Source organism: Streptomyces sp. GD-15H, assembly GCF_045291515.1.
Lineage (GTDB): Bacteria > Actinomycetota > Actinomycetes > Streptomycetales > Streptomycetaceae > Streptomyces.
Window position 1 is genome coordinate 7,541,817 of the sequence record NZ_CP149447.1, and the last position, 112,877, is coordinate 7,654,693.

The 112,877-nt window shown below is 71.7% G+C and carries 93 protein-coding genes, 1 tRNA gene and 22 pseudogenes; 44 read left to right on the forward strand and 72 right to left on the reverse strand.

Features of this window, described 5'->3' with window-relative positions; genetic code table 11:
* Positions 1-384: 384 nt before the first annotated feature.
* The 6 genes and pseudogenes from WJ438_RS35680 to WJ438_RS35705 form a co-directional block, all read right to left on the reverse strand.
* Positions 385-1,047 (reverse strand): annotated as a pseudogene (locus WJ438_RS35680) (transposase family protein); the annotation flags it as partial.
* Positions 1,048-1,076: 29 nt separating this feature from the next.
* Positions 1,077-1,424, reverse strand: a complete 348-nt coding sequence (locus WJ438_RS35685) for a hypothetical protein (RefSeq protein WP_406728854.1) — start codon at positions 1,422-1,424, stop codon at positions 1,077-1,079.
* A gap of 109 nt (positions 1,425-1,533) precedes the next feature.
* The gene (locus WJ438_RS35690) at positions 1,534-2,121 is read right to left on the reverse strand and encodes a hypothetical protein (protein ID WP_406728855.1); all 588 of its coding nucleotides are present in this window, start codon (positions 2,119-2,121) and stop codon (positions 1,534-1,536) included.
* A gap of 73 nt (positions 2,122-2,194) precedes the next feature.
* A complete protein-coding gene (locus WJ438_RS35695) occupies positions 2,195-2,659 on the reverse strand; it encodes a DUF2199 domain-containing protein (RefSeq protein ID WP_406729910.1) in 465 nt (154 codons plus the stop codon).
* 177 nt (positions 2,660-2,836) lie between these two features.
* Positions 2,837-3,838, reverse strand: a complete 1,002-nt coding sequence (locus WJ438_RS35700; RefSeq protein WP_406728856.1) for a hypothetical protein — start codon at positions 3,836-3,838, stop codon at positions 2,837-2,839.
* A 331-nt stretch (positions 3,839-4,169) separates the two neighbouring features.
* A tRNA-Leu gene (locus WJ438_RS35705) sits at positions 4,170-4,244 on the reverse strand.
* Between the two features lie 266 nt (positions 4,245-4,510).
* On the opposite strand from WJ438_RS35705, the gene WJ438_RS35710 reads away from it, so the two are divergent.
* Positions 4,511-4,714 carry a hypothetical protein gene (locus tag WJ438_RS35710; RefSeq protein ID WP_406728857.1) on the forward strand — a complete coding sequence of 68 codons (204 nt, stop codon included), beginning with the start codon at positions 4,511-4,513 and terminating at the stop codon, positions 4,712-4,714.
* Positions 4,715-4,722: 8 nt separating this feature from the next.
* Here the strand turns inward: WJ438_RS35710 and WJ438_RS35715 are convergent.
* Positions 4,723-5,040: pseudogene (locus WJ438_RS35715) on the reverse strand (transposase); the annotation flags it as partial.
* A gap of 94 nt (positions 5,041-5,134) precedes the next feature.
* Here WJ438_RS35715 and WJ438_RS35720 point away from each other — a divergent pair.
* Positions 5,135-6,226 (forward strand): annotated as a pseudogene (locus WJ438_RS35720) (integrase).
* Between the two features lie 387 nt (positions 6,227-6,613).
* Here WJ438_RS35720 and WJ438_RS35725 read toward each other — a convergent pair.
* A complete protein-coding gene (locus WJ438_RS35725; RefSeq protein WP_406728858.1) occupies positions 6,614-7,120 on the reverse strand; it encodes an SRPBCC family protein in 507 nt (168 codons plus the stop codon).
* A gap of 408 nt (positions 7,121-7,528) precedes the next feature.
* Here WJ438_RS35725 and WJ438_RS35730 point away from each other — a divergent pair, with 408 nt between their 5' ends.
* On the forward strand, positions 7,529-7,831 hold the full coding sequence (locus WJ438_RS35730) for a hemopexin repeat-containing protein (protein WP_406728859.1): 303 nt from the start codon (positions 7,529-7,531) through the stop codon (positions 7,829-7,831).
* 3 nt (positions 7,832-7,834) lie between these two features.
* Here the strand turns inward: WJ438_RS35730 and WJ438_RS35735 are convergent.
* Together WJ438_RS35735 and WJ438_RS35740 are read right to left on the reverse strand one after the other, a co-directional pair.
* Positions 7,835-7,998 (reverse strand): annotated as a pseudogene (locus WJ438_RS35735) (VOC family protein); the annotation flags it as partial.
* Positions 7,999-8,218: 220 nt separating this feature from the next.
* Positions 8,219-8,323 (reverse strand): annotated as a pseudogene (locus tag WJ438_RS35740) (phosphotyrosine protein phosphatase); the annotation flags it as partial.
* 53 nt (positions 8,324-8,376) lie between these two features.
* Between WJ438_RS35740 and WJ438_RS35745 the strand changes: the two are divergent.
* Both WJ438_RS35745 and WJ438_RS35750 read left to right on the forward strand, forming a co-directional pair.
* Positions 8,377-8,600 (forward strand): annotated as a pseudogene (locus tag WJ438_RS35745) (arsenical-resistance protein); the annotation flags it as partial.
* A gap of 272 nt (positions 8,601-8,872) precedes the next feature.
* Positions 8,873-10,147 carry an amidohydrolase gene (locus tag WJ438_RS35750; protein WP_406728860.1) on the forward strand — a complete coding sequence of 425 codons (1,275 nt, stop codon included), beginning with the start codon at positions 8,873-8,875 and terminating at the stop codon, positions 10,145-10,147.
* 15 nt (positions 10,148-10,162) lie between these two features.
* Here WJ438_RS35750 and WJ438_RS35755 read toward each other — a convergent pair.
* From WJ438_RS35755 to WJ438_RS35780, 6 genes and pseudogenes are all read right to left on the reverse strand, one after another.
* Positions 10,163-10,624, reverse strand: a pseudogene (locus WJ438_RS35755) (hypothetical protein); the annotation flags it as partial.
* Positions 10,597-11,360, reverse strand: a pseudogene (locus tag WJ438_RS35760) (glycosyltransferase); the annotation flags it as partial. The pseudogenes WJ438_RS35755 and WJ438_RS35760, both read right to left, overlap by 28 nt.
* A 148-nt stretch (positions 11,361-11,508) precedes the next feature.
* Positions 11,509-12,045 carry a cellulase gene (locus WJ438_RS35765; protein WP_406728861.1) on the reverse strand — a complete coding sequence of 179 codons (537 nt, stop codon included), beginning with the start codon at positions 12,043-12,045 and terminating at the stop codon, positions 11,509-11,511.
* An 11-nt stretch (positions 12,046-12,056) separates the two neighbouring features.
* Positions 12,057-12,563, reverse strand: a complete 507-nt coding sequence (locus tag WJ438_RS35770) for a SigE family RNA polymerase sigma factor (RefSeq protein WP_406728862.1) — start codon at positions 12,561-12,563, stop codon at positions 12,057-12,059.
* 200 nt (positions 12,564-12,763) lie between these two features.
* The gene (locus tag WJ438_RS35775; RefSeq protein ID WP_406728863.1) at positions 12,764-13,120 is read right to left on the reverse strand and encodes a hypothetical protein; all 357 of its coding nucleotides are present in this window, start codon (positions 13,118-13,120) and stop codon (positions 12,764-12,766) included.
* Positions 13,121-13,200: 80 nt separating this feature from the next.
* The gene (locus WJ438_RS35780; protein WP_406728864.1) at positions 13,201-13,590 is read right to left on the reverse strand and encodes a DUF6479 family protein; all 390 of its coding nucleotides are present in this window, start codon (positions 13,588-13,590) and stop codon (positions 13,201-13,203) included.
* Positions 13,591-13,686: 96 nt separating this feature from the next.
* Here WJ438_RS35780 and WJ438_RS35785 point away from each other — a divergent pair, with 96 nt between their 5' ends.
* The 3 genes from WJ438_RS35785 to WJ438_RS35795 all read left to right on the forward strand — a co-directional run bounded on the left by WJ438_RS35785 (position 13,687) and on the right by WJ438_RS35795 (position 18,431).
* On the forward strand, positions 13,687-14,058 hold the full coding sequence (locus tag WJ438_RS35785) for a ferredoxin (protein WP_406728865.1): 372 nt from the start codon (positions 13,687-13,689) through the stop codon (positions 14,056-14,058).
* A gap of 430 nt (positions 14,059-14,488) precedes the next feature.
* Positions 14,489-16,783 carry a protein kinase domain-containing protein gene (locus WJ438_RS35790; RefSeq protein ID WP_406729911.1) on the forward strand — a complete coding sequence of 765 codons (2,295 nt, stop codon included), beginning with the start codon at positions 14,489-14,491 and terminating at the stop codon, positions 16,781-16,783.
* An 85-nt stretch (positions 16,784-16,868) separates the two neighbouring features.
* On the forward strand, positions 16,869-18,431 hold the full coding sequence (locus WJ438_RS35795; RefSeq protein WP_406728866.1) for a phytoene desaturase family protein: 1,563 nt from the start codon (positions 16,869-16,871) through the stop codon (positions 18,429-18,431).
* A gap of 30 nt (positions 18,432-18,461) precedes the next feature.
* Here the strand turns inward: WJ438_RS35795 and WJ438_RS35800 are convergent, their stop codons facing one another.
* Positions 18,462-20,261, reverse strand: a complete 1,800-nt coding sequence (locus tag WJ438_RS35800) for a serine hydrolase (protein ID WP_406728867.1) — start codon at positions 20,259-20,261, stop codon at positions 18,462-18,464.
* Between the two features lie 271 nt (positions 20,262-20,532).
* Here WJ438_RS35800 and WJ438_RS35805 point away from each other — a divergent pair, with 271 nt between their 5' ends.
* A complete protein-coding gene (locus WJ438_RS35805; protein ID WP_406728868.1) occupies positions 20,533-22,029 on the forward strand; it encodes an acyl-CoA synthetase in 1,497 nt (498 codons plus the stop codon).
* A gap of 48 nt (positions 22,030-22,077) precedes the next feature.
* On the opposite strand, the gene WJ438_RS35810 is transcribed toward WJ438_RS35805, so the two are convergent.
* Positions 22,078-23,898, reverse strand: coding sequence for a sulfatase (locus WJ438_RS35810; protein ID WP_406728869.1), 1,821 nt, complete (start codon positions 23,896-23,898; stop codon positions 22,078-22,080).
* A gap of 248 nt (positions 23,899-24,146) precedes the next feature.
* Here WJ438_RS35810 and WJ438_RS35815 point away from each other — a divergent pair, with 248 nt between their 5' ends.
* The 3 genes from WJ438_RS35815 (at position 24,147) to WJ438_RS35825 (ending at position 26,061) form a co-directional block, all read left to right on the forward strand.
* Complete coding sequence (locus WJ438_RS35815) at positions 24,147-24,389, forward strand: DUF397 domain-containing protein (RefSeq protein WP_109380901.1); 243 nt, start codon at positions 24,147-24,149, stop codon at positions 24,387-24,389.
* A 116-nt stretch (positions 24,390-24,505) separates the two neighbouring features.
* Positions 24,506-25,423, forward strand: a complete 918-nt coding sequence (locus tag WJ438_RS35820; protein WP_406728870.1) for a universal stress protein — start codon at positions 24,506-24,508, stop codon at positions 25,421-25,423.
* A 140-nt stretch (positions 25,424-25,563) separates the two neighbouring features.
* Positions 25,564-26,061 carry a hypothetical protein gene (locus tag WJ438_RS35825; protein ID WP_406728871.1) on the forward strand — a complete coding sequence of 166 codons (498 nt, stop codon included), beginning with the start codon at positions 25,564-25,566 and terminating at the stop codon, positions 26,059-26,061.
* An 87-nt stretch (positions 26,062-26,148) separates the two neighbouring features.
* Here the strand turns inward: WJ438_RS35825 and WJ438_RS35830 are convergent.
* Together WJ438_RS35830 and WJ438_RS35835 are read right to left on the reverse strand one after the other, a co-directional pair.
* Positions 26,149-27,799, reverse strand: a pseudogene (locus tag WJ438_RS35830) (N-acetylmuramoyl-L-alanine amidase); the annotation flags it as partial.
* The gene (locus WJ438_RS35835; RefSeq protein ID WP_406728872.1) at positions 27,751-28,890 is read right to left on the reverse strand and encodes an aminoglycoside phosphotransferase family protein; all 1,140 of its coding nucleotides are present in this window, start codon (positions 28,888-28,890) and stop codon (positions 27,751-27,753) included. The gene WJ438_RS35835 and the pseudogene WJ438_RS35830, both read right to left, overlap by 49 nt.
* A gap of 235 nt (positions 28,891-29,125) precedes the next feature.
* Between WJ438_RS35835 and WJ438_RS35840 the strand changes: the two genes are divergently transcribed.
* Complete coding sequence (locus WJ438_RS35840; RefSeq protein ID WP_406728873.1) at positions 29,126-30,622, forward strand: hypothetical protein; 1,497 nt, start codon at positions 29,126-29,128, stop codon at positions 30,620-30,622.
* A 20-nt stretch (positions 30,623-30,642) separates the two neighbouring features.
* Here WJ438_RS35840 and WJ438_RS35845 read toward each other — a convergent pair whose 3' ends face one another.
* The 4 genes from WJ438_RS35845 to WJ438_RS35860 form a co-directional block, all read right to left on the reverse strand.
* The gene (locus WJ438_RS35845; RefSeq protein WP_406728874.1) at positions 30,643-32,061 is read right to left on the reverse strand and encodes a PP2C family protein-serine/threonine phosphatase; all 1,419 of its coding nucleotides are present in this window, start codon (positions 32,059-32,061) and stop codon (positions 30,643-30,645) included.
* 271 nt (positions 32,062-32,332) lie between these two features.
* Positions 32,333-33,427 carry a chemotaxis protein gene (locus WJ438_RS35850; protein ID WP_406728875.1) on the reverse strand — a complete coding sequence of 365 codons (1,095 nt, stop codon included), beginning with the start codon at positions 33,425-33,427 and terminating at the stop codon, positions 32,333-32,335.
* Positions 33,428-33,499: 72 nt separating this feature from the next.
* Complete coding sequence (locus WJ438_RS35855) at positions 33,500-35,074, reverse strand: alpha/beta fold hydrolase (RefSeq protein ID WP_406728876.1); 1,575 nt, start codon at positions 35,072-35,074, stop codon at positions 33,500-33,502.
* 489 nt (positions 35,075-35,563) lie between these two features.
* Complete coding sequence (locus tag WJ438_RS35860) at positions 35,564-36,049, reverse strand: nucleoside deaminase (protein ID WP_406728877.1); 486 nt, start codon at positions 36,047-36,049, stop codon at positions 35,564-35,566.
* A 141-nt stretch (positions 36,050-36,190) separates the two neighbouring features.
* Between WJ438_RS35860 and WJ438_RS35865 the strand changes: the two genes are divergently transcribed.
* On the forward strand, positions 36,191-36,967 hold the full coding sequence (locus WJ438_RS35865) for a GNAT family N-acetyltransferase (RefSeq protein ID WP_406728878.1): 777 nt from the start codon (positions 36,191-36,193) through the stop codon (positions 36,965-36,967).
* Positions 36,968-37,112: 145 nt separating this feature from the next.
* Here the strand turns inward: WJ438_RS35865 and WJ438_RS35870 are convergent, their stop codons facing one another.
* Both WJ438_RS35870 and WJ438_RS35875 read right to left on the reverse strand, forming a co-directional pair.
* A complete protein-coding gene (locus WJ438_RS35870) occupies positions 37,113-37,376 on the reverse strand; it encodes a GlsB/YeaQ/YmgE family stress response membrane protein (RefSeq protein ID WP_406728879.1) in 264 nt (87 codons plus the stop codon).
* A 155-nt stretch (positions 37,377-37,531) separates the two neighbouring features.
* Positions 37,532-37,972 (reverse strand): SPW repeat protein, encoded by a 441-nt coding sequence (locus tag WJ438_RS35875; protein ID WP_406728880.1) that lies wholly within the window; start codon positions 37,970-37,972, stop codon positions 37,532-37,534.
* A 349-nt stretch (positions 37,973-38,321) separates the two neighbouring features.
* On the opposite strand from WJ438_RS35875, the gene WJ438_RS35880 reads away from it, so the two are divergent.
* Together WJ438_RS35880 and WJ438_RS35885 are read left to right on the forward strand one after the other, a co-directional pair.
* Entirely contained in the window at positions 38,322-39,230 is a 909-nt protein-coding gene (locus WJ438_RS35880) for a chitinase (protein WP_406728881.1), read from the forward strand.
* A gap of 99 nt (positions 39,231-39,329) precedes the next feature.
* Positions 39,330-40,708 (forward strand): annotated as a pseudogene (locus WJ438_RS35885) (phospholipase).
* Positions 40,709-40,758: 50 nt separating this feature from the next.
* Here WJ438_RS35885 and WJ438_RS35890 read toward each other — a convergent pair.
* Entirely contained in the window at positions 40,759-41,220 is a 462-nt protein-coding gene (locus WJ438_RS35890) for a pyridoxamine 5'-phosphate oxidase family protein (protein ID WP_406728882.1), read from the reverse strand.
* A gap of 189 nt (positions 41,221-41,409) precedes the next feature.
* Here WJ438_RS35890 and WJ438_RS35895 point away from each other — a divergent pair, with 189 nt between their 5' ends.
* Positions 41,410-42,489, forward strand: a complete 1,080-nt coding sequence (locus WJ438_RS35895; protein WP_406728883.1) for an adenosine deaminase — start codon at positions 41,410-41,412, stop codon at positions 42,487-42,489.
* Here the strand turns inward: WJ438_RS35895 and WJ438_RS35900 are convergent.
* Positions 42,471-42,986 carry a DinB family protein gene (locus WJ438_RS35900; protein WP_406728884.1) on the reverse strand — a complete coding sequence of 172 codons (516 nt, stop codon included), beginning with the start codon at positions 42,984-42,986 and terminating at the stop codon, positions 42,471-42,473. The genes WJ438_RS35895 and WJ438_RS35900 overlap by 19 nt on opposite strands.
* 65 nt (positions 42,987-43,051) lie before the next feature.
* On the reverse strand, positions 43,052-43,936 hold the full coding sequence (locus WJ438_RS35905; RefSeq protein WP_406728885.1) for a LysR substrate-binding domain-containing protein: 885 nt from the start codon (positions 43,934-43,936) through the stop codon (positions 43,052-43,054).
* A gap of 126 nt (positions 43,937-44,062) precedes the next feature.
* On the opposite strand from WJ438_RS35905, the gene mgrA reads away from it, so the two are divergent.
* The 5 genes from mgrA (at position 44,063) to WJ438_RS35930 (ending at position 49,859) form a co-directional block, all read left to right on the forward strand.
* On the forward strand, positions 44,063-45,055 hold the full coding sequence (gene mgrA, locus WJ438_RS35910) for an L-glyceraldehyde 3-phosphate reductase (RefSeq protein ID WP_406728886.1): 993 nt from the start codon (positions 44,063-44,065) through the stop codon (positions 45,053-45,055).
* A gap of 288 nt (positions 45,056-45,343) precedes the next feature.
* On the forward strand, positions 45,344-45,754 hold the full coding sequence (locus WJ438_RS35915; RefSeq protein ID WP_406728887.1) for a hypothetical protein: 411 nt from the start codon (positions 45,344-45,346) through the stop codon (positions 45,752-45,754).
* A gap of 103 nt (positions 45,755-45,857) precedes the next feature.
* Entirely contained in the window at positions 45,858-48,188 is a 2,331-nt protein-coding gene (locus WJ438_RS35920; RefSeq protein WP_406728888.1) for an FHA domain-containing protein, read from the forward strand.
* A gap of 7 nt (positions 48,189-48,195) precedes the next feature.
* Positions 48,196-48,876, forward strand: coding sequence for a hypothetical protein (locus WJ438_RS35925; protein ID WP_406728889.1), 681 nt, complete (start codon positions 48,196-48,198; stop codon positions 48,874-48,876).
* Positions 48,877-48,929: 53 nt separating this feature from the next.
* A complete protein-coding gene (locus WJ438_RS35930; protein ID WP_406728890.1) occupies positions 48,930-49,859 on the forward strand; it encodes a serine/threonine-protein kinase in 930 nt (309 codons plus the stop codon).
* Positions 49,860-49,888: 29 nt separating this feature from the next.
* On the opposite strand, the gene WJ438_RS35935 is transcribed toward WJ438_RS35930, so the two are convergent.
* The gene (locus WJ438_RS35935) at positions 49,889-51,157 is read right to left on the reverse strand and encodes a streptophobe family protein (protein ID WP_406728891.1); all 1,269 of its coding nucleotides are present in this window, start codon (positions 51,155-51,157) and stop codon (positions 49,889-49,891) included.
* 209 nt (positions 51,158-51,366) lie between these two features.
* On the opposite strand from WJ438_RS35935, the gene WJ438_RS35940 reads away from it, so the two are divergent.
* Positions 51,367-52,563 (forward strand): DUF6777 domain-containing protein, encoded by a 1,197-nt coding sequence (locus WJ438_RS35940; RefSeq protein WP_406728892.1) that lies wholly within the window; start codon positions 51,367-51,369, stop codon positions 52,561-52,563.
* Here the strand turns inward: WJ438_RS35940 and WJ438_RS35945 are convergent.
* Positions 52,560-53,009: a PRC-barrel domain-containing protein gene (locus tag WJ438_RS35945; protein ID WP_406728893.1), complete on the reverse strand. Its 450-nt coding sequence runs from the start codon at positions 53,007-53,009 to the stop codon at positions 52,560-52,562. The two genes, WJ438_RS35940 and WJ438_RS35945, sit on opposite strands and share 4 nt — an antisense overlap.
* On the reverse strand, positions 53,009-53,593 hold the full coding sequence (locus WJ438_RS35950; RefSeq protein WP_406728894.1) for a PRC-barrel domain-containing protein: 585 nt from the start codon (positions 53,591-53,593) through the stop codon (positions 53,009-53,011). The genes WJ438_RS35945 and WJ438_RS35950 overlap by 1 nt, the downstream gene beginning before the upstream one ends.
* A 162-nt stretch (positions 53,594-53,755) precedes the next feature.
* Here WJ438_RS35950 and WJ438_RS35955 point away from each other — a divergent pair, with 162 nt between their 5' ends.
* On the forward strand, positions 53,756-54,211 hold the full coding sequence (locus WJ438_RS35955) for an ATP-binding protein (protein WP_406728895.1): 456 nt from the start codon (positions 53,756-53,758) through the stop codon (positions 54,209-54,211).
* A gap of 168 nt (positions 54,212-54,379) precedes the next feature.
* Here the strand turns inward: WJ438_RS35955 and WJ438_RS35960 are convergent, their stop codons facing one another.
* Complete coding sequence (locus WJ438_RS35960; RefSeq protein WP_406728896.1) at positions 54,380-55,267, reverse strand: RNA polymerase sigma factor SigF; 888 nt, start codon at positions 55,265-55,267, stop codon at positions 54,380-54,382.
* Between the two features lie 194 nt (positions 55,268-55,461).
* Here WJ438_RS35960 and WJ438_RS35965 point away from each other — a divergent pair, with 194 nt between their 5' ends.
* On the forward strand, positions 55,462-55,908 hold the full coding sequence (locus WJ438_RS35965; protein WP_406728897.1) for a helix-turn-helix domain-containing protein: 447 nt from the start codon (positions 55,462-55,464) through the stop codon (positions 55,906-55,908).
* A 24-nt stretch (positions 55,909-55,932) separates the two neighbouring features.
* Here WJ438_RS35965 and WJ438_RS35970 read toward each other — a convergent pair.
* Both WJ438_RS35970 and WJ438_RS35975 read right to left on the reverse strand, forming a co-directional pair.
* Positions 55,933-56,536 (reverse strand): annotated as a pseudogene (locus WJ438_RS35970) (ClpP family protease).
* Between the two features lie 2 nt (positions 56,537-56,538).
* Positions 56,539-57,192, reverse strand: a complete 654-nt coding sequence (locus tag WJ438_RS35975; RefSeq protein ID WP_406728898.1) for an ATP-dependent Clp protease proteolytic subunit — start codon at positions 57,190-57,192, stop codon at positions 56,539-56,541.
* A 212-nt stretch (positions 57,193-57,404) separates the two neighbouring features.
* Between WJ438_RS35975 and WJ438_RS35980 the strand changes: the two genes are divergently transcribed.
* Positions 57,405-57,887 carry a VOC family protein gene (locus WJ438_RS35980; protein WP_406728899.1) on the forward strand — a complete coding sequence of 161 codons (483 nt, stop codon included), beginning with the start codon at positions 57,405-57,407 and terminating at the stop codon, positions 57,885-57,887.
* On the opposite strand, the pseudogene WJ438_RS35985 reads toward WJ438_RS35980, so the two are convergent.
* Positions 57,784-58,847: pseudogene (locus WJ438_RS35985) on the reverse strand (aminoglycoside phosphotransferase family protein). The gene WJ438_RS35980 and the pseudogene WJ438_RS35985 sit on opposite strands and share 104 nt — an antisense overlap.
* Before the next feature lie 69 nt (positions 58,848-58,916).
* A complete protein-coding gene (locus WJ438_RS35990) occupies positions 58,917-59,897 on the reverse strand; it encodes an SGNH/GDSL hydrolase family protein (protein ID WP_406728900.1) in 981 nt (326 codons plus the stop codon).
* Between the two features lie 437 nt (positions 59,898-60,334).
* Between WJ438_RS35990 and WJ438_RS35995 the strand changes: the two genes are divergently transcribed.
* From WJ438_RS35995 to WJ438_RS36010, 4 genes and pseudogenes are all read left to right on the forward strand, one after another.
* A complete protein-coding gene (locus WJ438_RS35995; protein ID WP_406728901.1) occupies positions 60,335-61,141 on the forward strand; it encodes a VOC family protein in 807 nt (268 codons plus the stop codon).
* Between the two features lie 87 nt (positions 61,142-61,228).
* Positions 61,229-61,936, forward strand: a complete 708-nt coding sequence (locus tag WJ438_RS36000) for a ribonuclease H (RefSeq protein ID WP_406729912.1) — start codon at positions 61,229-61,231, stop codon at positions 61,934-61,936.
* A 57-nt stretch (positions 61,937-61,993) separates the two neighbouring features.
* Positions 61,994-62,976, forward strand: a pseudogene (locus tag WJ438_RS36005) (aldo/keto reductase).
* 166 nt (positions 62,977-63,142) lie between these two features.
* Positions 63,143-63,634, forward strand: coding sequence for a DUF6328 family protein (locus tag WJ438_RS36010; RefSeq protein ID WP_406728902.1), 492 nt, complete (start codon positions 63,143-63,145; stop codon positions 63,632-63,634).
* Between the two features lie 18 nt (positions 63,635-63,652).
* On the opposite strand, the gene WJ438_RS36015 is transcribed toward WJ438_RS36010, so the two are convergent.
* The 5 genes from WJ438_RS36015 to WJ438_RS36035 form a co-directional block, all read right to left on the reverse strand.
* Positions 63,653-64,078 carry an SsgA family sporulation/cell division regulator gene (locus WJ438_RS36015; RefSeq protein ID WP_406728903.1) on the reverse strand — a complete coding sequence of 142 codons (426 nt, stop codon included), beginning with the start codon at positions 64,076-64,078 and terminating at the stop codon, positions 63,653-63,655.
* A 132-nt stretch (positions 64,079-64,210) separates the two neighbouring features.
* Positions 64,211-65,824, reverse strand: coding sequence for a serine/threonine-protein kinase (locus WJ438_RS36020; protein WP_406728904.1), 1,614 nt, complete (start codon positions 65,822-65,824; stop codon positions 64,211-64,213).
* 163 nt (positions 65,825-65,987) lie between these two features.
* The gene (locus tag WJ438_RS36025) at positions 65,988-66,947 is read right to left on the reverse strand and encodes a pyridoxal-phosphate dependent enzyme (RefSeq protein WP_406728905.1); all 960 of its coding nucleotides are present in this window, start codon (positions 66,945-66,947) and stop codon (positions 65,988-65,990) included.
* 98 nt (positions 66,948-67,045) lie between these two features.
* On the reverse strand, positions 67,046-67,723 hold the full coding sequence (locus WJ438_RS36030; RefSeq protein WP_406728906.1) for an AIM24 family protein: 678 nt from the start codon (positions 67,721-67,723) through the stop codon (positions 67,046-67,048).
* Positions 67,724-67,969: 246 nt separating this feature from the next.
* Complete coding sequence (locus WJ438_RS36035) at positions 67,970-68,323, reverse strand: UBP-type zinc finger domain-containing protein (protein ID WP_406728907.1); 354 nt, start codon at positions 68,321-68,323, stop codon at positions 67,970-67,972.
* Between the two features lie 171 nt (positions 68,324-68,494).
* Here WJ438_RS36035 and WJ438_RS36040 point away from each other — a divergent pair, with 171 nt between their 5' ends.
* Positions 68,495-69,367 carry a universal stress protein gene (locus WJ438_RS36040; RefSeq protein ID WP_406728908.1) on the forward strand — a complete coding sequence of 291 codons (873 nt, stop codon included), beginning with the start codon at positions 68,495-68,497 and terminating at the stop codon, positions 69,365-69,367.
* A gap of 93 nt (positions 69,368-69,460) precedes the next feature.
* On the opposite strand, the gene WJ438_RS36045 is transcribed toward WJ438_RS36040, so the two are convergent.
* Entirely contained in the window at positions 69,461-70,702 is a 1,242-nt protein-coding gene (locus WJ438_RS36045; RefSeq protein WP_406728909.1) for an RNA-guided endonuclease InsQ/TnpB family protein, read from the reverse strand.
* A gap of 242 nt (positions 70,703-70,944) precedes the next feature.
* Positions 70,945-71,721, reverse strand: a complete 777-nt coding sequence (locus WJ438_RS36050; protein WP_406729913.1) for an MBL fold metallo-hydrolase — start codon at positions 71,719-71,721, stop codon at positions 70,945-70,947.
* Between the two features lie 269 nt (positions 71,722-71,990).
* Between WJ438_RS36050 and WJ438_RS36055 the strand changes: the two genes are divergently transcribed.
* On the forward strand, positions 71,991-72,650 hold the full coding sequence (locus tag WJ438_RS36055; protein WP_406728910.1) for a TetR/AcrR family transcriptional regulator: 660 nt from the start codon (positions 71,991-71,993) through the stop codon (positions 72,648-72,650).
* Positions 72,651-72,666: 16 nt separating this feature from the next.
* Positions 72,667-74,340, forward strand: a complete 1,674-nt coding sequence (locus WJ438_RS36060; RefSeq protein WP_406728911.1) for an FAD-binding dehydrogenase — start codon at positions 72,667-72,669, stop codon at positions 74,338-74,340.
* Between the two features lie 8 nt (positions 74,341-74,348).
* Here WJ438_RS36060 and WJ438_RS36065 read toward each other — a convergent pair whose 3' ends face one another.
* The 3 genes and pseudogenes from WJ438_RS36065 to WJ438_RS36075 all read right to left on the reverse strand — a co-directional run bounded on the left by WJ438_RS36065 (position 74,349) and on the right by WJ438_RS36075 (position 76,086).
* A complete protein-coding gene (locus WJ438_RS36065) occupies positions 74,349-74,699 on the reverse strand; it encodes a DUF488 domain-containing protein (protein WP_406728912.1) in 351 nt (116 codons plus the stop codon).
* 92 nt (positions 74,700-74,791) lie between these two features.
* Positions 74,792-75,037 (reverse strand): WhiB family transcriptional regulator, encoded by a 246-nt coding sequence (locus WJ438_RS36070; RefSeq protein ID WP_406728913.1) that lies wholly within the window; start codon positions 75,035-75,037, stop codon positions 74,792-74,794.
* A 153-nt stretch (positions 75,038-75,190) separates the two neighbouring features.
* A pseudogene (locus WJ438_RS36075) lies at positions 75,191-76,086 on the reverse strand (LysR family transcriptional regulator ArgP).
* Between the two features lie 70 nt (positions 76,087-76,156).
* Here WJ438_RS36075 and WJ438_RS36080 point away from each other — a divergent pair.
* Positions 76,157-76,774, forward strand: coding sequence for a LysE/ArgO family amino acid transporter (locus WJ438_RS36080; protein ID WP_406728914.1), 618 nt, complete (start codon positions 76,157-76,159; stop codon positions 76,772-76,774).
* 77 nt (positions 76,775-76,851) lie between these two features.
* Positions 76,852-78,201, forward strand: coding sequence for an MFS transporter (locus WJ438_RS36085; protein ID WP_406728915.1), 1,350 nt, complete (start codon positions 76,852-76,854; stop codon positions 78,199-78,201).
* Positions 78,202-78,234: 33 nt separating this feature from the next.
* Here the strand turns inward: WJ438_RS36085 and WJ438_RS36090 are convergent, their stop codons facing one another.
* Positions 78,235-78,690 (reverse strand): cyclic nucleotide-binding domain-containing protein, encoded by a 456-nt coding sequence (locus WJ438_RS36090; RefSeq protein WP_406728916.1) that lies wholly within the window; start codon positions 78,688-78,690, stop codon positions 78,235-78,237.
* Positions 78,691-78,959: 269 nt separating this feature from the next.
* Positions 78,960-79,181: a hypothetical protein gene (locus WJ438_RS36095; protein ID WP_406728917.1), complete on the reverse strand. Its 222-nt coding sequence runs from the start codon at positions 79,179-79,181 to the stop codon at positions 78,960-78,962.
* 125 nt (positions 79,182-79,306) lie between these two features.
* Between WJ438_RS36095 and WJ438_RS36100 the strand changes: the two genes are divergently transcribed.
* The 3 genes from WJ438_RS36100 (at position 79,307) to WJ438_RS36110 (ending at position 81,340) form a co-directional block, all read left to right on the forward strand.
* Complete coding sequence (locus WJ438_RS36100; RefSeq protein WP_406728918.1) at positions 79,307-79,756, forward strand: ATP-binding protein; 450 nt, start codon at positions 79,307-79,309, stop codon at positions 79,754-79,756.
* A gap of 201 nt (positions 79,757-79,957) precedes the next feature.
* The gene (locus tag WJ438_RS36105) at positions 79,958-80,842 is read left to right on the forward strand and encodes a SigB/SigF/SigG family RNA polymerase sigma factor (RefSeq protein ID WP_406728919.1); all 885 of its coding nucleotides are present in this window, start codon (positions 79,958-79,960) and stop codon (positions 80,840-80,842) included.
* A 69-nt stretch (positions 80,843-80,911) separates the two neighbouring features.
* A complete protein-coding gene (locus tag WJ438_RS36110) occupies positions 80,912-81,340 on the forward strand; it encodes a hypothetical protein (RefSeq protein ID WP_406728920.1) in 429 nt (142 codons plus the stop codon).
* A 61-nt stretch (positions 81,341-81,401) separates the two neighbouring features.
* On the opposite strand, the gene WJ438_RS36115 is transcribed toward WJ438_RS36110, so the two are convergent.
* From WJ438_RS36115 to WJ438_RS36150, 8 genes and pseudogenes are all read right to left on the reverse strand, one after another.
* On the reverse strand, positions 81,402-83,651 hold the full coding sequence (locus WJ438_RS36115) for an FUSC family protein (protein ID WP_406728921.1): 2,250 nt from the start codon (positions 83,649-83,651) through the stop codon (positions 81,402-81,404).
* Between the two features lie 140 nt (positions 83,652-83,791).
* A complete protein-coding gene (locus WJ438_RS36120) occupies positions 83,792-85,165 on the reverse strand; it encodes an FAD-dependent oxidoreductase (RefSeq protein WP_406728922.1) in 1,374 nt (457 codons plus the stop codon).
* A 235-nt stretch (positions 85,166-85,400) separates the two neighbouring features.
* Positions 85,401-87,115: pseudogene (locus WJ438_RS36125) on the reverse strand (PP2C family protein-serine/threonine phosphatase).
* Positions 87,112-88,193: pseudogene (locus WJ438_RS36130) on the reverse strand (SpoIIE family protein phosphatase). Before WJ438_RS36130 ends, WJ438_RS36125 begins: the two co-directional pseudogenes overlap by 4 nt.
* Positions 88,193-88,585, reverse strand: coding sequence for an anti-sigma regulatory factor (locus WJ438_RS36135; RefSeq protein ID WP_406729914.1), 393 nt, complete (start codon positions 88,583-88,585; stop codon positions 88,193-88,195). Before WJ438_RS36135 ends, WJ438_RS36130 begins: the two are co-directional and overlap by 1 nt.
* Positions 88,586-88,632: 47 nt before the next feature.
* Positions 88,633-89,052, reverse strand: a complete 420-nt coding sequence (locus WJ438_RS36140; protein ID WP_406728923.1) for an STAS domain-containing protein — start codon at positions 89,050-89,052, stop codon at positions 88,633-88,635.
* On the reverse strand, positions 89,049-89,948 hold the full coding sequence (locus WJ438_RS36145) for an STAS domain-containing protein (RefSeq protein ID WP_406728924.1): 900 nt from the start codon (positions 89,946-89,948) through the stop codon (positions 89,049-89,051). The genes WJ438_RS36140 and WJ438_RS36145 overlap by 4 nt, the downstream gene beginning before the upstream one ends.
* Positions 89,949-90,102: 154 nt before the next feature.
* Positions 90,103-90,489 (reverse strand): STAS domain-containing protein, encoded by a 387-nt coding sequence (locus WJ438_RS36150; RefSeq protein ID WP_406729915.1) that lies wholly within the window; start codon positions 90,487-90,489, stop codon positions 90,103-90,105.
* A gap of 249 nt (positions 90,490-90,738) precedes the next feature.
* Here WJ438_RS36150 and WJ438_RS36155 point away from each other — a divergent pair, with 249 nt between their 5' ends.
* On the forward strand, positions 90,739-91,107 hold the full coding sequence (locus tag WJ438_RS36155; RefSeq protein WP_406728925.1) for a PRC-barrel domain-containing protein: 369 nt from the start codon (positions 90,739-90,741) through the stop codon (positions 91,105-91,107).
* Positions 91,108-91,158: 51 nt separating this feature from the next.
* Here WJ438_RS36155 and WJ438_RS36160 read toward each other — a convergent pair whose 3' ends face one another.
* The 7 genes and pseudogenes from WJ438_RS36160 to WJ438_RS36190 form a co-directional block, all read right to left on the reverse strand.
* Positions 91,159-91,593 (reverse strand): ATP-binding protein, encoded by a 435-nt coding sequence (locus tag WJ438_RS36160; protein ID WP_406728926.1) that lies wholly within the window; start codon positions 91,591-91,593, stop codon positions 91,159-91,161.
* A 164-nt stretch (positions 91,594-91,757) separates the two neighbouring features.
* Complete coding sequence (locus WJ438_RS36165; RefSeq protein WP_406728927.1) at positions 91,758-93,662, reverse strand: AMP-dependent synthetase/ligase; 1,905 nt, start codon at positions 93,660-93,662, stop codon at positions 91,758-91,760.
* 355 nt (positions 93,663-94,017) lie between these two features.
* Positions 94,018-96,242 (reverse strand): annotated as a pseudogene (gene glgB / locus WJ438_RS36170) (1,4-alpha-glucan branching enzyme).
* Between the two features lie 4 nt (positions 96,243-96,246).
* A complete protein-coding gene (locus WJ438_RS36175; protein WP_406728928.1) occupies positions 96,247-97,608 on the reverse strand; it encodes a maltokinase N-terminal cap-like domain-containing protein in 1,362 nt (453 codons plus the stop codon).
* Between the two features lie 28 nt (positions 97,609-97,636).
* Complete coding sequence (gene treS, locus WJ438_RS36180; RefSeq protein ID WP_406728929.1) at positions 97,637-99,361, reverse strand: maltose alpha-D-glucosyltransferase; 1,725 nt, start codon at positions 99,359-99,361, stop codon at positions 97,637-97,639.
* Positions 99,358-101,348, reverse strand: a pseudogene (locus WJ438_RS36185) (alpha-1,4-glucan--maltose-1-phosphate maltosyltransferase). The gene treS and the pseudogene WJ438_RS36185 overlap by 4 nt, the downstream one beginning before the upstream one ends.
* A 74-nt stretch (positions 101,349-101,422) precedes the next feature.
* Positions 101,423-101,770, reverse strand: coding sequence for a DUF5133 domain-containing protein (locus WJ438_RS36190; RefSeq protein WP_406728930.1), 348 nt, complete (start codon positions 101,768-101,770; stop codon positions 101,423-101,425).
* A gap of 388 nt (positions 101,771-102,158) precedes the next feature.
* Here WJ438_RS36190 and WJ438_RS36195 point away from each other — a divergent pair.
* A pseudogene (locus WJ438_RS36195) lies at positions 102,159-102,670 on the forward strand (pep a2).
* Positions 102,667-104,811: a glycogen debranching protein GlgX gene (glgX, locus tag WJ438_RS36200; RefSeq protein ID WP_406728931.1), complete on the forward strand. Its 2,145-nt coding sequence runs from the start codon at positions 102,667-102,669 to the stop codon at positions 104,809-104,811. The pseudogene WJ438_RS36195 and the gene glgX overlap by 4 nt, the downstream one beginning before the upstream one ends.
* 67 nt (positions 104,812-104,878) lie before the next feature.
* On the opposite strand, the gene WJ438_RS36205 is transcribed toward glgX, so the two are convergent.
* Complete coding sequence (locus tag WJ438_RS36205) at positions 104,879-105,727, reverse strand: VOC family protein (protein ID WP_406728932.1); 849 nt, start codon at positions 105,725-105,727, stop codon at positions 104,879-104,881.
* A 249-nt stretch (positions 105,728-105,976) separates the two neighbouring features.
* Here WJ438_RS36205 and WJ438_RS36210 point away from each other — a divergent pair, with 249 nt between their 5' ends.
* Entirely contained in the window at positions 105,977-106,315 is a 339-nt protein-coding gene (locus WJ438_RS36210; protein WP_406728933.1) for an ANTAR domain-containing protein, read from the forward strand.
* On the opposite strand, the gene WJ438_RS36215 is transcribed toward WJ438_RS36210, so the two are convergent.
* Positions 106,263-107,057 carry an RNA polymerase sigma factor SigF gene (locus tag WJ438_RS36215; RefSeq protein ID WP_406728934.1) on the reverse strand — a complete coding sequence of 265 codons (795 nt, stop codon included), beginning with the start codon at positions 107,055-107,057 and terminating at the stop codon, positions 106,263-106,265. The genes WJ438_RS36210 and WJ438_RS36215 overlap by 53 nt on opposite strands.
* A 520-nt stretch (positions 107,058-107,577) precedes the next feature.
* Between WJ438_RS36215 and WJ438_RS36220 the strand changes: the two genes are divergently transcribed.
* Positions 107,578-108,099: a hypothetical protein gene (locus tag WJ438_RS36220; protein WP_406728935.1), complete on the forward strand. Its 522-nt coding sequence runs from the start codon at positions 107,578-107,580 to the stop codon at positions 108,097-108,099.
* A 7-nt stretch (positions 108,100-108,106) separates the two neighbouring features.
* Here the strand turns inward: WJ438_RS36220 and WJ438_RS36225 are convergent.
* The 5 genes and pseudogenes from WJ438_RS36225 to WJ438_RS36245 form a co-directional block, all read right to left on the reverse strand.
* Positions 108,107-108,268: pseudogene (locus WJ438_RS36225) on the reverse strand (hydroxymethylbilane synthase); the annotation flags it as partial.
* 6 nt (positions 108,269-108,274) lie between these two features.
* On the reverse strand, positions 108,275-108,421 hold the full coding sequence (locus WJ438_RS36230) for a hypothetical protein (RefSeq protein WP_406728936.1): 147 nt from the start codon (positions 108,419-108,421) through the stop codon (positions 108,275-108,277).
* A gap of 116 nt (positions 108,422-108,537) precedes the next feature.
* A complete protein-coding gene (locus WJ438_RS36235; RefSeq protein WP_406728937.1) occupies positions 108,538-109,314 on the reverse strand; it encodes an NPP1 family protein in 777 nt (258 codons plus the stop codon).
* Between the two features lie 285 nt (positions 109,315-109,599).
* A pseudogene (locus tag WJ438_RS36240) lies at positions 109,600-109,863 on the reverse strand (ATP-dependent DNA ligase); the annotation flags it as partial.
* Positions 109,864-110,661: 798 nt separating this feature from the next.
* Positions 110,662-111,491: pseudogene (locus WJ438_RS36245) on the reverse strand (aldo/keto reductase).
* A gap of 144 nt (positions 111,492-111,635) precedes the next feature.
* On the opposite strand from WJ438_RS36245, the gene WJ438_RS36250 reads away from it, so the two are divergent.
* Entirely contained in the window at positions 111,636-112,655 is a 1,020-nt protein-coding gene (locus WJ438_RS36250; RefSeq protein WP_406728938.1) for a TauD/TfdA dioxygenase family protein, read from the forward strand.
* A gap of 33 nt (positions 112,656-112,688) precedes the next feature.
* On the opposite strand, the gene WJ438_RS36255 is transcribed toward WJ438_RS36250, so the two are convergent.
* Positions 112,689-112,811: a hypothetical protein gene (locus WJ438_RS36255; RefSeq protein ID WP_406728939.1), complete on the reverse strand. Its 123-nt coding sequence runs from the start codon at positions 112,809-112,811 to the stop codon at positions 112,689-112,691.
* Positions 112,812-112,877: the final 66 nt, after the last annotated feature.

Sequence of the window (112,877 nt, forward strand, 5' to 3'; positions counted from 1 at the left end):
TCGGGCACCGACGCTCGTTCTCCGGCTGCTCGCGGGGGGCGGCTGGGTGTGCCGCAGGCTCGGTTTCCGGTGCTGGGCGATTCCAGGGTCTGGCTGTCTGTGGGCAGCTGTGGCAGGACTCTTGCTCACCCTTTGCTCACTCTACTGACAGGTCATCAGGTGTCGGCAGGGGGTATGTGTCTTACCTTCGGGGCGGTGGGTGGCCATTGCAGGCTGGGTGGCCACCGGACGGATTCCGACCTGACGAGCGAGTGAGTCACACTCTGGTACGGGGACTTGGTGCTCGGCTTGGCGTCTTGTGGAAGTTCCACAAGGTGAGTGGCCGTAGTGGTGAGCGTTCCTGGACTGTTTCCTGGATGGGCATGTCGTGAGCCGTTTTCAACCTCATGCTGATGCGTGGTGAAGGACGAGGACGGCCTTCACGATGTCGGTGATGCGGTTCGTGCTGCACCGGAGCTTCCGCAGCAAGCGCCACTGCTTCAGGGCAGCCATGGCCTGCTCGCCCAGCGCGCGGATGCGCGCGTGAACCCGATTGACGGCCCGCTGACCTGAGGAAAGCCGCTCCCACTTGCCCCGGAAGGGCACCCTGAAGTTGCCTCCGGCGCCCTGGTAGCCCTTGTCCGTCCAGCAGGCCAGACCCGCGGCGGTAAGGGCGTCAATGATGCCGTGGGTGCGGGCGGCCTTGATGTCGTGGAGGGCGCCGGGCAGAGCTGGCGAAGCCCACAGCAATCGGCCGCGAGGATCGGCGAGGACTGGCACGTTCATCCGTGCTTCTCATGCTTCCCGGAATAGAGCGGGCGGTCAGCGGATATGCGGTCGATCGGCAACAGGCGTGCCGTCCACGATCACATACGCCTTGGGCGCTGCCGCCTTCACCGCGGCAGCCAGGTCCGGGGCGAGCACGGCCGGCACGTCGACGGCTTCGGCGACGTACCGGTAGGCGGTGGTCGTGCCGACACCGAACCCGGCCGCGAGCTGGGCATTGGGGGTGCCCCGGCCGGAGGCTGGGGGAGTGTGCCCGCACCGCAGGTGGGCCAGCGCGAGCAGTTGGTCCGCCCGCTGAAAAAACAAGCAGTTCACGGCCGGAGGCATTCGCCCTGTGGGTCGAAGCAGACGAGACCGTGCTCACGAGCCAGCGAGGCGGCGTACTCGGAGACTTCCTCAGCCGTGCCGTAGGACATGAGCAGGTACACGACCGGACCTGATGCCTCATTGAGGATCGGTGACGACGCCCACACGGCACTGCGGTCGACGTCGTTTGGGTATCGCTCCACGAGCGCTTCGACGTAGGCGACGATGCGTGGCGCCGGGGGCATGACGTCGTCCGACTCGAGGTAGCGCTCGTACAGCTCGTCGTAGGTCGCGCCCGCTTGATGATTGTCGAGTGGACGTTCGCCGTCCCACACGGCAAGGTCATAGCTCACAGGCGAATCGTCGCAGGTAGCGGTTCCGCCGGGGTCAGCAGGCCCTGGGACTGCGTCAGCCGCCAAGTGATCCGTGAGAGAACTCCTGAGCGGCGGCGTCAGCGAGCGGTCAGCCGCCGCGAAGGCCCCACTCGTCGAGGCCGCCGTACACGTGAGCCTCAAGGCATCGAGGTGCGTCAAGGCCGACGGCCTCGCCGCGGTAGATGGCGATGAGCGAGTTCTGGCCGCGCCACCAGGTGTCGGTGATGCCCTGCACTTCAGGTATCGGCTCGTACCCGTTCAGATCCAGGGACTCGACAGCATTTCCGGTGATCTTTGTGACTGTCTTGGCCCAGCGTCCCGCGTGGAAGGCCAGCGCCAACGATTCCACCCATCCGTCCGTGCTGGCGTGCAAGGGTGTCCAGCGGTAGGCATCGATCCCGAACTCGCCTTCAGGCCCGATCATGAATCCGTAGGCCATGGACACCCGGCAGCCCCCGGCCGGGAACGACCAGCCTTCCGCGGCCGAGCCCTCGGGACGGTCGGCGGTCAGGATGTGCGGGCCGCCCTCGTAGAACGGGGCTGGCGGCAGGGCGAGGCCGCCCCAGCGGGCCTGGAAGGCCGAGGCCCGGTCGATCTCCGCAGCGGGGATCCCGTGCCCGAGCCATGCGTCGCGGTGGTGCCGGATGCCCTGCCGGGGGACATGGATGCCGTGCACCTCGACGAAATTCCGGGCTCTGCGGCTCAGGTCACTTGGTGCGGCGGGGCCGGCGATACGGAGGTGTCTGCCATCACCGCTGCTCGCTGCCGTCGGAGTGGAGCACGGCCGCGGCGATCTCCCGCACGCGGTCCAGGGTGATTCCCTTGCGCTGCTCGACTGCGAGGGGATGGGCGGTGGGCTCGAGCTCGACGTAGGGTCGCTCGCCGACCGGGCGGGTGTGGACGTTGGTCTTCAGGTTGAGGGTCGTGGGCGAATAGACCTGCAGCTCGGTGGTGAGCCAGCCGAAGTGCGGCTTCTCGGATTCGCGGCCAGGGGTGTCCCACAGGTCCGCGGCGCGGGAGAAGTTCTCACGGCTGAGCGAGACCCAGACTCCCCAGGAGAACACCTCGTCGCTGCCGAGGACCGGTATCTCGATCAAGCCCTTGACGAAGTAGTGCTGCCCGCGCACCACGCACTGGTCGGACGAGAGCAGGCAGTCGTCGGCGTCGGCGAAGGCCGGATCCCACACCGCCGGGGCCTCGGCCGTGTAGTTCATCGGCAGCTCGTGGTGGTGCGCACCGCAGCGAGAGCAGGTGAATCCGTGATCACTGGTCATGTCGCCGAGCCTAGTGACGGGCTCGATGCCACCGCGGTCGGGAGCCCATCAGCGCGATGAGGACATTGCGCGGCTCGTGACGGGCCGACAAGAACGCTCAGGGACCGCCCACAGCGCTCACTCATAGGAGGGAGCGTCCATCAGGCTTTCCGGGCGCGGCGGTGAGGACGGCAGCGGAGCGCGCGACCAGCGGACGGGGTTGCCGTCGGGGCCGTCGGTGAGCCAGGAACCGTCGCCCAGGGGCACCAGTTCGTACGGGTTGGCCGTCTCGACGGCGATCTCGCCGCTGAGCGTGCCCGTGCGTACGTCGATCAGGTGGTGGCGGAACCACTCCTCCTCGTCCTGGCCCTCACCGCCCAGGGTGACGACGGCCAGGTCCGGTGTCAGGTAGCCGCCGCTCCATTCGACGAAGGTCTCCTCCGGGTCGAACCCGAAGGCTTCGACGGGCAGGGTGAAGAGTACGTCCCCGCTGGGGTGGTGGTGGAAGGCGACGTCCGCCTGCCCGTGGTCGACGGTCATGAACTGCTGCCCGTCCGGCGCCAGGTCGATCAGGCAGCGATCCCGCCACGGGTACGTCACGAACTCCGCCTCGCCGTCGGCCCCGGCCGTACCCCGAAGAATGACGGAACCGTCCTGGCCCTCACCGATGTCGAGGTAGATGCTGCCGTCCACGGGGTGCACGTGGTGGCCGGCGCCGTGCCCGACGGTCTCCATCTCCCGGCGGGCGAGGACCGCCCCGCTGCCGGCGTCGTGCACGACCCACTGGTCTCCGCCCCCGCGTCCCGCCATCGCGTCCGGCCGGTAGACCCACACGGTCCGGCCGTCCGCGGACAGCACACAGCCAGGCCGGTGGCCATGAGGCCGGTCGAAGTGTGGCTCGAAGTTCGATGCCCACACCAGGTCATCGGCGCGCGTGAGGCAGACGAGGCCGTTCAGTGTCGTATACACGACTCGTTCCAGATCGGGCCGGACTGCCGCTTCCACGACCTCGTCGCCGGGCCGCGGCTGGAACACCGCGGCGGGCTCCAGCGCCCCGAGAACGCCGGAGTCCACCACGTAGGCACGGATCCACCCGTCGTGGTGGCGTGTGATCACCCTCGGTTGCCGCGCAGAAATCATCCGCTGAGGCTAACGCGCGGTCCAGGCCGGCTGAGACCCGGGATCGGTGGGCGCGATGCCTTCCAAGGCGACCGCCTCCAAAGGAAAGGGCCGATCCGGTGACCGGGCCGACTGGCGCGCCCAGTCGCGCCCGCAAGTGACAACAAGCCTGCCCATATGACAACCAACGTGCTTTGGCTCAATGGCGGCGTGAGCCGAAGCCCGATGGCTGTCACTACCGGCGGCCGCTGACCTGCGGCTCCAGGGTGACGAGACATGGTGGTTGTCACCGAATCGGCGCGTTACTTGTCACCGACTACGGATTCGGGTCGGCGAGCGGCGTTCTGGAAGGGGCGGGGCGGTCGGATTCGAACCGACGTCCTCCGAGATGCTGTCGCGGCGCACTACCTCTGTGCTACGACCCCGCCTTGCTGGTGATCATAGTCCCCACCCACGGCGACGGACAGGGGGCAACACAGCTGTCGAGGCCGCCACCAGCACTCCTGTCCTGTCGCGTTGAGCTTGTCTGCGGATCTTGTGCCGAGCTGCGGAGTTGCCGGGTCGAGTGAGAACACCCGGCGCGGGAATCTCAGGGCATCTGGCTTCTGCGGAATCCGGGGCTGCGAGCCGAGTCGTCGCCGGACCGTCAGGAGGAACCCGTCCTGGACCTGGAGCAACGTAGGCTCACGGGCTGTGAGCCACATGGATGAGGTCGGGAAGACGCGCTACCTGGTCCTTCATGACTATGGGATGGGAGGCCTGTGGTGGTGGGTGCGGGCGGGATCTGCCGAGGAGATCGTCAGTGCCTGCGCCGAAGTCGAGGTGATCGCGGACCCGGACGCGGTGAGACGTGCCGAGACGTGGGGCCTGGGAGTAATTGTCAAGACTTGTGGGTGAGTTGAGGTTCAGGCGGCTTCGAGGTCCTCGACGAGGTGGCCGTTTTCGAAGCGGGCGCCGGAGCGGACGAGGGCGACGAGGTGGGGTGCGGTGACCGCCCGCCAGCGGGCCTGGGCGGCCTCGGCGAGCTTGAACACCATCGTCAGGGCGGCGGCCGGGCTGCCCGCTCCTCGGGTGACCTTCGTCCGCAGCCTGATCGTGGAGAACGTCGACTCGATGGGGTTCGTGGTCCGCAGATGGATCCAGTGCTCGGCGGGGAAGTCGTAGAACGCCAGGAGCTCGTCCAGGTCGTCGGTGACCTTCTTCACGGCCTTGGGCCACTTCGCCTGCGGGTGCCGAAAACCCCGTCCATGGCCTGCGACGTGCAGGTTCTCGTGAACCGCCGTCGGCCGCGGGACAGGTGTGCCAGGCTGACCAATCGTGCTGCTGCGACTGCCCTCCCTCGCCGTGTCGAGCGTGTTCGCCTTCATCCGGCCGCTGCCGATGAGCGAGGCCGACAAGGACCTCGAGATATTGACGCTGCGCCACCAACTGGCGGCCCCGCAGCGGCAGACCGGCAGGCCCCGGGCCACCCCGGCGGACCGTGCTCTCCCTGCCGCACTCCTCCACCGGTTGCCTCGCGCCCGGCTGCAACAGCCCCACCCGACCGTCTCCCCTGCGACGATCCTCCGGTGGCACCGCGCCCTCATGCGCCGTCGCCACGCCGCTGTCTCCCGACGTAAGCGTCCCGGCAGACCGCCCACCCGTCGCTCTCTCCAGGCTCTCGTCCTGCGCCTGGCCCGGGAGAACGGGCGGGTGGGGCGACAGACGGATCCACGGCGAGCTCGCCGTGCCGGGCATCGAGGTCGCGCCCCCGGCCGTGGGGGAGATGCTGCGCACGCAGGGGATCCAGCCCGCCCCCGAGCGCGACCGCCAGACCTGGGCCGCCGCCCTGCGCGGCCGGGCCCACGCGATCCTGGCCTGCGACTTCTTCACCGCCACCACCCCGAGCGGCGCGCCCGTGTAGGTCTTCGCCGTCATCGAGCACGCCGACCGCCGCATCCGCATCCTGGGTGCGACGGCCCATCCCACCGCGGCCCGGGTCACCCGGGCCGCCCGGAATCTCGTGATGGATCTTCAGGACGCGGGGGCCACCGTCACGCGCTTGATCCGGGACCGCGACAGCAGGTACACCCGGGCATTCGACGCCGTCTTCGAGGCCGAGGGCTTCGAGATGGTCACCACCGGTATCCGCGTTCCCCGCATGAACTCGATCATGGAACGCTGGGTGCAAAACTGTCGGCACGAGCTCCTCGACCGCACCTTGATCTGGAACCTGTCCCACTTGCTCCCCGCGCTCGGCGAGTTCGAGTCGTTCTCCAACGAGCACGGGCCGCACCGCGCCCTGCACGGCGCAGCGCCGCTTCGGCCGGCCCCGAACCCATCACCGACTCCACCCGGCTCGGCCACCTCGACATCCGCCGACGAGACCGACTCGGCGGCATCCTCCACGCGTACACGCATGTCGCTTGACCTGCGAGGACGTAATAATCGGCACTCGCAGGATGCGACTTACGCGCTCAAACGAGCGGCATGTGAACACCGGAGGTCGAGATGCTCCCCCTTTTCCGAGGGGTATGTGCCGCCCGGCCGGGCGGTCGAGGGGTCGTGTCCACGACGTGGCGCAGGCGATCAAGCCCTTCGTGTTCCGGTGCGCGGGCCGTGGCGGTCTCCGGGGAAACGTCAGCCCGCGAAGCGTCCCGTTGAGACGGGTCGGACACTCGATCCGGCGGAGCCAACCGTCCCCCACCAGCGGATTCCGGCACTTTGCTCTCCTGCACCACCTGGTGGGACACCATCTCGGTGGGCAGACACGCGACGAACTACCGACAATCTTTCAGTCCGCCGCGACCAGGTCTTTCAGCGGCCTCCCTCGGCCAGCGCCTTGATGCCGCCCAGGGTGGCCTCCATCCCGGCGCGCAGTTCCTTCAGCCGGAAGGCAATGATCTTCTCCTCCCGGTCCGGCCGGTGCTCGATGGCCAGGGTGATCCCGTTGCGGCCCGGCCCGACGAGGGCCGACTGCCGCAGCAGGGTGTCCCCGCCCTCGGCCTCGAGCTCGTAGCGCCAGGACGCCAAGGACTTCGCCGGATCCAGCGTCGGCACTCCGAACCGGCCGTCCGCATCCGTGACGGCCCAGGCGAACACCCTCTGCTCGTCCACCTCGACCACATGGGAGACGGTCCGCCACTCGCCGAGCTGGGGGTGGTGGTTGTAGCCCTCGAAGCGCGCACCCACCACGGGTCGGTCCGCGCCGTCGAGCCATGCGACGCGCTGCAGCTCCGGGCTGAGCCGGGCAGGCAGACGGATGTCGGTCACCAGCTCCCAGACCTGCGACACCGGTGCCTCGACACGAACGTCACAGCGCACACTCGGACCATCGGCAAACCGCACGTCGTTCGTCCCCCTCGAGGTCGGAGCCTCCGATCATCCCAACTCGCCCCCTTTCACAACAGGGTCGAGTTCGTTTCGCTCACCTTATCCGGCCCTTGACCCCGGTGCGCCGCTGCTTGACGCACAACGGACCCGAGCCGAGCCGTTGTTGGTCTCGGATCTGCAGCGCCTTGACACTGCCCGGCCGCGGTCGGGAGAACACCACCGGGCGACCCGTGCACTGAGGAGACGCGCCGACCGAGCGTGACCGATCCTGGAGGCATGAGAGTCCTGCGGTGCTCTCGTGACCTCCTTTCGGGGCGGCGGGGACCGGCCATCCGGCAGCGCCGCATCCCTCACAACGCGGACAACTACGAGCACTTCACCGAGACGCTCTGCCGCCGAATGGTAACCGCGCCCGTCTTCTGGCCCAACGGCAAGGCATACCTGTTCACCGGCGGCCAGTACTACCGCTATGACCCCGCCACGCAGCGGGTGGATCCGGGCTATCCGAAGCCGATCGCCGGCAACTGGCCGGGTCTGTGGGGCGATCGGATCGACGCGGGTATCGTCTGGCCCAAGGGGCAGGCGTACTTCTTCCGCGACAACCAGTACATGCGCTACGACATCGCGGCGGACAAGGTCGACGCCGGCTACCCATTGCCCATCGGACCGAACTGGCCCGGCCTGCCGGGCCGAGTCCGCTGACAGCCGCAGTTCCTCGAGACGCTCGAGGTCGTCGCGCACCGACTCCCGCTCCTCAGAGGTGAGGTGGACCGCGGCGGCCTCGGCGAGCGCGGACGTCGTGGTCTCCTCGTCACCGAGGCGCCGACGACATCCGCGCGCAGCACGAGGAGGCGAAGCGCCTTCACCGGTTCCTCCCGGGGTTCGCCGACTGGCCGTCAGCTCGGTCTCTGCTGTTGTCTCGAGGGTGTCGGGCGCTGTACCCAATATCGAAGAGACGCGTACGAACGGGAAACGACGCGTCGATCAGAGGGGCGGCGCAGCACATCGGAAAGGGAGCCCCTGACCGACTCGCCTACCCACCGGCCCCGGGCACGGTGACGGCCAGGCCGGTGCGGCACCGCACCGGCCTCAGGCCCGGGGCTCCGGTGCGATCTCCGAGATCAGGCCCTCGATCCGCTTCCTGATCTCGTCCCGGATCGGCCGGACCGCCTCGCCTCCCTCGCCGCCCGGTTCGCCGACCTGGCCGAACAGGCCCGTACCGCCGCCGACAACAAGAGGGCCTGCCCGTGACCCGCACCGAAGCACCCGCGACCCCCGGCGCGGAAACGTCGATGCCGCGAAGATGTCGACACTCGACCGCTTCCTCGCCGTCTGGATCCTGCTCGCCATGAGCCTGGGTCTCGGTCTCGGCCGCGCCGTTCCCGGGCTGAACGACGCCCTGGCCAAGGTGGAGATCGGCGGCATCTCCCTGCCCATCGCCGTCGGCCTGCTGATCCTGCCGTCCCCGCTCGGCCCGCTCTTCGGCGACGTCCAGGCGTGGATCGCGGGCATCTCGCCCACGGCGGCGCCGGAGAAGCTCACCCAGACCTCCGGCGCGACCGCTGAGACCGTCGGCAGCCTCGGTTCCTGGCCGTCCCTGCCGCCGGTCGCCGGGTACACGGCGGCGCTGCTCCTGAGCGCGGCCGGGGCACTCCGCGGCCGGGACGTGTGACCACCGGCGTCGAATCGTCCGTGATGGTCCGGGGCGAGACCATGGAATCCCCTTCGCGCAAGGAGTGACCCATGAGCGACCGTTCCCCCACCGTGCTCGCCGGCCTGGACGGCATCCGCCCGTACCTCGAGGACACCTACAGGGACCTGCACCGCCATCCCGAGCTGGGGCTGCGGGAGCACCGCACCGCGGGCAAGGGCGCCGCGGCCTTGCGGTCGTTCGGCTACGAGGTCACCGACGGCGTCGGCGGAACCGGGGTGATCGGGGTCCTGGTCAACGGGGACGGCCCGACCGTCATGGCCCGTGCCGACATGGACGCCCTTCCGGTGCGCGAACAGACCGGCCTGCCCTACGCCTCCACCGCGACCGTGACCGCCCCGGACGGCACCGAGCAGCCCGTCATGCACGCCTGCGGACACGACATGCACGTGACCTGCCTGCTCGGCTCAGCGCGGCTGCTGGCCGGGAACCGGGACGGCTGGAGGGGCACCTTCGTGGCGCTCCTGCAGCCCTCGGAGGAGAACGGCGACGGAGCCGACGCCATGATCGCCGACGGGCTGACGTCCCGGTCGCCCCGGCCCGACGTGGTGCTGGCACAGCACGTGCTGCCCTATCCGGCCGGATACGTCGGCACCCGCACCGGGCCGTTCCTGTCGGCGGCCGACAGCCTGCGCATCACCGTCCACGGACGCGGGGCGCACGGTTCCATGCCCCAGGCCGCGGTGGACCCCGTCGTGATGGCCGCGATGATCGTCGTACGTCTGCAGACCGTCGTCTCCCGGGAACTGGCCGCCACGACCCCGGCCGTGGTCACGGTCGGCAGCATCCACGCGGGTACCGGCCCCAACGTCATCCCCGACAGCGCCGTCATCGAGCTCAACGTGCGCACCTACGACGACGCCACGCGCAGCCACGTCCTGGACGCCGTCGACCGGATCGTCCGTGCCGAGTGCGAGGCGTCCCGCTCGCCCAAGGAGCCCGAGATCGAGCGGACCGCATCCTTCCCGCCCACCGTCAACGACGAGGCGACGACCCGACGGGTCGCCGAGGCGTTCGCCGCGCACTTCGGGGACGACGCGCACACCATCGACCTGCAGACCGCGAGCGAGGACATGAGCGAGATCCCCGGGGCGTTCGGCGTGCCGTTCACCTACTGGGGCATCGGATGCGTCGATCCCGCCCGCTACGCCGAGGCCGCCCGCGAGGGCACCCTCGCCCAGGACATCCCCGTCAACCACAGTCCCGCCTTCGCCCCCGTCGTCCAGCCCACCCTGGACACCGGCGTCCGCGCCCTGACCGTGGCCGCCCTCGCCTGGCTCGCCGCCCCACCCGCGTCTCGGCCATGACCCGCCGGACCGGCCCTACGGCACCCCGAGTTCGAACAGGACGTATCCCGCGTACGACCCGGAGGCCAGCGCCGCCGTCCCCAGCACGGTGGCCAGCGAGGGCAGCCGGAGGCGGCGCACGGCCAGCGCGAGCGGGATCAGGAGGGGGAACAGAGGGAGGAGATAGCGTGAGACGTTGCCGAAGTACTGCTGGGTGCCCATCACCATCAGGTAGGACAGCACCGTGTACACGACGAGCACGGCGGGTGGTCGCAGCCGGACCAGCAGCACGGTGAGGACCGGCACGAGCAGGACCACCCCGACACCGATGACGTCCTCGAAGGGCATCGCGAACAGATAGTCGAAACGGCCCACGAGGACCGAGGTCAGGACGTCGAGGCTGTGCCGGCCGTAGTCGAATGTGTGGCCCCACGCACCGTCCTGGAGCTTGCTGTACCCACCCCAGTCGCCCATGCGATGGCCGACCCAGCCGAGGTAGCTCCGGCCCGCTCGGCGATCACCAGCAGTTCGGTGTCGAAGAACCACCCCGGTCCTCCACCAGCGGCAGCAGCCGCTCGGCGACGTCCCGGCGTACGGCCTTGAAGCCGCACTGCGCGTCGGAGAACCCCACGGCGAGGGTGCCGCGCAGCAGGCCGTTGTAGCAGCGGGAGACGATCTCCCGCTTCGGGCCACGCACCACCTGGGAGCCGCGCGCCAGCCGGGTGCCGATCGCGAGGTCCGAATGCCCGGAGATCAGCGGGGCGACGAGCGGCAGCAGAGCCGCGAGATCGGTGGACAGGTCCACGTCCAGGTACGCGAGCACCGGGGCCCGGGAGTCGGACCAGGCGGTGTGCAACGCCCGTCCGCGCCCCTTCTCGGCCAGCCGGATCCAGTACGTGTCGGGCAGTTCCCGGGCCAGCCGGGCGGCGATCCGCAAAGTGGCGTCGGTGCTCGCGTTGTCGGCGATGGTGATCCGGAAGGAGTACGGGAACGTCTCCGCGAGATGCGTGTGGAGACGCCGGACGCACCGCTCCAGATCCTCCTCCTCGTTGTGCACGGGAACGACCACGTCGAGTACGGGCTCCGGGGGTCCGTCGTCGTCGCTCTCGCTTTCGCTGGTGTCCGGCGGCGTCGTACGACGCGGCAGGAGCGCGGACGCGGCGGGAGTATCGGCCGCGTTGGCAGCGGCGGGTGTGCGGCGGCCGGTCGGCAGCGACCGCCTGGCGGGTCTCATGGCGGGTTCACGGTCCCTTTCCGGCATACGGCATGAACCCTTTTTCTGAGGTGGGCATGCCAATTCGCTCGTGAGGATGGTCGGGGTGGAGGTCCCGGGGCCGAACGGCGCCCCGGGCGGGGGAGTGCGGTGCCGTGCGGCGCTGCGGCTACCCGCTTCCCGCCGACTCGAGGCCGGCCGAGAAGGAGGGTGAGTACGGGGGCTCGGAGGTGGGTGGGGGAGAGGCCGGCACCGTGGTCACGGGTGGTGAGGAGGGCACCGACGTCCGCTCGCTTTCGCTCGTCGTGGCGGGCGGCGAGGTCGAGGCCGGCGCGCTGCTCCCCGGGGCGCCGGTGGCGGTGCCCGTGGTGACGGGCGGGCTCATGGGCGGGTGGGAGGTGCGGGGAGCGGAGCTCGTCGCCGGCGGAGTGGGCGTCGGGGTCACCGGGGGCGGCGTCGGGCTGGTCGCGGGCGGCGGACGGTGATCGGCGGGGGGCTGGGAGCCGGAGCCGAGGCCGGGCAGCAGGGCGAGTCCGACGCTGAGCCCGGCCACCGCCAGGGCCGAACCGCCCGCCCGCCGCAGTATCCGGGACCGGTGGCGGGCCCGGATGCCCTGGTGCAGCCGCTCCCGTTGCTCGGAGTCGAAGGGGGTCTGCTGCCGGAGACCGCGCATCATCCGCGTCAGCTCCCGCTCGAAGTCGTCCATCGGTTCTCCCTTCACCCCACGGGCCTGACGGCGTCGGACAGGATCTGCCGCAGTCGCGCCACACCCCGCGACGCGTGGGACCGGGCGGTGCCCACCGGGCAGCCGAGGGCCTGCGCCACCTGGGCCTCGGGCAGGTCCTCGCAGTAGCGCAGCACCACCGCGGCCCGCTGCCGGGGCGGCAGCAGGGCCAGCGCGGCCTCCAGCCGCGAGCGCTCCGCCACGACCGACGACACATCACCCGGCTCGGGCCGGTCGGGCAGCTGCTCCACCGGACGCTCACCCCACCAGCGCCGCCGGGCGGAACGGGCCGCCATCCGCACGAGCACCTGACGGACGTACGCGTCCGGCGCCTGCTCGGCGACCTTCGGCCAGGCGAACCACAGCTTCACCAGGGCCTCCTGCACCAGGTCCTCGGCACGCTGCCGGTCGCCGCCGGTGAGCAGACGCGCGACATGGAGCAGCGCCCCCCAGCGGGCAGCCACGAACTCGTCGAAGCCGTCTGCCCGAAACCGCTCCATCCCCACCGTCCTGTCCGGCCAATCCCCTACACCAGGACAAAGACACTGGGCCCCGCCCCACGATGCACCCGGGCCTTGTGATCCACCTCACCCCGGACAGGCGAAAGGGCGGGTCACGAGCTCCACGACCGCGTGATGCGATCGGTGAACCCATGAGCCGCCCAGGAGTGCGCACGGGGCGCAGGACGGTGCCGGACAGGTCAGCCTTCCGTACGGTCGCCCTTCGGCTTGCCCCGCTGGTCGGGGGTGCCGTGCGGCGGCGGACTGAACGGCTGCGGCGAGGTGGCGGGTGAGACGGGGGAGCCCGTCCGGCCCGCGCCCTGCTCTGGGCGCAGCGCCTCCGGGTCGCCGGACGTCGGCTCGGCACCCGCGTGCAACTGCTCCAGTCGGGCCGTCAGCAACTCGGTCACCGGGAGTCGGCCCCCGTGCGAACGCTCGTAGGCCAGAAGTTCCTCGACCTCGTCCGCGGACAGCGCGCGCACACGGCTCTCCAGGCTGCCGATCGGCAGATGGTCGTAATCGGGCAGCGGCAGGGTCTCGCGTGCCGGGTCTGCCATGATTCTCACTTCCCTGTTCACGGTGACTGCGGTGGACCACGGTGGCGCTCGCGGCAGGGGGGCGGCGTGGCCGCCGGTGGTCAGCGGTGCCCCGGCCCACCACTGCCGAACGCGCCGCTGCCGCCCTCGTCCCAGCGGGGCCGTTCCTGCGAGGTGCTGGCGCGGCTGCCGGAGCTGCCTCCGTGCAGGTCGTGCGGCATCAGACGGTCGTCGCTTCTGGGCATCTCGTCGGGCTCCCGGTGTTCCCGGGCCTCGCGGACCGGGCCCTCTTCGGGCATCGAGGGCTGCTCGTCGGGGCGTGGCCGGGGCGAGTCACCCCGCCTGACCCTTTTGCTGCCGAACGCGAACAAGCCGATCAGCAGGCCCACGACCAGCACGGCCGCCAGAACGAGCCCAATGCCCATGACGCCGCGGTTCGCGGCGAGGTCGGCTGCTTCCGTCCACGGGGTGTTCATAGCGGTGTTCGTCATGGCTTGCGAGTACCCCTGGTCCCCCCGGTGAACCCGCCGGGCCGGCCCTTGGGAACGGCGTGTTTCACCGGCCGCGGCAATGGCTACCCGCGCTGAGTGACGACGACATCCGATCAGGAGCTGTTCCGGTTCCTCGAGGACCGCTTCGCCTGCGCGCAGGCATGCACGGAGTGTGCGCGGGCCTGCGCGGTGCGGGCCAGTCTCGTGGACCCGGACGGCGGCGGGAACCAGGAAGTGGTACGACGCAAGGGCATCATGTGCGCGGAGGTGTGCGACGCGACTTGCGGTGTGCTGTCCGAGGACAGCCAGATGGACGAGACGGCCATCCGGCTCCAGGTGGAGTGGTGCCGGCAGGTGTGCCTGGAGAGTGCGCACGCCTTCGACGGACATCCCGGCGCGGAGAAGACCGCCGAGGCGTGCCGGGCGTGCGCGCGGGCCTGTACGGACTTCCTCACCACGCTGAACTGACGGGCGGCGCGCGGGTCGCCGATCGGAGCGCGCTCTCCGTTCCCGATGTCCGCAACGCGTTCTGCCGTGTGCGCCGACAGGACCGGCCTCGGGGAGCCTGGAGGCGACGCCGTGCAGCTGGACCACACGCCCGGGCAGCGGCGGCTGCGCACCGCACCGGGCTCCCACTTCGCCGAACTGGTGCCCGGCAGCGTCCCCACCCGACCCGGCCGCCCAGAAACGGCTCTCCCGGGAGACCGTCCGGCGGCTCGGCGACGGCGGCTGCCTCGGGTGGTCACCTACCGGGGCATCACCTACCGAGGCCGGCTGAGAGTGACGGCGACTGTCCGCCGACGCGCGGTGACGTCCGGCACCGTACAAAATCGGGCGAGACGTCGCCATACTGGACGGACCAGGGGGAGGGTGCGTGGGACATCGACGGGGGCGGGAGATGGGGGACAGCAGGCTGATCCATGGCCGGTACCGGCTGCTCGATCCGATCGGGCGGGGCGGCATGGGGGAGGTGTGGCGGGCACGCGACGAGTCACTCGGCAGGCAGGTCGCCGTGAAGTGCCTCAAACCACTGAACGCCCACCACGACCACGCCTTCAGCCGGGTACTGCGTGAGCGGTTCCGGAGGGAGGCCCGGGCGGCGGCGTCCCTGCAGCACCGCGGGATCACCGTCGTGCACGACTTCGGCGAGTTCGACGGAGTGCTGTATCTGGTGATGGAGCTGCTGCAGGGACGTGACCTCAGCCGACTCCTGGAGGACAACAAGCAGCACCCACTGCCGGTCGACGAGGTCGTGGAGATCGCCGAGCAGGTCGCCGCCGCCCTCGCCTACACCCATGACCAGGGCATCGTGCACCGGGACCTGAAGCCCGCGAACATCGTGCGGATCGCCGACGGCACCGTGAAGATCTGCGACTTCGGCATAGCCCGCCTCGGCCACGACATCGGGTTCACGTCCCGGTTGACCGGCACCGGTGTCGCGATGGGCACGCCGCACTACATGTCGCCGGAGCAGATCAGCGGCACCGAGGTCGACCGGCGCAGCGACCTGTACTCCTTCGGCTGCGTGCTCTACGAGATCGCCACCGGGGTACCCCCGTTCGACCTCGACGACGCGTGGGCGATCCTCGTCGGCCACCGTGACACCCCGCCCCGGCCGCCGCGCGGCCACCGCACCGAACTGCCCGAGCGGCTGGAGCGGATCATCCTCGACCTGCTGGCCAAGGAGCCGGGCCGGCGCCCCGACAGCGCACGCGAACTGGCCCGCCGGGTTGGCGCACTGCGGACCGCGCCGACGCGGCTGCCGGTGCCGACCGCGGTGACGGCCTGGCCGGAGCCCGCGGGCCCGCCCGGTGCGGGCGAACGCGCGGTCCTGCCGCCCCCGGCAGCCCCGGCGCCCGAGCCCGTGGCGCGTGCGCCGCGGCTGCCGTCCTGGACCCGCGGCATGACCAGCGGCCGCAAGGCGACCGTCACCGGAACGCGCACCACGCCCCCGGATCCGGCGGCCGGACTGTCCGGCGAGTGGATCGCCCACCCCGCGACCGGCCGTGACGAGCCGCTCCCGCCGGGGGAGCGGCCCACCCCGTCGCCGGAGGCCCTGACCGCCCTGGCCGGACGGCACAACGCGGGCCTGAGCCTCGGCCGCCTCGGCCGCTGGGCGGAGGCGGGGGAGGTACACCGCGCGGTCGCCGCGGAGCGCGAACACCTCCTCGGCCCGGAGCACCCCGACACCCTCGCCAGCCGCTACGAGGTCGCCTTCACCCTCAGCCGCACCGGCCGCGCGGCCGACGCGCTGCGCGCGTACACACAGGTGGCCGAGGCCCGTATCCGCGCGTTCGGGCCCGACCACCCCGACGCCCTGGCCGCCCGCCAGGAAATGGCGTACGTCATGGCCCAGTCGGGCCGGCCCTTCGACGCCCACCAGGTCTACCTGTCGGTGCTCTCGGCCCGCGAGCGCACCATGGGGGCCGAGCATCCCGACACCCTGCGCTGCCGGCACAACCTCGCCTTCAACCTCTCCAGGCTCGGACGCCTGGAGGACTCGTACAGCATGGCGTGCGAAGTGGCCGCCGCCCGCGCCCGGGTGCTCGGCCCCGAACATCCGGACACCCTGGTCACCCGCTACGAAGTCGCTTACACACTCGGACAGTTGGGTCGGTGGAGGGAGGCCCTGGAGACCTACCGCGAGGTCGCCGGGGCCCGCGCGCGGGCTCTCGGCCCGGACCACCCCGACACACTCGCCGCCCGCTACGAGACCGGCATCGGCCTGGGCCGGCTCGGTCACACCGCACAGGCCCTCGACCTCTATCGCGGCCTGGTCGACGACCGCACCCGGGTCCAGGGCCCCGCCCATCCCGAGACCCTGCGCGCCCGGCACGGCCTGGGCGTCAACCTCGGTCGGCTCGGCCGCTGGACGGAGGCCCTCGCCGAGTCCCGCGCGGTGTGCGCCCTGCGTGAGGGGGTGCTCGGCGCCGACCATCCGGACACCCTGGTCAGCCGCCGCGAGGTCGCCGTCGGTCTGGGCTGGCTGGGCCGCTGGGCGGAAGCGCTCATCGAGTACCGCAGGGTGGCCGCCGGCCGGGAACGCGTCCTCGGCGCGGACCATCCCGACACTCTCACCGCCCGCAACGACGAGGCCCACTGCCTGGAGCAGCTCGGCCACGACGCCGCGGCCGCCGAGCTGCACCGCGAGGTGGCGGCACTGCGGCGGCAGCGGGCCGTGGGCGGAGTCTGACGGGCCCGGCGGGGTGGTGCGACGCCGTGGCCGACGACCCCCGCTGTCTGGTCGGCCCGGATCTCCACGTGTTACGAAGACCCACATGAGCACAGACGTGGGAACCCGGACGTACGACGCCGTCATCGTCGGCGGAGGTCACAACGGTCTCGTCGCCGCCGCCTATCTGGCCCGAGCGGGACGCTCCGTCCTGGTGCTGGAGCGGCTGGACCGTACGGGCGGGGCGGCGGTGTCCAGCCGGCCGTTCGCCGGTGTCGACGCACGGCTGTCCCGGTACTCGTACCTGGTCAGCCTGCTGCCCCGGAAGATCGTCCAGGACCTGGGGCTCGACTTCCGGGTACGCACCCGCACCGTCTCCTCCTACACCCCCGTCGAACGCGACGGGCGGCCCACCGGGCTGCTCGTCGGCGGTGGAGAGCGGCGCACCCGCGAGGCGTTCGCCCGCCTCACCGGGTCCGAACGCGAGTACCGGGCCTGGCAGCGTTTCTACGGCATGACCGGCCGCGCCGCCGAGCGGGTCTTCCCCACCCTCACCGGGCCGCTGCCCACCCGCGAGGAGCTGCGTGGCGCGATCGACGACGAAGAGGCCTGGCGGACCCTGTTCGAGGAACCGATCGGTGTCGCCGTCGAGGAACACTTCACCGACGACCTCGTACGGGGTGTGGTCCTCACCGACGCCCTCATCGGCACCTTCGCCGACGCCCACGACCCCACGCTCCAGCAGAACCGCTGCTTCCTCTACCACGTCATCGGCGGCGGCACCGGCGACTGGGACGTGCCGGTCGGCGGCATGGGCGCCCTCACCGACGCGCTGGCCGCCGCCGCGCGCGACGCGGGCGCCGTCCTCGCCACCGGTCACGAGGCAGTACGGATCGACACGGACGGACGCACGGCCGAGGTCACCCACCGTACGGCCGACGGCGAGGGCGTCACCGCCGCCCGGCACGTCCTGGTGAACGCCTCCCCGCGGGAGCTGGCGGCGCTGACCGGTGATACACCTCCCGCCCCGGCCGAGGGCGCCCAGCTCAAGGTGAACATGCTGCTCAAGCGGCTGCCCAGGCTGCGCGACAGTTCCGTCGACCCGCGCGAGGCGTTCGCCGGGACCTTCCACATCGCCGAGGGATACGGGCAACTGGCCGCCGCGCACGCACAGGCCGCCGTCGGTGAACTGCCCGCCGCGCCGCCCTCCGAGATCTACTGCCACTCGCTCACCGACCCGACGATCCTCGGCCCGGACCTCGCCGCCCAGGGTTACCAGACGCTCACCCTCTTCGGTCTGCACACCCCGGCCCGGCTGTTCGAACGGGACAACGACGCCGTGCGGGAGGAGCTGTTGAAGTCGACGCTCGCCCAGCTCGACGCCCATCTGGCCGAACCGCTCGCCGACTGCCTGGCGACCGATGCGGACGGGCGTCCGTGCCTGGAGGCGAAGACCCCGCTGGACCTGGAACGCGACCTCGGGCTGCCCGGCGGGAACATCTTCCACCGCGCGCTGTCCTGGCCCTACGCCCAGGACGGCACCGGCCGGTGGGGTGTGGAGACCCGACACGCCAACGTCCTGCTGTGCGGCGCGGGCGCGGTGCGCGGTGGCGGGGTGAGCGGGGTGCCGGGGCACAACGCGGCCATGGCGGTGCTGGAGGCGGGCTGACGGGGCGGGCTGACGGAGGGCGGCCGGGTATCAGTCGGCCGACCTGCGCCATCCCACGGCCTGGACGCGTGCCGCGTCCGCCGGACGGGTCTCGTCGAACAGGACGCCGTCACCGGTGGCGACGCGCATCCCGTCGACGTACGCACCGCGCCCGACGTACAGCCGGTCCGTCGCGTAGCGCCAGCGCAGGGTGAGGCTCCGCGCGGCGGGCAGGCCGGCGGTGAGTCCGTGCCAGACGCGGCCCGACCAGCCGGTGGCGGTGCCCGCCGGATGCCGCTCCGGCTCCCCGCCCCGGCGTTCCGTGGCGAACGGCACCGGCTGCCAGGTCGTGCCGCCGTCCGCCGTGGCCTCCAGGGTGAGGACGTCGGAGCGCGGCTCGGTGTCCCACCACAGGGCGCAGCGCAGCCGCGCTGCGCCGGACGACGTGTCCAGCGCGGGCAGGGTGAGGGTCGCCGTCGCCGAACTCGCCATCCCGGAGAACCAGGCCGTGCGTCCCTGCGCCGGGCGGACCGGAACCGCGCGTGCCAACTGGTTCGCGGCGGCCACGCGGGGAGCCGATCCGGAGCGCCAACTGCGTACGGGATGCACCGAGTTGCCGAGCACGACGAGGAACGAGTCGGTGGTCGGATCGAGCACCAGCGCGGTGCCGGTGAAGCCGGTGTGGCCCGCCGTGCGCGGGGTGGCCATCGCACCCATGTACCAGTGCTGGTACAGCTCGAAGCCCAGGCCGTGCTCGTCCCCGGGGAAGTCGGTGTTGAAGTCGGTGAACATCAGGTCCACCGACTCCGGTCTCAGAACGCGCGCCCGGCCGTAACGGCCGCCGTTGAGCAGGGTCCGCCCGAGCACCGCCAGGTCCCAGGCGCACGAGAACACGCCCGCGTGGCCCGCGACCCCGCCCAGGCTGTAGGCGTTCTCGTCGTGCACCTCGCCCCACACCAGCCCCCGGTCGAGACCGGACCAGGGCAGGCGGGCGTCCTCGGTGGCGGCGATCCGCGGCTTCCAGGAGGCGGGCGGGTTGTAGCGGGTGCGCCGCATGCCCAGCGGGCCGGTGAGGTCGTCACGGAGCAGGACGTCCAGGGTGCGGCCCGTGACCTTCTCCAGCACCAGTTGGAGCGAGATCAGGTTCAGGTCCGAGTACGAGTACGCCGTGCCCGGAGGGCTGACCGGCGCCTCGTCGTAAATGAGCTGGATGCGCTCCTCGTACGTGGGTGCGTTGTAGAGCGGGATCCAGGGCCGGAAACCCGAAGTGTGCGTGAGTAGTTGGCGGATCGTCACGTCTGCCTTGCCGGCGCGGCCGAAGCCCGGCAGATACGAGGCGACGGTCGCCTCCAGCTCCAGGGCGCCCCGTTCGATCTGCTGCACGGCGAGGAGGGAGGTGAACAGCTTCGACACCGAGGCCAGATCGAAGACGGCGTCCTCGGTCATCGGGATCTGCCGGTCCGCCGGGAACTCGACGCCGGTGTCGGTCTTCTCGTCGTACGCCTGGTAGCGCACAGCCATGCCGATGGGCCGGTGGAGTGCGACGGTGCCGCCGCGTCCGGCGAGCAGTACAGCGCCCGCGTACCAGGGGTGTTTGGGGGACGGCCCGAGGAACGCCTCTGCGTCGGTGACGAGTTGACCCAGATGCTCCGCGAGCAGGCCGGCCTGCCGGGCCGATCCGTGCCGCAGGGTCGGGTGCCCGCTGCCCGACGTCGTCACCGACGGCGAGGCCGACGAGGCCGCTGCCGCAGGGCCGGCCGGGAGGGCGGCGAAGGCCAGAGCGCCGCCCAGAGCCATTGCCCTTCCACCGAGTTGACGGCGAGTGATACCGCTCGACCCTGCGTCCGTCATGGGGGTTCCTCCCGTGTTGTGGCCGCGGGCGGCCTGAAAGAATCTTTCGGGGATCGCCTTGCGGGGTGAAACTTTCCTGTCAGGTGCGGGATGTGTCAATGGGGCGTGCGCGGTCGCAGGAGAAGCCGAACACCATGGATCACTTGAGAAGGCATCAGGTGATCTCTTCCGCCGGTCACGGTGCTGCGGCATCCCGTGCCGTTCGGACGGCCGCCGACCGGCCGGTCCGGTGTCTTGACCTCCCCGGCCGGTCGACCGAGGATCATCTGTCATGACGCCCGGACACGGAAGCACGGTCGACGGACTCCTGCGACGCAGCGCCCGGCGTACTCCGGCGCGTATCGCCGTCGAGTACGGCGACCGCACCTGGACCTACGACGCGCTCGACACCGCCGTCTCGGCGGCGGCGAGCGTCCTGTTGGCGGAAGGGCTGTCCCCCGGAGACCGGGTCGGCGCCTACGGTCACAACTCCGACGCCTACCTGATCGGCTTCCTCGCCTGCGCCCGCGCGGGCCTGGTGCACGTACCGGTCAACCAGAATCTGACCGGCGACGACCTCGCCTATCTGGTGGGTCAGTCCGGCAGCACACTCGTCCTCACCGACCCCGACCTCGCCGGACGGCTCCCGGACGGGGTACGGGCGCTGCTCCTGCGCGACGCCGACGGTTCGCTGCTCGACCTGCTGGCCGAGGCACCCGCGTACGACGGCCCCGAGCCGCGCTCCGAGGACCTGGTGCAGCTGCTGTACACCTCCGGCACCACCGCCCAGCCCAAGGGCGCGATGATGACGCACCGCGCACTGGTGCACGAGTACCTGAGTGCCATCACCGCCCTCGACCTCGGCGCGGGCGACCTCCCCGTGCACTCGCTCCCGCTCTACCACTCGGCGCAGATGCACGTCTTCCTGCTGCCCTACCTCGCGGTCGGCGCGACCAGTGTCATCCTCGACGCGCCCGACGGCGACCGGATCTTCGACCTGATCGAGGCGGGCCGCGCGGACAGCCTGTTCGCCCCGCCCACGGTCTGGATCGCCCTGTCCAACCGTCCCGACTTCGCGACCCGCGACCTGAGCGGCCTGCGCAAGGCGTACTACGGGGCGTCCATCATGCCGGTGCCGGTCCTGGAGCGGCTGACGCGGCGGCTGCCGGACCTGGCGGTCTACAACTGCTTCGGGCAGAGCGAGATCGGCCCGCTGGCCACCGTCCTCGGCCCCGACGAGCACAAGGGGCGCATGGACTCCTGCGGGCGGCCCGTGCTGTTCGTGGACGCGCGGGTGGTCGACGAGGACGGCAAGGACGTGCCCGACGGGACACCCGGTGAGATCGTCTACCGGTCGCCGCAGCTGTGCGAGGGATACTGGGACAAGCCCGAGGAGACCGCCGAGGCCTTCCGCGACGGCTGGTTCCACTCCGGGGACCTCGCGGTGCGCGACGCCCACGGCTACTTCACGATCGTCGACCGGGTGAAGGACGTCATCAACTCCGGTGGCGTCCTGGTCGCCTCACGGCAGGTCGAGGACGCCCTGTACACGCACGAGGCGGTCGCCGAGGCCGCCGTGATCGGCCTCCCCGACGACCGCTGGGTGGAGGCCGTCACGGCGGTCGTCGTCGCGCGCGGCGAGACGACGGAGGAGGAGCTGATCGCGCACGCGCGCGAGCGGCTCTCGTCCTTCAAGGCGCCGAAGAGGGTCCTGTTCGTGGACGAACTGCCGCGCAACGCCAGCGGGAAGATCCTCAAACGGGAGCTGCGCCACCGCTTCGCCGGATGAGCGTGGTTCGGCCCGCGCCGGCGCGGGCCGTGACCGGGGAGGCCTGCTCTAGCCGGTGGGGCGGGGCGCGGTGCCGCTTCCGGCGCCGTTGCCGCCGCTGCCGTCCTGGGGTCCGTACGCCGTCATGAAGCGGTCCCGGAAGGTGTCCATGCCCCAACGGGGTGCGGTCGGGGCGGGTTTGAGGCCCTCGGTCCAGTTCCAGTCGGCCACCCGGTCCAGGACCTTCGGGTCCTTGGCGACGAGGGTGATCGGCACGTCCCTGCTGGTGCTCCCGGCGGTGACGGTCGGGACCGGCTGGTGGTCGCCGAGGAAGACCAGGACCGTGTCCTCGTCGCCGTACCGCTCCATCCACTCGATCAGGCTCCGCAGCGAGTACTCGATGGACTTGCGGTACTCGGCGCGTACCCTCTCCGGGTCCCGCCAGACCTCCTTGGGGTCGGTGCCCTCCTTCTTGATCTCGTGGAACACCGAGCCGTCGCCGAGGTCGTCCCAGTCGATCATGCGGGCGTTGGGGGACCACGGGTTGTGGCTGGAGGCGAGGATGATCTCCGCCATGATCGGCTCACGGTCCTTCCTGCCGTGCTCCAGGCGCTCGAAGGCCTCCATGCTGAACTGGTCGGGCACCGGCGTCCAGCTGAAGTACGGACCCTGATAACCGAGTTGCTCGGAGTCGTAGATGTGCTCCAGGCCGAAGTACTTGCCCTCCGGCCAGGCCCGCCGCACCCCGGGCACGATGCCCACGGTGCGCCAGTCACCGGCCTTGCGGAAGTAGTTGGTGAGGGTCATGCGGTCGCTGGTGGTGAGGCTGCGGTAGCGCTGCTGGTTCTTGATCCACAGGCCGGACAGGAAGGTGGAGTGGGCGAGCCAGCTGCCCGCGCCCGTCACCGGTGACTCGAGCCAGCCGCTGCGCGACTCGAAACCGGCGGCCTTCAGGGTGCCGGTGCCCTCCTTCAGTACCGCGTCGATCGGCTCCGCCATCGCCGGGTCGTCGATCGCGACCCGGCCGTAGCTCTCGACGAACGTGAACAGGACGTCCTTGCCGCGCAGCCCCGTGAACAGCTGGTCGGGCGGAGTGTCGGCGAAGGCGTCGACTGCGGCCTGCTGTGCGAAGACCCGCCCGTCCTTGATGCCCGCGCGCACCTGCTCCACACGGTTGTCCAGCATCTGCGCGGTGCCCTTGGTGGCCAGCGGGACGCCGGTGATCTGTACGCCCAGCGTGACGCAGGTGATCCACACGACGCCGAGGACCAGTGTGGTGCGGGCGGCGACGGGGCGGTGGCGCACCATCAGGTTCGTGATCCGCACCGCTGCCAGTGTCATCAGCACCAGCAGGGTGATGAACAGGGCGATCACCCCGATCACGGCGAGGATCTGCCCGCCTCGGCCGAACGACTCCCGTACGAACTCCGCCGCGTCGTCGAACAGGATCCAGTCGAGCACCAGGTCGAACGGCCGGGCCAGTACCTGGTAGAACCCCATGTCCACCATCTTCAGGACGGTGAGCAGCCCGAGGAGGACGCCCGAGACCGCCGCGGTGATCCGCCGGGGCTTCGGCGGCAGCGCGAGCAGCAGGGTCGCCAGCAGGATTCCCTCGGCCGGGACACGGAGGAACGCCGCGAACGTGAGCCGCTCCACGCGGTTCGGCATGAGGAGGGCGAAGAGCAGGAGCGCCCCGGCCAGGACGGTCGTCCCGACCGTGAGGCCTCGGGCCGTACGCGGGTGACGCCGGCGCAGGCGCTCCCACCGGGTGGGCGCCGTGCCGTCCGGTGCCTCCCCGGCGGCCTCGCCGGAGGTGGTGGGGCCGTCGTCCGGGTCCGCTCCGCTCTCGGTGGTGTCCGACAACTGGCGGGAGCGAGTGAAGAGCTGCACCCGGGGGTCCTTCCGTGCGGTACTGCGAGGGCATGGCAAACCGGGCCCGTGTACGGGCCTGCCACCCTCAGTACGTTCGCACGTCGCTCCCCGTTCAATCGCGCCCGCGTGGATTCACCGGCCCGAACTCACGTGCCCGGATTCACCCGCCTGCCGCGCCCCGGAAACGGACGCCGACGTGACCTGTCGGGGGCCGGAACCGATCGCTAGGCTGGCCGCGGACGACGGAAATCGGGAGGAGCACGGACGTGGCCGACAGCACCACCCAGCAGCGACCGCTCACCGGCTGGGACAAGCCTGACCTGGACCTCAGCAACGCGCAGTGGCAGTCCAGCAGCCGTGGCCTGGGGGATGTCCAGATCGCCTTCGTGGAAGGCTTCATCGCCATGCGCAACAGTGGCCGCCCTCAGAGTCCTTCCCTGATCTTCACCCCGGCCGAGTGGGGCGCATTCGTGTCGGGAGCCCGGGAAGGGGAGTTCGACCTGACGTGAGCCGGGCGTGGTCGCCGATACACCCGGACACACGGGCAGGGATACCCTTCCGGGACCGGGGCTGAGCCAGGTCGGCCCGGGAACGTGCGGGTCGTGGTCCGGAAGTGAGGAACCCCATGAGCACCCAGCCGGTCGTCGCTGCGGTCGACGGTTCGGACGACAGTCTGCGCGCCCTGGAGTGGGCCCTCGACGCCGCGCGCCGGCGTGAGGCCCCGCTGCGGGTGGCGCACGTCCGTCAGTACGCCGCCTGGGGCCAGCCCGAGGTGCTGGCCGCCGGACCGCCCGACCCCAGGGAGGACCCGGTCCTCGATCTGGTCCGCGCACGGCTGGCGGGACGGACCGGGCTCCCGGCCGTCGATTTCGTCGCCCTGGACGGCGCTCCCGGTGCCGTCCTCCCCGAACTCGGCGCCACCGCGCAGCTGCTGGTGCTCGGCTCCCGGGGCCGCGGCGGATTCGCCAGTCTGCTGCTCGGCTCCAACTCCCTGGCCGCGGCCCGTGACGCCGAATGCCCCGTCGTCGTGGTGCCCCGGCCCGGACGGGGGACCGGGGCCGGCACCGACACGCCCGCCGGGTCCGACACGGCCGGACCGTTCGTGGTCGTCGGCCTGAACGTCGACAGCCCCGACGAGGCCACCCTCGCTCACGCCTTCGACGAGGCCGCCCTGCGCGGTGCCCGGCTACGGATCGTCGCCGCCTACCCGTGGCCCCCGCAGACCTGGATGCTGCCCGGGGAGATGCCGGCGCCGCAGATCGACCAGGGCGCCGTCGAGCACGAGTCCCGGACCCTCGCCGACGGATGCCTCGCCCCGCACCGCGAACGGCACCCCGGAGTCGTCGCCGAGATCCTGGTACTGCCCGGTGATGCCGCCGGACACCTGGTCGCGGCCTCCGAGGACGCCGAGCTGGTCGTCGTGGGGCGCCACCGACGGCGCCTGCTGGCACCGGCCCGCATGATGGGCTCCGTCACCCAGGCCGTGCTGCTGCACGCGGCCGGCCCCGTCGCGGTCGTTCCACCGGCACCCCCGGAGGAGTAGCCCCCGCAAGCATGCCCGCGCGCCCGGCACCGCCGTGCTGTGCGCGGTACTTCAGCAGCCGGCCGCACGAGCCCACCTCATGGGAGTGGAGGGCGTTGCCCGGCCGTCCGTCGGCGGGTGCGGGCACGTACCATTGCGGCATGTCGTTCCTCCGCCGCCGCAGCGCCACTCCCGCCGGGCCCGACTTCGACGTACTGGCCATGGATCCGGGCGACTGGCCCGGAAACCTGGGCGCCGGGCTGCTGCCCGCCCCCGACGGCACCTGTCAGGGCGTCTTCCTGCGCTACGACCTGTTCGGCGGCCGTGGCCCCGCGATGATCATCGGCAATCTGCCGGAGGGCTCCGCGGCCCGTGAGGTTGCCGAGGGCGAGGTCCCCTTCGAGGTGGCACAGCTGCTGCTGGCGCTGGAGAACGACGAGGAGGTGACCGTCGTCGGCACCGAGGACGTACCCGTGATGCAGGGCGACAACCTGCTGATCGTGCGCCGCGTGAAGCTCTCCGAGGGCCGGATCTCCTGCGTGCAGTTCGACCGCAGCGACAACGTCCTGGTCACCATCGCCGCCTGGGACCGCCCCATCACCGACGACCTGTACACCCTCCTCAAGCCGCTGCCCGCGGAACTGTTCCAGCAGGGCTGACCCGGACCCGCTGATCCGTTCCCCGGCTGTTCCCGGGCCGTTCCTGATCCGTTCCCCGGCCGTTCCCGGGCCGGGGAACGGCCGGTGCCCCGAGGACTTCACCGTCACGTCCGCCGCCCGTACGAAGGCGATCCGGTGGCCGTACTGGATCTGGTGGTACAGGTCCTCGCCCCTGACCACACGGTGCGAGGCCTCCTCGTCGAAGGTCACCGCGTACAGATACTCGCCGGGCACCTTGCCCGCGGCGACGTACTCCTGGCCCTTCGGCAGCGTGTGCGGCAGCGGGGACACCTTCTGCACGGGCACCTCCGCCGGACAGGCGGCCTCCTCCGGGTAGGCACGCCCGTACACCGGGACGGAGTCCAGACCCTTCCTCGGGGTCACGACCCGGCCCGCGGCGGGCACCGCGGTGGGCTGCTCCTCCGGGTTCCTGAACCAGGCCGTCTGCCCCCGGGTACCAGAGGGCGGTCCAGTCGCCCCACCGGTTGGCGACCGCGTACTGCTGGCCGGTCGACATCCGTGAGGACAGGTCGTTCACCCCGGTCGTCGGGGCCGAACCCAGGCGGTTGTCCCTGATCAGGGGAGACTTCTCGTCGTGGTCGGAGTACAGGCGCACCGCGCTGGACCCGTGCGCCGCGCACGGCTCACCGGCGCTCTCGCAGCCCGTGAACACCGGGTGGTGGGCGGCGTGGTCGGGGCGGATCGTCACCAGAGCGCCGTCCTCGCCGGCGGTGGCCTCGAAGGGCCGGCCCAGCAACGCGAAGTAGTGCGCCCAGTCCCAGTAGGGGCCGGGGTCGGTGTGCATGCCGGACACGGCCTCCGTGGTCGGACCGGGCACGGTGCCGTGGCCCAGGATGTGCTGCCGGTCCAGGGGGATGTCGTACTTCTCGGCGAGATACCGCACCAGGCGGGCCGAGGAACGGTACACCGCCTCGGTGTACCAGGCGTCGGGTTCCGTCAGGAAGCCCTCGTGCTCCAGCCCGATCGACCCGGCGTTGACGTACCAGTTGCCCGCGTGCCAGGTGATGTCCTTCGCCTTCACATGCTGGGCGATGTGACCGTCGGTCGAGCGCAGACTGTAGTTCCACGACACATAGGTGGGATCCCGCACCATGTCGAGAACGCCCTCCCAGGCGCCCTCGGTGTCATGGACGGCGATGTACCGGATCGGCTGCGAGACAGGCCGGTCCCCCAGGTCGTGGTTGCCGTAGTCGCCGTCCCCGAACTCCTCGTACGGTGCCGGGGCCCACTCGCAGGACACCGTCTCCGGACACTCCGTCGCGGCGGTGGAGGCGGTACGCAGACCGATGCGGGCCAGCGTGGACCGGTCCGGGGCGAGGTCCGCACGGGCGGTCAGGCCGACCTCTTGTCCCGCGTCCGTGACGCGCCGCGCACCGGCGCGGATCACCTCGTAGACGTCGTTCGCGTACGCCGACGCCGTGTCGTCCGCCCCGGAGAAACGGGCCACCGCGCCGTACCAGTCGGCCGGGTCCTCGCTCGGCGGCTCGCCCAGCTCCCGCTGGGCCTCGGCCAGCAGCGCGGCGCCGCCATTCCCTGGCAATCCGGGCCGCGGGTCGTGGCGGCGAGCCAGGGCCGCGGCGCGGTCAAAGCGCGGGAGACGTGCCGGGACATGGGAAAGGTCCGCGGCGCTCCCCCTCGGGAGCGCCGCGGACCTTTCCCATGTCCCGGTCAGCGAGTGCCGACCGCCGCGCGCACGGCCCGGCGGGCCATCTGGCAGTCGTCGTGCAGGCGCCGCAGCAGCAGCCGCTGCTCCTCACCGGACGGCAGAACGCCCGGCTGGGCCGGGCCCGGTCCCACCGGGCCCCCCTCGCGCATCGAACGGTGCACGGCCGTCTCGTAGGTATGGATCTCACGCGTCAGCACCAGCATCAGGTTCACCAGGAACGCGTCGCGTGAGGCATGGCCCGCCGACTGCGCGATCTGGCTGATCTGCCGCCGGGCCGCCGGCGCTTCCCCGAGCACTGCCCACAGGGTCGCCAGGTCGTAGCCCGGCAGATACCAGCCTGAGTGTTCCCAGTCCACCAGCACTGGACCGGCCGGTGAGATCAGGATGTTGGAGAGCAGCGCGTCGCCGTGACAGAACTGGCCCATGCCGTGGCGCCCGGCCGCGTGCGCGATGCCGTGCAGCAGTTTCTGCAGATCGCCCATGTCCCGGTCGGTGAGCAGACCCAGCTCGTGATAGCGGGCGATCCGCGCCGCGTAGTCCAGCGGGGCGTCGAACGTCCCGGCCGGCGGTCGCCACGCGTTCAGCCGGCAGATCGCGCCGAGTGCCGCCTTGATGTCCGCTCGTGGTGGCGCCTCCACCGGGTGCCGCTGGAGCGCCGCCACCCGGCCGGGCATTCGCTCGATCACCAGGGTGCAGTTGTCCGGGTCCGCTGCGATCAGCCGGGGCGCCCGCGCGGGTGGGCGATGCCGGACGAACGAGCGGTACGCCGCTATCTCGTGCCGGAACCGCTCGGACCAGACGGGGGAGTGATCCGTTAAGCACTTGGCCACCGCGGTGCTCCGGCCGGTCGTGCCGACCAGGAGGATGGACCGGCCGCTGCGGCGCAGCACCTGCACCGGTGCGAACTCCGGGCAGATACGGTGCACCGACGCGATCGCCGTGCGTAACTGGGCGCCCTGGGGCCCGGACAGGTCGAGCCTGCCGCTGAGCGGCTGGAAGCCGGAGCCCGGGGCGCGCCGCACCTTGCCCGGGCCTGGCACGGTGGCCGCCGGGCGCGCGGGGGCGAGGTAGGGGCCGTTGTCCGACGGACGCGGACGCAGTGGCCTGGGTGGTGCGGACACGGAGGACGATGCTGCGTACATGGGCGGTACAGATCCCTTCGTGTGCCTGCGACGTCATCGCGCCACACGGCCCGGTCGCCCAGGCGCACCCTGGGGAATGCTTCCGGCGGAGACCGGGTCGTGGTGGCGCGTTCCTACTCGACACCCGATGCCCCCTGGCACACCATCTGGCGAACCCTGGCGAACCCTGGCGAATAGTCGCCCGGCAACTCGCCCGGGGCTACTGTCAACTCAGCCGAGAACCTGGGGGCTTGACGTGAGCGGACAACCCAACACCCGGCTCTCGGACCTGTTCGGCCTGGCCGGCTGGTCCAAGGGCGAACTCGCGAGGCTGGTCAACCGGCAGGCGGCGGCCATGGGCCACCCCCAGCTGGCGACCGACACCTCCCGGGTACGGCGGTGGATCGACATGGGAGAGATCCCGCGCGATCCCGTGCCGCGGGTGTTGGCGACCCTGTTCACCGAGCGTCTCGGTCGTGTCGTGACCATCGAGGATCTCGGTCTGGTCCGGCACGGGCGTACGGGGAAACGGCCACGCGGCGGGAATGCGGAACATCCCGACGGAGTGCCGTGGGCGCCCGAGCGGACAGCCGAGGTCCTCACCGAATTCACGGGAATGGACCTCATGCTCAACCGACGCGGCTTGGTGGGCGCGGGCGCCGCGCTCTCCGCCGGATCCGCCCTCAGCAGCGCCATGCACGACTGGCTGCACACCGATCCGGCACTGACCACCGACGCTCCCCGAATCGCCCATCCGCTGCACGCCGACTCCGTCGGGTTCGACCGCTACGAGGCCGTTCCCATCGGGTCTCAGGAGATCGAGGAACTCGAGCGCTCCGTGGAGGTGTTCCGCGCCTGGGACGCCGCCCGGGGCGGCGGCCTCCAGCGCAAGGCGGTGGTCGGCCAGCTCAACGAGGTGGGCGGCATGCTCGCCTACCACCACCCACCTCATCTCCAGCGGCGCCTGTGGGGCGTCGCCGCCAACCTCGCCGTCCTGGCCGGCTGGATGTCGCACGACGTCGGCCTGGAACCCACGGCCCAGAAGTACTTCGTCATCGCGGCGCACGCCGCCCGGGAGGGCGGCGACCGGCCACGCGCGGGTGAGGCGCTGTCCCGTGCGGCCCGCCAGATGGTGCACCTGGGCCGGCCCGACGACGCCCTGGACCTGCTGAAGCTCGCCCGGTCCGGCTCGGGCGAGGAGGTGCTGCCGCGCACCCGCGCGATGTTCCACACCATCGAGGCCTGGGCACAGGCGTCCATGGGCAAGGGGCAGGCGATGCGCCGCACACTGGGCCGGGCCGAGGACCTGTTCGTCTCCGACCGGGGAGCGGATCTGGAGCAGCCGGACTGGATGCAGACCTTCAAGGACGAGGATCTGTACGGCATGCAGGCCCTGGCCTACCGCACGCTGGCCGAGTTCGAGCCGGGCGCGGCCGCGCACGCCCAGCACTACGCGGAGAAGGCGCTGTCCCTGCGCGTCGACGGCCGGGAACGATCGAAGATCTTCGACCATCTCTCCATGGCCTCCGCCTGCTTCATCGCGGACGACCCGGAACAGGCCGACCGGTACGCGCGTCTCGCGCTGATGTCGATGGGCTCCAACTCCTCGCGCCGCACCTGGGACCGGCTGCGCCAGATGTACCGGCTCACCGCCGAGTACTCCTCGTACCCGAGGATCCAGGAACTGCGGGAGGAGATCAGGCAGGCCCTGCCGAGGCCCAGGGGGAAGGGCGGCAACAGCAAACCGGCGTAACGGAGTGGTGAAGGGGCTTCCTACGAGGTCACGCGGGCCACGAGCACGCAGGCCTCCTCCTCGCGCACGGTGTCGCCGAACTCCCGCAGGACGGCCGGCATGCAGTCCCGCGCGGTGCGGTCCCCGGTGAACTGCGGGGCCAGTCCGAGGAGATGCGGGACGGTGGCGGCCCCCGCCCGCCCGGGTACCAGCCCGTCGGTGTACAGCACCAGCACATCGCCGACTTCGAGGGTCTCCTCGGCCTGCCCGTAGAGGACGGCCGGGGAGGCGCCGAGCAGGACGCCCTCCGGGGCGTCCAGGGCGCGTCCCGTTCCGCCGCGGAACAGCAGCGGGACGGGGTGCCCGGCCCGCGCCCACACCAGCGAGCGGGTCTCGGGCCGATAGCGCAGGCAGAGGCCACTGCCGAGGGCGGGTTGCCCGGTGGCGTCGAGTAACCGGTTGAGGCAGGCCATCAGCGGGCCCGGTGCGGTGCCGGCCATCGCCATGCCGCGCATCGCGCCGAGCAGCATCGCCATGCCCGACGACGGGCCGACGCCCTGCCCGGTCAGCTCGCCGACGCTGAGCAGGGTGGTGCCGTCGGACAGTTCGAGGGCGTCGTACCAGGGGCCCCCGGTCGGCGCTCCGGCCGGTGACGGGAGGTGCCGGGCGGCGAGGTCCAGGGTTCGCGGGCTCCGGTGCGGGAGGGGCAGGGAGCCGTGCCACGGGGGCAGCACGGCTTCCTGCGGCTCGACTACGGGCCGGTGTCCGGTTCGCGCCGCGGCCTGTCGCTGGTGATGCAGCGAGTCACGGGTCTCGCTGACCGCCCGCCGGCAGCGGCGCAGTTCGCTGACGTCCCGCAGGACGGCCCACATCGAGGCGGTGCTGCCGTCAGCCCCGAGGACCGGTTCGCCCCTCATGTGCACCGTCCGGACGCTGCCGTCGGGACGTGTCATCCGGAACTCCCCGTCGATGGGCCGGGCGTCGACGAGGCAGCCCGTGACCATCGCCGTGAGTCTCGGCCGGTCCTCGTCGTGTACGAGGGACGGCAGTTCGTCGAGGGTGAGCGGGGGAGCGGCCGGGTCGCGGTCCAGGATGCGGTACAGCTCCCCGGACCAACTCGCCTCGTCCGTCAACAGGTTCCACTCGGCGCTGCCGACCCGGCTGAGCAGGGAGTCGTGCCGGGGCGGCGCGGCGGGCGCGGGCCCGGCCTGCGCCGGTACGGGCAGTGGGCCGTCCCGCAGCTGGGCCAGGTGCTCGTCCAGGTCGTTGAGCTGGTGCAGCGCCAGGTCGCACAGTGCGCGCTGCCAGCGGTCCTTCGGGTCCGAGGCATCGGCCGCGGTGCCACGCCGTACGGCGTCCACGTCGCCCCTGAGCCGCCGGGTCTGCGAGATGAGCGCGTCGACCGGGCCGCGTCCTGGCGGCTGGGCGGCTGAGCGGCCCGCGGAGAGGTGGGACGGCATGACGCACTCCGATGTGGGACGGTTCGGGCCAGAGGCGGACGGAGGGACCGTTACGACTGTGGCACAGCCCGCCACGCCCTGTAAGGGATTCGGCAAGACACCTTAAGGTCATGTCTGTGGCATATGCCACTGTCTTCGTGGAGTTACTCGGAGGTACGCGTCGGATGCCCGTCGGTCGGAACAACTCAGTTGGTACGTACGTGACTTGGCGAGGCGTTCGGTGACTGCTCGCCGTCACTCACCTATTCGATGGACGGGTGTTTGACCGCACTCAGTACCGCAGTACGCCCGCGATCCGGTCCGTGCTCCCCAAGGTGTCGTCCGGGACGAAGCGGACTTCGGCGCCGGTCTCCAGGCATCGCTCGACGATCTCGTCCACGATGTCCTCGCGGGTGTCCGGGCCGCCGGCCTCGGCGACGACCAGATGCTCGCCCGCCTCGCGCACCGTCACCCGGAAGTTCTCCTCGACGGCCAGCAGCCGTACCCGGCCCTCCCGGGCGTTCTGCCACAGCTCGTCGACGCCGGCCGCGAACCCCTTGCGTCCGCGGGCCGTCTCCAGGGCCCGGACGACCTCCTCGGCGCTCTTGCGCGCCTCGCTCTCGAGCACCGGACGCAGGGCCTGCCACACCGCGTCGGGCGTGCCGTGCGCGAGCCCGCCGTGCTGGACGTGCACCGCGTCCCGGGCCACGCCGCCCACCTCGCCCAGCAGGGACAGTGCGGCCGGCGCGCCGGTGACGTACAGGGGCCGGGGATGCTCACGCAGCACCGCGCGCATCGCGGTGTCGGTCTCGCGCAGGAACCGGCGGATGTCTTCGTCCCGGTAGGTGCTCGACTGATCACCGACCCGCTCGAGGCGCTCGGGGTCGAAGTTCTCCATGTCGCGGACCAGCGGGAAGGCGCCGAGGTGTTCCTCGGTGACCCGGTCCACGCCGCCGTTCCACAGCGTGGCCCGGTCGGGGGAGACCGACAGCGCCCAGAAGGGGCGCTCCGCCGTGTGGGCGGACACCAGGTTGCGGGTGAGGAAGGTGTCCGAGAGCACCACGCGCTCCGGCACGGAACGGGAGAGCGACCACACCTGGTGCTCACCCGGAGCGGCGAAGATGACCAGCCCGTCCTCGGCGTGCGTCAGGTCGACCTCGGACAGTGCCCGGTCGAGCTGCAGGGTGACCTCGCTGCGCCGGTCCCGGGTGACCGCGGGATCGGCCTCCAGCTGCTTCTTGGCCTCGGCCACCATGTTGCGCAGTCGCACCGGGTCCTGGGCATTGAGGGGCTCGCGCCGGTGTGTCGGCGTCAGCACCGACACCGCGGGGTAGGGGCGCGGGCGTCGAAGCTCGGCAAGGGCCGCGGGACTCAGATGGTGCTCCATGAGAGCACCATAGAGCCGATTCACCGAGAGGGCATTTGGGGCAATCCCGCCGTCGTCGCCCCGTGGGAGGACTCACTCACGGGAGTCCTCCTCGGAGCCGCACGAGCTGCCGCTGGGCGGCAGCGAACCGTAGAGCAGGAAGTCGTCGACCTTGCGGTGCACGCAGTCGGACGATCCGTAGCCGGTGTGACCCTCACCCCGGTGATCCAGCACCACGGCCGAGGAGCCGAGCCGCTCGGCCGTCTCCACCGTCCACCGGTACGGCGTGGCCGGGTCGCCCCGCGTGCCGACCAGCAGCATCTTCGGAGTGTCGACGTCCTTGACCTTTTCTCGGATGTAGTCGGTCCCCTTGGGGCGGCCGTGGCACATCAGCACCTGGGCGAGCCGGTAGCGGCCGAAGACCGGTGAGGCCTCCTCGTAGGCGGTGCGCAGCCTGGCGAGGTCCCGGGTCACCTGCTCGGCGGCCGGGCGGTCGGGATCGTCCGCGCAGTTCACCGCCATCAGCGCGGCGGGGAGGTTGTCCAGGGGGACCTCCTCCTCGTCGACGAGCGGATCGTCCGCCCGGTGCGGTACGGGGAGCGTCACCCCGCCGGTGGCGAAGGCCTCCACGCCGCGCGTGTCCCCGTCCTCCATCAGCTGCGCGAGCGCCCGTTGCAGCAACGGCCACAGTTCCCTGCTGTAGAGGCCCTGCGCCATGGCGCCCGCGAGGTCCTGGCCGGTGAACTCGTAGCCGAAGTCCGTCGGTACCGGGTTCTCGTCGAGCGAGGCGACCAGCTTCACGGCCACCTCCCGTGCCTCGCGCGGGTCCTGGCCGAACGGACAGGCGATGTCCTCCGTGCACCAGGTCAGGAAGTGTTCGAGTGCGAGCTGCTGCCCCCTGACGCTCGCCAGTCCTTGTTCGGCCAGTGGTTCGGTCAGGGTGTCCACGCCGTCCAACACCAACCGGCCCACCTTCTCGGGGAATCGGGCAGCGTACACCGAGGCCAGCCGGGTTCCGTAGGAGAACCCCAGGTAGTTGAGCTTCTTGTTGCCGAGCACCTGGCGCAGCACGTCCAGGTCCCGCGCGACGTTCACGGTGCCGATGTGCGCGAGCACCGGGCCCGAGTGCTCGGCGCACTCGGCGGCCACCTCGCGCAACAGGGCGAGCATTTCCCGCGGATCGGACATGTCCTCGCCGCCGGTCGCCTCCAGCGCCTGGCCGGTGGCCTGGGTGCCGCAGCTGACCGGTGAGGAGCGGCCGACACCGCGCGGGTCGAAGGACACCACGTCGTACTCGTCGGTGAGACCCATGAACTCCTTGCCACCGTGGGCGAGTCCGAGGACGCCCGAACCCCCCGGCCCACCGAAGTTCAGCACCACCGAGCCCCGCGGGTCGCCGGTGCCCCGGTAGCGGGCGAGGGCCAGGTCGAGGGAACCCTTGTCGGGTTCGGCGTAGTCGACGGGGACGGTGATCTTCCCGCACTGCAGGTCCTTGGGCATGTCGGTGCTCTCGCACGCCGACCACTTGATCTTCTGGTCGTAGAACCGGTCGAGGTCCCCGTCGGCGGCAGCGGCGGCCGGGAGACCCGCGCCCAGCAGGGCCAGCCCGACCGCTCCGGTGACCGCGCAGCGCCGGACCGAGGGTCGCGTTGACAGCTTGGCCAGCATCGATGCCTCCAGGGACGCCCCAGAGCGGACCGGATCCGGCGCCCTCGATCACCATAAGGGGGCTTTGGAGGCCCCGCCTGTCGGCCGGACGGCCCCGCGCGGTGGCGGGCCCGGCGTTTCGGGGTTTGCCGTGCCCCGGGCCGGTCCTCCGCCGGCCATACGCCGGTTCGAGGGCTCGGGGGACGAGCCCGGCCACCGGGCGGAACCGGCGCCCGAGCCGTCCGCGCCGTCCCGCACCGGCACCCGGCACGCACGCCGCACCGGCCTCGGACACCCTCGCCGAAACGCGCACGGATCGGACGCTCCCGGTCCTCGCCACGGGAGCGGCGCTCTTCCTGGGCGGAGTCGCCCTGTACCGCCGCAGCCGCCGGGCGGCGGACGACTGAAGGCCGGGAAGGGGCCGAGCCCGGCGCGGAAACGATCACGCCCGGGTCCCACCACCCCCGGCAGTGGGCGAGATCCCGCCCCGGCCGTCGCCGTCCGCACCGGTCAGCCGCGGGCGCCGTGGAACCTTCTGTGCAACTCCCGTATCTCCTCCGTCAGTTCGGGAACCGGGCCGTCCACGGTCACGCCGGGTGCGATCTCACTGACGGGCAGTGGCCGTACCGGTGGGGCGGGCACTCCCAGCTCGGCGAGCCAGGCCAGCAGCTGCGCCGAGGAGGCGACGTAGACGATCCGTCCGAGGCCCACCCAGGCATGCGCCGCCGCACACATCGGACAGTGCTCGCCGGAGGTGTACACCGTGGCGGCGGCCCGTTCCTCGAGTGTCAGGTGGGCGGCCGACCAGCGCGCCAGCTCGAACTCGGGGTGCCGGGTACGGTCCCCGGCGGCCGTCCGGTTGCGATCCTCGGCGAGCACGGACCCGTCGCCGGCCACCAGGACCGAACCGAACGGATCGTCCCCGGCGTCCAGCGCCTCGGCCGCCAGCTCGACGCAGCGACGCAGGTGGGGCAGTTCGGAATCCTTGACAGCCACGGGTGCCGCCCTTCTCACGACTACGGCTCGATCAACAGTCACGGCAACCTTAGGCTCACGCGATCACGGACGCGAAGCACGGTGTGCCGGCGCCCCGTAATCCCGTTGCCCGGGCATCGGACCCGTGCTGGAATCAGCGGCATGGATCATGCCGAGGTACTCGCTCTGTTCGACCGTGACCTGCGCGAAGGAGCGCGACCCGACGGCCCCGGCGCCCGCGTCGAGCGCGCCGGCCACGTGGTGCGGCAGACCGCCCCGCGGCACGGCTGGAACGGCGTCGTCTGGTCCGCCCTGGACGACGCGGACGCGGACGCGGCGATCGCCGGACAGATCAACCACTTCACCGGGCTGGGCCGCGAGTTCGAGTGGAAGCTGTACGGCCATGATCTGCCGGTGGACCTCGGACAGCGGCTCGTGGCGTCCGGGTTCACGCCCGGACCGGAGGAGACGCTGATGGTCGGCGAGATCGGTGAGCTGCTCCTCGACACCCAGCCGCCCGAGGGTGTCCGCGTCGTCCCGGTCACCGACCGGGCCGGTGTCGCTCTCATGGCCGAGGTGCACGAGAAGGCCTTCCGCGCCGACGCGTCCTGGCTGCGGCACCAGTTGCTCGCCCAGCTCGCCGCCGGGCCCGACACCGTGGTCGCGGTGGTGGCCCTGGCCGGCCGGGAGCCGGTGGGCGCGGCCCGGATGGAACTCGTGCCCGGCACCCCGTTCGCCGGGCTCTGGGGCGGCGGCACCGTCGAGGCCTGGCGGGGCAGGGGCATCTACCGCACGCTGGTGGCCCACCGGGCCCGCGTCGCCGCCGAGCACCGCTGCCGTTACCTCCAGGTCGACGCGTCCGGCCAGAGCCGCCCGATCCTCGAACGCCTGGGCTTCGTCCCGCTCAGCACGACGACGCCGTACGTGTACGTCCCGTAGGGACACCCGGCTCCCGGTTCTCCCCATACGGCCGTCCGGCCGGGGACTGACACCGGGACACACGGACGGGTCCGGCGGGCCGCACCCCTGTGGTGCTTCCCGCCGGACCCGTCCGTGTGCCGTGCCGAGCCGCCGGACCTCCCAGTCAGCGGAGGGCCTTCGTACGGTCCAGCGCGGCCACCCCGAATGCGGCGAGGCCGATCTGGATGAGCCACTCGATCCAGTCGACACCCTTGGTGTCGGCCACTCCGAGCGCCGCGGCGATCGCCGAGCCGATCAGCGCGGCGACGATGCCGACGAGGATCGTCCACAGCACCCCGATGCGCTGGCGCCCGGGAACCACGAGCCGGCCCAGGACGCCGATGACGACGCCGATGACGATGGCACTGATGATGCCGCCGATTTCCATCTCGCCCCTCCTTCTCGGAACCCGCTGAAGGACGTGTGCCCGCGCTCGGCGGAGACAGTCACCCGTGCCGGGGAGGGGCCGGTGCGGACATGGCGGGACCGGCCCGCGGTGGACGCGGACCGGCCCCTGCTCCCGATTCCCTTTCTCGGCCGCGATCAGCTCCTGGGGGCGCTCCTGGCTGCCGTGGCGGCGCACATGGTGCCGAGCATCAGGGTCAGCGCGCCGATGACGATGTTGTTCCAGATGACGCCGGCGTCCGGACCGTTGCCGACGATCCACGGCGAGACGATCATCCACACGCCAAGGGCGCACATGGCTCCGCTGAGGCCGTACATGCGTGCCGGAGCGGCGGTGAACCCGATGGCGAGCAGGCCGATCGCGATGCCGACGATCAGGTTGTGGGTCACGAGCGCGGGCTGGCTCGTCGTGTAGTGGAGTATCCAGGGGGACACCGCACAGTAGAGGCCGAGCAGGAACACCGGTCCGTCTACCAGCACCACATCACGACCGCCGAGCACGCGGTCGTACCGTGCCCGCATTTCGGAAGCATCGGGGTGGCCGGCGATGTCACCACGGGGATGCGAGACGTTGGCCATGAGTCGTCTCCTTCAGGTAGCAGGACTGACCGCTTCTGATGCGGTATGCGGTAAGCGCCGCTTAGGCACATTTTGCCCTTATTTCTCCTTTATGTGTAGGGGTCGGAGCGGGGATCTCGCTCGGCCCCACTCCTCCCGAAACCGGTGAACTCGGGGGCGTGTCGGGCGATCCGGGATGGCCGGTTCACCCGCTTGACTGGTACAGACCAATGCGGTTGAGTGTGCCCGGCACCCCCCACCACGGCCGCCCCTCACACCGTGGCCGGTCCCGCCGGCACGCGTGCGGCGACAGCCCGCTCAGGCATGTCCCCACCCGGGAGCGGCCGTGTCCCGCAGAGGAGTTGATCCCTTGTCGAGACGCCGCATGTCCGCCGTGCTGGCCGCAGCCGTCATCGCCTGCAGCGCACCGGTGCTGCTCCCCGCCGCGACCGCTTCCGCCGCTCCCGCGTCGGCGGCCGCCGCATGCTCCAGCTATCCGAACTGGGTGGCCGGGCAGTGGTGCGACGCCGGTGACGTCGTCCGCTACACCGATGGCCGCGCCTACATCGCCGAGCACGCCAACCCGGGCTACGACCCGATCATCAGTACCTGGTACTGGGAGCCGTACTCCTGCGCCAACGACCCCGGAACACCGGTCGGGAACTTCGTCGTGACCGAGGCGCAGTTCAACCGGATGTTCCCGAACCGGAACCCCTTCTACACCTACAGCGGGCTGACGGCGGCCCTGAGCGCCTACCCCGGCTTCGCCAACACGGGCAGCGACACGGTGAAGAAGCAGGAGGCCGCCGCCTTCCTCGCCAACGCCAGTCATGAAACCGGTGGCCTGGTGCACGTGGTGGAGCAGAACACCGCCAACTACCCGCACTACTGCGACTGGAGCCAGCCCTACGGCTGCCCAGCCGGCCAGGCCGCCTACTACGGGCGCGGACCGATCCAGCTGAGCTGGAACTTCAACTACAAGGCCGCCGGTGACGCCCTCGGCATCGATCTGCTGAACAACCCCTGGCTGGTGCAGAACGACTCCTCCGTGGCCTGGAAGACGGCCCTGTGGTACTGGAACACCCAGACCGGCCCCGGCCCGATGACCCCGCACCACGCCATGGTCAATCAGGCCGGTTTCGGCCAGACGATCCGCAGCATCAACGGCTCCCTGGAGTGCGACGGCCGCAACCCGGCACAGGTGCAGAGCAGGGTGACCACGTATCAGCAGTTCACCCAGATCCTCGGGACGTCACCCGGCGGCAACCTGTACTGCTGACGCAGGACCGCGGGGCATGGTGTCATGCACCTGACCATCCGTGACCTGGCCGCGTTCCCTCCGTGCACGCGGCCATCCTTCGGACGAAGGGCACCCACCATGCGCACCCCCCACGCCCTGCTCGCCACGACCGTCACGACCACCGCGCTGGTCGCGGCGGCCGTGGCACCGACGCCCGCGGCGGGGGCCGACGCGGTTCCGCCGCCCGGCACCTACTACGTGCAGAGCGCCACCACCGGACTCAACGCGGCCGACAGCGCCGGAGCGGTCGAGCAGCGCCGGCCGCGCGGCAACGAGGACCACCAGCAGTGGAAGCTGCGGGTGAACGGCGCCTCGTACCGCCTGGAGAGCACCGACCCCCCGGCAGCTGCCTCGGCCGGGGCGGCGACCTGGCCAGGACCGTTCCCTGTACGGGCGCGGACGCCGCCTGGGAGGTCACTCCCGTCGGCGCCGACCGGTACATCCTCGGCGTCCCCGGCACCGACCGGCGCCTCACCGTCGCCCCCAGACCCGCGGGGGCCAACCACCCCGCCCAACTCGCCGTCACCGGCGGCTCCGGAGACCTCGCCGACTGGTATCTCACCCCGGTCACTCCCGCCACCCGGCCCATGCCGCCCCAGGACGCCCGCACCCTGGACCAGGTCACCTTCCTCACCTCGCACAACGCCTACGCCAACGGAGTCGACGGTGGCTTCGCCCCGCCGTTCGTCAACCTCTTCCCCAACCAGACGCGCGGCAGCGAACGCCAACTCGCGGACGGAGTCCGCGGATTCATGCTGGACGTCCACCAGGCCCCGGACGGCGCGATCCTCTGCCACAACAGCTGCACCCTGGTCAGCAGGCCCGTCGCGCTGTGGGTGGACCTCCAGCGCATGGTGGACTTCCTCAAGGCCCACCCCGGCCAGGTCGTCACCGTGTTCCTCGAGGACTACGTCGACCCGGGCGTGCTGCGCGCCGAACTCGGCCGCGTCACCGGCCTGTCGGACGTCCTCTACCGGCCGGACCGCACCGGGGTGCGCGAGAACGGCTGGCCGACCATGGCGGAGCTGACCGCCACCGGACAACGGCTGCTGATCCTCAGCGACCACAGCCGCTCCGCCGACCAGGCCGCGGGGCTGACCCGGGACAGCTTCGGCGTCATGTACCAGCGGGAGTGGACCGTCGAGAACCACTGGTCCATGGGCCCCGGAGTCGGCGCCTCCGACTGGTCCTGCTTCAGCCGCTGGTACGACGCCGGCGCCAACATCCCGCTCACCCGCACCGAGCCGGGCTTCCGCCCCCTCTTCGTCATGAACCACTTCCGGGACACCCCGATGGCGAACACGGCCGGCACGGACAACACCGAACTCGCCGACCGCGCCAGCCGGTTCTGTCGGCCGGCCGCCCGCAAGAAGCCCAACTTCCTCGCCGTGGACCACTACGACCTCGGCAACCCGGCAGCGGCCGTCGCAGCCCTCAACACGTACACGTATCCGTAGTCCCGCGCGGGACGAGGAGGGCCGGTGCGGGTCCGGCGCCGCGAGGCGCCCTACACCAGCCAGCTTCCGCCCCGCATGAGATGCCGCATCGGCAGTTCGTGTTCCTCGCACCAGGCCTGTACCGCCCGGGGGCGTACCCGGAAGAACGCGTAGACCGCCCGGCCCGCTCGCGGATCCCAGCCGGTCTTCTCCCGGAACGCCTCCGCCGCCACCGGCGGCACCTCCCGCGCGTCGTACGAATCCACTTCGCCGTCGATCAGGACGACGTCCCGCGTGTCGCCGAACGCCAGCCGGGTCCGGCCGCCCTCCCGCAGATTGCGGCCGGTGGGGTTGGCCGGCCGGGTCGCGAGCCAGACGGCCTCGCCGTCCCACACGAACCACAGCGGCACCAGACAGGGCAGCCCCTCGGTATCCGCCGAGGCCACCCAGATGTCCGTCTCCCGCTCCAGTCGGTCCAGGACGTCCCTTCTGCGCTGCTCCCGACTCCGCTGCGGTGGCTCGGTGACCTTCATACGCGGACGGTAGCCGAGTGCCCCGACCGGGCGCCTCGGGCTGCCGTCGTAGGTCTTCGGGCCCAGGCCGGGGCACTGCCGGGAGCGGGACTGGCGTACCTCTACGTTTTACGTATAACCTCTGCCGATCGAACCCCCCGCCGAATGCTCCCCCACTTCACCACCGAACCGCTGAGGAACGCACCGCCCATGACCGCGCCCCGCATCGACACCGACACCCTCCGCCGGCTTCCCAAGGCCGTACTGCACGACCACCTCGACGGCGCCCTGCGCCCCGCCACCCTGGTGGAGCTGGCGGACACGGTCGGCCACACCCTGCCCACCACCGACGCCGACGAGCTCGCCGCCTGGTACGTCGAGGCCGCCGGCTCCGGTGACCTGGTGCGCTACATAGCCACCTTCGAGCACACCCTCGCCGTCATGCAGAGCCGCGAGGGACTGCTGCGCACCGCCGAGGAGTACGTGCTCGACCTCGCCGCCGACGGGGTCGTCTACGGCGAGGTCCGCTACGCCCCCGAGCTGATGACCAAGGGCGGGCTGACCCTGCCCGAGGTGGTCGAGGCCGTGCAGGAGGGGCTCGCCGCCGGCATGGCCAAGGCCGCCGCCGGGGGGACACCGGTGCGCGTCGGGACGCTGCTGTGCGGCATGCGGATGTTCGACCGGACGCGGGAGATCGCCGACCTGGTGGTGGCGTTCCGGGGCGCGGGCGTCGTCGGCTTCGACATCGCCGGCGCCGAGGACGGTTTCCCCGCCGCCGACCACCTGGACGCCTTCGAGCACCTGCGCCGCGAGAGCGTGCCGTTCACCATCCACGCCGGCGAGGCCCACGGCCTGCCCAGCATCCACCAGGCCCTCCAGGTGTGCGGCGCGCAGCGCCTCGGCCACGGTGTGCGGATCGCCGAGGACATCCCCGACCTCGCGGCCGGCAAGCTCGGCCGGCTCGCGGGCTGGGTCCGTGACCGCCGGGTCGCGCTGGAGATGTGCCCCACCTCCAACATCCAGACCGGCGCCGCCGGCTCGATCGCCACGCACCCCATCACCGCGCTGAAGGACCTCGGCTTCCGGGTCACCCTCAACACCGACAACCGGCTGGTGTCCGGCACCACCATGACCCGCGAGATGTCCCTGCTGGTGGAGCAGGCGGGGTGGACCGCCCGGGACCTGCGGACCGTCACGGTCAACGCCGTCAAGAGCGCGTTCCTCCCGTTCGACGAGCGCAACGCCCTCCTGAGGGACGTGGTGCTGCCCGGCTACGAGTCCGTGTTCTGAAGGAGCCCGCGCACATAGGCCGCCTGTCCGGCGTGCTGGAGGTCGTCGGACAGGACGCTGACCAGCCGCACCCCGAGGCTCACCGGTGGGTCCCAGCGCTCGTCCACGATGCGCTCCAGGTCCTTGGCCCGCAACGCGCGCAGCGCTCCCAGGCTCTGCGCGTGCACCGCGTCGTAATAGCCGGTCAGCAGGTCGGCCGAGTCGACCCGCACCTCGGCGACCCGCGCCGGGGTGTGGCCGTACCCGGTGTCGCGGCGGGGCAGGCCGAGCGCGAACCGCTTCTCGAAGTCCTGGGCGAGCCACACCTGGTCGAACCCGAAGGCGTCCGCGACGTGGTCGTCCTGGATCCGGGTGAGGTGCCAGACCAGCCAGGCGAGGGAGTTGGTGCCGGGCGCGGGCCGGGCGTTGAGGACGTCGGGGCCGAGCCCGGCCACCGCGGCGTGGACTTCTTCGCGGATCCTGCCGAAGCCGTCGATGAGGATGTCCTTGGCGTGCATGGGTCCACCCTCGCGCATCCCGCCCCCTTACGCGCCCCGTTCTCCCGTGGGGAGTCCAGCCGTGGCTACGCGCCCGCGTCGTCCAGCAGGGCCATCAGCGCCCGTGCCGCGGGGCTGGTGGCCTCCGCCGGCGGGGCCAGCGCCACAGTCTCGTACACCGGCTCACCGGTGTCCTTGAGCGGCAGCGCGGTCAGCGCCTCACGCTTGTGCCGGAAGTGCTGGGGGACGACGGCGATGCCGAGGTCCTCGTCGACCAGGTCCAGGAGGCTGTGCACGTCGTTCACCTCCAGTGCGACCGTGCGCCGTACCCCCGCGGCGGTGAACGCGGTGTCGGTGGCCCGGCGCGGTCCCCAGTCGGGATGGAAGTCCACGAAAACCTCGCCGCCCAGGTCGTGCGGGGTCAGAGGCGCCCCGGCCCGCGCGAGACGGTGCGCGGGATGGCACAGCACGGTCATCGGCTCACTGGTCAGCGCCACCGATCGCAGCCGGTCCGGGTCCACCTGGGTCCGGTAGGCGAATGCCAGGTCGAGGCGTCCCGCCGCGACCTCCTCCGCCAGCGCCGCCGAGCCCCACTGCCGCAGCCGGATCTCCACGTCCGGATGGCGACGCCGGAACGCGGCCAGCAGCTCCGCCACATGCACCCCGGCGATGCACTGCTCGGCGCCCACCGCGAGCGTGCCGCGCAGCACACCCTGCACCGCGGCCACCGCCTCGCGTGCCGCCCGCACCTGCGCCAGGACACGCTCGGCCTCCACCAGCAGGGCCCGTCCGGCCTCCGTGAGCGTCACCCTCCGGGTCGTCCGTACGAACAGCGGCGTCCGCAGCTCGCGCTCCAGCGCGCGGATCGACGCCGACAGGCCCGACTGGGAGACCAGCAGCCGCTCCGCCGCCCGGGTGAAGTGCTGGTCCTCGGCGACGGCGACGAAATGCTGAAGGTGGCGCAGTTCCATGATTGAGAAGCGTATCCGCTGAATTCCATCGGATTCTCCTGTTGGACCGCTGCCCGCGGCGCGCGCCAGAGTGGAACCCCGGTTCGACGGAACCGGACACTCGTGTGCCAATCCCCTGGAGTCGCGTTGTACACCCCACACCCCGGCCGTTATGCGGACCTGCCCTACCGGCGCACCGGACGCAGCGGCCTGAAGCTTCCCGCGCTCTCGCTCGGCCTGTGGCACAACTTCGGTCCCGACCGCCCCGCGGAAACCCAACGCGCCATCCTGCGCCGCGCCTTCGACCTGGGCGTCACCCACTTCGACCTCGCCAACAACTACGGCCCGCCGCCCGGCGCCGCCGAGTCCGCCCTCGGCGAGGCGCTGCGCGCGGACTTCGCGCCGCACCGCGACGAGTTGGTGATCTCCACCAAGGCCGGCTATCTGATGTGGCCCGGCCCGTACGGCGAATGGGGCTCACGCAAATATCTGCTGTCCTCCCTCGACCAGAGCCTGACCCGGATGGGCCTGGACCACGTCGACATCTTCTACTCGCACCGCTTCGACCCCGACACTCCGCTGGAGGAGACGATGGGAGCCCTGCACTCCGCGGTTCAGCGGGGCAAGGCGCTCTACGTCGGCGTGTCCAACTACTCCGCGGAGCAGACCCGTGAGGCCGCCCGCATCCTCGGCGAGCTGGGCACCCCGCTGCTGATCCACCAGCCGCGCTACTCGATGCTCGACCGGCGGCCGGAGGACGAGGGCCTGCTGGACGCCCTGGAGGAGCTCCAGGTCGGCTCCATCGCCTACTCCCCGCTGGAGCAGGGCCTGCTGACCGCCCGCTACCTCGACGGCATCCCCGAGGACTCGCGGGCCGCGAGCGACAGCCCGTTCCTGAACACCGACGCCGTCACCGGCGAACTGGTGGAGCGGCTGCGCACGCTGAACGGCATCGCCGAGTCCCGCGGCCAGACCCTCGCGCAGATGGCGCTGGCCTGGGTGCTGCGGGGCGGACGCGTGACCTCGGCTCTGGTCGGGGCGAGCAGCCCGCGGCAACTCGAGGACAGCGTCGCGGCCACCCACCACCTCGACTTCGACGCGGACGAACTGGCCCGCATCGACGCGGTGGTCAAGCGGTAGGCCCACCGCTCAGACAGGTTGCCCACCCGGCCGCGTCGTGGTCCTCCTCACGACACGACCGGGTGCGTCGTCGCGCTCTCGGTCACCGTGCGCGCCGCATTCCGGCCAACAGGAGGGACGAATATGCCAGGAGAGTGGCCGGAAAGACATGGTGACAGTGATTCAGTGGTGAACATACTCGACAACGAGAGCGCTTCACCCCGCGCGACGGCGCCCTCACGCACAGCACGCGACCCACCGGAGAACGAGCGCGGTCGGCCGCCGGGCAACGCAACGGGGGAGAGAATCGTGCACGACGAGTTCCTGTGCCACGTCACGGCCTACGGCGTCTGCGACGGTCGGCGCATCGGCGTACCCCTCGGGACCTACCGCGCCCCCACCCTGGCCCTGGCCCTCTGGTGGCTGCGCGATCGCGCCTCGTGGATCGCCGAGCGCCTCGACCCGCGGCCCGAGGTCGAGCACTTACCCCCGGGCGCGCTCGTCCCCGTCGCAAACGGCGTGCCCGACGTACCCGCCGTGCTGCGTGCCTGGTGCGGTGACGCCGCCCGGCAGGAGGAGATGGCCGAGGCCCTGGCCGCCGGGCGGTTGGTGCGTCTCGCCATCAGCGACGACACCACCGAGTACGAACTGCTGGCCGAATCCGTGGACGCCCTGCGGATGCAGCGCGCCGCCCCGGTGCTGGGCATCCCGGTCGCTTGACCGTACCGCCCCGTCGCGCACGGCACGCGCCGCGCACCGGGCCGACCCCGGACCACCCCGGCCACACCAGGCACCCGAACGGGTCAATCGGTAGAATCCAGACATGGTCGAGCGCTCGGTCGCGCCGGAGCTACTCGTGGAAACCGAGAGCGGCTCCACCCTGATGAGCCCGGTCCGCGACTACCACGTCGGACGCGACCCGTTGAGCGACATCGTCCTCGACGATGACCGGGTCTCCTGGCACCACGCGGTGCTCCACCCCGGGAACGGTCACTGGACCCTCGAGGACGAGCACAGCACCAACGGCACCTACGCCGACGGCCACCGCGTACACGCCCAGGACGTTGGCGCCGGCAGCGTCATCCGCTTCGGCAGCCCTCGGGACGGACCGAGTGCCGTCCTGATCGACCGGCCGCCGCCCGTCCCCGAACGCCTCTCCGCCGTGTCGGCTCCCTCCCTGACCGGCACCTACCGGCAGCCCACCACCGTACGGCCGCTGCCCACCCGCGGCGTCCGCATCGGCCGCGCCGCCGACAACGACCTCGTCATCGACGACCTCGTGGTCTCCCGCCGGCACGCCGACCTACGGGCGCTGCCCGACGGAACGTACGAGATCGCCGACCTCGGCAGCCACAACGGCACGTACCTCAACGGCCGGCCCGTCACCCGCGCCCCGGTCGGCCCCGGCGACATCGTCGGCATCGGCCACTCCGCGTTCTGCCTCGTCGGCGACGAACTCCAGGAGTACGTCGACACCGGCGAGATCTCCCTCGACGTACAGGACCTCACCGTCACCGTGGACCGCGGACGTAAGACGCTGCTCGACCACGTGTCGTTCCCGGTGGGGGAGAAGTGCCTGCTCGCCGTGGTCGGCCCCAGCGGCTCCGGAAAGTCCACCCTCCTCCACGCCCTCACCGGACAGCGCCCCGCCGATCACGGCACCGTCCTCTACGACGGCCGCGACCTCTACCGCGACTACGCCGAACTGCGCCAGCGCATCGGCCTCGTCCCCCAGGACGACATCCTGCACCCCCAGCTCACCGTCCGCAGCGCCCTGTCCTACGCCGCCGAACTGCGTTTCCCGCAGGACACCGACAAGGCCGAACGTCGGGCCAGGGTCGATGAGGTCATCCGTGAACTCGGCCTGGAACAGCGGGCGGAGCAGCCCGTGCACAGTCTCTCCGGCGGGCAGCGCAAGCGGGTCAGCGTAGCCCTGGAACTCCTCACCAAGCCCTCCCTGCTGTTCCTCGACGAGCCGACCTCCGGCCTGGACCCCGGGATGGACCGCTCGGTGATGCACATGCTGCGCTCCCTGGCCGACGACGGCCGGACCGTGGTCGTCGTCACCCACAGCGTGCTCAGCCTGGACGTGTGCGACCGGCTTCTGATACTCGCGCCCGGGGGACGCGTCGCCTACTACGGACCGCCCGAGGACGCCCTCGCTTTCTTCGGGTTCGAACAGTGGCCGGAGGCCTTCGAGGCCTTCGAACGCGATCAGGACCGCGACTGGGCGGGCGACTACCGTGCCTCACCCCTCCACGGCCGGTACACAGTCGACGCCACCGCCCAGCCCCGGCAGCAGCGGGCGGAGCGTGTCGACGTCGCCCCGCCGCCCCGGCCGCGCAGCCGCACCGCGCAGCTCGGCACCCTGGTACGCCGCTACACCGCCGCGCTCAGCGCGGACCGCACCTTCCTCGCCATCATGGTCGCGCTGCCCTTCGTGATGGGCGCGATGGCCCGTGCCCTGGCCGGCGGTGCCCTGACGCAGAGCACCGCGATGAACGCCCTGCTCATCCTGTGCGTCGGTGCCGTCCTCACGGGCGCCGCCAACGCCGTACGGGAGCTGGTCAAGGAGCGCCCGATCCACCGGCGTGAACGGGCCGTCGGTCTGTCCAGATCGGTGTACCTGGTGTCGAAGATCGTCGTGCTGGGCACGGTCACCGTGCTGCAATGCGTGGTGCTCACCCTTGTCGCGCTGCTCGGGGTCGACCTCGGCGCACCGGATGGCGAGGGCGTGTTGATGCCGCCTCTGGTGGAGATCACGGTCGCCGTGGCCCTCCTGGGCTTCACCGCCGTGATGCTCGGCCTGCTCGTCTCCGCGCTGGTGCGCAAGGAAGAGGGGACGATGCCGCTGCTGGTGCTGCTGGCCATCGTCCAGGTCGTGTTCTGCGGTGCCCTGCTGAAGCTGGACGGTGTGCCCGTCCTGGAGCAGCTGTCCTGGCTGGTGCCCTCGCGATGGGCGTTCGGCGCGATGGCCGGCACCGTCGACCTGGCGAGGATCACCCCCGGCGACGTGGCCGAGGACCCGCTCTTCCAGCACTCCCCGGGCGTGTGGCTGCTCGACGCGGCGATGCTGCTGGTGCTGTCGGCGCTGTTCGCCTTCGTCGTGTCGCGGCTGCTGCGCCGCCACGAACCCGCCGTGATGCGGAGGTAGCCGGCCCATGACGAGCCCGTCCACGCCCGGATTCCGGCCCACCCACGTCGTACCGGGCAACGGCATGCCGGCCTGGGAGGCGCCCGACCCCGCGGGGCCCACGATCGGCCTCGACCCGCTGCTGCCGGTACGGCTGGTCGAGCGGCGCGGGGACTGGGGGCAAGTGCTGTGCTCCAACGGCTGGTCGGCCTGGGTCGACGGCCGCCGTCTGCTCGCCGTGCCCCAGGACCCGCCCGCCGCCGAAGCGCCCCTGGCCCGCATTGCCGATCCCCGGCCCCTGCTGACCCGGGCCGAGGAGGCCCTGGCGGAATACCGGGCCGCCGTCGACGCGCTGGCCGACGGTGGCACCGATGGGGAGGGTTTCCGCGCGCGTACCCGCGGCCTGCGCATCGGGCTCGTCGTGGACGGGGAGTCCCTGTGGCTCTACGACCGCGACCACGCGCGCTGGCTCTACACCGACGGCACCCGGCTGCACACCTACGCCGCCGACGAGGCACCACGCGCCGAGCCCGGAGCTCCCGGGCACGCGCCCACCCGGGTCGTGCCTCCGGAACCCACCCGGGTCGTCCCGGGCGAACCCCCTCAGACCGTGTCCGGCGCGCCCACCCGCGTCGTCCCCCGGACCCGCCGGACCGTGACGTCCGATGACCCACGACACCAGCCTGTTCGCCGGCGCCCTCCGAGCTGACGGGGCAGCAGGTCGCGAACTACCGCATCGAGCGCGAGATCGGCCGCGGCGGCATGGCGGTCGTCTTCCGCGCCCGGGACCTACGCCTGGACCGCACCGTCGCCCTGAAACTGCTCGCCCCGGAACTCGCTCGCAACGACACCTTCCGCCGCCGCTTCACCCATGAGTCCCGCACCGCCGCCGCGATCGACCATCCGCACATCGTCCCCGTCTTCGAGGCCGGCGAGACGGACGGCATCCTCTACATCGCCATGCGGTACGTCGACGGCAGCGACCTGCGCCACCTCCTCGACCGCGAGGGCCCGTTGCCGCCTCCCACCGCGCTGCGCATCGCCGCCCAGGTGGCCTCGGCGCTCGACGCCGCCCACGAGCACGGGCTGGTCCACCGGGACGTCAAACCCGGCAACATCCTGGTCGCCCCCGGCACCGACAGCGACCACCCCGAGCACGTCTACCTCACCGACTTCGGCCTGACCAAGAAGTCCCTGTCCCTGACCGGATTCACCACCGTCGGCCAGTTCGTCGGCACCCTCGACTACGTGGCCCCGGAACAGATCTCCGGGCGTCCGGTCGACGCCCGCTGCGACGTCTACGGGCTCGCCTGCGTCGTCCACGAGACCCTCGCCGGCCGTCCGCCGTTCCGCCGGGACGACGACATGGCCCTGCTCTGGGCCCACCAGTACGACGACCCGCCGCCCCTGACCGCCGTACGTCCTGACTTCCCGTCGCAGGCAGACGCCGTCCTCGCCAGGGCGCTGGCGAAGAGCCCCGACGACCGGTACGCGTCCTGCCTGGACTTCGTCGCCGCCCTGCGCACCGCCATGGCAGGGGGCGGCGAGGCCGCGACCGCACCCGCGGGGCACACGGGCGGGGGAACGTCGGCCAGGGGAGTACCGGCAGGAGGAGAACGGGACAGGCGGACGCCTGAACCGCCGAAACCGCCGCCGGCCTGGGCGGAACCGGTGTTCGGACCGCGAGCTTAGAACACCCGTCAGCGGTCCGGCACGTCCCGTCAGCGGTCCGGCCCGCCGCGGCCGCGGCGCGTCCCCCGAGCCAGCAGCGCGCCCGCGAAACCGGCGACCAGGCCCCACAGGAGGGCCAGACCCATCGCGCCCGGCAGACGCGGTGCGAGCAGCACCTGACCGGAGAGCCCGGTGTCGAGGTCGCCGATGCCGAGCACGGAGAGGCCGAGCCGGGCGGAGACCCGGCCGACCAGGCAGATCATCAGAACGGTCAGCGCGAGCGCCACCGCCAGGTGCGTGGCGTGCCGCCAGGTCCGGACCCGGGCCGGTGACAGGGCCGCCATCACGAACGCGACGGCCAGCAGCAGCACCGCGTCGGTCACCAGCAGCCACCACACCCTGCCGTCGTGCTCGGCGAGCGTGCTCAGGTTCAGTGCCGAGACGTCCTCGGTGCGCAGCACCTCGTCGAGTACATGCGGCATGGGCAGCCCGAAGGGTCCCTCCACCCTGCCGTCCCAGGTGGCGCCGAGCCCGATGGTCAGCGCGAGCCAGGACACATTGGGCAGGCCCAGCAGGATCACGGCGAACGTCTCCGCCGGGTGTCCCCGCGTCGCGGCGACGACCAGCGCGATGACGGCACCGATGACGACGAAGGCGAGCAGCAACCGCAGCATCGCGCGCGCCGCGGGCCGCACCGCCGTCTGGAACCGGAGCAGCCGCCCCGGCAACGGGGCGCCCCGTGACACCAGCAGGGCCAGCACCAGCACACCCGCCAGCCAGAGCATGCCGACGAGGACGGTCAGCGGCACATCGGCGGCGAAACCGACCTCGGGGGAGAGCCCGAACAGATCCCCGAGATCGCCCAGGGGCCCGTCCCCGAGCGAGACCTCGAAGGTGTGCCGGGCGGCGAACGCCAGCCCGAGCAGGGCGAGCAGCCACAGGGCGGCGATCCTCGCGGCCCACCCGATCAGCTCCGGCGCCCCCGCGACGGCACGGTGGCGCAACGGGCGCAGAAAACCCCGGCCGACGAGCAGGGCCCCGGTGAGCGTGACGGACAGCGGCATGACCGTCAGGCCGCCCTCCGCGGCGGCCAACTCGCCCGCGTCCCCGGACAGCTCCACCGAGCCGCCCACGGCGGTGACCACGGTCGCCGCGACCACCCTGGGGAAGGAACCGTCCGGGAGGTCCGTGGCACCGGCCGCCCACAGCCCGAGCGCGGCCACGACGCCCATGGCGAGCAGCCCGCCCACCACCGTGACCAGGGCCTGCGCCCAGCCGTGGCGGGCGGTCACCCGGTCGGAGACGGTACGTGAGCTCACCTCTGCACGCTAAGCGGGCCCCCGCCCGGGGCGCCTGCCGGGAGGTCCGTCCGCGTCGGCTTGCGACCGGTACGCCACCGGAGCACACAATGAATGAGTAACGGAAGTAGTGGTGTGTATCCGCGGAAACCAACTGAAACAGCAGGCAGAGGCCTGACGTCGGTGCGACGTGTGACTGTCGCGGACCATCCGCGCGGGAAGAAGGGCTCGTGAGCGTCGAACCACCGCCCTTCGGCAGGCCCACCGGTCCTCCCTCCGGGCCGTTGTCGGGCTCCTCCCCGCCACCGCCCTCCGGGCCGCCCGCCGGTGGCGCGGGCGGCCCGGGCGGCCCGGGGCCGCCCGGCCCGGGCAGGCTGCCGCGGTGGTGGTCCGTACCCGCTCTCGTCGTGCTCGCCGCGGCCGTGGCGGTGGTCGTGGCCCTCGCCGTGGTGCTCACCCGTTCCGACGGCGGCTCCGAGGCGGGCGGCGGCGAAATCTTCCTGCAGGCCGCGAACGCGAAGGGCCCCGATCCGTTCACCGAGTCGACGGCCGAGGACGGCTCCGCCTCGCCCGGGACCCCGCCACCCAAGACCTCCGCCCCGTCCACCGGGGCGTCGTCCCCGGCCAACGCGGTGGGCGCGGTGAGCGGCGGGGAACCCGGCCTGTACGGCGGCACCCGCAACGTCTCCAGTTGTGACGTGGAGCAGCAGATCGAGTTCCTGCGGGAGGTGCCCGCGAAGAACGAGGCGTTCGCCTCGGTGGCCGACGTCGAACCCTCCGAGGTTCCCTCCTACCTGCGCTCGCTGACCCCGCTGCGACTCCGGCTGGACACCAGGGTCACCAACCACGGATACCGCGACGGCGCCGCCACCGACTACCAGGCCGTCCTCCAGGTGGGCACGGCCGTACTGGTCGACGACCGCGGCGTCCCCCGGGTCCGCTGCGCCTGCGGCAACCCGCTGACCGAGCCGGTCGAACAGGCTGACCCCCGGTACACCGGCGAGCCCTGGCCGGGCTACCGGGCCTCGAACGTCGTCGTGGTCGAACCGGCGCCGCGGCCGATCGAGAAGTTCGTGGTCCACGACTCCGACAGCGGCGGCCGGTTCGAGCGGCACCGGGGAGACCCGGGCGGCAAGGACCGTGTCACGAAACCGCCGGACGGGCAGAGCCCGTCGCCGGGTGACACCACCCCCTCGGCGCCGTCGCCGGACACGCCCTCGTCGACCGCACCGTCCACCCCTCAGTCCGGGACGCCGACCAGCGAGCCCCCCACCGGCGAATCGCCCACCAGCGAGCCGGGGAGCGGCGATTCACCGACCGGCGAACCGCCGTCGTCCGAACCCCCGCAACCGCCTCCCGCCGAGTCCGGCACCCCGAACGACGCCCCGAACGCCACGATGAACGACGTCACGAGCGGCGTTTCCTAGTCGCGTGGTGCCGGTGTCCCGCGCCCGGTGCCCCGCCCGCGGATCACCAGAGCGTGGTCGCCCAGTCCCAGGAGACGGTCGGCCGGGAGTTCGCCGAGCGTCGTGAGGACCGCCTCGATGCGGGCGGTGAGCGGGTCGAAGGCCGCGTCGAGCACGGTGCCGCGCTCCTCGCCGTCCTCGGTGAGGACCCTGCTGCCGAGCAGATCGTGATGCGGTGGCGCCTCGGCCGGGAGGGAGGACGGAGGGAGGGCGATCAGCACGTCCGGACCGATGGCGTCCACGTCGTCCCAGGCCAGCACGGCCTCCCTGCGCAGGCGCCCGCTCCGTATCCGCACGTGTGTGACCGTGCCGGACGCCGCGTCGACCGTCAGCGCCCGCACGACGCCGAGCCGGTCCCCGTCGCCCGGGGCCAGCACCGGCAGCCCTCGCACCCGGGAGAACAGCATCACGGCAGCGCGCCCGTCCGCCGGGCATGGAACGCGCCGACCCGCGCCACGAAGTCCGGCAGGTCGTCGGTGACGTAGGTGGTGGCGTGCGCGGGAATGACCAGCGACCGGCCGGAGACGGACACCGCCTCACCGCGCGGCACGTACACCCGGTGCCGGCGGTGTCTCGAGCCCGGCACCAACTCCCGGTGCGCGGCGAGCCGGAAGGCGACGATCCGGCCGCTGGTGCCGCCCTCGACCAGGACGTCGAGCACCGTGCCGACCACGTCGCCCTCGTCGGTGAGGACCTGCGCGCTGAGCAGCCGCCCGTGCAGGGCGTCGCGGCGGGCCACCGACAGGGTCACGTCGCACAGCGCCCTCTCGTCGCGCACCATGACCGCGTGGTGGCCGAGGGAGTGCACCGCGGGCCAGGGCAGATCCCGGGGCAGGAGACCCGACAGCAGGGCCCGGCCGGTGAGCGTGAAGCCGGTGACGCGCCCGGCCGTGGCGTCGAGGACCGTGTCCTTGACGTGGGCCACCGCATCGCCGCCCAACGTCACCACGGGTAGCGTCCGCAGGCATCGCACCGCCAACAGTTCGTTCATGGCTCGCCCTTCGCACCGGAGGCGGCCCCCGCTCCGCACCCGCGTATCCGGGTGCCCGCCGTGTGGCATGACGAACACCGATCAGGGGACTGCGCCGCCCGACTCGGGGTAGGTGCACCGATGCAGATCGTCCGGCCAGTCCGGCCTCGCAGAGAGAAACGCATGACCAATCACCTGGACGGGGCAGTGATACCGATTGGTTTCGACGTGCCCGTGGAACCGCTACGGCGGGCAGCGCACTTCACCGGCGAGCCGGGATGCATCGCCGAAGCGCGCGCCTTCGCCGCGCGCTTCCTGGAACAGCTCAGGACCGAGTGGTGCGCCACGATCGGCCGCCGGACCGACGGCGCGGCACTCCTGGTGGTGAGCGAACTCGTCACCAACGCCGACCGGCACAGCGGGGGGCCGTACATCCTGGAGCTGGAGGGTACGGACGAAGCGATCACGGTCGCCGTGTACGACAGCAGCGGCACCCTGCCCCGGGTCTTCCCCCGCGATCCCCAGCGCATCGGCTGCCACGGGCTGGAGATAGTCCGGGCCCTGGCGCGGGACATCTTCGTGGAGCGGGTACCGGTCGGCAAGCGCGTCGGCGCGGTGCTGAGCCTCGACGCCGGCTGAGACCCCGGCCGGCGTCTGCCGAGCACGCCTGCTGGACAGCGCTCCCACTCCCGAGCGCGTCTCCGAACGGTTCCGCACCCCTCGGGAAACGACGAACCAAGAACGGGGCCGCCGGTCCACCCCCACAGGTGAGCCGGCAGCCCCGTACGGTGTCTGTCCTTCGGGTCGTCAGGCGCAGCCCAGCTCGCCCAGCATGCCCTCGCGCAGGCGGCCGATGATCCGCTTGATCAGCCGGGAGACGTGCATCTGCGAGCACCCGAGGCGCTCGCCGATCTCCGCCTGAGTGGCCTCCTCCACGAACCGCATGCGGATGATCTCCCGATCGCGGTCGCTCAGCTCGGCCATGAGCGGCGCGAGCGCGTGGAAGTCCTCGACGAGCCGCAGCCCCTCCTCCTCCACACCGATGAAGTCGGCGAGGACGGCCTCGCCGTTCTCCGGACCGTCACCGGTGAGGGCGGCGTCCAGTGACGAGGAGTTGTAGCCGTTCGCGGCGAGCTGTCCCTCGTTGACCTGCTCCTCGGTGATGTTCATCAGCGTGGCGAGCTCGGTGACCGTGGGATCGCGGTCCAGTCGGCTGGAGAGCTCCTCGCGGGCCTTGGCCAGTTCCACCCGCAACTCCTGGAGCCGCCGCGGCACATGCACCGCCCATGTGGTGTCACGGAAGAAGCGCTTGATCTCGCCGACGATGTACGGCAGCGCGAAGGAGGTGAACTCGACCTCACGCGACAGCTCGAACCGGTCGATCGCCTTGATCAGACCGATCATGCCGGTCTGGACGATGTCCTCCATGTCGTCGCCACGGCCGCGGAACCGTCCGGCCGCGAACCGCACCAGCGACATGTTCATCTCGATCAGAGTGTTGCGCGCGTACTGATATTCGTGTGTGCCCTCGTCCAGCTCCGCCAGACGACGGAAGAACTGCCGGGACAGCTCCTTGGCATCGCGCGGAGCGACGGCTCGGGGATCCGCGACCCCCGGCAGGCTTCCGTCACCCGTCCCGGCCTCGGCGTTCTTCTCGACGACCTGTGCCTGCGGCCGGATCACGGCGGTCTCCATACCTGTACCTCTCCCCACGAACGTGCACGGGCGGACATGTGCGTCGGTCCTTCGGAGTTGCAGGTACCCAGCCCCTCCCCGACCATTCCCCCCGACTTTTCGAGGGCCGCCGGAGAGGCACGGCGTTCCGCCCCTTCACTCAGGGCGGAATGCCGCTCCCTTCCCCTCGGAGCGGGGGTTCCTAGGCTGAGGGAGTGAGCAATCAAGCACCCCTCGACGCCCGTGTCATTCCCCTGCGGCCCGCAGCCGCACGCCACGCCGCGGCACCGCCGGGTCCGGCCCCCACCGCCCCCGCTCCCCCTCCGGCTTCCGCTCCGGCTCCCAGGGAGCCGCTGTGGCGCGACCTGGTCGGCGACGTGCTGCGGCGCGAGCGGCTCGCCCAGGAGCGGACGTTGAAGGACGTCGCCGACACGGCCCGGATCTCCATGCCGTACCTGTCGGAGGTGGAGCGGGGCCGCAAGGAGGCCTCGTCGGAGGTCCTCGCGGCCGCCGCCCAGGCCCTCGGTCTGGGCCTGGGCGACCTGCTGTCGCGGGCGCAGGGAGAACTCGTCCGCGTCACCGGCCCGCGGGTCCCCATCGGCCGGGGCGCGAACCGGGGGACGCCCCGCGCCCCGTACGACGGGCTGTGCCTGGCCGCCTGACGCGACCGTGCCGGGCCCGGCGCCTCACACACCCACGAGGCGCCGGCTGCAGCACCTCGTCGGCCAGGCCGTAGGACACGGCCTCCTGCGCGGTGAACACCTTGTCGCGGTCCATGTCCGCGCGCAGCGTCGCCACGTCGTGGTGCGTGTGCCGGGACAGGACTTCTTCCACCTGCGAACGGATCCGCAGCATCTCCTTGGCCTGCAGCGACAGATCGGAGACCGTGCCCCGTTGCCCGCCCGTGGCCGGCTGGCCTAGCAGCACCCGCGCGTGCTCCAGCACGAACCGACGCCCCGGGTCCCCGCCGGCCAGGAGCACCGCCGCCGTGGACGCCGCCTGACCGACGCAGTACGTCGAGATCGGCGCCTGTACGAACGCCATGGTGTCGTAGATCGCCATGAGCGAGGTGAACGAGCCGCCCGGGGAGTTGATGTAGACCGCGATCTCGCTCTCCGGCGCCGACGACTCCAGATGGAGGAGCTGCGCGATGACGACGTTGGCCACCCCGTCGTCGATCTCGGTGCCCAGGAAGATGATCCGCTCGGACAGCAGCCGGCTGAACACGTCGTAGGACCGCTCGCCTTGCGGGGTGCGCTCGACGACGTTCGGAATCGTGTACGTACCCATCGTCACAGCCCCATCCTGCGCCGCGTCGCGGCCGGCCGGACGTCGTCCAGCGACTCCACCACCCGGTCCACCATTCCGTACTCCCTGGCCTCCTCGGCCGTGAACCAGCGGTCGCGATCGCCGTCCCGGGAGATCGTCTCCGACGACTGGCCGGTGTGCTCGGCGGTGATCCGCTCGATGGTCCGCTTGGTGAACTCCAGGTTCTCCGCCTGGATCTCGATGTCGGCGGTGGTGCCGCCGATCCCGGCGGACGGCTGGTGCATCATGATCCGCGCGTGGGGCAGGGCGTACCGCTTGCCCGGTGCGCCGACGCTCAGCAGGAACTGGCCCATGCTGGCCGCGAATCCCATGGCGAGCGTCGACACGTCGTTGGGGACCAGCCGCATCGTGTCGTAGATCGCCAAGCCCGCGTGCACGGAGCCGCCGGGGCTGTTGACGTACAGGCTGATGTCGGTGCGCGGGTCCTCGGCGGACAGGATCAGCAACTGCGCGCACACCCGGTTGGCGGAGACCTCGTCGACTTGGGTCCCGAGCAGCACGATCCGCTGCGCGAGGAGCTGCGCGGCCAGATGGTCGTCGAACCGGGTCGGAGGGGTGTCGCCCTCCTCGGCCCGGGGCAGCGGAGCCGGCGGCTGGCCGGCGGTGAATGGAGACATCGGCACTCCCGTGTTGTCCGTGTGGTTGCTGTGTTGCCCTTCGGTACACGGCCGGTGCGACCGCGTGCCCTCACTCTCGACCGGCTGCGGCGGCCCGCGGGGCTTTCTCTGCCCGCGGCAGATTCGCCCTGGGCAGAGCGCCGCCGACCGATGAGTTCCGGGGGCGGGCCGGTCGACACTGAAGACCGCGTTCCACGCCCCAGGAGGTATCCATGACCACCGACGGATTCACCACGTGTCTCTGGTTCGACGGCCGGGCCGAAGAGGCCGCGGACTTCTACGTCTCCGTCTTCAAGAACTCGAGCATCGGCCGGATCCTCCGGTACACCGAGTCCGGGTACGGCACGACGGGCTCCGTCCTCACCGTGGAGTTCACGGCCAACGGACAGAAGTTCGTCGCGCTGAACGGCGGACCCGAGTTCAAGTTCAGCGAGGCGATCTCCTTCCAGATCGACTGCGTCGACCAGGCGGAGGTCGACCACTACTGGGACAAGCTCATCGAGGGCGGTGGCGAGCACGGCCCCTGCGGCTGGCTCAAGGATCGGTTCGGAGTGTCCTGGCAGGTCAACCCGGTGCGGCTGACCGAGCTGATCAGCGACCCGGACCAGGAGAAGGCGGACCGCGCCATGAAGGCCATGCTGTCGATGGGCAAGCTCGACATCGCCGCCCTGGAGAAGGCGTACGCGGGCGAGTGACGCAGGCGCGGGCGGGGCCGCGGACGGGCCCCGCCCGGCCGACGGCGTCCGGGCCCGGGCGCATCACCGCCCCCGTGGGGCCCGCTCGGCCAGGATCTCCTTGAGCACATGCCGTGAGTTCGCCGCGAGCGCCGGTTTGGTGTCCCCGTAGTACGGCAAGCTGGATGAGCGAGATCGACAGTGCCCAGCTCCGTCCGCGCGCCCACTGGGCCCCGTCGGCGGCCACGGCCTCGCGAAAGAGTCCCCGCACCTCGGCGGGGAGCAGATTCCAGGCGACGATCAGGTCCACGGCGGGATCGCCCACGCCCGCACAGTTGAAGTCGATCACCGCGGCCAGCCGTCCGCCGTCGACCAGGACGTTTCCCGGTGAGAGGTCGCCGTGGGCCCAGACGGGCGGACCGGTGTGGCCGGGGGCCTCCAGGGCCTCCTGCCAGAGCGCCGTCACCGCATGGGCGTCGCCCCGACCCGCCAACCGCGCGATCGCCTCGCGTGTCTCCGCGTCCCGGGTCGCCGGCGGAACCTCCCGGGGCCCGCCGGGCCGTCCGCCGCGTCGATCCCGCGCAGGGCGGTGATGTACGCGGCCAGGTCCTCGGCGAGCCGTCCGGCGCCGTCGAGGGCGCCGGCGACCGGATTGGCGCCGTCCAGCCAGCGGTACACCGACCAGGGCCACCCGAACAGGTCACCGGCCTCAAGCCCCAGCGGCTCGGGGGAGGCGAACGGCGGAGGCGGCCGGAGCCGGGGCAGCCGGCGCTGCTCGTGCGCCACGCTTTCCACGGCGCCGGGATACCGGGGGAGCCGTACGACCAGATCCGTGCCGAGGCGGAACATGGCGTTCTCGGTCCCCGACGACCGCAGGCGACGCACGGGCAGCCCGGCCCATCCGGGAAACTGTCCGGCGATGAGCCAGGCCAGCGCGGCGTCGATCTCCACCTCGTCGGGACGCATCCTCGTGGCACACATGCCGCCCGTCCCAGGGGGAACGCGCCCCCTGTCCAACGGTTTTGACCCCGCTCGTCGGCGTGGGCCCCGTCAGCGGGGCAGCGGGGCAGCGGCGCGGACGTGCGCCCCGATCACCCGGGTGATCTCCCGCGCGATGCGCAGGATGCCGGGCGAGCGGACCGGGCAGGGCTTGGGCTTCGACGTCGTGGGCGCCAGGCAGAAGTGCAGGTAGTCGTCGTCCAGGTGCAGGGCGGTGCGGCCTTGGCCCTGCTGGGTGCAGTACTCGGGATGGGCCCGTTCGTAGGCGTCGCAGGGCAGGTACTGCGACCAGGTGTAGCGCGCCCCGGCCGGACTCACCGCCCCGCCCGCGTCGGCCACGAGGTCGCCCGAGGCGGCGGCCCGCTTCTCGTAGAGCGCGTTCACCCGGCGGACCCGGTCGGGAGTGATGGGGTCGGGGCCCTGCAACACCCAGACGATCCCGGGCCGTTGGGCTCCACCGGCCGTGCCGATCTGCTCGGTGAGGCGTCGCGCGTCGGCCGCGTATCGCTCGAAGTACCGCTTTTGCGAGGCGTGGTAGGTGATCCCGTCCATGCAGGGGGTGTAGTCCCAGGCGTTGCCCCAGAACTGCAGCACCACGTAGTCCGGCCGCAGCGAGCGCACCAGCGCCGCCGCCTTGTCCGCCGCCGGGACCAGGGACCGGTCCGCGGAACCCTCCAGGTAGTCGCACAGGGTGGTGCCCGAGTAGGGCGCGCTCGTGTACCGCGCGCGCAGGTCCTTGCGCAGTTCCCGCCCGAGGACCTTCTGGTTCTCCATCGCGAGTGAGTCGCCGAGGTACAGCACGGTGGGCGGCTTCGGCGGCTCGTCGGACGCGGCACCGGGGGAGACGTCCCGGGAGCCGCCCGGGCCGGGCGAAGCGGCACCGGGCGTGGCCGCGGGCCGTTGGTGCGTGGTGGCCGACGCCTCGGGCGAGGCGGGCGGTGGCGGCTCGGCCCCGGGACCGGACGACGGGTCCCCGCACGCGCCGAGCAGCACGGCGGCCAGCGCCACCCCCACGACCCACGGCTTGCGCATACGGCGACTCCCGCCCCGCCCGGCGAAAACGGCTCCCAGGCAACCACAGCCGGGCCCCGGAGGGAAGGCACGCTCCAGGACAGGCTGTTCATCGGCGGTGCGTGCGGGCCGTGCTCGGCGCGCGGGCCCGGGAGGCGGTGACTGGTGCCGTGGCAGGCGACGTCTGCCCCGTCGCGACGCCCGGCACGCTCCCCGAGCTCTTCGAGCAGGGGGAGCACCGGCCGAAAGCCCGAGTACGTCCAGTACGAGGGCTTCCGGTCGGCACTCCCCCAAGCTCTCCGAGCAGGGGGACCCCCAGAGTACGCTCCCCCAAGCTCTCGGCTTCGCTCGAGCAGGGGGCACCCCCGTGACGCCGCTCCTTGACGGGCAGACGTCGCCTGCCACGACACCAGCGTGACGGAAAGGACCGACCACCCGTCCGGAGAGGGCACGCCGCCATGGCCGTACAACCCGAGGGGACCCCTTCTTGCTGGGCCGACGCGGTGTTCAACGACGTCGAGGCCGCCAGGGCTTTCCACGGAGACGTCCTGGGCTGGACCTTCGGCGCGTCGTCGTCGGAGGTCGGCGACTACACCCAGGCGTACGCCGACGGCAAGGCGGTGGCGGCCGTCGTGCCGCCCGTGCCGGGCCAGGAGGGCTCGTCGCAGTGGCGCCTCTACTTCGCGGTCCGGGACGCCGCCGCCACCGCCGTCCGGATCCGGGACAACGGCGGTGAACTGCTGAGGGAATCGATGAGGGGCGGCGACTTTGGCACGATGTGCCTGGCCCGTGAACCCGGCGGGGCCGTCTTCGGCCTCTGGCAGGCCGGCACCCACGAAGGTTTCGGGGCGACGGCCGCACCCGGCGCGTACTGCTGGGCGGAGGTCTTCACCCGGGACCCGGAGAAGACCGACGCGTTCTTCCCCGTCGTCTTCTCCTACCGGTCGAAGCAGCTCGGGGACGAGATCGGCTTCCGGCTCTACGACCTCGGCGAGCAGGCCGTGCTCGGCCGGATGAGGATGACCGAGGACTTCCCGCCCGAGGTGCCCTCGTACGTCGACGTCTACTTCACCGTGGAGAACTGCGACGAGGCGGTGACCAGGGCCACCGAACGGGGCGGCATCCTGCGCTTCGGGCCGATGGACACCCCGTTCGGGCGGTTCGCGGCCCTTAGCGACCAGCAGGGCGCGAACTTCTCGGTGATCGACGTCACGACCACGGCCGGTGACATGCCCAAGACCACAGAGGTACCCGAGGCGTCCTGAGACGTGACCCGAGGGGGCCTGGGACTCGTCCGACGGGCCGTCCCGGGCAGGCGCACCGTGCGACCGGGCACGCTGCCCGGCCATGGCATGATCGGGCGCATGCGTGAACGTGTTGTGGCCGCGTGCGACGGGGCCTCCAAGGGCAATCCCGGACCCGCCGCCTGGGCCTGGGTGATCGCCGACGCCTCCGAGACCCCGGTCCGCTGGCAGGCGGGCGCACTCGGCAGAGCCACCAACAACGTCGCCGAACTCACCGCGCTGGAGCGGCTGCTGGCGGCGACCGACCCCGATGTGCCGCTCGAGGTCCGGATGGACTCGCAGTACGCGATGAAGGCGGTCACCACCTGGCTGCCCGGTTGGAAACGCAACGGCTGGCGCACGGCGGCCGGCAAACCGGTCGCCAACCAGGAACTCGTCGTCAGCATCGACGAACTCCTGCGGGGCCGCTCCGTCGAGTTCCGCTACGTCCCCGCCCACCAGGTTGACGGCGACCGGCTCAACGACTTCGCCGACCGTGCCGCCAGCCAGGCGGCCGTCGTCCAGCAGGACGCGGGCAGCGACGCGGGCTCCCCCGAGCCGCCCCCCTCTCCGGACACCCCGCCAGGCGCCGCGAAACGCGGCTCCGCCGCGGCCAAGGCGTCGTCCCGGCCGCGCGGCGGCTCCTCGACCCGCACGATCAAGGCGAAGTTCCCCGGCCGCTGCCTCTGCGGCCGCTCCTACGCGGCCGGCGAGCCCATCGCCAAGAACGGCAGCGGCTGGGGCCACCCCGAATGCCGCACGGCCGCGAGCGCCTGAGCAGGGCCGCTCCGTGGCGCCATCCCACCGGGCCGCGACGGATGACAGACTGACGCCATGGACGAGCGCACATTCGGCAGGTCGGGTCAGCACGCCTCCGTGATCGGTCTCGGCACCTGGCAACTCGGGGCGGACTGGGGGACGTCGACGACAAGCAGGCCCTCACGGTCCTGGAGGCCGCCGCCGAGTCCGGGGTCACCTTCTTCGACACCGCCGATGTGTACGGCGACGGGCGCAGCGAGCAGACCATCGCGTCGTTCCTGAGCGGCCGGCCCGATCTGCACGTTCTGGTCGCGACCAAGATGGGCCGCCGGGCCGAACAGCTCCCGGAGAACTACGTGCTGGACAACTTCCGCGCGTGGAACGACCGTTCGCGGCGCAATCTCGGCATCGACCGCATCGACCTGGTGCAGTTGCACTGCCCGCCGACGCCCGTCTACTCCTCCGACGAGGTCTTCGACGCCCTCGACACCCTGGTGGCGGAGGAGCGCGTCGCCGCCTACGGGGTCAGTGTGGAGACCTGCGCGGAGGCGCTGACCGCGATCGCCCGGCCGAACGTGGCGAGCGTGCAGATCATCCTCAACCCGTTCCGCATGAAGCCCCTGCTCGAGGTGCTCCCGGCGGCCCGCGCGGCGGGCGTCGGGGTCATCGCCCGCGTCCCGCTGGCCTCAGGGCTGCTGTCGGGCAGGTACACCAAGGAAACCGTCTTCCCGGAGAACGACCACCGCACCTTCAACCGGCACGGTGAGTCCTTCGACCAGGGCGAGACCTTCTCCGGTGTGGACTACGAGACCGGCGTCGAGGCCGCCGCCGAGTTCGCCGCGCTCGTCCCCGAGGGATACACCCCGGCCCAGCTGGCCCTGCGCTGGATCGTCCGGCAGCCCGGCGTCACCACCGTCATCCCCGGCGCCCGCTCGCCCGAGCAGGCCCGCGCCAACGCGCACGCCGCCCGGCTTCCGGAGCTTTCCGAGCAGACGCTCACCGCGATCGGCGACCTGTACGAGCGGCGGATCAAGGGCCAGGTGGAAGGGCGTTGGTGAACGACCGGGCAGGAGCCCGAAGGTGAACGGCCGGGTGTGACCCCGCCGGTGGGAGACACGAGACGACATGAGACTCAAAGGGATGCCCGAAAACAGGTAGGGAGACGCCGGACGGTGGGAACCTGCGGAGGGAGACGGACCCAGGCCGCTCATCCCAGGAGGCACCGTGTCGCACACGCAGCAGGGCGAGAACAGAGGGCGCCACGAGACCGCGGACGAGCGGGCCGACCGGATGTGGCAGGACATCATCCAGGAGGTCCGCGTCGCCCAGATGGGCGTCCAGATCCTCTTCGGCTTCCTGCTCACCGTCGTGTTCACCCCCACGTACGCGAAGCTGTCCGACACGAACCAGACGATCTACCTCATCACGGTCGTCCTCGGAGCCTGCGCCACCGGTGCGCTCATCGGCCCCGTCTCCCTGCACCGGCTCGTGTCCGGACGCCGCGTCAAACCGCAGGCGGTGCGGTGGGCTTCCCGGCTGACCATGCTCGGCCTCGTCCTGCTGCTCGCCACCACCAGCGCCTCACTACTGCTGATCCTGCGGGTCGCCACCCACGACCGCTTCGTCCCGTACGTGGTCGCCGGAGTGGTCGTCTGGTACCTACTGTGCTGGTTCGCGCTCCCGATGTGGACCCGGCGCCGGCACACGGCGCCCTGACCAACCGAGCCCGCGCGTTCAGCGGTCGGTGAGGATGTCCGCGAGGAAGTCGTCGAGGGGGACCTCCTCGCTGCCCGGCGCGACCGAACGGTAGGTCTCCCGCAGGAAGCCCCCGACCGTCCCGGCCCACGCGAACACCACCGCGTGGTGCCGGCCGCCATCGGCGTGGGCCTCCCCGAAGAACTCCATGCGCAGCTCCTGCCCCGCCCCGCGGGACTCCGGGCGCAGCCGCACATCCCCCGTCCCGACCGGGCCGGTGAGGCCGTCGGCGACCATCTCGCGGTCGAGCCGCCAGCGGGCGAGGACCCGGCCGTCGTGGCTGAAGGCGAAAGTAACGGCGAACGGGTCCGCGGGATCGTAGCTCAGGTGGGCGAGCACGGGAAAGCGGCCCGCGGCGCCCGCCTGGAGCTCCACCACCAGGGTCTTGTGCACCGACGAGTTCACGAGAGGCCTCCGGGTCGTACCGATGTCGACGTAGGGCCCTCTCCTACCCCGAGGCCGTGGGAATGCTCAGCCGTCCGGGTGATTCCCTCCGCCCGTGCCCGCCCGCTCACCGTGCTGCGCGCACCGCGCGGATCAGCCGGGGGACGGCCGGAACGTTCGCAGGAAGGTCCGTAGTGCCTCCCGGTTCTCGGTTTCCTCCCAGTCGGCGGCCGGGGTCGTCCAGCGCAGCGAGAAGCCGCGCCCGCCGCCGAGGAGGAACCCGCGGCCGTAGGTACGCACCCGGGAGCCGTCGGCCGCCGAGAGCCACTCCATGTCGGCGGCCTCGCGCCCCTGGTACGTGGTCGCGCGGATCGCGCCGATCCGCTCGTAGGCGTCCGTCCGCTCCAGGGGCGGCTCCACATCGTCCCGCCACACGGCCACCGGGTCCGTACCCACCCGCTCGCTGTAGGTGACCGCGAGGGTGCGGGTGCCCCCGTCCGCGCCGAAGGTGACGCGGTAGGCGAGGTCGGAGACGCGGGAGGTGTCCAGCCGTTCGAAGTCCTCGGGGAGCGCGACGGAGAAGCCCTCCGGCGCACGGTAGAGGCGGTAGCCGGCCGGGAGACCCGTCGGGCCCGAAGGGGTCGGAGTGGGGGTGGCGGACGGCGGGGACGTGCCCCGGTCGCCGGGCTTGCCCGGTCCGGTTGCCCCGGACGGGTCCGAGGGGGCTGGCGCGGAGGCGGAGACCGGCGGCGTGTTCGGCGCGCCGGCGGCGGAGCCGGTGCCGGTTCCGGGCAGCCCCCGGGCCGCGGCGAGCACGACGACCGCCACGGTGACGACGGCCAGGGCCGTGCCGAGGACCCCCGTCCGTCTGCTCCACTCCCGGCCCGTGTTCCTGGGGGTGGCGGGGTGGGTGCCGCGCAGCCGGGGGCTCGGCACCGCGACCAGGGCCGCGTCGGGGTCCTCACTGAGCGCACGGGTGAGCACCTCGCGGACCACCTGCCGGGTCGGCCGCTCCCGCGCGTCCTTGCGGAGCAGGCCCTGGACGACCTGGGTCAGGGGTCCCGCGCGCACGGGCGTGCGCAGCGGCAGCCGGTCCACTGCCTTCAGCGTGTACTCGGGCCGCCCCCGGTCGCGGAACGGGGGACGTCCCTCGACCATCGTGTAGAGGATCGCGCCCAGCGCCCACAGGTCCGCAGCGGGACCGATGCGCTCGTCGCGGGCCTGCTCGGGGGAGGCGTACGACGGCGACGTGAGGCGGGGGACCAGGGGCGAGCCGGCCAGGCCGAAACCGGTGACCACGACCGGACCGGTCTCCCGCACGAACACCTGGCCGGGGCTGAGTTCGCCGTGTGTGATGCCCGCCGCGTGTGCGGCATCCAGCAGGTCGAGCAGCTCCAGCCCGATGCGCGCGGCCCGCACGTAGTTGAACGTGCCCTCCTCGGTGAGGAGTTCGCCCAGCGGTGTGCCGTCGATCCAGGCGGTGGCGGTCCACAGGAAGCCGGTCTCCTCGACGGCGTCGACGACGGTGGCGGTCCGCCCGGGGCACGACTGCGCCATGCTCTCGGTCGTGCGCAGGACACGGGAGGGGGCGCGGCGCACGGGCTCGGACGGATCCTCCGGGAGCGCGATCTGCGTGACCAGGAAGGGGCGTCCCGTCCCGATGTCGGCGGCGTACCAGCAGACGTGATTGGCCTCGCGATGGACGACCTCGACCAGCCGGTACCGTCCGGCGACCGGCTGGTGTGTGGAGACGTGCGCCCTGCCCATGGCCATCCCTCGTCCAAGCCGCTGCTTCCGCCTTTGTCAGAGGTACGTGCGACCGGGTGCCCTTTGCTCAAGGGGCGGCGCCCGAATCCCGGCCACGACGGATTCCCGTCCTTCGTTCGAAGGAAGGGGCGAGCGAATGCGGCCTCGGGGCTCGAGGGAGGGTTCAGCGCAGCCCGAAGCGGGACGCCCAGGCGCTCATGTCGCCGGTGGTCGCGTTGCCCCCGCACACCACCAGCCCGATCCCGGCCCCCTCGCCGACCCGCTCCAGCACCCGGCGCGCCGCCGGCAGCAGACAGCCGGCAGCCGGCTCCGTCCACACCTTGGCATGGTCCGCGAGGTCCAGCGAGCCCTGTACGGCCTCTCGGTCCGGTACCACCAGCACCTCGGTGACCAGCGCCGACACATGCTCGTACGTCAGCTGCGCCACGGCCGGGGCACTGAGCGTGGAGACGACCGACGACAGTGCGACCGGCACCGGTCCGCCGGCCGCGAGCGCCGCGGACATGGCCTGGGCGCCCTCCGTCTCCACGCCCCAGATCCGGATTCCGGGCCGCCGGGCGCTGAGCGCCGCCGCCACACCGGAGATCAGTCCACCGCCACCGATGCTCACCAGTACGTCGGTGAGGGCACCGGCGTCGTCGGCGAACTCCAGTCCCACGGTGCCCTGCCCGGCGATCACCACCGGGTCGTCGAAGGGGTGGACCAGGGTCAGCCCCTCCTGCTGAAGCCGCGTCATCAGCGCGAACGCGCCGCCCATGTCGTCGGCCAGCCGCACCGACGCGCCGGCCGTCTCCGCGATCTGGACCGCCCGCGCGGGGGCCGACCGGGGCATCACCACCGTGGCCTTGACGTCGAGTGCGGAGGCCATGACCGCGACGGCGATCCCGTGATTGCCGCCGCTCACGGCCACGACCCCGGCGGCCCGCTCCGCCTCGCTCAGCGACAGCAGCTTCGCCACCGCGCCGCGCGCCTTGAACGATCCGGTGCGCTGCAACAGTTCCAGCTTCGCCGTGACCGGGGCGCCGAGCAGTGCCGACAACCCGGGGCTCGGCACCGTCGGCGTCCGTACCACGTGCCCGGCGATCCGCTCCGCCGCGGCCTCGATCTCCGACATCCCGATCATGACAACCGCCTCCCGGCGCGGGGCGTGATCCGCGCCGTAACGAACCCTCACCCGGCCGGTCGTCAAGGTCAACAGGGTTCGCTACGGCGGCACGGGCCTCAGTGCTGCTGTGGCTTCTGCGGGGTGGCCTCGCTGGGCCGCACGATGACGTATCCTTCGCCCTGCAGCATCAGCTGCACCGCCTCGCCCGAGCCGCCGCGCAGCATCGAGCCGAACGACTGCGAGCGGTGCAGGGAGGTCGCCAGACCCGCCGTCCAGCCGACGATCGCGTCCGTGTCGACGTAGACCGGGTACTGCGGCGACACCGGGAGGACCAGCGGTTCGCCCTCGCACACCAGGCCCAGCAGACCGTGCCCCGTGAAGACACTGTTGAACAGGCCGCCGCCGGTGATGCCGGCGCCCTTCACGGTCGAGATGCGGTACGACAGCGTGGAGTCGAAGCACAGGACGTTGCGGCCGTTGACGGTGAACTCGTCGCCCGGCTCGACCTGGATGATGAAACAGTTCTGCGCCTCGTGCGCGAACCAGGCCTCGCCCTGCCCCCGCACCGCCATCAGCGGCAGTCCTTCGCCCGTCACCGCGCGTTTGAGCATGCCGCCCACGCCCTGGCCCTTGCGCTCGAACTGGAGCCCGCCGCGGTAGGCGATCATCGCGCCCTGCCGGGCGTGCATCTCGCCGTTGACGACGTAACGGATGCACTTGGCGTTCTCGACTGCCATGCCCGGAGCCGAGGCGGGCTGCACCATGTGCCGGCTGGAAAACAGATCACCCTTCATGAGGGCATCCTCACCCGGAGGGTTCGCCTCCGCCAAGATCCCGCCCGGAGTCGGATTTGAGGACGGTGGCGCGGTGGCCGGAACTGTTCCTCCGCCCCCGACGACCTCGGCGGCGGAGCGCCGGCCACAGGCTGTGTCCTCGCCGAGGGGCCCGCCGTGCGGAACCCGCGGCGGCGGGCGGGGTTCTCACGAGGGTGGTTCAGTCGCGTGCCGACCCCGGCGACCGGTCGCCGGGGTGCGGAGCGTTCAGCGGCGAAGGCGCTCTGCCCAGTCCTCCGGTACGCGCTCCGCCGGGCCCGGGGACGGCTGGTCCGCCGGGTGGCTCACGGGTGGGGCCAGATCGGGGCCCGACTCGTATATCTCGGCGGTGGCGTAGTTCCAGAACCAGGCCTCGCCGGGTTCGTAGCTGCGGACCACGGGATGCCCAGAGGCTCTGAAGTGCGCCGTGGCGTGCTGACCGGGTGAACTGTCGCAGCAGTCGACGTGCCCGCACTGCGCGCAGCGCCGCAGAGGGAACCACCAGCCGCCCGCGGCGTCGCACTCGGCGCACCCCGCGCCGCTCGGTGGAACACGGGGATCGATGGCGTGGTCGCTGGTCATGCCGACTCCTCGAGAATGTCGCGGAACTCCAACGACAGCCGGTCCAGCGTAAGTGGGATCGCGACCGTTCGCCCGGGTACGGGCTGCTTCAGGCGGGACGCGAGGAGAGCACCGGAGGCAGGTTGGGGAAGACTGGACCGCGCTTACTGGACACGACGCAGGAGGAACCGCATGACGCGCCCGATCACGGCAGGGGTCGACGGAACCGAGGAGAGCCTCGCCGGGCTGGCCTGGGCGGCGAGGGAGGCGGTCCGCAGGGGGCGGCCACTGCGGGTGGTGCACGCCTGGCGCTTCCAGACGCACGAGGGAATCGACGCCGGCGACGCCGCCACCCAGGAGCAGTGGGTGCGCGACGCGGTGGGCGAGTCGGTCCGCCGGATCACCGAACGGTACCCGGATCTCGCGGTGACCACCGACGTCCTGGAGGGGGACGCCGTACGGACCCTGGCCGGCGCCGCGGCGGACGCGGAGATGCTGGTGCTCGGCTCGCGCGGGCACGGGCGGATCATCGGCTTCCTGGTCGGCTCGGTCGGCCAGCAGGTGATCGTCGACGCCACGCGGCCGGTGGTGTTCGTGCGGGCCGGGGACCGGGCGTCGGGCGAGGTCGCCGGGCGGGAGATCGTCGTCGGCCAGCAGGGCGACCCGGAGGACAGCGCCGCCGCGCTGGACTTCGCCTTCGAGACGGCTGCCGCGCGGGGCGCCACCGTCCGCGCCGTACGGGCCTGGACCCTGCCGCCGATGTTCGCCTACAGCCCCGAAGTGCTGCGCCAGGTCGACGAGGCCGGGGGCCTGGAGCAGTACGAACAGAAGGCTCTGTCCACGGCCCTCGCGCCGTTCCGTGAGCATCACCCGCACGTGCCCGTCGTCGAGCAGGTGGAGATGGGCAGCGCCGGGCAGGTGCTGCTGTCGGTGGCCGGCACCGCCCAGCTGATGGTGGTCGGCCGCCGTGCGCGCCGCACCGCCGTCGGCGCCCGGATCGGCTCGGTCGCCCACGGCGTCCTGCACCACGCCGACTGCCCGGTGGCGGTGGTACCGCCGACCTGACTCACTCGGCCGCGGGCCGCAGCGCCTCCCGGGCCCCGGGCAGGACGTTCCTGATGTGAAGTGCTCTCCCGGCTGAAGCCGGGAGATTCCTGCCTACCTTGCGGGGGCGGGCTTGACGCCACGGGGACGCCTGACGACTGCCCTCCCGGCAGCCGGGACGAGCGCGTGGCCCATCCGGTACAGGTGCAGGACGTTCCGGGCCGCGTTGTGGTCGGCGTTGCCGGACCAGCCGCAGTCGGGGTTCTTGCACACGAACACGGCCTGGCCCTCCCTGCTGCCCGGCGTGGTGACACCGCAGGCCGAGCAGCGCAGGGAGGTGCCGGGGGCGGGAACCTTGTGCAGGGTGCCGCCGTACCTGGCGGTCTTGTAGGTCAGCATCGTCACGGTGCGGCCCCATGCCTCCTGGCTGATGGAGCGGTTCAGGCCGGCCTTCTGCGCAACCTTCCTGCCCGGCTCCTCAAGGGTCCCCCTGGCCGACTTGACCATGTTCGTGAGGGTGAGTGCTTCGACCACGACGGTGCCGTACCGCTCGGCGATGGCGGTGGTGGTCTTGTGCTGCCAGTCAACGGCGCGGCGCGTGGCTCCTGCGCGGAGCTGTTTGATCTGGTCGTAGGTGTGCCGCAGGCGGCGGGAGGTCTTCTCCCCGCGTGTGCGGTGCTGCCTGCGCCGGGCGGCGCGTCGTTCCAGGCGCAGCAGCCGAGCCTTCTCCCGCGGGTTCGGCCACTTGTCCCGGTCGGCCGTCCCGTCGGGCAGGCGGGGCGGGCGGCCGTGGTCGCGGTGGTTGCCGTCCGAGAGGGCGAGGGGCAGGTTCACCCCGGCGTCGATGCCGACCTCCGGCCCCTGGTGGGGCTCGGGCCTGGGCTCCAGGGTCTGGACGCGGAAGGCGATGTGCCAGCCGAGGGCGTCCTTGACCAGCCGGGCCCCGGTGATCCGGTTCTCGCCGGTGGCCCGCTTGCCGACCGGGAGGTCCTTGGTCCAGCGGAATCGGACCCGGCCGACCTTCGGGATGTTGACCATGCCCCAGCGTCGGTGCACGCGGGTGATGTTCAGGTCCCGCCCCTGCGGGATGTCCACCGACATCACCGTGCGGATGCGGGCCTTGAAGCGCGGGGCGTCGGCGCGGCCCTCCCAGCAGTTCCGCCAGGCCTGGAAGTACGTTTTCAGCACGGCCTGCGCGGCTTGGGCGGGGAGTGCGCCGAGCCAGTCGATCTCCTTGCGGGCCCGGCGGATCGCCGCGTCGGCCGCGGCCAGGGACCGCTTGTCCTTGGGGAGCATCGTCCACCAGCCGTGCAGGCAGTTCCACAGGGTGCGGCCCGCGTGCGCCTGGTCGTCCATGAGCCGGGCCTGTGCGGGGATCGGTGCCAGTCGGGCGCGGTGCCCGAACTGCCGCTTCCCCTGAACATGTTCCGTACTCGCGCGATCACAGTACCGTGCGGCTGTGTGCCGCCGCGCCGGAATCCACGTGATGCGTTCACGGGCGAGCGACCCAGGGCGGCTTCGCCGCCCGCCGTGGGGTGGGCACATCGAAGACGCCGGGGCCTTGGTGACCTTGGCACCGATCTACTTGCGCGTCAGCGCTATTGCGCGCGCTCACGGGCCAGTCGAGCCGCGTCCCGCAGGGACCCCTCGTGCGCGGGGCCGTGTCCGGGCAGCAGGAGGTCGCTCTCCAGCCCGGCCAGGACGTCCAGCGAGGCGAGGGCGGTGGCCCGCTCGCGGTGGAACATGCCGGGCAGCATCTGCGGTCCGCTCACCCGGGAGGTCGGGTGAGCGCTCACCAGGGCGTCGCCGGACACCACTGTCCCGGTGTCCGGGAGGTGGAAGGCACAGTGCCCGTCGGTGTGGCCGGGTGTGTGCACGGGAACCGGCCGGCCGGGCAGATCGAGCGGGCCGGGCGGATCCGGTGCGTCGGAGCGCGGTTCGGGCCGCGGGAACGGCTCGGGGGCGGCGACCGGCACGTGCGCCGTGCCGCCGGAGCGCAGCGCGTGCAGGGCCCAGGGCAGCACGCCCGGCCGCCAGCCGTTGCGCAGGATCTGTCCGACGGTCACCTGGTGCAGGAAGTCCCGGCGGGCGTGCGGGACTTCGGCCTCATGGGCGTACACGGGCGTGCCGTACGCGGCCCGCAGGTACTCGGCGGAGCCCAGGTGGTCCGTGTGCGCGTGGGTGATCAGTACGGCCGTGACCGCCTCCGGTGCACTGCCCACCTCCGCCAGGGAGGCGAGGAGTTGCCCGCGGTCGCCGGGGTAGCCGGTGTCGATCAGGGTGACGGCGTCCCCCTCCTGGAGGATCACCCAGTTGGTGTTCGAGCCGTGCACCAGGTGGGTGCCGTCGGCCACGTGCCGCACATCTGCCCGCATGATCGTCCCGCGTTCCGCCGTCTGCCCGAAGGCCACCAGCAAAGCAGATCAGGACGCCTGCGGCCGGATCGGGCCCGGCCGTGGTGAACGGCTCGCCCGGCTCGTCGCGGTAGTGCGCGCCCAGCGCGTCACGCGCCTCGACCAGCACGGGGTGCGGGCCCCTGGGTGCGGCGCACCCTCCGTGCGAATGAAAGCTCCAGTTCCGTCGAAGCCCTTCTGGATACGTCGGTGCATCGGATACGTTCGCGTATCGAACGGAGGTGGGCGGCATGCCCGTGGACGGCGAAGCCGGGCGTGCGGCGCCCGGACGACGCGTGACCGGACGCCGTGTCCGCACGCGCGCGAACCTCCTCCGGGCGGCGTTCTCCGTGTTCGCGGCCAAGGGCTTCGGACATGTCTCGATCGAGGAGGTCTGCGAGGCCGCCGGCTACACCAGGGGCGCCTTCTACTCGAACTTCGCCAGCCTGGACGAGCTCTTCTTCGCCCTGTACGCGGAGCGCGCCGAGCTCATCGCGGAGCAGGTCTCCTCGGCCCTCGCCCTGGACGGACCCGACCTCGATGTGCCCGCCGCCGTGGACCGCGTCACCGAGGTGCTGCTGCTCGATCGGGACTGGTTGCTGGTGAAGACCGACTTCCTGGTGCGCGCAGCCCGCGACCCGGAGGTGTCCCGCAGCCTGCTGGAACACCGCGCGCGGCTGCGCCGGGCCATCGCGCACCGGCTGGCGCGGGCCCGCGGCCACACCGAACTGCCCGCCGTCCTCGGCACCGTCGAGGGCGCCGCGCACGCCGTGGTCGCCGCCTACGACGGAGTCACCACCCAACTGCTGCTGGACGGGGACGTCGTCCGCGCCCGCGCCTGGCTGAAACAACTACTGACCGCGCTGCTCACCGACGGCAGCGCCGAACCGGCCGCGCACCGACGCGGATGAGGAAGGGACGGTCGTCATGGATGCCGACGTCATCGTCGTCGGAGCGGGTCTCGCGGGCCTGGTCGCGACCCACGAACTGACCAGCCGGGGCCGCAGGGTCGCCCTCGTCGACCAGGAGAACGCCGCCAACCTCGGCGGGCAGGCCTTCTGGTCCTTCGGTGGGTTGTTCCTCGTCGGGTCCCCGGAGCAGCGGCGTCTCGGCATCAAGGACTCCTTCGACCTCGCCTGGAACAACTGGCAGGGCAGCGCGGGATTCGACCGGCTCCAGGACGAGGACTCCTGGGCGGTGCGCTGGGCCCGTGCCTACGTCGAGTGGGCGGCGGGGGAGAAGCGGTCCTGGCTGGACGGACACGGCATCTCGTTCCTGCCCACCGTCGGCTGGGCCGAGCGCGGCGACCTCCGCGCGGACGGCCACGGCAACACCGTGCCCCGCTTCCATATCGCCTGGGGCACCGGCACCGGCGTCGTCGAACCCTTCGTACGCCACGCCCGGCAGGCCGTGCGCGACGGGCTGCTCACCTTCCACCACCGCCACCGGGTCGACGAACTGGTCGTCCAGGACGGCACCGCGCGCGGAGTGCGCGGCACCCTGCTGGCCCAGGACGACGCACCGCGCGGTGTCGCCTCCAGCCGCGAGGCGATCGGCGACTTCGAACTCACCGCCCAGGCCGTGGTCGTCACCAGTGGCGGCATAGGCGCCGACCACGACATCGTCCGCCGCCACTGGCCGCAGCGGCTCGGTATCCCGCCCCGCGAGATGATCACCGGAGTCCCGGCCCACGTGGACGGACGGATGCTCGACATCAGCGCCCGCGCGGGCGCGCGCCTGGTCAACCGGGACCGCATGTGGCACTACACCGAGGGCATACGGAACTGGGACCCGATCTGGCCCGGTCACGGCATCCGCATCCTGCCCGGACCGTCCTCGATGTGGTTCGACGCCCTCGGCCGCCGGCTGCCCGAGCCCTGCCTGCCCGGCTACAACACCCTGGGCACGCTCGCACACCTGCGCACCACCGGGGACATCGCCGGACACGACCACTCCTGGTTCATCCTCACCCAGAAGATCATCGAGAAGGAGTTCGCGCTGTCGGGTTCCGAACAGAACCCCGACATCACCGCCAAGGACCGGACCGGGTTCCTGCGTGAACGCGTGCTGGGCAGGGGCGCCCCCGGTCCGGTCGACGCGTTCCTGCGCCAGGGCGCGGACTTCGTGACCGCCCCGACCCTGGAGCAACTCGTCGAGAGGATGAACGCCCTCACCGACAAGCCCCTGCTCGACGCTGCCGTCGTTCGCCGCCAGATCGAGGCCCGCGACCTGCAGATCGCCAACCCCTACGCCAAGGACGCCCAGGTGCAGGGCATCCGCAACGCCCGCCGCTACATCGGCGACCGCCTCGGCCGCGTGGCCGCCCCGCACCGCATTCTCGACCCCGCGGCCGGCCCGCTGATCGGCGTCAAGCTGCACATCCTCACCCGCAAGACCCTTGGCGGTATCCAGACCGACCTCGACTCCCGCGCGCTGGACGGCGCGGGGCAGCCGATCGAGGGGCTGTACGCGGCGGGCGAGGTCGCGGGCTTCGGCGGCGGCGGCGTCCACGGCTACAACGCCCTGGAGGGCACCTTCCTGGGCGGCTGCCTCTTCTCGGGGCGCGCGGCGGGACGGGCGGCGGCGCGGCAGACGGCGTAGCCGGCGCGTCAGTCGTCGAGGAGGCGGGCCAGTACCTCGGCGTGGCTGGTCGCCGGCTCCCTGGACGCGGTCAGCAGGGTCACCTGGCCCTTCGTCGCCAACTCCCGCACACGGTCGAGGAGTTCGGCCGCCTCGGGAGCGGCGAGCTCCGCCTCGTAGCGTCCGCGGAACTCTTCGTACGGCCGCTCGCCCATGTGGTACCAGCGGCGCAGCTCCGTCGACGGGGACAGCCCCTTGGGCCATTCGTCCACGCGTGCCATGTCCTTCGCCAGACCGCGCGGCCACAACCGGTCGACCAGGACGCGGACGCCGTCGTCCGGTTCAGGCGGTTCGTAGACACGGCGCACGCGTACGCTCATGGTCTGCCCCTTCCCGTGGTCTCCCGCGAGCCTACTGCCGCCCGCCGGGCCCGGCCCGGCGGGCGGGACGCGCGGACCACACGTGCGGTGACTCAGGCGCGGCGCGCGCCCACGCGGCGCTTCAGCGCGCGGCGCTCCGTCTCGCTCGTGCCGCCCCACACCCCGAGGGCCTGCCCTGTACTCATCGCCCAGTCGAGGCACGGCTCCTGGACGGGGCAGCGCAGGCACACCTCCTTCGCCCGCTCCGTCTGGAACAGGGCCGGGCCGGAGGTCCCGATCGGGAAGAAGAGGTCGGGATCCTCGTTCCGGCATGCCGCGCGGTTCCGCCAGTCGTCCATGGAAAATCACCTGCGATCGGAGTGGATACGCACCTTTGAAAGCCTTACTCCTTTCGGGTCACCTGTCGACACCTGAGGAAACAGCGTTTCCCATGGCATGCGTCACCGCTCGTGCGCCCGGCCGACAACAGCGCGGGCCGACCCGAGGCGGAACTAAGCACGCAGTGCCGTCGCCGCCGTCGCCGTCACCGCGTCGGCCACCGCTGCGAGGGCCGGGGAGTCCAGCTTCCACTGCTGCCAGTACAGGGGTGCTTCGGCCACGTGAGCCGGGGCGAAGACGGTGAGCCGGCCTGCCCGCAGCAGGGGTTTGGCCTGGGTCTCGGGGACCATGCCCCAGCCCAGGCCCGCGGCGACCGCCTCGGCGAACCCCTCCGAGGTCGGAATGAGGTCCGGCTCGTGCTCGCCCCGGTGCGCCCGCGGGTGAGCCGGCGCACGAAGGCGTCCTGGAAGTCGTCCCGCCGGTCGAAGGTCACCACGGGCGCCCGCGGCAGTGTCTCCTCCAGCGGCACCGTGAGGTACCGCGCGGCGAACTCCGGGTTGGCCGCGGGGAGATAGCGCATCCGCCCCAGGGGCCGCACGGAGCAGCCCGGCACCGCTTCGGGCGACGAGGTCACCGCGGCCATCACCGCTCCCTCGCGCAGCAGGGCCGCGGTGTGGGCCTCGTCCTCGCGGCGCAACTCGAAGGAGAGGCGCGGCTCGCCCGGTACCCGGGTGAGGGCCGCGAGGAACCAGGTCGCCAGGGAGTCCGCGTTCACCGCCACCGACACCCGCGTCGGCTCCCCGCCGGAGCCCAGCCCCAGCTCCGCGTACGCGTCCCGTTCCAGCCGAGCCACCTGGCGGGCGAGCCGCACCAGCACCTCCCCCGACTCGGTCGGCCGCACCGGTCTCGTGCGCAGCAGCAGCACCCGCCCGGTGCGCTGCTCCAGCGCCTTCACCCGCTGGCTGACCGCGGAGGGCGTCACATGCAGGGCCGCCGCGGCCGCGTCGAAGGTGCCCTCGTCCACCACGGAGAGCAGGGTTCGTACCTGGTCGAGCGGCAGGTCGTCCATCACATCGGCTAAGGATACGTAAGAAACATTAGCTGTACTGCGCCGGAGCGGTACCTCTAACGTCCTCCGCATGAGCAGCGCCCTGACCACAGCCGCCGCCGGATTCGGCACCGGCCTCTCCCTGATCGTCGCCATCGGCGCGCAGAACGCCTTCGTCCTGCGCCAGGGCGTCCGCCGCGAGGCGGTCCTCGCCGTCGTCGGCATCTGCGCCGTGTCCGACGCGGCCCTCATCGCCCTCGGCGTCGGCGGGGTCGGCGCGCTGGTCGTGGCGTGGCCCGGTGCGCTGACGGCGGTCGGCTGGACCGGCGGCCTCTTCCTGCTCGGCTACGGCCTCCTGGCCGCGCGCCGCGTGGTCCGGCCGGGCGAGGCCGGGCTGCGGGCGGAGGGCGAGGCCGTGAGTTCACGCCGTCGCGCCGTGCTCACCTGTCTGGCGATGACCTGGCTCAACCCGCACGTCTACCTCGACACCGTGTTCCTGCTGGGCTCGGTCGCCGCCGACCACGGGCCGCTACGCTGGACGTTCGGCCTCGGCGCCGTGCTGGCCAGCCTCTGCTGGTTCGCCGTCCTCGGCTTCGGGGCCAGGCTGCTGAGCCGTTTCCTGGCCCGGCCCACCGCCTGGCGGATCCTGGACGGCCTGGTCGCGACCACCATGATCGTCCTCGGCGGCACGCTCATCGCCGGCAGCTGACACTGCGGGCGGGCGCCGTCACCGGTCCTGCCATAGTGAACTCCGGTAAAAAGATGTAGTCACCAACCGGGACGGTCGTGGACACCAGCGAGAGCAGCACCGAACCCCAGGCCGAGGAGGCCGCCTTCAAGCGGGCGGCGTCGGATCCGTCAGGTCCGTCGCGTCCGGCAGGTCCTTCCGGGCAGCCCCGGCCGCGCGGCCTGCGCCGGTGGGCCATGGACACCCGGCCCCTGCGCCGCCCGGCCTACCGCCGGCTGTGGGCGTCCACCATCGTCACGGCGGTCGGCAGCCAGCTCACCGCCGTGGCCGTGCCCAAGCAGATCTACGACATCACCGGCTCCTCCGCCTGGGTCGGCGTCGCGAGCCTGGCGGGTCTGCTGCCACTGATCGTGTTCGCCCTCTGGGGCGGCGCCGTCGCCGACGCCATGGACCGTCGCAAGCTCCTGCTGATCACCAACACCGGTATCGCCGTCACCTCGGTCCTGTTCTGGGCACAGGCCGTCACCGGGCTGGACTCCGTCGCCGTGCTCATGGCCCTGCTCGCGGTGCAGCAGGCGTTCTGGGGACTGAATGCCCCGGCCCGCAGCGCCTCCATCGCCCGCCTGGTCCCCGAGGAGGAGCTGCCCGCCGCCAACGCCCTGGGCTCCACCGTCATGCAGACCGGCCAGATCGCCGGACCGCTGCTCGCGGGTGCGCTCATCCCGGTCGTCGGGCTGGCGGAGCTCTATCTGATCGACGCGCTGGCGCTGTGCGTCACGGTGTGGGCGGTCCACCGTCTGCCCGCCCTGCCGCCGCTCGACGCCACGGTGACGCGGCGCGCGGGCCTCCGGGAGATCCTGGACGGATTCCGCTACATCTCCGGGCACGCGGTGCTGCTGCTGTCGTTCGTGGCGGACATCGTCGCCATGGTCCTCGGCATGCCCCGGGCCCTGTTCCCGCAGCTCGCCGCCGAGACCTACGCGTCCTACGACGAGGGGCTCGCGCTGGGGCTGCTGTTCGCCGCCATCCCGATCGGCGCGGTGGCGGGCGGACTGTTCTCCGGCACGTTCTCCCGGGCCCGCCGGCACGGCTGGATGGTCATCGGATCCGTAGTGGTGTGGGGCATCGCCATCACGGGGTTCGGGCTCAGCGACAGCCTCTGGATCGCCGTGGCCTTCCTCGCCGTCGCCGGAATCGCGGACATGGTCTCGATGGTCTTCCGCGGGGCGATCCTGCTCTCCGCCGCGACCGACGAGATGCGCGGCCGGATGCAGGGCGTCTTCACCGTCGTCGTCGCGGGCGGCCCACGGCTCGCCGACGTCCTGCACGGCACCGCCGGTTCCGCCTTCGGCCCCCGTACGGCGGTGGCGGGCGGCGGGCTCCTGGTCGTCGTGGTGATGCTCGCCCTGGCCGCCGTGATGCCGGCGCTGCGCCGCTACCGCGTGTGAGGTGTGGCCGGGCCGGGCCCGCGGGCGCCGGGTCTACAGTGCGCCGTGCCTGCGCGTCGTGTGCGGCTCCATCAGCCGGCTCCGCGTGGCCTCCAGCCGGTGCGCGAGGATCTCGGCGACGCAGCGCACCAGCGTCAGCCCGAGCGCCGGATCCTCCTCGCACAGCCGGAGCACGGCCGCCGCGTCGAACTCGTAGGCGCGGACCGGGCTGAACGCCTCGGCACCGAAGTCCCACTGGTGGGGCGGGAACAGCCAGGACCAACCCAGCAGGTCGCCCGCACCGAGGGTGGCGACCGTCACCCGGCGCAGGTCGTTCACCCGCTGGTCGAGGGAGACCGCACCGGAACGGACGACCCAGAAACGGTCGGCGGTGCCCCCCGCCTCGAAGATCCGGGTGTCCTCCGGGAAGGCCACCTCGCGCGCGAGCGCCATCAGGCGTTGGCGCTGTTCCGGGGGGAGGGCGGTCAGGAGTTTGATCGCTTTGGTCATGAAGCAGGACTCCTCGCCGGGCATTCGGTACCGGTGCCTACGTCCATTGGAGCCGCTGCCGCCGTCCGGGGCACTTCGGCATGTGAAAGCCCTGGCTGGACGGGGGAAGCCAGCCAGGGCGGTAAAAGGTGGTGGAGGGAGGACGGGCGTCGACTCCGTCACCACTTATGGGTGAACGATAAACCATCTTCGCGGGTGTGCGCCGCCAGAACCGGGTCGCGTGACCTGTTTCACTTCCGCCGGGTCGGAAACAGCTCTAAACCGGCCGGTCAGCTCCACACATCGGACCTGCCAGGGGTCAGGATCTCGTCCAGCACCCGCAGCACGGCCTCGTACGCCAGCCTGTGCATGTCGGCGACTCCCTTCTCCGCGGGATCGGCCCGTTCGAGTTCGGCGCTCCTCGTCCGCCACAACCGCTCCTCATGGGCCGCGTGAGCCCGCGCCCGCTGGATCCGCCGCACCAGTTCGTCCGAGTCCACCACACCGGTCATGAGGTTCGCCTACCCCGTTGCGCCGTGGGAATGACAGGCACTCGGGAAAAGCTCGGAAGGTTTGCCGGTGCCGGGGCAGGTGAGCCGAAAGAGGTGACATTCCTCATCGACCAAGGAGCCGAACAATGTGCGAGGAGCGCATGACCGGAACCGACATCGCCCCGCCCGGCGCTCGCCGCGCCGGTACGCGGCGGCCGTATCGGCCGCGGCCCGCCGAGGCGCGCAGGGCCGTGTGGCAGGCGGTGTGCGAGCGCTGCCGCGCCACGCACGCGCCGTGCGACACCGACGCCCTCGCGGACGCGCTGCTCGTCGCCTCCGAACTCACCACCAACGCGATCCTGCACGGTGGCGGCATCACCGACTTCCGGGTCGACGTCACCGGGCCCGAAGTGCGCGTCTCGGTGAGCGACCGCAGCGCGGAACTGCCCGTCGCACTGCCGTCGACCGACCGGCAGGGACGCTTCACACCCGGCGGCCGAGGCTGGCCCATCGTCTGCCGGCTGTGCCGGGACATCCGTGTGGCCGACCTGCCCGCGGGCGGCAAATGCATCACCGCCGTGGTCCCCCTGCCCTGAAGGCCCGCCGAGCCCGTTCGGCAGATTGCGCCGGGAAGTGGAGTTTGCGCCACCGACGGGAGGGCAGTCGGAGGGTCGTGCTTCGGACCGGAGGCGCGCCAGCGGGAGAGACATGGCTGCTGAGGAATCCCCTCCGGACGTCCCCGCAGCGGCCGTCCCGCGGTAGACCACCCTGAAATCCACGTTCGGGAGCGAAATCGCATGCTCATAGACACCCCCACCGACCGCCCCGACACCCCCGCCACCACGACGCCCACGACCATCACGGCGGCCGCCCCCACGGCCCGCGGCGCGCGCAGGCGGCACGACGACGCCCCCGACACCGCGGCTCTGTTCGCCCGGCTGGCGTCCCTGGAGGACGGCCCCGAGCGGGACGCCGTCCGCGACGAACTCGTCACCGCGTGGCTGCCCATGGCCCACCGCATCGCCGGCCGATTCCGCGACCGCGGCGAATCCGTCGAGGACCTGCGTCAGGTGGCCGCACTCGGACTGGTCAAGGCGGTGGACCGCTTCGACCCGGCCCGCGGAGCCTTCGAGAGCTACGCCGTCCCCACCATCACCGGCGAGGTCAAGCGGCACTTCCGGGACCGGATGTGGGCCCTGCGGGTCCCCCGCCGGGTGCAGGAACTGCGCAACAAGGTACGGACCGCCCGGCGGGACCTCACCCAGACGCCCGGCAGCCCCGAACCCTCGCCCGCCGTCCTCGCCGAGCACACGGGGCTGACCGAGGAAGAGGTCGCAGCCGGCCTGGAGGCGCTGGAGAGCTTCAGCACCCTGTCACTGGACGCGGAGATGTCGCCCGACGACGACGGCTACAGCCTGGCCAACACCCTGGGCGCCTCGGACACGGCCTACGACGTCGTGGTCGACCGCGAGTCCGCAAAGGAGGGGCTGCGCCGCCTGCCCGAGCGCGAGCGCACCATCCTGTACATGCGCTTCTTCGAGGACATGACCCAGAGCCGCATAGCCGACCAGCTGGGGATCTCCCAGATGCATGTCTCCCGGCTCATCAACCGCAGCTGCGCCCGCGTGCGCGCCAACGCGATGGGCCGACGGACGACGGCCACCCATCGGGGGCACGCCTGAGCGCCGTACCGTCTCCAGCAGTCCCACGTCCTGTCGTATGAGCGACCGCATGAGGGGAACATGGTGCAGATGAGTGAATCCGAGATCCCACCGGACGGCCGGCCCGTGGACGTCTACCTCGACCTGCTGCGCATCCGGATGGACACCGAGGACTACCGCCTGCTGCTCCGATTGGTGGAGCCGGTGCTCCGGGCGATCGAGGAACACCACCTGTCCGGTCTCGACGTCGCCCTGGACGGCGGGGACGAAGAACTGCCCCAGGAGGTCCGCGACGAGGCCGCCCTCGTCATCGCCACAGCCGTCACCGGCCGCATGGACAACGAGGTGGTCGAGCTGGACGTCGACGAGAACGGCCCGGTCCGCGTGGTCACCGACGCCACCACGGCCGCCGATCCGTCCCGGCTCGACGAGATCGCCGGCTACATCAGGGAACGGCACCGGCAGAACGACGAACTGCGCGGCATCGCCGAGGCCAGCGGCCTGCCCACCGACTTCTGAACGGACCTGCCCACCGGATCGCGCGAGGTCGCGGGCACGGCCGCCGGCCGCGGAACGTCCGTCACCGCTCGCGCGTCGCCAGCGGTACGTCCAGCGGGCGGGCGAGACCCACCACCGCTTCGTCCAGCCGCTCCAGATGCCGCAGCACCCGGCCGGTGATCCGGCCGTAGCGGGAGGCGCCGTCGTCGCCGGAACCGCCCAGCAGCGAGGCGAAACTCGGCCCCGTCTCGATCCTGGCCGTGACGTCCTCGTCCGCGACCCGGGCCGCGATCGCCGCGATGTTGCGCACCGTGCGCCCCGCCGCCCCGCGCAGCCGTGGATCCGCCGCGATCGAGGGATGGGCCGGCAGCAGTTCGGCCGTCGCCGCCAGCGAGCGCGCGTGATACGCACAGGTCTCCAGGAGCGCCACGACGTACCGCGCGGTGTCCCGCCGGCCCCGCAGCGGAGTGACCGGATGGGTGAGCGGCTGGGTGGCGGAGCGCAGATCGCCCAGCGCCTGGTCCAGCTCCCGCGCCCGGTCCAGCAGATCGACGGTGGGCCCGCCGCTGAGCTGGTCGACGGCGGCCTCGGTGACCTCGGTGAGCCGCTCCAGCACGGTGCCCAGCAACTCGTTCGTCCGCCGGTCCGTGCGCACCGGCAGGACCAGGACCGCGGCGATCACCCCGCAGGCGGCACCCAGCGCGGTCTCCTCCACACGCAGCACCAGCACCTCCCAGCTGTAGGTGTGCAGGAGCGTGTACAGCAGCCCCACCATCGCCGTCACGAAGAACGACATCAGCGTGTACGAGAGCGGTGCCGTGTAGGACATCGCGAAGATCAGCACCAGGATCAGGGCGAACGTCGTCCAGGTGTGCCCGCCCACCAGCCCGGCCAGCGCGACGCCGGCGACCACGCCGAGGACCGTACCCAGCAGCCGCCGGTAGCCCTTGACCAGGATCTCGCCCGTCGACGAGGTGTTGATGAAGACGATCCAGCACGTCAGGACCGCCCAGTACCAGCGCTCGGAGGACAACAGCTCACCGCCGGCGATGGCCAGCGACGAGCCCACGGTGACCTGTACGGCAGCCCGGGTGGTGGGTCGTCGCAGCCCCGTGTCCTCCTCGGCCGTCTCCTCCTGCTTCCCGGCGTCGATGGAGGCGTCCTCGGCGTCCAGCTCCTCCCGGGAGCGAGCCGTGGCAGGGGTGTCGTCCGACTCGTCCTGCGGACCGTCCAGGGCGATCCGCAGGCCCATCACCGCACGGGCCGACTCGCCGATGGCCCGGAACACGTCCTGGAGGGCCGGGGAACACGCCGGCAGGTTCTCCTCGTCCCGGTAGGCGAGCAGCCGGTTGCGCACGTGCGCCACCGCCGTTCCCGGCACCCCGGGCCCGGCGAGCAGCACCAGCGTACGCAGCGCGAGCAGATCGCGGCGCAGCCCGGCGGTGGCCTCGTCCGGCGCCGCCGTCCGGCCCGCCTCGGGAGCGGGCGCGCCCGGCAGATGCAGGGTCAGCGTGTCCGCGCGTTCGGCGCTGCGGGCGGACAGCAGCAGCAGGCCCAGCCGCTCGGCGGCGATCTCGGCGTCGGCGATCCGGCGCTGCACCAGTCGCGCCGACGACTCGTCGGGGGTTCCCTGTTCCAGCCGCGTCTGGATCATCAAAGCCGTCTCGTGCAGCCGGGCGGTGCCCGCGCGGACGTCCTCCAGCGCTTTGTCGACCTCGTCCGGCGCGGCGTCGAGCAGCGCCAGTTGCGCCGTCACGAGCTGTGCCAGCCGGGCACGGAAGGCATCCCGCAACCGCGCGAGGAGCCCGGCCGGGGTCACGGGGACGACGGCGAACCGCATGACGGCACTGCACACGAACGCGGCGGCCAGGGCGGCCCACATCCCGGGCAGTCCCCCGGGGGAGGCGCCGATGAACAGGGACACGAAGTAGACCTGGAAGCCGATCAGCCCCAGGGCGGTCCCGCGGTCGCCGAACCGGCGGGCGTACACCGCGCAGAAGATGAGGACGGTGAAGAAGACGTCACCGACGACGACCCGTTCGCTCAGCACCGCGCCGAGCGACACGGACACGAGCGCCACCGGAAGACCGAGGGCGAGCGTGGCGGCCTGGGCGCCGCGCTGCTTCTCCCGAATGGCGAAGGTGGCGACCGTGGCGGTCATCGCACCCGCCACCAGCTGGGGGACGCCGGCCCCCATGAGGGCGAGCACGGCCAGCGTCAGCGCGATGGCGCCCACCGTCCGCAGCCCGGCCGTCAGTCGCAACAGCCCGGGATCCGACGCCGCCAGGCGGTCCCGCAGCCGTGTCCGCACCGAGTGCCCCGCCGCTTTCACGCCGCCGCACACTCTCCTGTCGCTCGCGTTGATCGAAATGCCAGCATGGCACGTGCCGAGGCGGCACCCGCCGGACGCCCCCCGTAAGGATCACCGGGCCGGCGGGGCACCGAACGGGCGGGGCAGCCGGGGGAACGGGGTCACCGCACCCGCCTGCCCGCCTCCTCGATGTGCGCCCGCACCTGCTCAGGCGTCAGATAGGCATCGGTGTACTCGAAGTCCCGCAGCTTGGCGCGCTGGCGGGCCTGGAAGCCGGTACGCACGAAATCGTCCCCGGCGATCGAGTTGAGCAGCCAGTTCGTCATGACCCGTGTCTTGGCGACGTTGGTACGCAGCGCCGACCAGTGGTACCCGCGGGCCGCCACCTGGGCGGGCAGGCCCCGCAGTTCCACACCGAGCGGCTTGGACACGGCGTCGGTGCCGCCCAGGTCCACGACCAGCCCGAGGTCCTTGTGGTGGTACGGCCGCAGCGGCCGGTCGGTCAGCGTCGCGATGACGTTGTCGGCGACCTGCTTGCCCTGCCGCATGGCGTGCTGCGCGGTCGGCGGGCACACCGCGCCCTCGCCCTTGGCGAGGTCGGGCACCGCGGCGGAGTCACCCAGGGCGAACACCCCGTCGTGGCCGGGCAGACGCATGTCGGCGTTGACCGCGAGCCGCCCCCGGACCGTTTCCGCGCCGAGCGTGGCGATCAGCGGGCTGGCGACGACGCCGGCCGTCCAGATGAGGGTGTGGGTGGGGATCACCCGGCCGTCGGTGAAGGTGACCTCCTCGGGGCCCGCCTTCGCGAGGGAGACACCGAGCGAGATCTCGACACCGCGCCGGGTGAGGATCTCCTGCGCGCTGCGCCCGAGCTTCTCGCCCAGCTCGGGCATGAGCTTCGGCGCGATGTCGATCAGGTGCCACCTGATCAGGCCCGGGTCCAGACGCGGGTAGCGCTCGACGGCGGCGTGGGTCAGCCGCTGCAGACAGGCGGCGGTCTCGGTGCCCGCGTAACCGCCGCCGACCACCACGAACTGCAGCCGCGCGGCCCGTTCGGCCGGGTCCTCGCTGGCGTCGGCGAGGTCGAGCTGGGCGATCACGTGGTCGCGGATGTAGGCGGCCTCGGCCAGCGTCTTCATGCCGTAGGCGTGATCCGTGAGCCCGGGGATGTCGAAGGTGCGGGTGACACTGCCGGGGGCCAGCACGATGTAGTCGTAGGGCTCGGTGACGATCCGGTCCGTGATCGTGCGGATGACGCAGACCTTGGACTTCAGGTCCACGCCGATGGCCCCGCCCGGGAGGATCCGGGTGCGGTACTTCGCACTGCGGCGCAGGGAGATGGCGACCGACTGCGGTGTCAGCACACCGGAGGCGACCTGGGGGAGCAGCGGCATGTAGAGCTGGTAGGAGGACGGCGTCACGAGGGTGATGTCTGCTGCCCACGGGGAGAGCTTCCGCTCCAGCCGGCGAACGCACGCCACGCCGGCGAAGCCTCCGCCCACCACCAGGATCCTGGGTCGTGTCACGGTGTTCATCCCTTTCTGCGGCTCCACACGGTCTGTCTCGAACGTCGACGCCCTTCATGTGCCCCGGGATCGCTGGCCGGCACCTCCTTGATCGCGGCGCGTGACGCGTCACACCGGCGCCTGAGGGGCTCCGGCACGCGGGAACGTTCAGCACCACGATGCCCGCACCGGAGCCGGAACGCACCGGGAAGCCCATGACGCGGGCGGGCGGGCCGGCCTGCCGCCGCCCGGCGGGCACGGCGGCTCAGCCGCGCAGGTGGCAGAGCAGCAGACAGACGTCGTCGTCGCGTTCGGAGTCGCTGAGCATCGGGTGCAGAACGCGGTCCGCCGAGCCCTCCAGGTCCGTGTCCAGCTCCGCGGGGCCGAACGAGCCGAGCGTCGCCGCGAGCCGCCCGATGCCCGGATCGATGCCCTGGGCGCGCCGCTCGACCAGCCCGTCCGTGTAGAGCGCCAGCGTCGAGCCCGGCGCCACCTGTTCGGTGTGGTCGGCGATCTTCTGCTCCAGCGGGATCCCGAGCATCGCGCCCGGCTTGGCGTCGAGGGTGCGCACCCGCCCGTCGGGCAGCCGCAGCACCGGCGGCGGATGCCCCGCGGCGGCCCATGTCAGGGTGGACTCGTCCGGGTGGAAACGGGCGATGACGGCCGTGGCGTACAGATGGGGTTGGAGCTGGTGCAGGAACCTGTGCAGCCGGGTCAGCAGCCGGCCGGGACTGCCGACATCGACGGCGTAGGCGCGCAGCGCGGTGCGCAGCTGGCTCATCATGACCGCCGCGTGCAGTCCGTGCCCGGTCACGTCGCCGATGACCGCGATCAGACTCCCGTCCGGCCGGTGGAACGCGTCGTACCAGTCGCCGCCGATGTTCATGCCGTGTGTGGCCGGCAGGTACCGGGCGGCCAGGTTCAGCCCCGGGGTCGTGGGCAGTTCGGTGAGCAGGGCGCGCTGCAGCGTCTCGGCGATGTCGCGGTTGTGCTCGAAGCGGCGGGCGTTGTCGATGGCGATACTGGCCCTGCGGGTGAGCTCGAGCAGCATCACCGCGTCGTCCGGGTCCCAGCGCTCACCGGGCGGCGTCAGGGTGAGCACGCCCAGCGGCGTCCGGCGCGTCAGCAGCGGTACGCACAGCAGCGGCCGGCCGGGATCGAGCATGGAGGGGGGCTGGTCGTCCACGCCGTTCAGCCCACCGGGATGGTCGGCGGCGTACTGCGGCCGCCCGGTCCGGGCCGCGCGTACCGCCGCGGCCGGACGTGGCGGGGGCCGGTGCGGATCGTCGTCGTCGTCGAAGAGCCATACGTCGACGCCGGACGCGTACCGCGGCACCAGCAGTTCGGGCAGCCGGCGCACGATCTCGTCGTGGTTCAGGGAGGCGTTCAGCACGGCGCTCGAGTCCGCCAGGAACGTCAGCCTGCGGCGTGCGTTCTCCGCCTCCTTGCGGGCCCGGTGCTCGGCGGCGAACGCCTCCCGCTGGGCGCGTCCCGCCGCGTCCAGCTCGGCGTGCAGGGCCAGGACGCCCTGGTTGGTCTGGTGCAGCTCCTCCCGGTGGAAGGCGACCAGTGCCTCCTGCTCGGCGAGCCGGTCCAGCACCTGAGTCGTGTCCTCGTCGGCGCTCAGCAGCGCCTGGGCCAGATCGGCCGGATCGTCCGTCACCGTGCTTCCGTCGTCCGGCCTGCCCGCTTCCGGGCAGGGGACCGTCACCTCCCACGGAGTCTCCCCGGCGGCGCTCACGTCCGGCGGGGGAACAGCACGGCGTGCAGCAGGCCCTGCCCGTCGTCCGAGCCGGGCGTGCCCACGGTGAGCCGCCAGGTGCCGCCCTTGGCCAGGCACTGCCGCAGCCGGATGCCGAGCTCCGCCGCCAGCCGGGCCCGTTCGACGGCGGGCACCCCGTGGCGGGCGGCCAGCCGCGCCAGCGAGACACGCGCGCGTGCCGCGTCGGTCACGCCGCTGATCTGCCATACGTGCGTCATGGCCGGTCCGGTGGCGTGGAGGTCAGGACGGCCACCGCGGTGTCGTCCCGCACGGGGCGGGCGGCACTACTCGCGTCGCGGATCGTCACCGCGGCCGTCACGGCCGGGTCGGTCGCCGTGAGGAAGGGGTCGGACGGCGGGGCCCAGGAGCTGGGCAGGCCGTCGGTGTGCAGGATGAGCACGCTGCCGGCGGACCACGCGAGATCGTCCTCGCGTATGGTGCCGGGCCGGTGGACACCTACGATGCCGGGCCGGGAGAGCAGGGCACGCCACCGGTCGCCCTCGCGCAGCCGGGCCCCGATGTTGCCGATCCCGGCGAACCGCAGCCGCCCGGTCCGGGCGTCGAGCTGGGCCACCCCGACGGCCGCGCCGCGGGTGGCGCCCAGCTCCTCGTGCAGTCGGCGCAGTGCCTCGGCGGGGGTGAGATGGGGTCGGCGGTGCACCGCGTCCACCGCGGCGGTGGAGGCACGCGCCGCCTCGGGGCCGTGGCCCAGCCCGTTGGCCAGCATCAGGGTGTGCCGGTCCCCGGACCTGACCCAGACCCAGGCGTCCCCGAGTGGCCGGCCCTGGAGTAGGGGACGTTGACCCCGCCGGCCCGGATCACGGGCACCGACGGCTCACCGTCACCGCGCGGGCCGTCCCCGCCGGGCGACGGCGGGGCGCCGCCACCCACACGGGCCACCGCCACCGTGCCCCGGCCGAGCACGCTGTGCAGGCCGAATTCGTCCGAGAGCCGTCGGCAGGTGCCGAGGCCCGCTCCCAGTGAGCGGGTCGTGCTGAACCCGTCCCGCAACGCGCCGGCCACATCGGCGATGCCCGGCCCGTGGTCGACCGCGGCGATCTGCACGGCCCGCGCCCGGTCGCCCTCGCGGAGCACGGACGGCTGTACGACGTCGATGAGCACCTCACCGTCCCGCGCGTGCTTGAGGAGATTGGTGGCGAGCTCCGTCGCGACCAGCGACACGGCGGCGGTGCTCCGCTCGTCGAGACCGGCCAGGGCCGCCGCATCCTCGGCGGCGACCCGGACGTCCCGCACCCGGGTGGAGTCCCGCACCGGCACGTCCCAGAGGCGTGGCATCAGATCTCCTCCCGTGCACGTGGCGGCCGGTTCACCCAGGAGGTCACCCGCACCGTGGTCCCCGACCCCACTGTGCTCTCGACCTCGAACTCGTGCACCAGGCGCCGCGCGCCGCCCAGCCCCATCCCCAGCCCGTCGCCGGAGGTGTAGCCGTCGCTGAGCGCCCGGTCGAGGTCGGGGATGCCCGGCCCGGAGTCGGTGAACGTCAGCCGCAGTCCGCCACCGAACCCGGCGGACACCCGGGAGGCGTCCATCTGCCCGCCCCCGCCGTGCACCAGGGTGTTGCGTGCCAGCTCGCTGGCGGCGGTGACCAGTTTCGTCTGGTCCACCAGTCCGAAGCCGAGCAGGGCGGCGGCCTGCCGCACATGCTGGCGCACCCACACCAGGTCCATGTCCAACCGGATGGGCAGGCAGGCCTCGACCCCCGAGGCGGTGGGCGTCACAGGAGCTCCCGGCGCGTACCACCCGCGCGCGACCGCACGACGGGCTGTTCGAGCAGTGCCATCGCCGCCTGGGTGTCGAGCGCGGTCCGCAGCCCCGGCAGTGTCAGCCCCAGCTCCACCAGGGTGATGGCGACCGCCGGCCGCATCCCGGCCACGACGGTCCGCGCGGCCAGCAGCGACGACTGCGCCGCGATCTCGGCGAGCACCCGCCCGAGGAAGGAGTCGACGATCTCCACGCCGGAGATGTCGATCACCACCCCCGTGACCCCGCTGCTCGCGATGGTCTCCGACAGGTCCTGCTGGAGCTGCTGGGCCGTGCTGTCGTGCAGGTCGCCCTGGAGAGTCACCAGAAGCACGTCGCCGAGCCTCAGCACCGGCACATGTCCCGCGACCGGGCGGGAGAACGCCTCGCTCACCGGCGGGCCGCACTGCCGGCCGCCGTGCTCACGACGTCGACCCCCAGCTCGTGCATGCAGTAGCCCAGCGCGTCGGCGAGGCTCGCCCGGGTGAGTACCGAGCCGAGGTCGAGACCCAGGTGGACCATGGTCTGTGCGATCGCCGGACGGATACCGGAGACGACGCACTCCGCGCCCATCAGCCGGGCCGCCGCGACCGTCTTCATCAGATGCTGCGCCACCAGCGAGTCGACCGTCGGCACCCCGGTGATGTCGAGGATCGCGAACCGGGCGTGCTGGTCGACCACCGCGTTCAGCAGCGTCTCCATCACGACCTGGCTGCGGGCACTGTCGAGCGTCCCGATCAGCGGGACCGCGACGATCCCGTCCCAGAGCTTGATGACCGGCGTCGCCACCTCCAGCAGCTGCAGACGCTGCCGGTCGATGAGTGCCTGCACCTCGCTCAGGGCCATCTGCATGGCCACCACGCGCAGGGTGCCCATGAGCACGCTCAGCGTGGTCGCGCACGCCCGCAGCTCCTCGGGCGGGGCCTGGTCCAGGTCGGCGGCGAGGAGGTTCTCGACCGGCGGCCACAGGGCGGCCAGCTCGTTCGACACCTGCGTGGCGGACAGACCCGCGCGGCTGCGGGCCGCGGTCATCCGCGCCAGCTGCTCACGGACACCGGTGAACCCGGCGGCGTCGGAGTCCTCGACCCGCTCCGCGTCGGCGACCTGGGCCAGGGCGTCGACGACTGCCTTGCCGGCCTCCACCGCCTCGTCGCGCGAGAGGGTGAACACCGCACGGAACAGGGGCTCGTCCGCCCACCGCTGGGCGATCTGCTCACGTCTCAGCCGCAGGAAGTCCCTGACCTCGAGCGTCGGCGTTCCGAGCGGTTCGCCCGCTTCGCGCTCAGGCACCTGTGTCTCCTCCTCATCGTTGCCGCACCGAGCCCGTGACAGGCGCCGAGACGGTGCTGTGACCTTGCCGGACGACCACTCTAACGACGCTCCCGGCCGGTACGGCATCCCGTGCCGGACAAGCGACCCGAGGGCGGCGCCTCCGCCGCGCCGCTCAGGACTCGGCTTCGGTCGGTGCGCCCGGCAGGGAATCGACGCGCTCCAGCGCCTCCTCGACGCTCTCGGACAACGGAACCGTGATGCTCACGCCGGTCAGGTCCAGGACGCGGCGCACCGTGGGGGAAGGGGAGATGATGTGCACGCTCCCCGGCAGATCACGGGCCTCCTGGTAGACGCGCAGGACGATGTTCATGCCGGACGAGTCCATGAAGGGCACCGCCGACAGGTCCAGCAGGAAGTGTCGGCGTCCGTGATGGAACTGGTTGGCCAGGTGATGCTGAAACTCCTTCGCGGTGTCGGCGTCCAGGTATCCCTGAACCGCCAGCAGGACGGCGTCCTCCCGGGGCACAGTCACCTCGACGGACAACGGGTTCGGAACCATGGACACGAATTCAACCTCCCACACGAGCCGGCGGCCGGGTGTGGCCGCACGTGCGGCCGCCTACCCCCGCATCACCGAGTCATGCGGTGCCCCGCACACCGGCCCGGTCGCCGCCCGGGACCGGTTTTGTGGCGGTGTCCGCCGAATGCACCGGCTCCAGCCGGGTAGTTGGCTGCTGTGGAGACGGTCGGGACGATGACGGACCCGCCCGCTCCGGGAGCGTCATTCACCGGGGAGGCAAGGAGCAGCGTGCCCATCGACAGCATCTGGTCATACGCGCCGGAGCTGGGTCCCGCCCAGGGGCAGGATCTGGACCTGACGGGATACACCGTCGTCGCGAGCGACGGCACCATCGGCCATGTGGACCGGCAGGCCGACCATCACTCCATGCGGCACCTGGTCGTCGACACCGGCGTCTGGGTGTTCGGCCGGAGCCTTCTCGTGCCGGTCGGCGTCATCACCGCCGTCGACACCGGCGAGCGGAGGATAACGGTGTCCTGCACGAGGGCGGAGGTGAAGGCGGCGCCCCGGTTCAGGACCGACAGCGAGACCATGGACCCCGAGTACCTCACGGCGGTCGGCGAGTACTACCGGGGGCTGGCCGGCCCGATTTGCTGACGACCGTGGGGTGGCGGCCGGCGGGCGCCCACGGCCGCCACCCCACGGCCGTCACCAGGGCAGGAACACATGGATGTCCTTGCCGTGGTCGGTGCCGACGACGCTGACCTGGTTGCACAGCGTGTGAATCAGATGCCAGCCGATCCCGCCCCCGCCGCGGCTGGGCCGGAAGGGCCGGGGCGCGGGCGTGGTGGTGTTCGTGTCGTGCATCACCACATGGACCCCGTCGAACGTCCGGCGCAACCGCATCTCGAAGGGGCCCGGCGCGTACTGGACCGCGTTGGCGGCCAGCTCCGTGACCACCAGGAGGATGTCGTCCCAGTGCTCCGGGGCCGCCGGCGCGGACACGCGGGCCAGGTCGAAGAGGAACTCCTCCGCCACCAGGCGTGCGTCGGTGACGTCGTGCAGATCCCCGTGGAAACCGGCGACGCGGTCCGTGATCTCCTCGGCGGCCAGTGACTTGTCCCTATACGGCTCGGATGCCATGTCGCCTTCCCTGCCCCGGCTTCGACGGGCAGTCGTTCATGTGCCGCTGTCCTTTTCCTTCGTCTCCCTGGTCTGTGGGTTCCCGGGTCGGCGGAGCCTACGCGCCCGTATGTCCGTGCGCTTCGGGTGACACCCACGTCACTTTGACGACGCCTGCCGCGCGGTCAGCGGAAGACGTTGTCCGAGTCGTCCCAGACCGACGGCTCCTCCGGCGCCGGAGCCCGTTTCGGACGCGAACGCGAGTGGTACATCGCGTCGATCTCCAGCGCGTGGCGTCGCACTATCTCGTCCCGGCGCAGCTTCATCGACGGCGTCAGCAGCCCGTTGGTCACGTCGAACGGCTCCGACAGCACCCGGAACACCCGGATCGACTCCGAACGCGACACACTGCTGTTCGCCGCGGCGACCGCCCGCGCGATCTCCTCACGCAGCGCGTTCTCCTCCCGGGCCTCCCGGGTCGGCGCATCGCCCGGCAGTGAGAGAGCCGCCCGCCAGTGCGTCAGGAACTCCGGGTCCAGGGTGATCAGCGCCCCCACACAGGGCCGGTCGTCGCCCACGACGACGGCCTGGTGGACGAGTGGGTGCATCCGCAACCGCTGCTCCAGGGCCGCCGGCGCGACGCTCTTGCCGCTGCTGGTGATGATGATGTCCTTCTTGCGGCCGGTGATCGTCAGATAGCCCTCCGAGTCCACCCGGCCGAGGTCACCCGTGGCCAGCCAGCCGCCGGCCAGCGCGGTCAGGGTGGCGGCCTCGTCGCCCAGGTAGCCCTGGAACACCGACGGTCCGCGCACCAGGATCTCCCCGTCGTCGGCCACCCTGATCTCGCTGCCCGGCAGCGCCCGCCCGACGGTGCCGGACTTCTCCCTGCCGAGCGGCTGCATCGTCACACCGCCACCGGTCTCGGTGAGCCCGTAGCCGTCGTGGACGTAGATGCCGATGCCCTCGTAGAAGAGGGACAGGTCGCGGCTGAGGGTCGAACCGCCCGAGGTGGCCCTGCGTACCCGGCCGCCCAGCGCGGCCCGGAGCTTGCGGTAGACCGTGCGCTCGTACAGGGAGTGCTGCAGCCGCAGGTCGAAGCCGGGCCCCGAACCCCGGCCCAGCCGCCGCCGCTCCACGGCGGCGGCGAAGTCGCGGGCCGTGTCGGCGGCCCGCTCGAACAGCGCTCCGCGCCCGGCCTGCTGGGAGGCGCGCATAAAGTTCTTGTAGATCTTCTCCAGCAGGGAGGGGACCGCGTACAGATAGGTGGGCCGCAGGGTGCGCAGGGCCGAGGAGAGGGACTCCGCGCCGATATCGGGTTCGTGCCCCATCAACAGGCCGCCGCGCACGCACAGGCCCTGAATCATCAGCCCGTACACATGGGAGAACGGCAGGTAGGCGAGGACCACGGCCTGCTCTCCCGGCGGCGCCGCCGTGTGGGCCCAGCCCGCCAGCAGGGTGTCGCAGGGGGCGGCCAGGTTGCGGTGGCTCAGTGCGCACCCCCTCGCGTGCCCCGAGGTGCCGGAGGTGTAGGCGATCACGGCCGTGGAGTCCGGCAGCACGATCCGGCGCAGCGAGTCGACCATGGCCGCCGGTATGTACTCGCCGCGCGCCACCAGCTGGTCCAGCGCCCCCGAGTCCAGCTGCCAGACGTGTCGCAACAGCGGCAGCGCGGCGCACACGGACCCGACGGTCATCACCCCCTGCTCGTCCTCGACCATCACGGCCACACAGCCGGAGTTTCGGAGGATCCACTCCACCTGGTCGCGTGAGGAGGACGGATAGATGGGGACGACCTCGGCGCCCACGGTCCACAGCGCGTAGCACAGGACCGTCCACTCGTAGCGGGTGCGCGCCATGATCGCCACGCGGTTGCCCGGGGAAAGCCCCGAGGCGACCAGTCCCTTGGCCAGGTCGACGACCTGGTCGCGGAACTCCAGCGCGGTGATCTCCTCCCAGGTCGCGGAGGCCGGGCCGGTGCGGCGGGCGAGCATCGGCAGGGTGGGGCTCTCGGCGGCCGTCTCGAAGAGACTGTCCGCGAGGCCGCCTGTCCGGGGCGAGGCGGCCCAGGGAGCGAGAGCGAGGTCGCGCATGCACTGCTCCTGACATGTACGGGCTGTGACTCGGCCGACGAGCAGAGTCATCGGCGGGGCCTGAATGTAGCCGAGCCGGGGCGTTCCGGGGCCGGGATCGCGGGAAGTGTGGCCACACCGATGATCTCGGAGGTCCCGCGCCCCCGGACCGGACGTGAGCCGCACGGCCCGGCGGCCCCGAACCGGGGCGTACGCGCGGCCCCGGACGGAGCCGATGGTGATGATCACCACGCCCGTGTATACCGCACGTGGCCGGCCGGGGCGTCGCCGGGCCCATCCGTACGTTCCGTCAGGACGCGCTGTACCCGCGCCGGTTGCCGTCCGGCGCGGGTACAGCGCGGGGAGCCGCCGGACCTCACGGGACGTCCGGCACCAGCCACACCGTCGCGAGGGGCGGGAGCGTGATCCGGATACAGCCGTCCTCGGGCTTGACCGGGTCCGGGTTGGTGACGTCACCGCCGCCGTACCGGGCCGCGTCCGTGTTGAGGACCTCCTGCCAGGCGGTCACGTCGGCGGGCACGTCGAGCCGGTATTCGTGCCGGACGACGGGGAGAAGTTCGACACCGAGAGCAGCGGCCGGCCCTCGGCGTCGAACCGCAGGAACGCGAACACGTTGTCCTCGGCCGCGTCCACCGAGACCCAGCGGAAGCCCGCCGGGTTGGTGTCCCGCTGCCACAGCGCGTCCGTCGCGCGGTAACGGGTGTTGAGGTCACGCACCAGGTCCCGTACCCCGCGGTGGTCGCCCGCGGAGTGGTACGCGTCGTCCAGCAGCCACCACTCGGGACCGTGCCGCTCGGACCACTCGGCGCCCTGCGCGAACTCCTGCCCCATGAAGAGCAGTTTTTTGCCCGGGTGGGCCCACATGAAGCCGAGGTAGGCCCGGGTGTTCGCCCGGCGCTGCCACCAGTCGCCCGGCATCTTCGACACCAGGGCCTGCTTGCCGTGCACGACCTCGTCGTGCGAGATCGGCAGGACGTAGTTCTCGCTGTAGGCGTACACCATCGAGAACGTCATCTCGTGGTGGTGGTACTTGCGGTGGACCGGCTCGTGGGAGACGTACTCGAGCGAGTCGTGCATCCAGCCCATGTTCCACTTCAGGCCGAATCCCAGCCCGCCGTTGTCGGTGGGCCGGGTCACCCCGCCCCACGCGGTCGACTCCTCCGCGATCGTCACCACGCCGGGGCACCGCCGGTACACGGTCGCGTTCATCTCCTGCAGGAACGCCACCGCGGCCAGGTCCTCCCGGCCCCCGTGCACATTGGCTTCCCACTGCCCGGAGTCCCGTGAGTAGTCCAGGTAGAGCATGGAGGCGACCGCGTCCACCCGCAGCCCGTCGATATGGAACTCCTGGCACCAGTACACGGCGTTGGCGACGAGGAAGTTGCGCACTTCGGTCCGGGCGAAGTCGAACGTGTACGTCCCCCAGTCCGGGTGCTCCGCCCGCCGGGCGTCCCCCGGCTCGTACAGCGGGTCCCCGTCGAACCGGGCCAGCGCCCAGTCGTCCTTCGGGAAGTGCGCCGGCACCCAGTCCATGATCACGCCGATCCCGGCCCGGTGCAGGGCGTCGACCAGGTACTTGAAGTCGTCGGGCGAGCCGAGCCGCGAGGTCGGCGCGTAGAACCCGGTGACCTGGTAGCCCCAGGACGGACCGTAGGGATGCTCGGCGACCGGCATCAGCTCGACATGGGTGAACCCGAGGTCCTTGACGTACGCGGGCAGTTCGTCGGCCAGTTGGCGATAGGTCAGGCCCGGCCGCCAGGACGGCAGATGCACCTCGTACACCGAGAACGGCGCCTCGTGCACGGGCACCTGGGCCCGTCGCTCCAGCCACTCGGCGTCGTCCCACGTGTGGTGCGAGGACGTCACGATCGACGCCGTGTTCGGCGGTTCCTCCGCGAGGCGCGCCATCGGGTCCGCCTTGAGGGCCCGGTGACCGTGCCGGGAGTGCACCTCGAACTTGTAGCGGACGCCCTCACCGATTCCCGGCAGGAACAGCTCCCACACGCCGGAGGCACCGAGCGAGCGCATCGGGAACGCCGTGCCGTCCCAGCAGGTGAAGTCACCGGCGACCCGTACTCCCTGCGCGTTCGGCGCCCACACGGTGAAGCGGGTGCCGGTCACGCCCTGGTGGGTCATGGGGTGCGCGCCGAGCGCGGTCCACAGTTCCTCGTGCCGTCCCTCGGCGATCAGATGCAGATCGAACTCGCCGAGCGAGGGCGGCATCCGGTACGGATCGTGCACCTCCACGGCGTCCTCGTCCCCGTACGCCACTGCCAGTGTGTACGCGGGGACCGCGTCCAGCGGCAGAACCACGGAGAACAGGCCGTCGCCCTCCGAGGTGAGCGGGACGGGCTCGCCACCGGTGACCACGCTCACCGCATGCGCGAAGGGGCGCAGTGCCCGGAAGGCGATGCCGCCCGGCACCGGGTGCGCGCCGAGCAGCGCGTGCGGATCGTGGTGGGCGCCCGCCAGCAGGCGCCCCCGGTCGGTGGGATCAAGGGCGGGGGCGGTCCCGTGTGCCGCCGGGGCGGACGGGACGGGCCCGGCCGACTCGGGAAGCGGGGTGTCATGCAGGGCCACGGCTTCAGTCTCCTCTCACGGCGAGGCGCTCGATCGCCGCCATGGGTACGGGCAGCCAGTCGGGTCGGTGCCGGGCCTCGTACAGCACCTCGTACACGGCACGGTCCGTCTCGTAGGCGCGGAGCAGGCCGTGCTTCTTTCGCGGGTCCCAGCCGGAGCGCGCCGCGTAGCCCGCGCAGTAGGCCTCGCGGCAGCGGCGCGCCCACTCAGGGCGCCAGGGGCGCCGTTGGCGGGCGGCGTAGTCGAACGAGCGCAGCATCCCGGCGATGTCCCGCAGGGGGGAGTGGGCGCTGCGCCGCTCGGAGAGCGGCCGGGACGGCTCGCCCTCGAAGTCGATGACGAACCAGTCGCGTCCGGCCCGCAGCACCTGCCCGAGGTGCAGGTCACCGTGGATGCGCTGGGCAGCCGGACCGGGGCCGCAGAGGGCGAGCGCGGCGAACGCGGCCTTCAGGCCGGGTACGAACGGCTGGAGCACGGGGACGGAGTGCGCGGCTGCCGTCAGCCGCTCGGTCATCGCCGTCGCCGTCAGTCCGTTCTCCCCGGGTCCACCGACGGGGAAGGCCGAGGCCAGCGCCAGGTGCACGTCCGCCGTGGCCCGGCCGAGGGCGTGCGACTGGGCGGCGAAGTCGTCACCGGAGGCCAGTGCGTCCAGGGCCAGCGTCCAGCCGTCGGAGGCGCCCCGCAGGAACGGCTGGAGGACGCCGAGCGTCGCCTTGAACGGATGCGTGGTACGCAACCAGGCCACCGGGGCGGGGACCCGGTGGCAGCCCTGCCGGGACAGCGCACCCGGTACCTCCAGATCCGGGTTGACTCCGGGCTGGATCCGCCGGAAGACCTTCAGGATGAATTCCTCGCCGTACACCAGCGAGGAGTTGGACTGCTCGGCGTCCAGCAGGCGCGGTACCAGCCCGGCGCCGGGCCCCGGCTGGGCCGCGTCGCGCTCGAAGTGCAGGGGGCCGGTCGTGCCGGGGTACCGCAGCCGTTCCAGGAGTAGCTGGGTCGAACGCGGGTCGTGGAGGGCGTCGTAGACCGTCCGTCCGGTCAGCGGCCCGTCCTGCACCCTGCCGATGAGTGCCCGGCCGAGGCGCGGCGACGGGTGCTCCCGTACGCCGAGGAGGAGCTGGTAGCAGTCACCGGCGGGAGGAGTGTTGCCGGGGGAGGGCACGCCGCCGTGGCCTGCGTGGACCAGCAGATGCAGACAGGCCGGGAACAGCTCCGTCATCGACAGCACATGGAGGTCGGCCACGGGGCGGTCCTTGCCGGCGAACCAGCGCTGCCCCGGCAGCCACTCGCGCAGCAGCCCGGTGAACGACTCCATGGGCTCGGCGGGTGCGCTACGCGGTCGCAGGAATGCGGTCTTCGTCACGGTGACGCCTCCTCTCGTCGGCGCACGCTCACAGTCGTCGGCCGATGCGGGATCGGGATGCGGCTCGAGCGAGCCGGAACCAGTAGAAGCCGTGGCCCCCGAGGGTCAGCAGATACGGCAGTGCGCCGACGGCGGGGAAGCGGACCCCGCCGAACAGCTCGACCGGATGACGGCCCTCGAAGGCACTCAGATCGAGCTCGGTGGGCTGCGCGAAGCGGGAGAAGTTGTTGACGCACAAAACCAGGTCGTCCTCGTGCTCGCGGAGGAAGGCGAGGACGGCCGGATTCGACGACGGCAGTTCGGTGTAGCAGCCGAGGCCGAAGGCGGGGTTCTGCTTGCGGATCTCGATCATGCGGCGGGTCCAGTGCAGCAGCGACGCCGGCGAGGCCATGGACGCCTCGACGTTGCTGACCTGGTAGCCGTAGACCGGGTCCATGATCGTGGGCAGGAACAGCCGCCCCGGGTCGGAGGAGGAGAAGCCGGCGTTGCGGTCGGGGGTCCACTGCATGGGGGTGCGCACGGCGTCGCGGTCGCCGAGCCAGATGTTGTCGCCCATGCCGATCTCGTCGCCGTAGTAGAGGATCGGCGAGCCGGGCAGGGACAGCAGCAGGGCGGTGAACAGTTCGATCTGGTTGCGGTCGTTGTCCAGGAGCGGGGCCAGGCGGCGGCGGATGCCGATGTTGGCGCGCATGCGGGGGTCCTTGGCGTACTCGGCCCACATGTAGTCGCGTTCCTCGTCGGTGACCATTTCCAGGGTCAGCTCGTCGTGGTTGCGCAGGAAGATGCCCCACTGGCAGCCGGAGGGGATGGCGGGGGTCTTGGCGAGGATCTCGGAGACGGGGTGGCGCGACTCGCGGCGGACGGCCATGAAGATGCGGGGCATGACCGGGAAGTGGAAGGCCATGTGGCACTCGTCGCCGCCGGCGCGGTAGTCGCCGAAGTAGTCGACGACGTCCTCCGGCCACTGGTTGGCCTCCGCCAGCAGCACGGTGTCCGGGTACTGCGCGTCGATCTCCTTGCGCACCCGCTTGAGGAACGCGTGCGCGGCGGGCAGGTTCTCGCAGGTGGTGCCCTCGGCCGCGTACAGGTAGGGCACCGCGTCCAGCCGGAAACCGTCGATCCCCAGGTCCAGCCAGAACCGCAGGGCCGCCAGGATCTCCTCCCGGACCCGCGGGTTCTCGTAGTTGAGGTCCGGCTGGTGCGAGAAGAAGCGGTGGAAGTAGTACTGTCCGCGCACCGGGTCGTAGGTCCAGTTGGAGGCCTCGGTGTCGACGAAGATGATCCGCGCGTCCGGGTAGCCCCTGTCGTCGTCGGCCCACATGTAGAAGTTCCCGTAGGGGCCGTCGGGGTCCTTGCGGGACTCCTGGAACCAGGGGTGCTGGTCGCTGGTGTGGTTCATGACGAAGTCGATGATCACGCGCATGCCGCGCTGGTGGGCGGCGTCGGTGAACTCCACGAAGTCGGCGAGGTCGCCGAAGTCGGGCAGGACGGCGGTGTAGTCGGAGACGTCGTAGCCGCCGTCGCGCAGGGGGGACTTGAAGAAGGGGGGCAGCCACAGGCAGTCGACGCCGAGCCACTGCAGGTAGTCGAGTTTGGCGGTCAGCCCCTTCAGGTCGCCGATGCCGTCGCCGTCGCTGTCCTGGAAGGAGCGCACGAGGACCTCGTAGAAGACGGCCCGTTTGAACCAGTTCGGGTCGCGGTCCCCCGCCGGTGTGTCCTCGAAGGTGTCCGGGACGGGCTCGTTGACGGTCATGGCGTTTTTGCCCCTCCGGTTCGCTGTGCGGCGGGCGGGCGCTGGACGTGCAGGACATGCGCGCCGCCCGGTTTTAGGCGCACGTAGTTGGCCCGGCCCCAGTGGTAGGTCTCGCCGCTGAGCTCGTCGCGCACCGGCACCGACTCGTGCCAGTCCAGGCCGAGTTGCGGCATGTCCAACGAGACGGTGGCCTCCTGGGTGCGGTGCGGGTCGAGGTTGGCGGCCACCAGCACGGCATCGGACCCGCTGCGCTTGCTGTACGCGAGGACGGCGTCGTTGTCGGTGTCGTGGAAGCGGAGGTTTCTGAGTGCGCGCAGCGCGGGGTGGGCCCGTCGGATGGTGTTGAGCCGGGTGAGAAGGGGGGTGAGGGTGCGGCCGTGGCGTTCGGCGGTGTCCCAGTCGCGCGGGGTGAGCTGGTACTTCTCCGAGTGCAGGTACTCCTCGGAGCCTTCGCGCAGCGGGGTGTTCTCGCAGAGTTCGTAGCCGCTGTAGATGCCCCAGGCGGGGGAGAGGGTGGCGGCGAGGACGGCGCGGACCTCGAAGGCGGGCCGGCCGCCGTGCTGGAGGTAGGCGGGCAGGATGTCGGGGGTGTTGGCGAACAGGTTGGGCCGCATGTAGCAGGCGGCGTCCCCGGAGAGTTCGGTGAGGTACTCCGTCAGTTCCTGTTTGGTGGTGCGCCAGGTGAAGTAGGTGTAGGACTGCTGGAAGCCGCTCTGGGCCAGGGTGTGCATCATCGCGGGGCGGGTGAAGGCCTCGGCCAGGAAGATGACGTCGGGGTCGGTGCGGTTGATGTCGGCCAGCACGCGTTCCCAGAACACGACGGGTTTGGTGTGGGGGTTGTCCACCCGGAAGATGCGTACCCCGGTGGACATCCAGTGCCGCAGCAGCCGGCAGGTCTCGGCGAGCAGGCCGTCCATGTCGGCGTCGAAGGCGAGGGGGTAGATGTCCTGGTACTTCTTGGGCGGGTTCTCGGCGGGGGCGATGGTGCCGTCGGGGCGGTGGTGGAACCAGTTCGGGTGGTGGTGCACCCAGGGGTGGTCGGGGGAGCACTGGAGGGCGAGGTCCAGGGCGATCTCCAGGCCGTGGCGGGCGGCCTGGCCGACGAACCAGGTGAAGTCCTTTAGGGTGCCGAGTTGGGGGTGGACGGCGTCGTGGCCGCCGTCGGGGGAGCCGATCGCCCAGGGCACGCCGACGTCGTCGGGGCCGGCGTCGAGGGTGTTGTTGCGGCCCTTGCGGTGGGTGGTGCCGATGGGGTGGATGGGGGGGAGGTAGACGACGTCGAAGCCCATGGCGGCGATCGCGGGCAGCCGGCGGGCGGCGGTGCGGAAGGTGCCGTGCGGGGTGGTGGGGGTGCCCTCGGAGCGGGGAAGAACTCGTACCAGGAGCCGTACAGGGCCCGTTCGCGTTCCACCAGCAGGGGCATCGGGTCGCCGGCGGTGACCAGTTCCCGCAGGGGGTAGCGGGCCAGTACCGCGTCCACCTCCGGCGTCAACGCCGCCGCCAACCGGGTGGCGCAGGGCAGGGAGTCGTCGTGGAGCCTCTTCGCCGCGGCGAGCACGACGGAGCGGCCGTCGCCCTTGGGCACTCCGGCGGCGGCCCGCTTGTACAGGTCGCCGCCCTCCTCCAGCACCAGACCGGCGTCGATGCCCGCGTGCACCTTGATCCGCGCGTGGCGGCGCCAGGTGGCGATGGGATCCCCCCACGCCTCGACGCGGTAGGTCCACCGGCCCGCGGCGTCCGGGGTGATCTCCGCCCCCCACCGGTCCGTGCCCGGCGCCAGCTCCCGCATCGGCGTGAACGGCCCCGGCAGGCCCTCGGGATCCTTCAGGACGACATTGGCGGCCACCGCGTCATGTCCCTCACGGAAGACGGTGGCCGTCACCTCGAACGTCTCACCGACGACGGCCTTCGCCGGCCGTCTGCCGCATTCGACGGCCGGCCGGACGTCCCGTACGGGAATACGTCCGATGGCCCGCGTCGTCTTCATGGGTCTGCACCTCCGCCGTGCTCGACGCCGGGCCCGCGCCCGGTCGTGGGACCAAACTGAGGCGGGAAGGTCCGTTACCTTCCCGCCGGGGAGCGCCGCTCGATCGACGGCGGGCCCCGTCTCGCAGGAGCGGCCGGACGCAGCCTGTCGTTCGCCGCCGGACCGGGCCACTCGTTCACGGCCGGACGCGACCACTCGTCCTGTTCCTGCAGGTGGGTGACGGGACTGGTACGCAGGTACCGTTCGGCGGCGTCGGCCGCCTCCCGCGCGCAGCGCTTGCCCATCAGCACACAGAGGGTGTATCCCGAGTCCTCGAACGTGGTGCGGACCGTGCGATCCGTCGGGGCGGCGAGCATCACGCGTTCCCAGGCCCGGTAGCGACGCAACTGCCGGGCGACTTCGGCTCTGGCGGGTAGCAGCATGGCGCCGTTCTCCTTTCCGTGGCTCGATGGGGCACGTACTCCCGACGGCAGGGTGACGGCCGTGCGTACGGCGGCACGGGCCCGTGACGGTGATCGAGGGTATTCACACATGGTGCATGTTCGGTAACTCCGCGTCTTGTTGGATTTTCAACCATTAAGGCGGGTCGGTACACAGGCCGGACGCGGCTCGACGGCGAGGCTCGGAGTGGGATGAATCATGCTCAACTGGCGCCCCGGACGCCTCAACGTGCGCTCGTGTTGCACGGATGGACCAACCGGGTCACGCTGATGGTGACCCAGGAGCACCAACTGCTCACGTTTCGTGTTCGGGGCTCGTCCCGCAGGGGCGAGGGGAAATCGGGAGCTTCGCGGTGAGGAGCCAACGACGATGAAGACCACCGTGCCCTGCTACTACCACCTCGACGTGGAAGTCAGCCCGGAGCGGGTGGGGCAGGTCAGCCGCATTCTGGCCGCCCACCTCCGGCACTGGGACCTGGAGAACCTGATGGAGCCCGTCTGCCGCGGCACCGAGATGCTGCTGCACGCCATCGACGAGCACGCCACCGACAAGAACACGTCGATCGAGATGTGGTGGAACGGTCAGCACCTCATCACCGCCATCGGGGACCACGACCGCGCGCTGCGCCCCGACCAGGAACTGCGCGGCTGCCTGGAGCACATCGCGGCCAGCAGCGACGGCTGGGGCTGCTGTGCGACCGAGGCCGGCAGCAGGGTCATCTGGTTCTCGCGGCGGGCCGGGCCGGCGAACGCGTCCCGCTGGTGCCGACCGCGCCCGACCCGAGGGCCAGCGAGGGCCTGGACCTGCCCCGCGGGCTCAGCGTCGCCCAGCTGACCGGCCTGGTGCGCACCCCGGCCGGCCTTCTGGAGGCGGCCCGGTGACCCGACGGAACAACCGGAAAGGGGCGCCCGCGTGGAGCGGGTGCCCCTACCCGCTGGGTGCGGTCCATGACGGTGAGGGCACCAACTTCGCGCTGTTCAGCGAGGTCGCCGAACGCGTCGAACTCGTCCTGGTGGATGACGCCGGCCGGCATACGGGCGTCCCGCTGACCGAGGTCGACGGGTCCGTGTGGCACGGCTACCTGCCAGGTATCGGCCCCGGCCAGCGCTACGGCTACCGGGTGCACGGGCCGTGGGCACCGGCGGCCGGGCACCGCTGCAACCCGGCGAAGCTGCTGCTCGACCCGTACGCCACGGCCGTCGACGGGCAGATCGACAACCACCCCTCGCTCTACGAGCGCCGGCCCGACGGCCCCGACCGGGCCGACAGCGCCGGACACACCATGCTGGGGGTGGTGACCGACCCGGCGTTCGACTGGGGCGACGACAGCCGGCCCGGCCGGTCGTACGCCGACACGGTGATCTACGAGGCCCACGTCAAGGGCATGACCCGCGCCCACCCCGACGTCCCCGCCGAACTGCGCGGAACCTACGCCGGTCTGGCGCACCCGGCGGTGGTGGACCACCTGACCTCGCTGGGCGTCACCGCGGTGGAACTGATGCCGGTGCACCAGTTCGTTCAGGACGGTGTAGTGCAGAGCCGCGGCCTGGCCAACTACTGGGGCTACAACACCATCGGTTTCTTCGCCCCGCACAACGCCTACGCCGCCCACGGCACCCGCGGCCAGCAGGTCGCCGAGTTCAAGGCGATGGTGCGGACCCTGCACGGGGCAGGGCTCGAAGTGATCCTGGACGTCGTCTACAACCACACCGCCGAGGGCAACGAGAAGGGCCCCACCCTCTCGTTCCGCGGCATCGACAACTCCTCGTACTACCGGCTGGTGGACGGTGACTGGTCGCACTACTACGACACCACCGGCACCGGCAACAGTCTGCTGATGCGCCACCCCTACGTACTTCAGCTGATCATGGACTCGCTGCGGTACTGGGTCACCGAGATGCATGTCGACGGCTTCCGCTTCGACCTCGCGGCCACGCTGGCCCGGCAGTTCCACGAGGTGGACCGGCTGTCGGCGTTCTTCGACCTCATCCAGCAGGACCCCGTGATCAGCCGAGTCAAGCTGATCGCCGAGCCGTGGGACGTCGGTGAGGGCGGCTACCAGGTGGGCAACTTCCCGCAGCTGTGGTCGGAGTGGAACGGCAAGTACCGGGACGCCGTACGGGACTTCTGGCGCGCCGAGCCGCACACGCTCGGCGAGTTCGCCTCCCGGCTCACCGGCTCCTCCGACCTGTACGCGCACAGCAGGCGACGGCCGCGCGCCAGCGTCAACTTCGTCACCGCGCACGACGGTTTCACCCTGCGCGACCTCGTTTCGTACAACGACAAGCACAACGAGGCCAACGGCGAGGGCAACCGGGACGGCGAGAGCCACAACCGGTCCTGGAACAGCGGCGTCGAGGGCGACACCGAAGACCCGTCCGTGCTCGAACTCCGGGCCCGCCGACAGCGCAACTTCCTTGCCACGCTGTTCCTTTCGCAGGGCATCCCGATGCTCTCCCACGGCGACGAATTGGGTCGCAGCCAGCGCGGCAACAACAACGCCTACTGCCAGGACAACGAGATCTCCTGGATAGACTGGCGGCCGACCGACGAGCAGCGCGCCCTGCTGGACTTCACCCGGCGGGTCATCGCCCTGCGGATCGCCCACCCCGTGCTGCGGCGGCGCCGCTTCTTCCGCGGCGAGAGCGCGCGCCGCGCGGGCCGGCACCTGCCCGACCTGGCGTGGCTGCTGCCGAACGCCGAGGAGATGACCGACGACGACTGGCAGCGCTCCGACGCCCACAGCGTCGGCGTCTTCCTCAACGGCGACGCCATCGCCGAACCCGATCCGCGCGGACGGCGCCTGGTCGACGACTCCTTCCTGCTGCTGCTCAACAGCCACTGGGAACCGGTGGACTTCCGCCTCCCGGCGGCCGCCTACGGTGAGCGCTGGACGGCGCTGATCGACACCACCGACCCGGACGGCGTCCCCGACGAATCGGAGCACAAGGCGGGCACCCGGCTGACTGTCGGACCACGCAGCCTGGTGCTGCTGTCCAGGCCGCCGTACACCGCGGAATGAGACACGGGCGGACCTCCCGGACACACCGCTCGGGAGGCCCGCCCACGTCCGGTGCCCTGCTCTTGTCCTACTCCGTCTCCCACTCCGTCGGCGGTCCGCCCGCGGGTCCGGGGCCGCGAACGTGGCGCGCGGTCACCGTGAACTGGGCGCCCTCGTTGTCACGCAGCACGGCCTCGTCGTCCCGCAGGGCCAGCACACTGCCGCCGTGCCGCTCGGCGGCGCGGACGCACGCGGCCACGTCCGCCACGGTGAAGTGGACCTGCCAGCGCGGCCGGATCGCCGGATCGGGGGCCGACCCCAGTGCCCCCGACTCGATGCAGGCGACCACGTGCCCGTCACTGCGCAGCACCACCTCGTCGCCCTCGTAGACGACCTCGGTGCGGCCGGGCCCCGCCGCACCCCAGTCGAAGACCTCGCCGTAGAAGATCGCGGCGTCGAAGGCGTCACGGGTGTGCAGCCTGACGAATGCGGGTTGCGCCTGGCGCCAGCTGAGCCAGTGGGTGAACAGCTCGCCCTGCCAGACGCCGAAGGTCGCGCCGTCCCGGTCGGCCAGCAGCGCCGCGCGCCCCGGAGGCAGGGAGAGGGGGCCGACCGCCAGGGTGCCGCCGCGTTCCTGCACCCGTGACACCGCCTCGTCCGCGCTGCGCACGGCGAAGTACGGGGTCCAGGCCACGGCCATCCGCCACATGTCGGCCACCCCGGCGAGGCCGGCCACCGGCGCACCGTCCATCAGGGCGATCCTGAAGCGCTCGCCCAGCCGGGCCGGGCGCCATCGCCAGCCCAGCACGGCCGTGTAGAAAGCCTCGGTCGTCTTGATGTCGCGACTGGTCAGGCTCACCCAGCAGGGCGTCCCGTACACGGAGTGGGTGGAGAAGACGTCCGTCGTGCCGGCGGGGGAGGGCATGTCGTGGTTCATGGCAGTCGCGTCCTGATCTCGTCGGCCTGGCAGCCATCTGCAGGACTCCAGTGTCCGGCCTGTACCGCTCCGGGCGCCTGCCGAGTACCCCGGTGAGGGTGCCGAAACGGTGACCGGGGCGTCTTCGGGAGGTCCAGGTGGCACCGGACGGGACGAGTGACGACGATGGAGGGGAAGGACCCTCTGTGAAGGCACCCGAGCACTGGGTGAAGACAGCGCGAGAGCGACACACCGGACCCGGAGGTGACCATGCCCACGGACGGGGACGCGGACGCGGACCGGATCCTCCGGCTGGAGGAAGAGGTGCAGCAGCTGAAGGAGGCGATCGTCTCGCACGCGGTGGTGGATCAGGCGATCGGTGTGATCGTCGTACTCGGACGGGTGTCGCCCGATCAGGGATGGACGGTGCTGAAGGAGGTCTCCCAGCACACCAACGTCAAACTTCGCGACATCGCCGGGACGATCGTCGGCTGGGGAAGCACCGGTGTGCTGCCGCCGGAGATAGGGGCTGAGCTGGGGAAGGCCCTGGACCGGATCAGCCGGCCTCCGTCTGCAGCTCCTCACGCACCTGGGCGAAACAGCTGCTGAGCAGCCGGGACACATGCATCTGCGAGATGCCGAGCAGCTCGGCGATGCTGCTCTGCGTCATGCCCCGGAAGAACCGCAGATAGAGGATGAGCCGCTCGCGCTCCGGAAGCGCCTCGAGGCAGGGCCGGACCGCCACACGGTCGACGACGGTGTCGTAGGCGGGGTCCGGGCCGCCGAGCGAGTCCCCGAGCGCGTAGCCGTCCGTACCGGGCATCTCCGCCTCCAGCGACAGTGCGGAGAAGCACTCGAGGGCCTCCGTGCCGGTGCGTACCTCGTCCTCGGTCAGCTGCGCGTACGCGGCGATCTCGGCGGTCGTCGGGGCCCGTCCGGGAGTGGTCTGCGCCAGTTCCTTCACGGCGTGCCGTACCCGGTTGCGCAGATCCTGGACCCGGCGGGGGACGTGCAGGGTCCACATGTGGTCCCGGAAGTGACGCTTGATCTCGCCGGTGACGGTCGGTACGGCGTACGCCTCGAAGGCGTTGCCGCGCGCCGGATCGTAGTGGTCGACCGCCTTGACCAGGCCCAGGGCCGCCACCTGGTACAGATCCTCCAGAGCCTCACCGCGCCCGCGGAAGCGGACGGCGATCCGCTCGGCCATGGGCAGCCAGGAACGGACGAGCTCGTCCCGCAGCGCCTTGCGTTCGGGGCCCTCGGGCAGCCGGGCGAGGCGGACGAAGTCCTCGGCGGTGTCGGGTGCGTCGTGGTGGGGATGCGGCTTCGTGGTGCTGCCGGCGATACGCATGACGCGCACCTCCCTGAGCAGGTGCCGGGTCGACGGGCACCGTGGGAGCGCGGGCTCGGACCGTACGGAGAAGAGACCCCGGGGGTGGCGAGCCGGTTCCCACGGTCGTGCCTCCGGTCCGAAGCACTGGCCTTTCCATTCCCCCGCGCTGCGCCGATGAAACGGTTTCCCGAATTTCGGGTCGGGAATGTGCGGGAAACGTACGCTGCGAAGTCATGGAAATTCATTGGGTGAAACTCAGGAAAGGTCGGGGAAGCCGGTCGGTGGCCGGGCCGCGGGTGGGCCCGCGTCGTACGCAGGCGGCACGGCCGCCCCCGGGCCCGCCATGTGATCACGGCACGGAACGTGATGTGCGGCACGCCGCGGTCCGGGCCGGGCGGCCGGTCCGGCGGATTGTTCCAGCGCAGCGCTTGATCAGCGATCAGAGGGGATGAACTGCCTGACCACGGTGCATTCCGCTCATTTGACAGTGCCGGGAGCCCACGGATAGGAAGCAGCGACGGAAGTGGAAAGGTGAACCGTGTACGAGCCGAACGTGGTCGGGGACTGGCGGGAGTACGACGAGCATGCCGGTCTGCGGGTCCGCGTCCACCGTCTGGAATCGGGCGAACCGCCCAGGGGACGGGACGACGCAGCTCAAGGACTGACGTACTTCAGCGTCCGGGTGACCGTCGAGAACCGCGGTGAGCGGAAATTCGGGATTCATCTCGAGGACGGTCAGGTCGACGTGCGGGTCGGTCCCGACGGGGAGAGCGCGTTCATCGACTGGCGCAACTCACAGTTCATCGAGGGCTTCGACGTCTATCCGCTGCGTCGCGCCACCGCCGTGCTCTACGCGGCCGCCCCCGAGGCGTCCCTGAGCCATGTCGACGTCCAGGTCCAGCTGCGGGCCGACGAGGAGTGGACCGGCCGCCGTCTGTGGTCGGGCGCCCTCACCGTGCACGACGGGACCGCCGGAACACCGGGGGGCGGGGTCAGGGAGGGCCTCGCGCACCAGTTGAGCGCGTTCCTCCGGGGCCAGGCGGAGGAGGGGACCGCCTGATCCGCCGTCAGTGGGCGATCCCGTCGATGATCTCGCGGGCGCCCTGACGCAGCAGGGCCACGGCGACGGAGGTGCCGAGCGTCGCCGGATCCAGCCGGTCCGCCCATTCGTGGGCGTTCGGCCACACCTCGCCGCCCGGTGCGAAGACGCAGGCCCGCAGCGACAGGTCGCGCAGTCACTTGTCCCCGGTGGTCCGTATGGGGACGACCTCGGTGCGCACACCGGGCAGGACGACCGCCGACTCGCCCCGTACGCGCTCTGCCTGGGCGAGCGCCATGGGTGAGTCGCGGGAGACGATTTGGATCAGTTCGGGGACCGACATGGCGACACGGTAGCCCTCCCGCTCGAATCCTTACGCCGGACGGACCGGTTGGGAGCCCGAACGGCGAATACGTCCGGACTCCCGGCGACGGGTGGTCAGTTGTGCGAACGCCGGCGTCAGGCGTTCGGATCGAACGGTACGCCCGACGGCTTCGCCGCGGCCAGATGGGAGGCGAAACTCCCGTCCTTGAGACCGAAGTGCGCACTGCCGAAGTCGTGGGCGACGAGTTTGTCGCGCAGCCCGGCCGGATAGCCGTTCCAGCCGACCAGCGGCGGGTACTGCCAACTGCTTTTGTGGTTCTCCGGCGGTTCGTCACCCGAACCGCCGAGCCGGAAGCAGTGCGTGCTGATGCCGTCCTTGTGGTACACGATCTTCGGATGCGTTCCGTCGAAGCGGACCGCCGACCGGGCGTGGATCGAGAACGAGCCGTGGTGGGACGTCGCAACGTACTGGGCCGTGCTGTTCTGCACCCACACCACGACATGCTCCCAGTCGTGGCGGTGGCCGCCGAGGCTGACGCCCGGCAGTGCCTGGTCCTTCTCGAAGTACAGGGCGTAGACGATGGCGCACCAGCCGTTGTTGCACTTCGAGCGCGAGTAGCCGTTGGTGCTGTCCAGGTCCGGGGCGTCACGGCAGTTGCCGTTGAGGGCGCCGGTCGGGTGGAGCCCGGGGCTGACCGTTCCGTCCGGACCGATCGCGGGGGTGGGGTAGCACCCGTCGGTGTCGTAGTCGTAGGCGGGCTGGAAGGTCCGGTCGAGACTGTCCGCGTTCGCCGGCAGGGCCGGCGGCGGAGCGGCGAAGGCGGTGGCGGGGAAGGCGACGACGAGAGCGGCGGCACCGGCGAGATCGGTCAGCCATCTCCTGCGGTGCTTTCGGAACGTGCTCGACGACACTGCGTCCTCCTCATGGTCCGGGCGCAGCCCAACGGCTGTGGGGAGCAAGGGAGTTCAGCATCCCGGTTGTGCACTTCCGTGCCAAGGGGCCACGGGCGTACCGATGGTGAAGCGCTGCCCAACACTCGACGAGCCGTTATCGGATCACTCCCCGTCGTCCGGAATGTCGGCGGCCGCCTCCTCGGGCGTGAGATCCGGACGGGGCCTCAGTCAGGACGGCCTGGCACGGCACTCCGCGCCGGGTACGGGTGCTGTAGCGCACCTCGCCGTGCAGCAGGGGCACCACAGATGCACCACGTGGGGCAGCACGAGACGGACGGGAACCGTCACCGTCCGCCGTGCCGCTCTGCGGGAGTGGGCGCCAGGACCCATCCGGGACTGCAGCAACTGGAAGCTCGCCCGGCCGTGTTCGTCCAGCGCGAGCACTTCTTTGTCCAGGACCGCGAGAGCGTCGACGGGCGGCTGGAGTCCGGGGTACACACCCGTGGTGTCCTGACTGGACCGGGCGCACAGCCTGACGCTCCCGTCTCCGGGGGCCATCACCCGGACCGGCTCCCTCCCTCGACCTCGACGAAGAGCTGGAGCCACGCAGCGGCACCCCGACCGCGCGGCCTGACGGTTTTGGCCCGCGCCGCCCGGTCCCGTTCGCGCCGTGCCCGACGCGAACGGTGAGACCCGGTACCCTCCTGCTTACTTACTGTCCGGTAAGGCCGCGGGGCAGGTCGCCGGAGGAGGAACCGTTTCCCGGTCCGATCGCTCACCGTTCCTCTGGGCTGAGCAGGGTTGAGTCCGCTCAGCCGCACGCCCCGAACGGTCCTGGGCGCTCCCCCGCTGCCTCGAGGGCGGGGGAGGTGCCCCCGGGTCCCCGGCGTACTCGCCCCCGGGGCGGCGACACGCATCCGGTGCGTGGTCCGCACCCGGGGCCGGCTCCCGCACGGCCCGGCGGCACGAGCACGGCCGGAGGCGACGAGGGGCCCCGAACCATCACTCCGGTGGAGCAGGGGACCCGCGCCGGCGCCGTACCCGGCGTCCCGGAGCGCACGGGCACGTCACCCCGCACGGCCCACCACACCGCCCGCCCGCCCGCCCGCCGACCACCACACGATCGAGTTGCACCCACCCGCGCGCACGCTCTCCCCGCCATGTGAAGATGGCCGTCGACTGGAGCCGCCGCCCCACACCGCAGCGGGCCGCGGCCCGGGGACGGCTGCCCCTGCGGGGCCACTGGTGCTGTGGGCGCGTGGAGTCGCCAAGGGTGCGGAGAACCGCTCGTGAGCGGGCGACCGCAGCAGCGGTGACGCCGTGGGACGGCGGGCGGAGTTCACCGATGGGGCAGGGGTGGGGCGGTCAGAACTCCTGGTGCACCTCCGGGTCCCCACCGATGCGCCGGTGGGCCCGGTCGGTGATGGCCCGCATCTGGGCGGCGTCCAGTTCGAAGCCGAAGACGTCGAGGTTGGCACGCTGCCGCCCGGGGTCGGCCGACTTGGGCACGGGCAGCGCGCCGAGCTGGATGTGCCAGCGCAGCACCGCCTGGGCCGGTGTGACCCCGTGGGCCTCGGCCACCGAGGCCACGGTCAGGTCGTCCAGCACCTTTGAACCCCGGCCCAGCGGGCTCCAGCTCTCGACGAGTACGCCCTTGTCCGCGTGGTAGGAACGCAGCTCCTCCTGGGGGAAGAAAGGGTGCAGCTCGACCTGGTTGACCGACGGCAGCACCCCGGTCTCCTTCTCCAGCCGTTCGATGTGGGCGGGCGCGAAGTTGGAGACCCCGATCGAGCGTACGAGCCCGTCCTCGCGCAGTTTGATCATGGCCTTCCAGGAGCCGACGTACTTGTCGACCCGGGGAGCGGCCAGTGGATGAGATACAGGTCGACGTACTCCAGCCCGAGACGCGCGCGGGACTCCTCGAAGGAGGCGAGGGTCTCCTCGTACCCGTGGTGGCGGCCGGGGAGTTTCGTCGTCACGACGACCTCCTCGCGCGGGACGTCGGCGCGGGCCACGGCACGACCGACACCGGTCTCGTTGCGGTAGTTCGTCGCCGTGTCGACGAGGCGGTAGCCCATCTCCAGGGCCGCCGTCACCGACTGCTCCGCCTGCGCGTCGTCCATCGGCCAGGTGCCCAGACCGAGGGCGGGGATCGTCGTGCCGTCGTTGAGCGTGTGGTTCGGGATGCTGATCACGAGGGGACCCTCCCATGGACAGTGTCGTCACCCTCCAGCCTCACCGACCGGACAGTCAATGATCAACCTGACGGGCGGGCCGGACGGACGGGACGACTCGCATGAACCGGCATGGATCCATGCAGACCGACGGAGGGGGCGCACATGACGACGGGCGGAAGCGGTGTGGGCGGGGAGAGCGGAGGGAGCACGGAGCGCGGGGTGGGCGGTGGGGAGGACGTCGAGAAGAGCGCGGGTGTCGAGGTGCGTCCGGTCGCCGGGCACATCGGTGCCGAGATCACCGGCGTCGACCTCGCCGACGAGCCCGGCGACGCCGTGATCGCCGCCGTCCGGGAGGCGGTGCTGCGCTGGAAGGTGGTGTTCTTCCGCGGACAGCGCCTGGACCACGCCGGACATGTGGCGCTGGCGCGGCGGTTCGGTGAGCCGGTCGTCCTGCCCCGGCGCGGGAAGGCCTCGCCGCCCGGCTTCCCCGAGATCGAGACGACCGCCGACCGGCTGGAGCTCGGCGGACGGTTCGGTATGGAGCACGACGAATGGCTGCGGCGCCGCCGCCACACCCTGCTGCGCGGCTGGCACTGCGACCACGGCGCCCGCGTCGACCCGCCCGCCGCGACGATCCTGCGCGCGGAGACCGTCCCGCCCTACGGAGGCGACACCACCTGGTCGAATCTGGCCGCCGCCTACGCCGGACTGTCCGCTCCGGTACGAGAGTTCGCCGACCGGCTGCGCGCCGAGCACCGGCTGGGGGTCGGCTACCAGCCCCGGCCCGGCGACGACGCCTATCTGCGGCACCTGCTGGACCACCAGACGGCCTCCGAGCACCCCGTGGTGCGGGTCCATCCGGAGACGGGGGAGCGGGTGCTGTTCGTCAACGGCTACTACGTCGAGCAGATCACCGGCCTGTCCCGGCCGGAGAGCCACGCCGTCCTGGAGATGCTGCTGGAGCAGGCGACCCGGCCCGAGTACACGGTGCGCTTCAGGTGGGAGCCGGGCAGCATGGCCTTCTGGGACAACCGTGCCACCATCCACCTGGCCCCTGGTGACGCCGCCCACCTCGGCCACCCGCGGATCATGCACCGGGTGATGCTCACCGGTGACGTGCCGGTGGGTGTCGACGGCCGCCCCTCGGAGCCGGTCACCGGAACCGCCCCGGGACGCTGGTGACCGGCCGACCGGCCGGCCCCGTCCGGAAGCCGCTCAGAAGGCGCGGCTCAACGAATCCGGCACCACGGCCCAGTGGCGCTCGTCCGCCTCCTTGTCGTACGCGGCGATGCCGTCCTCGGTGGCGATGTGAACGGTGGTCCCCCGTACGGCGGTCATGACAGGTGGACGCCTCTCTGCGGGAGGCCGGCCGGGACCCGCACCCGCGGCGCGGGACGGAGCACG

Excerpts from the sequence above, each read along its gene's own strand:
- WJ438_RS36230 (WP_406728936.1), bottom strand. The coding sequence starts at position 108,421 with ATGTCGGTCCCCGAACTGATCCAAATCGTCTCCCGCGACTCACCCATG.
- WJ438_RS36250 (WP_406728938.1), top strand. The coding sequence starts at position 111,636 with ATGACGACGGGCGGAAGCGGTGTGGGCGGGGAGAGCGGAGGGAGCACG.
- WJ438_RS35850 (WP_406728875.1), bottom strand. The coding sequence starts at position 33,427 with ATGGAGCACCATCTGAGTCCCGCGGCCCTTGCCGAGCTTCGACGCCCG.
- WJ438_RS36165 (WP_406728927.1), bottom strand. The coding sequence starts at position 93,662 with ATGCGCGACCTCGCTCTCGCTCCCTGGGCCGCCTCGCCCCGGACAGGC.
- WJ438_RS36135 (WP_406729914.1), bottom strand. The coding sequence starts at position 88,585 with ATGGACCTGGTGTGGGTGCGCCAGCATGTGCGGCAGGCCGCCGCCCTG.
- WJ438_RS36210 (WP_406728933.1), top strand. The coding sequence starts at position 105,977 with ATGCCCACGGACGGGGACGCGGACGCGGACCGGATCCTCCGGCTGGAG.
- WJ438_RS36050 (WP_406729913.1), bottom strand. The coding sequence starts at position 71,721 with ATGCGGGCAGATGTGCGGCACGTGGCCGACGGCACCCACCTGGTGCAC.
- WJ438_RS35955 (WP_406728895.1), top strand. The coding sequence starts at position 53,756 with ATGACCAATCACCTGGACGGGGCAGTGATACCGATTGGTTTCGACGTG.
- WJ438_RS35995 (WP_406728901.1), top strand. The coding sequence starts at position 60,335 with ATGGCCGTACAACCCGAGGGGACCCCTTCTTGCTGGGCCGACGCGGTG.
- WJ438_RS36205 (WP_406728932.1), bottom strand. The coding sequence starts at position 105,727 with ATGAACCACGACATGCCCTCCCCCGCCGGCACGACGGACGTCTTCTCC.
- WJ438_RS35930 (WP_406728890.1), top strand. The coding sequence starts at position 48,930 with ATGGCGGTCGTCTTCCGCGCCCGGGACCTACGCCTGGACCGCACCGTC.
- WJ438_RS36035 (WP_406728907.1), bottom strand. The coding sequence starts at position 68,323 with ATGACCAGCGACCACGCCATCGATCCCCGTGTTCCACCGAGCGGCGCG.
- WJ438_RS35950 (WP_406728894.1), bottom strand. The coding sequence starts at position 53,593 with ATGAACGAACTGTTGGCGGTGCGATGCCTGCGGACGCTACCCGTGGTG.
- WJ438_RS35920 (WP_406728888.1), top strand. The coding sequence starts at position 45,858 with ATGGTCGAGCGCTCGGTCGCGCCGGAGCTACTCGTGGAAACCGAGAGC.
- WJ438_RS36025 (WP_406728905.1), bottom strand. The coding sequence starts at position 66,947 with ATGATCGGGATGTCGGAGATCGAGGCCGCGGCGGAGCGGATCGCCGGG.
- WJ438_RS36160 (WP_406728926.1), bottom strand. The coding sequence starts at position 91,593 with ATGGCATCCGAGCCGTATAGGGACAAGTCACTGGCCGCCGAGGAGATC.
- WJ438_RS36100 (WP_406728918.1), top strand. The coding sequence starts at position 79,307 with ATGTGCGAGGAGCGCATGACCGGAACCGACATCGCCCCGCCCGGCGCT.
- WJ438_RS35730 (WP_406728859.1), top strand. The coding sequence starts at position 7,529 with ATGGTAACCGCGCCCGTCTTCTGGCCCAACGGCAAGGCATACCTGTTC.
- WJ438_RS35845 (WP_406728874.1), bottom strand. The coding sequence starts at position 32,061 with ATGCCGTCCCACCTCTCCGCGGGCCGCTCAGCCGCCCAGCCGCCAGGA.
- WJ438_RS36070 (WP_406728913.1), bottom strand. The coding sequence starts at position 75,037 with ATGGACGACTGGCGGAACCGCGCGGCATGCCGGAACGAGGATCCCGAC.
- WJ438_RS35975 (WP_406728898.1), bottom strand. The coding sequence starts at position 57,192 with ATGTCTCCATTCACCGCCGGCCAGCCGCCGGCTCCGCTGCCCCGGGCC.
- WJ438_RS36060 (WP_406728911.1), top strand. The coding sequence starts at position 72,667 with ATGGATGCCGACGTCATCGTCGTCGGAGCGGGTCTCGCGGGCCTGGTC.
- WJ438_RS36190 (WP_406728930.1), bottom strand. The coding sequence starts at position 101,770 with ATGCTGCTACCCGCCAGAGCCGAAGTCGCCCGGCAGTTGCGTCGCTAC.
- treS (WP_406728929.1), bottom strand. The coding sequence starts at position 99,361 with ATGACCGTCAACGAGCCCGTCCCGGACACCTTCGAGGACACACCGGCG.
- WJ438_RS35825 (WP_406728871.1), top strand. The coding sequence starts at position 25,564 with ATGTCGTTCCTCCGCCGCCGCAGCGCCACTCCCGCCGGGCCCGACTTC.
- WJ438_RS36090 (WP_406728916.1), bottom strand. The coding sequence starts at position 78,690 with ATGACCAAAGCGATCAAACTCCTGACCGCCCTCCCCCCGGAACAGCGC.
- WJ438_RS35750 (WP_406728860.1), top strand. The coding sequence starts at position 8,873 with ATGAGCGACCGTTCCCCCACCGTGCTCGCCGGCCTGGACGGCATCCGC.
- WJ438_RS35865 (WP_406728878.1), top strand. The coding sequence starts at position 36,191 with ATGGATCATGCCGAGGTACTCGCTCTGTTCGACCGTGACCTGCGCGAA.
- WJ438_RS35695 (WP_406729910.1), bottom strand. The coding sequence starts at position 2,659 with ATGAACTACACGGCCGAGGCCCCGGCGGTGTGGGATCCGGCCTTCGCC.
- WJ438_RS35890 (WP_406728882.1), bottom strand. The coding sequence starts at position 41,220 with ATGAAGGTCACCGAGCCACCGCAGCGGAGTCGGGAGCAGCGCAGAAGG.
- WJ438_RS36020 (WP_406728904.1), bottom strand. The coding sequence starts at position 65,824 with ATGGGCAGGGCGCACGTCTCCACACACCAGCCGGTCGCCGGACGGTAC.
- WJ438_RS36110 (WP_406728920.1), top strand. The coding sequence starts at position 80,912 with ATGAGTGAATCCGAGATCCCACCGGACGGCCGGCCCGTGGACGTCTAC.
- WJ438_RS35960 (WP_406728896.1), bottom strand. The coding sequence starts at position 55,267 with ATGGAGACCGCCGTGATCCGGCCGCAGGCACAGGTCGTCGAGAAGAAC.
- WJ438_RS35700 (WP_406728856.1), bottom strand. The coding sequence starts at position 3,838 with ATGATTTCTGCGCGGCAACCGAGGGTGATCACACGCCACCACGACGGG.
- WJ438_RS35895 (WP_406728883.1), top strand. The coding sequence starts at position 41,410 with ATGACCGCGCCCCGCATCGACACCGACACCCTCCGCCGGCTTCCCAAG.
- WJ438_RS36065 (WP_406728912.1), bottom strand. The coding sequence starts at position 74,699 with ATGAGCGTACGCGTGCGCCGTGTCTACGAACCGCCTGAACCGGACGAC.
- WJ438_RS36120 (WP_406728922.1), bottom strand. The coding sequence starts at position 85,165 with ATGAACACCGTGACACGACCCAGGATCCTGGTGGTGGGCGGAGGCTTC.
- WJ438_RS36080 (WP_406728914.1), top strand. The coding sequence starts at position 76,157 with ATGAGCAGCGCCCTGACCACAGCCGCCGCCGGATTCGGCACCGGCCTC.
- WJ438_RS35945 (WP_406728893.1), bottom strand. The coding sequence starts at position 53,009 with ATGCTGTTCTCCCGGGTGCGAGGGCTGCCGGTGCTGGCCCCGGGCGAC.
- WJ438_RS36055 (WP_406728910.1), top strand. The coding sequence starts at position 71,991 with ATGCCCGTGGACGGCGAAGCCGGGCGTGCGGCGCCCGGACGACGCGTG.
- WJ438_RS36105 (WP_406728919.1), top strand. The coding sequence starts at position 79,958 with ATGCTCATAGACACCCCCACCGACCGCCCCGACACCCCCGCCACCACG.
- WJ438_RS35980 (WP_406728899.1), top strand. The coding sequence starts at position 57,405 with ATGACCACCGACGGATTCACCACGTGTCTCTGGTTCGACGGCCGGGCC.
- WJ438_RS35990 (WP_406728900.1), bottom strand. The coding sequence starts at position 59,897 with ATGCGCAAGCCGTGGGTCGTGGGGGTGGCGCTGGCCGCCGTGCTGCTC.
- WJ438_RS35780 (WP_406728864.1), bottom strand. The coding sequence starts at position 13,590 with ATGACGAACACCGCTATGAACACCCCGTGGACGGAAGCAGCCGACCTC.
- WJ438_RS35790 (WP_406729911.1), top strand. The coding sequence starts at position 14,489 with ATGGGGGACAGCAGGCTGATCCATGGCCGGTACCGGCTGCTCGATCCG.
- WJ438_RS35805 (WP_406728868.1), top strand. The coding sequence starts at position 20,533 with ATGACGCCCGGACACGGAAGCACGGTCGACGGACTCCTGCGACGCAGC.
- WJ438_RS36255 (WP_406728939.1), bottom strand. The coding sequence starts at position 112,811 with ATGACCGCCGTACGGGGGACCACCGTTCACATCGCCACCGAGGACGGC.
- WJ438_RS36040 (WP_406728908.1), top strand. The coding sequence starts at position 68,495 with ATGACGCGCCCGATCACGGCAGGGGTCGACGGAACCGAGGAGAGCCTC.
- WJ438_RS35795 (WP_406728866.1), top strand. The coding sequence starts at position 16,869 with ATGAGCACAGACGTGGGAACCCGGACGTACGACGCCGTCATCGTCGGC.
- WJ438_RS35925 (WP_406728889.1), top strand. The coding sequence starts at position 48,196 with ATGACGAGCCCGTCCACGCCCGGATTCCGGCCCACCCACGTCGTACCG.
- WJ438_RS35800 (WP_406728867.1), bottom strand. The coding sequence starts at position 20,261 with ATGACGGACGCAGGGTCGAGCGGTATCACTCGCCGTCAACTCGGTGGA.
- WJ438_RS35820 (WP_406728870.1), top strand. The coding sequence starts at position 24,506 with ATGAGCACCCAGCCGGTCGTCGCTGCGGTCGACGGTTCGGACGACAGT.
- WJ438_RS36030 (WP_406728906.1), bottom strand. The coding sequence starts at position 67,723 with ATGAAGGGTGATCTGTTTTCCAGCCGGCACATGGTGCAGCCCGCCTCG.
- WJ438_RS35870 (WP_406728879.1), bottom strand. The coding sequence starts at position 37,376 with ATGGAAATCGGCGGCATCATCAGTGCCATCGTCATCGGCGTCGTCATC.
- WJ438_RS35775 (WP_406728863.1), bottom strand. The coding sequence starts at position 13,120 with ATGGCAGACCCGGCACGCGAGACCCTGCCGCTGCCCGATTACGACCAT.
- WJ438_RS36095 (WP_406728917.1), bottom strand. The coding sequence starts at position 79,181 with ATGACCGGTGTGGTGGACTCGGACGAACTGGTGCGGCGGATCCAGCGG.
- WJ438_RS35900 (WP_406728884.1), bottom strand. The coding sequence starts at position 42,986 with ATGCACGCCAAGGACATCCTCATCGACGGCTTCGGCAGGATCCGCGAA.
- WJ438_RS35765 (WP_406728861.1), bottom strand. The coding sequence starts at position 12,045 with ATGGACGACTTCGAGCGGGAGCTGACGCGGATGATGCGCGGTCTCCGG.
- WJ438_RS35905 (WP_406728885.1), bottom strand. The coding sequence starts at position 43,936 with ATGGAACTGCGCCACCTTCAGCATTTCGTCGCCGTCGCCGAGGACCAG.
- WJ438_RS35855 (WP_406728876.1), bottom strand. The coding sequence starts at position 35,074 with ATGCTGGCCAAGCTGTCAACGCGACCCTCGGTCCGGCGCTGCGCGGTC.
- WJ438_RS35875 (WP_406728880.1), bottom strand. The coding sequence starts at position 37,972 with ATGGCCAACGTCTCGCATCCCCGTGGTGACATCGCCGGCCACCCCGAT.
- WJ438_RS35770 (WP_406728862.1), bottom strand. The coding sequence starts at position 12,563 with ATGGAGCGGTTTCGGGCAGACGGCTTCGACGAGTTCGTGGCTGCCCGC.
- WJ438_RS35835 (WP_406728872.1), bottom strand. The coding sequence starts at position 28,890 with ATGTACGCAGCATCGTCCTCCGTGTCCGCACCACCCAGGCCACTGCGT.
- WJ438_RS36150 (WP_406729915.1), bottom strand. The coding sequence starts at position 90,489 with ATGGTTCCGAACCCGTTGTCCGTCGAGGTGACTGTGCCCCGGGAGGAC.
- WJ438_RS36000 (WP_406729912.1), top strand. The coding sequence starts at position 61,229 with ATGATCGGGCGCATGCGTGAACGTGTTGTGGCCGCGTGCGACGGGGCC.
- WJ438_RS36045 (WP_406728909.1), bottom strand. The coding sequence starts at position 70,702 with ATGGACGACCAGGCGCACGCGGGCCGCACCCTGTGGAACTGCCTGCAC.
- WJ438_RS36215 (WP_406728934.1), bottom strand. The coding sequence starts at position 107,057 with ATGCGTATCGCCGGCAGCACCACGAAGCCGCATCCCCACCACGACGCA.